We start from the raw sequence: 92,814 nt of genomic DNA on the forward strand, positions 1-92,814 counted from the left end.
CTGTGCCACGACCCATGGCTCAAACTGTTTCTGGATCGCAAAATAGATGTTTGTCGCCGAGAAGAGGTGCCAGAACACGCTTGAGCGAAACCCATCTGCATCAAATATCCATGCTGCTGCAAAGCAGATCATCAGGGCCGGATATAACCGCAAGACTCTTCTGATATAGAAATTGCGTATCACGATGTTGCCAGCGCGCGCCTTGGCGGTCATCAAGACATGCGTGATCAAGAATCCTGATATTACCAGAAACAGCGTTACCCGCACATATTCGGTTATCGGCGCACCGTCCCAGAAATGGACATACAACACCCCGATCATCGCCAAGGTGCGTAGACCATCGAGTTGCGGTCGCCTGGTCAAATGCTCTGCCATATCTCAGTTACCTTCTCGCGCGCCATCCTTCAGCGGGATCACTCGACGTGAGTCAGAAACCAGAGATTCTCAACACTACACATTGACAATGATCAAAAGCTGTTCATTTTTTGACGAACAAGTTGTTCTTTGAGTTGCATAGAAGATGATTACTGAGGCTCATCCCCTGATGGACACATAAAGCTTGGATCTGAGTGACTGTCATCCTGTTTCATTATTGCAGTCATAACCAACGTTTTTTGTTACCAGAATGGTTAGGTTTTCGTGTAATTACTTGCCAATCACGGAAATCTTCGTGCTCCGTTTGGCGAACCGCCGTGGCAGTTCTGTCGATCATCCCCTTGAGCATCAGGCGTTCGGCCACAACATCGCCAAGATCTTGTATAAGAAACCGCCTGACATGTCAGCCTCGGAGCGTTCTGCGCTGAACGCGTTCGTCGAACATGCAAGGGAAGGGGATTTGGTTGGCGGTCACTCTATCGACCGGCAGGCCCGTGACCGGAAAGATTTTCAGGACCGCACCAGCACTTTTGACAAGAAAAGTGCCGCCGTCCCTGCAGGACCGAGGGCCTTGTCTTTGACCCCGGCAAGGCTGACGCCCTGGCAATGTCCCCCTGTAACTCAGCGCCAGTATACACAGCAAGACATCCCAGACGGTCCATGCTTGCTTATGTGGCTGGTGCCAATCCCAATTGTCTGACCGAAGGGGAATACAGGTGGTAAATCGGAGGTGGATATCGCTAACCAATTTCCGCTTAAGAACATGTTTTTAAGGGAAAAAGAATAAATGGCGGAGAGACAGGGATTCGAACCCTGGGTGGGCTTGCACCCACAACGGTTTTCGAGACCGCCCCGTTCGACCGCTCCGGCACCTCTCCGCGCTTTGGGTCAGGGTCAGTGTGCGGGCGTTTATCGACACTGGTCGGGACGCGCAAGGGCCTCTTGCGGGGTGTGGTGGCTTCACCTTCACGGCAAAGGCGCGCAGGGTGGTGGAAATCCGACCTCAAAGGGCACATCTTCCGGGTTCACACCATCCGTCGCCGGAGAGTTCTTCATGACCCGTCCCATGTACCGCAGCTTTGTCCTTGCCTTGGGCGTGCTGGCGGCCAGTGCCATGCTCGCCCCGCTGCCTGCGGTGGCGCAATCGACGAACCCGCCCCAAGAGAGCCGCGCCTTGATCCCCTCAGGCCCGCTGTCCGAGGTCGCCCCTGACATCCATCAGCTGTTTGTCGCCATCGGGCTTTATGAGGTGCTGGGCATCATGTCTGCCGAGGGGCTGGCCGCGGCCCCGGATCTTGAGGCCGAATTCTTTCCGGGCAAGGGCGGCAGCGCATGGATGGCCACAACGGCCAGCATCTATTCCACCGAGCGCATGATCGCCCGGTTCGAAGCGGCGGCGCCCATCGATCGGCTGACGCCGGAATTCCGCGCTACGCTGAGCGCGTTTTTCGACAGCGCGCTTGGCCAACGCGTCGCCCAGGGCGAAATCGCGGCACGGCGTGCCTTTCTGGATCGCGCAATCGAAGAGGCCGCAACCGAGCTGGCCCAACGCCGCGCCGCCGAAGGAGATCCGCGCGTGGCGCAGCTGACGCGGTTCATCGCGGTCAACGATCTGGTCGAACGCAATGTGTCGGGCGCGCTCAATTCCAATTTCGCCTTTTACCGCGCGCTGTCCGATGGCGGCGCCTTTGCCGCGCCCATCCCCGAAGAGATGATGCTGGCCGAAGTCTGGGCGCAAGAACCCGGGATCCGCGCCGAAACCCTTGACTGGCTTTTTGCCTATCAGATGCTGGCCTACGAAGATCTGAGCGACGCCGAGATGGATGCCTATATCGCCTTGTCCGAAAGCCCCGCAGGGCAGGCGGTCAATGCCATATTGTTTTCCGGCTTCGATGGGCTGTTCGAGGCGATCAGCAATGATCTGGGCCGGGCGGCGGCAGGGTTCATCGCGGGCGAAGATACCTGATGCCCCGCGCCCCTTGCGCGCTTGACAGCGAGGGGCGTTTGAGGCAAGTGCAGGCCTTCTTCGACGGCTCGAATACGGGGCGGCGATGGAACATGGTTTGACACACGCCCCCAACAGGGGCGCGCTGTCCGAGGCGGGGACCATCCCCAAGAACATCTGCTGCGGCAGGGGCCACAGGGCGCGGGAAACAAGAAGGAACAGATTGCGATGTTCGCAGTCCTCAAGACGGGCGGCAAGCAGTACAAGGTGCAGGCGGGTGACGTCCTGCGCGTGGAACGGCTGGCGGCAGAGGCGGGTGAGACCGTCCAATTCAACGAGATTCTGATGCTGGGTGGCGAGACCAACAGTGTTGGCAGCCCGATGATCACGGGTGCGGCGGTGCAGGCCACCGTTGTCGACCAGATCAAGGGCGAAAAGCTCATCCATTTCGTCAAGCGCCGCCGCAAGCATTCGTCGCAGCGCACCAAGGGCCACCGCCAGAAACTGACGCTGGTGCGCATCACCGAAATCCTTGCTTCGGGCGCTGAAACCACAGGCGTCAAGGTCGCGATCGGCACGGGGTCGCTGTCTCAGGCAGCCAAGGACGCCATGGCGCCTGCATCCAACAAAGGTGCAGCCCCCAAGGGCGCCGCCGCCGCAAAAGCCGCCGCACCTAAGGCTGCGACAGTCGCCGCCGCTGGCGGTGAGCTGAAAAAGCTGACGGGCGTTGGCCCTGCGCTGGAAAAGAAGCTGATCGAGGGTGGCGTCGTTGACCTTGCCCAGATCGCTGGCTGGAGCGCGGCCGATGTGGCGGCCTTTGACGAAAAGCTGAACCTCAAGGGCCGGATCGAGCGCGATGGCTGGGTCGATCAGGCCAAAGCCCTGATCGCAGGCTAAGGAGACATAAGAAATGGCACATAAAAAAGCTGGTGGTAGTTCCCGCAACGGCCGCGACAGCGCGGGTCGCAGGCTTGGCGTCAAGAAGTTCGGCGGCGAAGCCGTGATCCCGGGCAACATCATTCTGCGCCAGCGCGGGACCAAATGGCATCCCGGCGCGGGCGTGGGCATTGGCAAGGATCACACGATCTTTGCCGTGGTCGAGGGCAGCGTGACATTCGCAAAGGGCCTCAAGGGGCGCACCTTCGTATCGGTGCTGCCACAAGCCGAGGCCGCAGAATAACGCCGCATTCCCAGACGGGGCATCGTTTCGAGGGGCCGGCGGATCTGCCGGCCCCTTTCGTTTTTTGGTGACAATCTTGTGCCAATGCTGCGCGCGCCCCACCTGAAAGGGGCGCGGCGAAGGTCACAGGGTCAGGGAGACGCAGGAATGAAACAGGACATCATCATCCTTCAGCCGGTCATTGAAACCGCCCGGATGATCTTGCGCCCGCTGCGTGCCTCGGATGTGGGGCTGATGACGCTTTATGCGGCCGATCGTCGGGTGGCACAGATGACCACCTCCATTCCCCATCCCTATCCGCCCGGTGCGGCCGAGCAGTTCGTGGCCCGCGCCACACGGCCCGACCGCACGGATTTCACCTGGGCGATGGATGCGTCCGACAGGGGCGGGGCCGAATTGCATGGCATGATCACGCTCAAGCAGATGGACCGGGACCAATCTGAAATCGGCTATTGGGTGGCACCTGCGATGTGGAACAGCGGCCTTGCATCGGATGCGGTCAAGGCGCTCATCGTGGCCAATCCGCTGGCCAACAAGACGATCTTTGCCAGCGTTCTTCAGGACAATCCGGGTTCTGCGCGGGTTTTGACCAATGCGGGCTTCGTCTATCTGGGCGATGCCGAGGCGTTTTGTGTCGCACGCGGCGCCAAGATGGCCACATGGACCTATCTGAAACGGCTGGCATAATCCTGTCGGCCCGGTGTATCGAAGGCCCGGGGGACATCTTGCCCCCGGCACCATCCCGCGCGCGCCCCTCGCTGACGGCGGCGCGGGCCCACAGCGAAAACAGGCCGTAGCATGAAGTTCCTCGATCTTGCCAAGGTATACATCCGATCCGGTTCGGGCGGGGGGGGCTGCGTGTCTTTCCGGCGCGAGAAATTCGTCGAGAACGGCGGCCCCGACGGCGGCGATGGTGGATGTGGCGGCGATGTCTGGGCCGAAGCGGTCGATGGGCTGAACACCTTGATCGATTTTCGCTACCAGCCGCATTTCTTTGCAAAAAGCGGCCAACCCGGCATGGGGCGGCAGCGGTCGGGCAAGGATGGCGACGACATCGTGCTGCGCGTGCCGGCGGGAACCGAGATCCTCGATGAGGATGAGGAAACGGTGATCGCCGATCTGACCGAGTTGGGAAGCCGCGTGCTCTTGGCCAAGGGCGGCAATGGCGGCTGGGGCAATCTGCAGTTCAAGACCTCGACCAATCAGGCGCCGCGCCGCGCCAACCCCGGTCAGGAGGGGGTGGAGCGCACGCTTTGGCTACGCCTCAAGCTGATCGCCGATGTGGGTCTGCTGGGCCTGCCCAATGCAGGCAAATCAACCTTTCTGGCCGCGACATCGAATGCGCGTCCCAAGATCGCCGATTACCCCTTTACCACGCTGCATCCCAATTTGGGGGTGGTGGGCGTGGACAATGTCGAATTCGTGGTGGCCGATATCCCCGGCCTGATCGAAGGCGCACATGAGGGGCGGGGCTTGGGCGATCTGTTCTTGGGCCATGTCGAACGCTGTGCGGTGCTTTTGCATCTGGTCGATGGCACGTCCGATGATGTCGCCACCGATTACGACGTCATCATCGGTGAACTGGAAGCCTATGGCGGGGCGCTTGCCGACAAGCCGCGCATCACGGTTCTCAACAAGATCGACGCGCTGACCGCCGCCGAGATTGCAGAAAAACGCGCGGCATTGGCCGATGCCTCGGGTGGGGCTGTGATGGTGATGTCGGGCGTGGCGCGCACAGGTCTGACCGAAGTGCTGCGCGCCTTGCGCGCACAGATCGATGCCGGCCGCCTGCGCATGCGCATCCACCGCGAGGAGCCACAACCGTGGCGGCCCTGACCGAAACCCACCACGACGCTCCATTGCCCGCCTTGACCCAAGCGCGGCGGCTTGTGGTCAAGATCGGATCGGCGCTGTTGGTCGATCAGGTGACGGGCGCGCTCAGGGCCGATTGGCTGCGGGCTTTGGCCGCCGATGTGGCGATGCTGAAAGCGCGCGGCATGGATGTGATCCTTGTCTCCTCGGGCTCGATTGCCTTGGGGCGCAATGTGCTGGCCTTGGGGCAGGGGGCGTTGTCGCTCGATGAGGCGCAAGCGGCCGCGTCCGTGGGCCAGATCCGGCTTGCCCGCGCCTATGAGGCCGCGTTGGAACCCCATGGCATTGTCGCGGCACAGATCCTGCTCACGCTTGACGACAGCGCCGATCGGCGGCGCTATCTGAACACGCGGGCAACCTTTGCCGCGCTGCTGGCGCGCGGCGCGGTCCCGATCGTGAACGAAAACGACACCATCGCCACCGACGAAATCCGCTATGGCGACAACGACCGGCTGGCGGCCAATGTGGCGGTGATGGCGGGGGCCGACATCTGCGTGCTCCTGTCCGATATCGACGGGCTCTACACCGCCAACCCGCGCGTGGATGCCAGCGCGCGTCACTTGTCCGTGGTCGCGTCCATCACCCCCGATATCGAAGCCATGGCGGGCGATGCGGGCACCGGCCTGTCCAAGGGCGGCATGAAGACCAAGCTGATGGCCGCGCGCACCGCGACGGCGGCGGGCTGTGCCATGGCGATTGCCCAAGGCGCCGGTTTGAACCCCTTGTCGGCCATGACCCAAGGGGCGCGCGTGACATGGTTCACCGCCACGCTCGACCCGCAAACCGCGCGCAAGGCCTGGATTTCGGCGATGAAACCCAAGGGCGCGCTGCGGCTCGATGCGGGGGCTGCGGCGGCCTTGGCGCGCGGCAAATCCTTGCTGCCCGCCGGGGTGGTGGCTGTCATGGGCGATTTTCAACGTGGCGACCCTGTGGCCATGGAAGGGCCCGATGGCGCGCGGCTGGGTCTTGGCCTGAGCCGCTATACCGCCACCGAGGCACGCGCCATCGCCGGGCACCGCTCGGATGAGATCACGGCGATCCTTGGCTATCCGGGGCGCGCGGCGCTTGTCCATCGTGACGATATGGCCGTCTGAGGGGAAAAACATGCACGGGCTGTTTTTCGACGTGGAACCAAAACCGGGGCATATGCCCCATTATTTCACCCATGTGGACCGGCTGAAACCGATCCTTGCCCAACACAAGGGGCTGGTGTTTCTGGACCGCTACCGCCCGCTTGACGATGCGGGCGCGCTCTTGTCGCATCAGCTTTGGGCCGATGAAGAGGCCATCGCCAGTTGGCGCGCCGACAGCACCCATCGCGCCAGCCAATCGGCAGGCCGCAAGATCCATTTCGACGGCTACCGCATCCGCGTGGGGGCCATGGTCGCGCATCTGACCCAGACGGAAAGCACAAACCTCGAGGATCTTCCGGCGGACCGTCTTCTGGTCGTGGCCTATGGCCGGGCTCCGATCCTGTTGGCACATGCGCGCGCCTATGAAAGCGTGAACAATCCCGGCCGCTTCGTGACGCTGGCCCCGCACGGCGACCGGGCCACCGCACAGGTCCTGGCCCGCGATGCGATCGCGCAGGGCGCCGAGGATCTGCGCATCTTTGCCGTCGCGCGCGATTACACCCTGACCGACCGCTCCGAAGCCCCGAACCCGTAGCGCTGCCTTGCCCTTCATCTTTCTACAAATACGCCTATCCTGAGCCCTCCATCCCACGCAAAGGCCCGCTTGATGCACGACCCGATCCAGAGCCAAGCCAGTGATATCCGCGCACTGATGAAGCAGATGGGCGAGCGCGCGCGCGCTGCGGCGTCGGCGCTGGCCATCGCCACGCCCGAGGCAAAGCGCCATGCGCTGGAAACAGCGGCACAGTTGATCGTGGCGCGTGCCGATGCGATCCTTGCCGCCAATGCCCGCGACATGGAATTCGGGCGCGACAAGGGTCTGTCGGCTGCCATGCTGGACAGGCTGGAATTGACGCCCGCGCGGCTGGATGCCATCGCCCAGGGGCTGCGCGCGGTCGGCGCTCAAGATGACCCGGTGGGCAGCGTCATCGCTCAGTGGGATCGGCCCAATGGCTTGCACATCGCGCGTGTGCGCACGCCCTTGGGGGTGATCGGCGTGATTTATGAAAGTCGGCCCAATGTCACGGCCGATGCCGGTGCGCTTTGCCTGAAATCGGGCAATGCGGTGATCTTGCGGGGGGGCTCGGAAAGCCTGCATTCCTCGGGCGTGCTGGTCGATTGCCTGCGCGCGGGCCTGGCTGCCGCGGATCTGCCCGAGGATGCGGTGCAACTCGTGCCGACGCGCGACCGCGCGGCGGTGCGCGAATTGCTCACCATGACCGAATATGTCGATGTAATCGTGCCGCGCGGCGGCAAGGGGCTGGTGGGGCTGGTACAGGCCGAAGCAAGGGTCCCCGTCTTTGCCCATCTCGAAGGCATCTGTCATGTCTATATCGACGCGGCCGCCGATCCCGACAAGGCGCTGCGCGTCACGCTGAACGCCAAGACGCGGCGCACGGGGGTTTGCGGCGCGGCCGAATGCCTTCTTATCCACCGCGATGTGCTGGCGACGATCGGGCGCGATGTGATCGCGGCGCTGGTGGCGGCAGGGGTTGAAGTGCGGGGCGACCAGATGCTGCAAGACCTGCCGGGCGTCGTGCCCGCGACCCAAGCCGATTGGGGCCGCGAATTTCTGGACATGATCATCGCCGCCCGCGTGGTCGATGATATCGATGCCGCCATCGCCCATATCCGGCGTCATGGCTCCAGCCATACCGAAAGCATCCTGACCGAAGATGACAGTGCCGCCGCACAATTCTTTGCCCAACTCGACAGTGCGATCCTGATGCGCAACGCCTCGACCCAGTTTGCCGATGGCGGTGAGTTCGGCATGGGGGCCGAGATCGGCATCGCCACGGGCAAACTGCATGCGCGCGGGCCCGTGGGGGCCGAACAATTGACCACCTTCAAATATCTCGTGACCGGAAACGGCACGATCCGACCCTAGAAAAATCCTTGAAAGGATTTTTCCACGAATTTTCGTACGAAAATTCGAACCCTTGCCCGATGGAGTTGACATGACTGACCGCCGCAACGACCGCCCCCAGACGCTTGTGCGCCGCCATCCGCTGACCGAAGGCGTCAGCCGGGCCGTGGTCACGCCGATCCAGCCCTCTGTGGTCTATGCCTCGCCCTCCATCGACATGCTGCACGCCCAATACGAAGGCCGCGCGCAGGGCTATACCTATGCGCGGGAGGGCCACCCCAATGCGACGCTTCTGGCCCAAAAGATCGACATGCTGGAAGGGGCAACCGGCGGTCTGATCACCGGATCGGGCATGGCGGCCGTCACCGCCGCGATCATGGGGCTGTTGGGGGCAGGGGACCACATCATCGGTGCCGACCAGTTGTATGGGCGTTCGCTGCGTCTGATGCACCAGGACCTTGCGCGCTTTGGCATCGCCACGACCCTGGTCGATGTCGGCAACCCCGAGGCGCTGCGCGCCGCGATCAGGCCCGAGACAAGGATGATCTTGCTCGAGGTGGTATCGAACCCGACCCTGCGGGTGGCTGATATGGACGGCATCATCGCGGTGGCGAAAGAGGCGGGCGTGCGGGTCGCGGTCGACAACACCTTTACCACACCCATGGGCTACCGCCCCTTTGATCACGGGGCCGATATCGTGATCCATTCGGTGACCAAGCTGCTCGCGGGCCATTCGGATGTGACGCTGGGCTATGTCGCCGCGTCCGATCCCGCCGACACCAAAAAGATCTATGATTTCGCGGTGACCACAGGGCTTACGCCCAGCCCCTATGACTGCTGGCTGGCCGAGCGGGGGCTTTATACCTTTCCGCTGCGCTTCGACCGCGCCGAGGCAAACGCCGCGCGTCTGGCCGATTGGTTCGCGACCCAGCCCAAGGTGGCGAAAGTTCTCTATCCCGGACGCACCGATCACCCCGACCATGTACGCGCCAAGGCGCTGTTGGCGGGGCGCTATGGCAACATGCTGAGCATCATGATCGATGGCGATGCGGCCGCGGCCAATCGCATGGTCGAAGCCATGCCCGAGATGGCCTTTGCGCCAACCTTGGGCGATGTGGGCACGACGCTGAGCCATCCGCCATCCTCGTCGCATCGTGGCTTGACGCCCGCGGGGCGGGCCGCGCTGGGGATCACGGACGGGTTTTTCCGCATCTCGGTGGGCATCGAGGATGTTGATCTGCTGATTGCGGATTTTGAAGCAGGCCTGGCCGCCATTTAGGCGGCGCGGCGGCCCGCCTAAAGCGAATGCAGGGGCGATGATCCATCAAGGATGATGACGTCGAAATTGATGCCGGGCGATTGTGCGGCGACTTCGCGGCGAATCAATGTGGGGTTGGGCAAACGGTCAACGAGTGCCAGATACCTGCCGCGGTAGCCGTTTTGCGCCAGGAACCGTGCCAGATCGAGCGCATCAAAGCCGGGCGTCACCAGATTTGACAAGATCAGGACAGGCGCCGCGGGCCCCGTCAGCGCTTCGTCGGGAAGACCATCGAGGGTAACGCTGCGAATCTTGGAACCGGGCTGAAGCACGTTGCGCGGCAGCGCCGCCACCACGGCGGGCGCGATGTCCACGGCCAGCACACGCTTGGTCTGCGCTTCCGTCTCTGACCCGATTTGTTGGGCCTGAGCAAGGGCTTGCCTGTTACGTCCATTCATTGTCGGCACCCTGCTTTTACCTGTGGTCCGGGACGTCTTTTCAGGCCGCGTCGCGCCGCACCATGTCTGTTTATAGCGCAAAAATTTCCTTGGCAAAGATAACTTCTGCAAATGATACGACCACTGCGATCATTGCCAAGGTGCAGGAATTGCGTCACAGGCAACATCACACCCGATACGCACAGGGGGGCTTGGAATGGTTGAAGCAACGCTGAGCGACATCATGGCGGCCGTGCCCGAGCCGATGCTGCATCTGTCGCAGTCAGGGCAGGTGGCACAGGCCAATCACGCCGCGCGCGTGCTTTTGGGCGACTGGATCGAAGGGCGCAGCTATGCGGCCGTTTTGCGCCAACCGGGTCTGCTCAGCGCGATCGAGGCCGCACAAGGCGGTGGCACCGAAACCGAAGCGCGGCTGCATCTGACCGATCAGACGGGCGAATCACAATTCCGCGTCAGGATCTCGCCGGTGGGCGCGCCGAACGCGCGCGGGATACGCGCGCTGCTGCTGCATCTGACCGACATCACCCATCTGCACGAAGCCGAAGAAATGCGCCGGGATTTCGTGGCCAATGTCAGCCATGAATTGCGCACGCCTCTGACGGCCGTGATGGGCTTTATCGAGACGCTGCGCGGCCCTGCGCGCGATGACGCGGCCGCGCGCGAACGGTTTCTGGGCATCATGGAGGCTGAAGCGCGGCGGATGAACCGGCTTGTGTCGGATCTCTTGTCGCTGAGCCGGGTCGAATCGCAAGAACGCCAACGCCCATCGACCGATGTGGATCTCAAGGTGGTGCTGGAAGGGGTGATTGCAGCACTCAGGCCGGCCGCCGAGGATCAGGGGTGTTCGCTGGTCTTGGAGTTTGCGCCACCCGAGCCGGGCCTGGTGCCAGTCATGATCGCATCGGGCTACCGGCTGAAGGGCGACCGGGATCAATTGATGCAGGTGTTTTTGAACCTGTGCGAGAATGCGCTGAAATACGGGGGCACGGGTAAATCCGTGACCGTGCGGCTGGGATGGCAGGCAGGGACAGGCGCGATCAAGGGGCCGGTGCTGGTGACACAGGTGATCGATCAGGGCGAAGGTATCGACCCGCTGCACATCCCGCGGCTGACCGAACGATTCTACCGCGTCGACAATCACCGCAGCCGGGCCATGGGCGGCACCGGGCTGGGGCTGGCCATCGTCAAGCATATCGTGAACCGCCACCGCGGACGGCTGCGGATCGACTCGCAACTGGGGCAGGGCAGCGTTTTTACCGTGGTGCTGCCTGCTGCATGACACCACGATGCCGGGACCCCAGGAAACCGGCACCTGTCGCGCGATCATGTCACAAAACTGTTACGCAGACGTCACAAAAGCATTGCGCAGGCGCTTTAGGCGGTCGTCCAAGAACGCTCATTCGGATGCGTTCGGGATGTGTGACTAAAATCAGGAGATCCCTTCCATGTCGCTCGTTAAACTTTCCGTTTCCGTGCTGGCAGTGACTGCCGTATGCGCAACTGGCGCCTTTGCCCAAAGCCGCGAAAACGTGCAGATCACCGGTTCCTCGACCGTTTTGCCGTATTCGACCATCGTGGCCGAAGCCTTTGGCGAGAATTTCGATTTCCCGACCCCGGTCGTGGAAGGTGGTGGCTCGGGTGCCGGCCGCGCCAAGATGTGCGAAGGCGTGGGCCCCAACACGGTCGATATCGCCAACTCTTCCTCGCGCATCACGCAGCGCGACCTTGACACCTGCGCCTCCAATGGCGTGACCGAGGTCATGGAAGTGCGTTTCGGCTATGATGGGATCGTTTTCGCATCCGATGTGAACGGGCCCGCATTCGAATTCACGCCCGGCGATCTGTATAACGCCGTTGCCGCCAACGTCGCCGTGAACGGCGCGATCCAGCCCAACACCTACAGCCAGTGGGCGGAATTCAACGCAGCCCTTCCCGCCCAGGACATTCTTGTTCTGTCGCCCGGCACCAAGCACGGCACCCGCGAAGTTTACGATGTGCGCGTGATCCAGGCAGGCTGCAAGGAAACCGGTGCTTATGATCTGTTCTTGGCTGTAGCCGAAGGCGCCGATGATCGTGCCAAGCAGAATGCCGCGAATGCAAAATGCGTTGAGCTGCGCACCGATGGCCGCAACATCGACATCGACGGCGACTACACCGAAACGCTGCAGCGTCTGGACAATGACAAGAACGCCATCGGTGTGTTCGGCCTGTCATTCTACCAAAACAACACCGACAAGCTGCGCGTTGCCACGATGAACGGCATCGTTCCCTCGACCGAGTCGATTGCCACTGGCGAATACCCGGTGTCTCGCCCGCTGTTCTTCTACGTGAAGATGGCGCATCTCGACGTGATCCCCGGCCTGCAGGACTATGTTGAGTTCTTCGTGTCCGACGACATGGCAGGCCCGAATGGCCCGCTGGCCCAGTATGGCCTCGTCTCGGACCCGGAACTGGCCGCGACCCAGGACATGGTGCGCAACCGCGTCGCCATGGGCCCGCTGAACTGATCTGACGAAACTGCGGCGCCCCGGGCTTGTCCCGGGGTGCTGTTTTCTTGATAATGCGGGGCGCGCCTGATGACCGTCACATCTCTTGTTTTGCTGCTGCTCGTCCTTGGCGCTGCCGGGTTTTTCCTTGGTCGCGGGCGGGCGCTGGCAAGCGCTCAGGGTGACATGCGGCGCCTGCATTCCTTGCCGAACTACTACGGCTGGCACGGTGCGATCTTGGCGTTCTTGCCTGCGATGCTTGTCTTGACCCTTTGGGTGATCACGCATCCGATCTTGATTGAACGCCAACTGGCAGATTTTTTTCCGGCTGAGCAATTTGAACGAGATGCTGACCGTATCCTTTTGATGGCCGATGTGCGCCGCGTGGCAGAGGGCATCGACAGTGCAGTCGCCGCTGGGGCGCTGAGTGCAGAGGATGCGATCGCGCTGAACACCGATGCCGATAATGTGCGCGCACGTTTGGGCGAGGTTGGCGTGGCCCTTGGCGCCGACGTCACCGCCGAGGTGCTGCAAGCCTCGCAGCGTTACCGCGAATTGGCCAGCACGGGCGGGCTGTTTCGCGCGATCGCCACTATCATCGTCGCCTTGGGCGGGCTGGCTTATGCAATCAAGATCACGGCAGCCGATCTGCGGGCAAGAAACCGTGTAGAATCGGTGGTTCTGGGTGTGTTGATGATGGCGTCGACCATCGCGGTCCTGACCACGATCGGCATCGTGATTTCAATGCTGTCGGAAACGATCCGCTTTTCAACCATGTATCCCTTTGCAGATTTCCTGTTCGGATTGACATGGTCCCCGACATTCCAGGGCGTCAGCCAGCTTGGGTTGTTGCCGCTGTTGTGGGGCACATTCTACATCAGCATCGTTGCGATGCTGGTTGCTGTGCCCACGGGTCTTTTCACTGCGATCTATCTGGCCGAATACGCCAGCCCCCGCGTCCGGTCCGTGGTAAAGCCGCTGATCGAGGTAATCGCGGGCATCCCCACGGTGGTCTTTGGCCTGTTTGCATTGGTGACGGTTGGGCCGTTCTTGCGCGATTACATCGCCGAGCCGAGCGGGCTGGGCACATCGGGGTCGTCGGTAATGACGGCGGGCATTGTGATCGGCATTTTGAACGTACCCTTCATCTCGTCGCTGGCCGACGACATCATGAATGCGGTGCCACAAGCCTTGCGCGATGGCTCTTATGGGTTGGGGGCTACCAAATCGGAAACCATCCGCCAGGTGATCTTGCCTGCCGCCTTGCCGGGCATTGTGGGTGCCATCTTGCTGGCCGCCAGCCGCGCAATCGGTGAGACGATGATCGTGACCATGGGGGCAGGGGCGGCAGCCAAACTGGACCTGAATCCCTTTGAGGCGATGACGACGATCACCGTCAAGATCGTCAGCCAATTGACCGGCGATGGTGAATTCAACTCGCCCGAGACACTGGTGGCCTTCGCGTTGGGGATGACGCTCTTTGTCATAACGCTGGGGTTGAACATCTTTGCGCTTTGGGTCGTGCGCAAATACCGGGAGCAATACGAATGACTGACGCAACATCAGCCAATGTCCCGGCACAACCTGAAACGTCTGCGCCCGCATCCTCGCTGTTGCTGCAGACAGACCGGATGAAGCGCCGCAACGCCGCCGAATCCCGGTTCAAGGCCTATGGTATCGTCGCCATCTGCGTCAGCCTGTCAGTTTTGTTCATCATGCTCTGGACGATCTTTTCCGATGGCGTCTCGGCGTTTCGGCAGGCGACATTTTCCTTTGACGTCACGCTTGATGCCGCGCGGCTGGACCCAAATGGCAACCGCCAGCGCGACGAGATGATGCGCGTGACCACGATCGGCTACACCGGCTTGCTGAATGACAATTTGATTGTCTATCTGAACGCGCGTGCCATCTCGACCGAAGGCGTAACGGAGCGAGAGATCGCGGCCTTCATCTCGCGCGACACGCCCGCGCGGCTTCGTCATATGGTGATCGAAGACCCCTCGCTGCTGGGTCAGACCATCCGGTTCGAGGGCTTTGCCACAGGCCGGATCGATGGCTACCTCAAGGGCCGGGTGACGCGAGACAGCGCAGAGCGCGACACCAATATCTCGGTCGCCCAGCTCGATCTGGCCGATCGCATGGTCGATGACGGGCTCTTGTCGCTCAAGTTCAACTGGGGCTTTCTGACCAATCCCGATGCGTCCGACCAGCGCCCCGAAGCGTCGGGGCTGGGCGTGGCGATGATTGGCTCTGCTTACATGATGCTCTTGGTCGCGATCATGGTGCTGCCGCTTGGCGTTTCTGCCTCCATCTACCTTGAGGAATTCGCGCCCAAGAACCGCTGGACCGATCTGATCGAGGTCAATATCTCGAACCTCGCGGCTGTCCCTTCGATTGTCTATGGCATCTTGGGTCTGGCCATCTTCATCAATTTTGCCCAGTTTCCGCAATCCTCGCCGCTTGTGGGGGCGTTGGTGCTGACGTTGATGACACTGCCCACGATCATCATCGCGACGCGCGCGGCCATTCGCGCCGTGCCGCCCTCGATCCGGGATGCGGCGATGGGGGTTGGTGCCTCCAAGATGCAGGTGGTGTTTCACCATGTGTTGCCCTTGGCCGCGCCGGGTATCTTGACGGGCACCATTCTTGGGCTGGCCTCGGCGCTTGGGGAAACCGCGCCGCTGCTGTTGATCGGCATGGTGGCGTTTGTGGCCAACTACCCCTCGGGTCCGCTGGATGGGGGTGTTCTTGATCCGGCCACCGCACTGCCTGTGCAGGTGTATTCCTGGGCCTCGCGCGCCGATCCTGCGTTTATCGAACGTTCAGCGGGGGCGATCATCGTGCTTTTGGCCTTTTTGCTGATCATGAATATTCTGGCGATTGTGTTGCGTCGTCGCTTTGAGCGGCGGTGGTAAGGGGCAAAAGATGGATGACCAACTAATCGTGGAGAGAGCTGTGAGCGCACAGGACATCAAGATCACCGCCCGTGGCGTGCAGGTGTATTATGGCGACAAACACGCACTCAAGGATGTGAATGTCGATATTCTGACCAACACCGTGACGGCTTTTATCGGGCCATCGGGCTGCGGCAAATCCACATTTCTGCGCTGTCTGAACCGGATGAACGACACCGTGGCCATCGCGCGTGTCGAAGGCGACATCCGCATCGATGGCGAAGACATCTATGACAAGCGCGTCGATCCGGTGCAGCTGCGCGCCAAGGTGGGCATGGTGTTTCAAAAGCCCAATCCCTTTCCGAAATCGATCTACGACAATGTCGCCTATGGACCCAAGATCCATGGTCTGGCGCGCGGCAAGGCGGAACTTGACGAGATCGTCGAGCAAAGCCTGCGCAAGGCCGCGCTGTGGGACGAGGTCAAGGATCGGCTCAAGGAATCGGGAACGGGGCTTTCGGGTGGACAGCAACAGCGGCTGTGCATCGCGCGCGCCATCGCGACCGGCCCCGAAGTGCTCTTGATGGACGAGCCCTGTTCCGCGCTTGACCCGATTGCCACCGCACAGGTCGAGGAATTGATCGATGAATTGCACGAAAAATTCTCGGTCGTGATCGTGACCCATTCCATGCAACAGGCCGCCCGCGTCAGCCAGAAGACGGCCTTTTTTCACCTCGGCAGTCTGGTGGAATACGGCAACACATCGAAGATTTTTACCAACCCCGACGATCCACGCACCGAAAGCTACATCACCGGTCGGATCGGTTGAGGCCATATCGTTTAGGGCAGGGGGGAACCATGCCGAGTTCAGAACACATCGTTACAGGCTTTGATCGCGACCTTGAGGGCATTCAGGCGCAGATCATGCGCATGGGCGGGCTGGTTGAAGAAGCCATCGCCAAGGCCACCGAGGCACTGGAAACGCGCGACGCCGAACTGGCCCGGTCCGTGCGCAGCGCAGACGTGGCCATCGACCGGCTGGAAGAACAGGTCAACAACGAGGCCGCGCGCATCATCGCCCAACGCCAGCCCATCGCATCAGACCTTCGGACGGTTTTGACGGTGTTTCGCGTCTCCACCAATCTGGAGCGGATCGGCGATTATGCCAAGAACATCGCCAAGCGCACCGAAACCATCATTGACCAGCCACCCGTAAACGGCACGGGCGCCTCGCTCAGGCGGATGGCCCGTCAGGTGGAACTGATGCTCAAGGACGCGCTTGATGCCTATATCCAGCGCGACGCAGACCTGGCCGCCGATGTGCGCGCGCGCGACCGCGATGTCGATCAGATGTATTCGGCCCTGTTTCGCGAATACCTGACCTTCATGATGGAGGATCCGCGCAACATCACCACCTGCATGCATCTGCATTTCATGGCCAAGAACATCGAGCGCATGGGTGATCACGTCACATCCATCGCCGAACAGGTGATTTATCTGGTGACGGGCGGTATGCCCGATGATGATCGCCCCAAAAATGACCGAACTGCGCTGGACGCGGGGCAGGGTCGCTGAACATTCAGGGGGGGGTAGGGGCCATGGCTGGCGAACCACTTGTGCTTGTCGTCGAAGATGAACCCGCGCAGCGCGAGGTGTTGGCCTATAACATCCAGGCCGAAGGCTATCAGGTCATCAGCGCCCAAGCCGGGGACGAAGCTTTGGTCTTGGTGCGGGAAACGCCGCCCGATGTGATCGTTCTGGATTGGATGTTGCCAAATGTCTCGGGCATCGAAGTGTGCCGCCAGCTCAAGATGAGCACCGAGACCGCGCGCATTCCGGTCATCATGCTGTCCGCACGCTCGGAAGAGGTGGACAAGATCCGCGGTCTGGAAACCGGCGCGGATGACTACATCACCAAACCCTATTCCGTGGCCGAGCTGTTGGCGCGGCTGCGAACCCAGCTGCGGCGGGTGCGTCCGGCCACGGTTGGGGAACGCTTGGAATATGACGATATCCTCATGGATCTGGCCGAGCATCGTGTCTATCGCCAAGGTGAACGGCTTAACCTTGGGCCGACCGAGTTTCGTCTTTTGACCGCCTTCATGGAACGCCCCGGCCGCGTCTGGAGCCGCGAGCAATTGCTCGACCGCGTTTGGGGCCGTGACATCTATGTCGACAGCCGAACGGTGGATGTGCATGTCGGGCGTCTGCGCAAGGCGCTCAAGGCGGGCGATCATGGCGATCCGATCCGCACGGTCCGCGGGTCAGGCTACGCGCTGGGTTAGGGCCCACGCGTGCTTGTGGGGCGCGCGCCCCATTTGGCATCAGCAAATATCCTGTAATCTATATTATGTTAAATAGTCCGAATAGAAGCTTTGCGTCCCCGCCAGAGATTACATGCACAATCACTCGCAACTATCTGAAATTAAGCCATTTTGCTGCCCATCCTTGCGCGGTGGCACAAGCCCCTTTCGCAGGTGCTGAATTGCTGGCTATAGTCCACGCCAAAGGATGACATCATGCAGTTACTTGTTCTGAACGGCCCCAACCTGAACCTTCTGGGTACGCGCGAGCCCAAGATTTACGGCAGCACCACCTTGGCCCAGATCGAGGCCGATTGCGTGGCGCATGGTCAGACGCTGGGCGTGAGCGTGAGCTGTGCGCAATCCAACCACGAAGGCGCGCTGATCGATCATCTGCACGCGGCGCGTGGCACCATGGCGGGTGTGGTGTTGAACGCCGGCGCTTATACGCACACCTCGGTGGCGCTGCGCGATGCGATCACGGCCAGCGAATTGAGCGTGGTGGAATTGCATCTGTCCAACACCCATGCGCGCGAAAGCTTTCGCCATGTGTCACTGATCGCACCGGTCTGTGTGGGCGTGATCCAAGGGTTTGGCGCGGCGGGCTACCGGTTGGCCTTGTCCGCCCTGCACGGGCATCTCAACAGGCCATAGTGTCAATGAAAAACGGGGCAAGGATCGCCCCTGCCCCGTTTTCTTGGTTCTTCTTCAGGAAAAAGCGGTTTAGCCCTTGGCGACTTTGGCCACTTCTTCGGCAAAGTTTTCTTCTTTTTTCTCAATGCCTTCACCGACTTCCAGGCGCACAAATCCGGTGATCTCGACACCGGCTGCCTTGGCGGCATCGCCCACGGTCAGGTCGGGATTGACCACAAAGGCCTGATTGACCAAGGTGATGTCGGCCAGATATTTCTTCATCCGGCCATCGATCATTTTCTCGATCACGGCGTCGGGCTTGCCCGATTCACGCGCGATGTCGATCTGGATCTGACGTTCCTTGGCAACCATGGCCGGATCAACCGCCGATTCGTTGAGTGCCGCGGGATTGACGGCCGCGACATGCATCGCAACCTGACGGGCAAAGGCATCATCTGTGCCATTGATCGCCACCAGAACGCCGATCTTGCCCATTCCGGGTGCAGCGGCATTGTGGATATAGGACACGACCGTCTCGCCGGTCAGTTTGGCCATACGGCGCAGCGCGAGGTTTTCGCCGATCTTGGCGATGGCGTTGGTGATCACCGTCGCAACCGGGGTGCCGCCAATCTGCGCGTCGTTCAGCGCCGCCAGATCATCGACGGCCAGGGCAGCATCGGCAATGCTTGCGACCATGCCTTGAAACTCGGCATTCTTGCCAACGAAATCGGTCTCGGAATTCACTTCGACCGCGACGCCGACACCACCCGACACGGCGGCGGCCACAAGGCCCTCGGCGGCGGTGCGGCCGGATTTCTTTGCGGCCTTGGCCAGACCCTTGGTGCGCAGCCAATCGACCGCGGCCTCGAAATCACCATTGGTTTCGGTCAATGCCTTTTTGGCATCCATCATGCCTGCGCTGGTCGCTTCGCGCAGTTCTTTCACCATTGCAGCGGTAATCGCCATGAGCGTTCTCCTGAAGTCTTGGGGTGCGCGCAAGGCTTTGCCCTGCGCGCATGTCAATCAGATGACAAATGGTTTCAGTCTTCGACGGCGTCGTCGGCGACCAGATCTTCGACCAGCGTCTCTTCGACGGGCGCATCTTCGAAGGCCCCGATATCGACACCGGCGGTCTTGAGCTGCGCCGACATGCCATCAAGGGCCGCACGGCTGATCAGGTCGCAATAAAGCGTGATGGCGCGGGCTGCGTCGTCATTGCCGGGAATGATGTAATCCACGCCTTCGGGCGGGCAATTGGTGTCGACCACGGCCACGACCGGGATGCCCAGCTTGCGCGCCTCGAGAATGGCGAGGTCTTCCTTGTTCACGTCGATCACAAAGATCAGGTCGGGCAAGCCGCCCATTTCACGGATGCCGCCGAGCGAAGCCTGAAGCTTGGTCTGATCGCGTTCCATGCCCAGACGCTCTTTCTTGGTCAGACCATCCAGACCCTGCGCCGTCATCGCGTCGATTTCCTTGAGGCGGCTGATCGAGTTGGAAACGGTTTTCCAATTGGTCAGCGTGCCGCCAAGCCAGCGATGGTTCATGTAATACTGCGCACAGCGTTCGGCGGCGTCTGCGACGGGCTTTTGTGCCTGACGCTTGGTGCCAACAAACAAGATGCGACCGCCCTTGGCGACGGTGTCGCGCACAACCTTGAGCGCTTGTTCCAAAAGCTCGGCGGTCTGCGTCAGATCAAGGATGTGGATGCCGTTACGCTCACCGTAGATATACGGTGCCATGCGTGGGTTCCAGCGTTGCGTCTGGTGGCCGAAGTGAACGCCAGCTTCAAGCAGCTGACGCACGGAAAAATCGGGAAGCGCCATGTCGTGTTCCTTTCCGGTTTGCGCCTGGGGCGAAGGTTCAGGGTTTCCCCAACCGGTGGACGCAACAGGGATGTCTCCCCCGAAGGCCCGCCTTCGCCTGTGAAGTGAGCGTCGCCTTATGGGGTTTCCTCAGGCTTGGCAAGCCCCGTGTCGGTGGCAAGGCCCTGCCCCGTCCCGTCGCGCACCCGGTCGCAAGCGGCGTGGCGCAGGCACAAGCAGGATGGACGCATGCCGCGGCCAAGGTTACATCGGCATCATGCAGACAAAACCCGATATCTTGTGCATCGGTTCGGTCCTTTGGGACATCATCGGGCGCACCGATCTGGACATGATGCCGGGCAATGACAAGCCGGGGCGCATCCTGCGGCGGCCGGGTGGCGTTGCGCTCAACATCGCCATGATGATCCGGCGCTTTGGCGTTGCGCCCGCGCTTGTGTCGGTGGTGGGCGATGACGCGGCGGGGCGCGAATTGCGGGCCTGTTGTCAGGCGATGGGTCTGCTGTGCGATGCCCTGTTGATCGCGGCCGATCTGCCGACCGATCAATACATGGCAATCGAAGCGCAAGGCGCGCTGGTGGCCGCCCTGGCCGATGCCCATTCGCTCGAGGCCGCAGGCGCGCGCATTCTTGCGCCGCTGGCCGATGGGCGTTTGGGATCAGCGGCCGCGCCCTGGGCGGGTTTGGTGGCGCTGGATGGCAATCTGACCGAGGGGCTATTGGCCGAGATCGCCCAAAGCCCGCTTTTCGTGCTGGCTGACCTCAGGATCGCGCCCGCCTCCCCGGGCAAGGCCCACCGCTTGCGCCCGCTGCTCTGCCACCCCAACGCGACGCTGTATGTCAACCGCGAAGAGGCGGGCATTCTGACCGATACCCGCCCCGCCAATGCCGCCGCCGCGGCGCAGGCCTTGATCGCGGCCGGGGCGCGGCGGGTTCTGGTGACAGCCGGCGCCGAAATGGCGGTGCAAGCAACCGCCGCAGGCCAGATCAGCGCCATTCCCCCGCCGGTCGAGGCGCGGCGCATCACCGGGGCGGGCGATACCTTCATGGCGGCGCATATTGCCGCCGAACGCGCGGGCGCGGCCCCGCAAGTGGCGCTGGAACGCGCTGTGGCGGCCGCCGCGGCCTATGTCTCGGGAGTTGATCCATGACACCATCCTCCTCCCTGCCCCTTGTGATGTCGCCCGAGGTGGCGGCGGCACATGCAGATGGCGCGCCGATTGTGGCCTTGGAATCGACCATCATCACCCATGGGATGCCTTGGCCGCAAAATGTCGAGACCGCCCGCGCGGTCGAGGCGGCGGTGCGCGATGCGGGGGCTGTGCCCGCCACCATCGCGGTCGTCGCCGGCGTGATCCGCATCGGCCTTGAACCCGAGGTATTGGACCGGCTGGCGCAAGCGCGCGATGTCGCGAAACTGAGCCGCGCCGATCTGGCCGTCTGTCTGGCGCGACAGGGCACGGGCGCCACCACGGTTGCGGCCACCATGATCTGTGCTGCGCGGGCAGGCATTGCCGTCTTCGCCACGGGCGGCATCGGCGGCGTGCATCGCGGCGCCGAACTCAGTTTCGACATCTCGGCCGATCTTCAGGAACTGGCGCAAACCCCGGTAACGGTGGTGGCGGCAGGCGCCAAGGCGATCCTCGATCTGCCCAAGACGCTGGAGGTGCTTGAAACCCTGGGCGTGCCGGTGATCGCGGTGGGCCAGTCGCAATTTCCCGCCTTTTGGAGCCGCGACAGCGGGCTGGACGCCCCTTTGCGGATGGATGCCCCCGAAATGATCGCCGCGTCTCACAGCATGCGTGGCGCGCTTGGGCTGCCGGGTGGGCAGCTTGTGGCCAATCCCATCCCCGCCAGTGCCGAGATTTCCGCCGAAGCACTCGCGCCCCTGATCGCACAGGCACAGGCCGAAGCCGAGGCACGCCAGATCACCGGCAAGGCGGTCACACCCTTCTTGCTGCAACGTCTGTTCGAGTTGAGCCATGGCCGCACGCTAGAAGCAAATATCGCGCTGGTTCTGAACAATGCCCGGCTTGGGGCCGCGATTGCACGGGCACTGGCCAAAGGGTGATCACGGCACGCTTGTGCCTTTTGGGGCCGGCGCATACATAGGGCGCGAGATGACGGAACCCTCAATCTGGCTTCGGTGCGGGACGAGACGACGCGCATGAAACTTCCCGAAACACTCCCACCGCCCAAACGGGGCCTTTTCGCCTCGCTCAGGTCCAGCTTTCTGACCGGGCTTATCGTGATTGCGCCCATCGGGATTACCGTCTGGCTGATCTGGTCGCTCATTGGCTGGATCGACAGCTGGGTCTTGCCGCTGATCCCCGACGCCTACAATCCCGCCTATCTGCTGCGCCAACATACCGGCATCGAGATCGATATTCGCGGTATCGGCGTGGCCACATTCCTGATCTTTACCATCGCGGTGGGCTGGATCGCAAAGGGGTTGATCGGGCGTTCGCTGATCCGCTGGGCGGAAAGCGTGGTCTTGTCCATTCCGCTGATCCGCTCGCTCTATTCGGGCCTCAAGCAGATCGTGGAAACGGTGCTGCAACAGGGACAGCAGAATTTCGAGAAAGCCTGTTTGATCGAGCACCCGCGCAAGGGGGTTTGGGCCATCGCCTTTATCTCGACCACCGCCAAGGGCGAGATCGCGCGCCGCCATGGCCCGGAAGAGATGATCTCGGTCTTCATGCCGACGACACCCAATCCGACATCGGGGTTCTTGCTGTTCTTGCCGCGCAAGGATGTGATCGTTCTGGACATGTCGGTCGAGGATGCGGCCAAGCTGATCATTTCGGCGGGTCTGGTCTATCCCAACGGTCAAGATGCCAAGGCCGCCATCGAGGGGCCGGACAAGACAGCCGCCCAATAACGACAAGGTCAGCGCGCGCCGGCGTTCCGTGTTCAGCGTGCAACCGGCGTGGCGCGCGGCTGTCCGGTGGCATTCATCAACACCGCGCCCAACACAAAGACACCACCGATCAGGGTCGCGTGGCTGGCCGTTTCACCCAAGACCAGCCAGACCAGAAGCGGCGCCAACATCACCTCCAGAAGCGATATCAGGGTCAATTCGGCGGCGGGCACCACCCGGCTGCCGATGGTGTAAAGCACCATGCCGCCCGCCAGCGTCACCGCGCCCATGCCCATCGACCACGCCACATCGGCCCATGGCACCAGCAGCGCCGCACCCGTCACCGACGTCATGGCAAAGCCCGCCAGTGCACTGAGCACGCCACCCAACAGCACGATGGGCATGGGATCGGCGAGCGCGCTCTGCCTGAGGATGACGGTAAAGACCGCAAAGCCAACCGCACTGATCAGCGCGGCGATGTTGCCCGGCAATGCCCCACCCGCCAGCCCGCCTTGCACCATGACCACAATGCCGAACATCGCCACGGCGATCGACACCCATGTCCGCCGCCGAACCCGTTCGCCCAAAACGGCCCAAGCCAAAAGCGCCGTCAGGAAAGGGGATGCCGAAAACAGGAACACCGCATTGGCGATGGTGGTCGATTGAAAGGCATAGATCGCCCCACCAAAGGCAAGGATCAGCCCCAGACCGCCGACCACCCCCGCCCCGCCCATCGCCGTGCAGGCGGCAATCACCCGCCCCCGCGCGCGCCACATCACAAAACCCGCAATGACAGGCACCATGCCGACAGACCGCCAGAACAATACCGCCCACGCCTCGGCGCTGTCGATCTGGCGAAAGATCAGCCCATGCAACGACCACAGGCACGTGGCCAGAACCGCCAGCCCCACACCGGTCGCGTAGCGCATGATGGTCCCCCTGAACGTGATCAGCGCGGCCATCTGCACCCGGCCCCAGCATCCAGTCGCGCCCGGAACCGACAGGGCCATGCGCCGTTTTCAGACCATGCGTCGCGGTCGGCCAGGGCGCGCAAAAAGGGCGGCACCCTGCGGCACCGCCCCGGTCAAGTTTGCCTTTGTATCGGGCCCGGTCACATCACCCGGACCCTCAGGCGCCGCTCAGGGCTGGACCCACCAGACATCGGGCTGCCAGCCGATCCAGTCGCCATAGATCGGGATCACATCCGGAAAGCGCAATTCGGCGGAATGGGCGATCCGGCTGACCGGGTTGTGGAAGAACGGCACGACATACCGCTGGGCGGTCAAGACGCGATCCAGCGCGCGCACGGCGGCCACATAATCATCCTGGCTGTCCGACGTCAGCATCCGCCCGATCATGGCCTCGATTGCGGGATGACAGGCCCCCATCAGATTGCGCGACCCTTGCGTGTCGCGCGTGTCGCAGCCCCAATAGCTGTATTGTTCGTTCCCGGGGCTCAGCGACAGGCCATAGCGTTCATAGACCATGTCGAAATCGAAGGCGTCGCGCCGTTCTCGGAACTGGGCGGCATCCACGCGCGTGACATCGACGGCAATGCCCAGACGGGTCAGCGCCTCGGAATAGATGTTGAGGATTGCGTCGTTTTCGGCCGACCCGGTTTGCAGCAAGATCTCAAAGGCAAAGGGCGTGCCCTCGGGCGTGGTCATCACCCCGTTCTGAACGGTGTATCCCGCCGCCTCAAGCGCCGCCAGCGCTGCCGCGATGCCGCCGCGATTGCGCTCGGTCCCGTCCGAGACGGGCATCACATAGCCCTCAAGCGTTCCGGGCAAAAGATCGGCCGCAAAGGGCGCGAGGAATTCTGCCACCCGCCCCTCGGCCGGGCCGGGCTGCATGGAAAGCGGCGAATTGGCAAAATAGGAGGTGATGCGCGGATCAACCCCGCCATTGAGCGTCTGGTTGATGAATTCAGCCGGAAAGGCCTGGATCATCGCTTCGCGCACCTGCCAATCGGCAAAGGCCGCCTGCCGCGTGTTCATCACCAACCCCGTCATCCCCGAGGGGCGTTGATGCGGCACCTCGGCCAGCAACACCTCGCCCGAGCGCACCCGGGGGAAATCGTAATTGGTGGCCCAGGCTTGCGCCGAGGTTTCGCGCATGGTCGACAAGATACCGGCCGTAAAGGCCTCGAACATCGCGGTGCCATCGGCAAAGAATTCCATCCGCACCTCGTCGATCACATTGGTGCCGCGCCGAAACGGCAGATCGCGGCCCCAGTAATCGGGATTGCGGCGCAGACTGACAAAGCGGCCCGCCTCGAATTCATCCACCACATAAGGCGCCGAGGCGATGGGGATCACGTTAAGCCCCGATTGGGTGAAATCCACCCCATCCCATTGCCCCGCCTTGAGGATCGGGCGCAGACCCATGATCATGGCCAATTCGCGGTCGGGCTCGCTGAAGGTGATGCGCACAGTGCGCTCGCCCACCGCCGCAATGCCGGACACGCGGGTCCAGGCATTGAGATAGCGGGGATGACCGATGGTGCCCAAGGTTTCCATGGACCAGATCACATCGTCCACGCTCACCGGGCTGTCGTCCGAAAACCGCGCTTCGGGGCGCAAGGTGAATTCCACCCAAGCATGATCGGGGGCGACCGCGACCGATTCGGCCAAAAGACCATAGAGCGTAAAGGGTTCGTCCCATGACCGGCCCAAGAGCGATTCGTAGGCCAAAAGCCGCAATTGCCACGGCACCGACCCTTCGCGGATATGCGGGTTGAGGCTGTCGAAGCTGCCCGTTTCACCCGTGACGATCCGCCCGCCCGTGGGTGCATCCGGGTTTGCATAGGGCAAATGGGTGAAATCAGGCGGCAGAGCCGGCGCACCATACATTGCGATGCCATGCATCGGTTGCGCCATACCTGCCCCAGACAGCACCACAGACAGGGCCATGGCACCTGCCAGTCGCGCGAAAAACGGTGTCGTCATGCCCGATACATCCCCTCTGTCTCCAAGGCCAATGGGGGCAGGCTATCTTTTCGGGAACGGCAAGGCAACTTTTGGGTTGGACATCAGCCGACCTTTTGCCTATGTCTAACGCACTGCTCGATAGGTTTCTTGCCTGTATGAAACCTGCCTCAATAACTGGACGCCGGCCTTGCGCCGGCGTTTTTTTTGGCGTGGCGCGGGCTTCTTGGCGCTGTTCTGTGGGTCATCCAGCGGTTAGCTTGCAGGCATGACAACAGCTTGACCAAAGGAACCGCGAAATCATGGCCATCACGACCAGCCTGTCGGGCAAGACCGCCATCATCACCGGATCGAATTCGGGCATCGGCTTGGGCGTGGCGCGTGAACTGGCGCGTGCCGGGGCTGATGTGGTCTTGAATTCCTTTTCCGACCGGGCCGAGGATCACGCGCTGGCCGCAGCGCTGGCCGCGGAGTTTCGCGTGCGCGCGCGTTATATCCGTGCCGACATGTCCAACCCCGCCGACTGCCGTGGGCTGATCGCACAGGCCGGTGCCTGTGATATCTTGATCAACAACGCCGGCATCCAGCATGTCGCCCCGATCCCCGTATTCCCGGTCGAGAAATGGGATGCCATCATCGCCATCAATCTGAGTTCCGCCTTTCACACCACCGCTGCCGCCCTGCCGATGATGCGGGCGGCGGGATGGGGCCGGGTGATCAACATCGCTTCGGCCCATGGCCTGACCGCCAGCCCTTTCAAATCCGCCTATGTGGCGGCCAAGCATGGGATCGTGGGCCTGACCAAGGTGACCGCGCTGGAAACCGCCGAGGAACCGATCACCGCCAATGCGATCTGTCCCGGTTATGTGCTGACACCGCTGGTCGAGGCGCAGATCCCCGATCAAATGAAAACCCATGGCATGGACCGCGATACCGTCGTGCGCGAGGTGATGCTGGCGCGCCAGCCCTCGCGCGATTTCGCCACCGTCGAACAGATGGGCGGTACGGCCGTGTTCCTGTGTTCCGATGCCGCAGCCCAGATCACCGGCACCACGATCAGCGTGGATGGCGGCTGGACCGCGCTTTAGGCGCGGATCTCGGGCGGCAGACCGCCGCGCACCTCGGCTTCGGCCATGGCGGCCAAGGTCTTGCGGTCGGGAAAATCGGCGACCCTGAGGGGCGTGTGATAGATCACCTCGACCCCGCCTTGTCGCGGGGCGGCCAGAACCGACAGGATGGCGGGTGCCAATGCCATGTCGCCCCACCAGCCATAAAACACCCCATCCTCCCCCTCGGGCGCGCGATAGACCAGCGTCACGGGCTGGATCCACATCACATCGCGCAAGCGGTCGGACCGAAATGCCTGAAAAAGCGTTGACTTGAAGGGCAAGACCCGCCGCCCGTCGGTCGATGTGCCTTCGGGGAAGAACAACAGCCTGTGGCCCGCGCGCAGCCGGTCCTCGAAAAGCCGCGTCTGGGATGCGGCCTGTCGCGGATCGCGGGCGATGAACACCGTGCCTGTGCCGCGCGCCAGCCAACCGATGCCCGGCCAGCCCGCCACCTCGGATTTGGCCACGAAATAAAGCGGCTTGCCTGCGTTCAGCACAAAGATGTCCAGCCAGCTGACATGATTGGCCACATAGGCCCCGGGCTGTCGCATGGGTCGCCCCCGCATCCACCGCGCCAGCCCCAGCACGCGGCATGACATCACACAAACAAATTGCGTGATCATCGGCGTAACGGGTCGATCAAGGCCAAAGATCAACCGCTCGGGCAGGCGCAAGATCAACAGCAGCGGAAAACACACCACCAACAGCACCAAAAGCGCCCCGCCCCGCCGACCCACGCGCAGCCAATCGGCTGGTCCCAGCACGCGCGGTGCGGGTTCCTCCAGCCCATGCCATGTCTGGCTCATGTCGCACCGCCCCTTTGATAGATGGCGCGCGCCTTGTCGGGGATCCGGGCGACATCCATCACCAGACAGACATCAATGCAGTTGAAGGCGCGGTCGCAATAGGCGCCCTGCCCCACAAATCCCCCCAGCCGCAGATAGGCCTTGATCAGCGCCGGGATCTCGCGGATGGCCGTCGGCCGATCCAGTTCGCTCTGGGCGATCAGATCCATGCGCTGAAATCCCGCGCTGCGCGCCACCGGGCGCAATTCGGGCGGCGCCAGATGCCGGTGATGCAACAGCGACAAGGGCCCCGCCAGCGGCGCGGGATCAAGCCCCTGAAAGCTGGCCACACCAAACATCACCTCGATCCGATGGGCGGCGATGTAGTCGGCCAGCCCCGCCCATAGATGCATCATCGCGGTGCCGCCACGATAGTCACGATGCAGACAGGACCGCCCCAGTTCCAGCAGCCGCCGCCCCGATCTGCGCAGCGGCCCGAGATCATATTCCTGTTCGGAATAGAATTGCCCGGCCGCCGCCGCCCCGGATTGCGTCATCACGCGATAGACACCGACCACCGATTGATCCTCGGGCTTGCGCCGATCAATCAGCAGGAGGTGATCAAAAAACGCGTCAAAGCGATCCACTTCCCGGCGGGCGACATGATCGACCATCGGCCCATCGGCCCCAAGCTCATCGACAAAGACCGCATAGCGCAGGCGCTGCGCCGCGTGCAGATCCTGCGCGCTGGCGGCAAGGCGTAGCTGGAAATGGCTGTCGTCGATCTGCATGTAAGGGCGCGCCCCTGACCCCGGCCTTGGCGCTTTGGCCTTTAGCAGGCCAGAGGGCGCTTGCAAACTGCCGTGGGATTGCGCGCAGGCCTGTGGATGGCGTTAAACTGATCTTAACTGGCGCGACCTAGCCTTTGGCACGTTTTGGACGGTGCGAGGACAATGATGATTCAGACACGGTATTCGATCTGCAGCCGGATATGGCGTGCCTCCAGCACCAGCTTGCCCTGGTTTTCGAAATTCACCGTGATCTTGCCGCCGACATTCGACTGCACCTGTCCCAACCCCCAATCGGGTTGGTCGAGCGCGCGCACGAACATGCCCGGCTCAAGGATCGTGCTCAGATCATCTTGCATGGAAAGGTCACCTTCATGATGGATCAAGCCCCCCAGAGCCAGCGCACGCTTGCCGAATTGATCAGCTCGCGGCTTTGCCATGATCTCGTAAACCCGCTGGGGGCAATCGGCAACGGGGTCGAATTGATCGAGATGACCGGTTCAGCCCGCGGCCCCGAGATGGAATTGATCCGCGACGCGGTGCGCGACGCACAGGCGCGGCTGCGCTTTTTGCGCATCGCATTCGGCGGCGCTGGCGCCAACCAGACCTTGAGCGCGCGCGAAGCCCGGGCCACGGCGCAAGCCCCGTGGCAAAGCGGGCGCCTTCAGGTCAGTTGGACAGCAGGCGGCGATCTGCCCCGCTTGCGGGTCAAATTGGGGTATCTGATGCTGCTTTGCGCGGAATCGGCGCTTCCCATGGGCGGCGAGGTAACCCTGTCGCAAGACGCGGGCGGGCATATCCGTCTGGATGCGCAGGCCCCGCGCGTGGCGGTCGATCCGGCCCTGTGGTCGGTGCTGCATTTCGGCATGAACGCGGCCGGCCGCCCGCTGCGCCCGGCCGAGGTGCAATTTGCCGCCCTTCACGCCACCGCCACGCCGCTTGATCTGACGATCAACTACGTCGCGCGCGCGGATGGGGTGTCGCTGTCAACGAATTGACCGCGCCGCTTGTCCCAACGGGGCTACGCCACCGGATGCAAGCACGGCATGGCGATCAAAGCGCGACCAGGCCCGTGCGAAACCGGCGCATCCGGTCGCGGTAATGGGCGGCCGAGGCCAAAAGCCGTTCCTGAGCCGTGGCATCAAGCGCGCGCACCACCTTGCCGGGCATCCCCATCACCAGACTGCCGTCGGGGATGACCTTGCCTTCGGGGATCAGGGCGCCCGCGCCGATCAGACAGCCCCGGCCGATCATCGCGCCGTTCAGGATCGTGGCACCCATGCCGACCAGCGAACCATCGCCGATGATGCAACCATGCAGCATCGCCTTGTGACCTATGGTGCAATTGACGCCGATGCGGATCGGATAGCCCATGTCGGTGTGAAACACGCAGTTTTCCTGCACGTTCGAGCCCGCGCCCACGCGGATTTCCTCATTGTCGCCGCGCAGACAGGCACCGAACCAAAGGCTTGCGCCCGCCTCCAGCACCACGCGCCCCATCACATGGGCGCCGGGCGCGATCCATGTGTCGGCGTCGATCTCGGGGGCGACCCCGTCCAATGCATAGATCATCCATGACCCTCCTCGAATTCCTGTTGCAGGCGGCGCACATGGTCAGCCAGGCCCGGCTGTTGTTCCCGGCGCAATCGTTCGGCGGTGATGATCGTGGCCAGCCGGGCAAAGGTTTCGTCCACGTCATCATTGACGAGCACGTAATCATACCCGTCCCAATGGCTGATCTCGTCCCAGCTTTTTTGCATGCGCCGGGCGATCACCTCGGGGCCGTCCTGACCCCGCGTAACCAGACGGCGGCGCAATTCGGGGATCGAGGGCGGCAGGATGAAGATGGACAATGTATGGCGCCCCAACGCGGAATTGCGGATCTGCTGGGCACCTTGCCAGTCGATGTCGAACAAGACATCGCTTCCCGCCTCGATCGCCGTGCGCACAGGTGCCATGGGCGAGCCGTAGAAATGGCCAAAAACATGCGCATGTTCCAGCATCGCGCCCTCGGCCACCAACCCCTTGAAATCGGTCTCGGACAGAAAATGGTAATGCACCCCGTCCTGCTCACCGCTGCGCGGGGCGCGCGTGGTGGCCGACACCGAAAAGCGCAAGCTTGGGTCCCATGCCATCAGACGGCGCGCCAATGTCGATTTCCCCGCGCCCGATGGCGAAGACAGAATGATCAACAGACCGCGGCGGGCCACCGGATGGGCGCTATGCATCATCACTCCACGTTCTGAACCTGTTCGCGGGTCTGGTCGATGACCAGTTTCAGGTCAAGCCCGAGCGCCGTCAGCGCGCCGTCTTGCGCCTTGGAACACAAGGTATTGGCCTCGCGATTGAATTCCTGCATCAGGAAATCCAGCTTGCGCCCCACCGCGCCGCCTTGGGCCAAAAGATCGCGCGCGGCCCCCACATGGGCGCGCAGGCGGTCGATTTCTTCTGTCACATCGGTCTTGAGCGCCAAAATCGCCATTTCCTGAAGCAAGCGCGCCTCATCCAGATCGGTCTGATCAAGCAGCGCCGCCAGTGCCGCGCGCATCCGGGCGGCATGCGATGCGCCGCGCGCTTGTGCGGCTTGTGCTGCCGCCTCGGTCAAGGCGGCCAGCTTGTCGATCTGAGCCAAAAGAACAACGCCAACCGCCGCCCCTTCGGCCCGGCGCATCTTGTTGAAGGCGCCAATCAATTCCCCGGCTTCGGCCATAAGCCGGTCGGGATCAGGCAGGCCCGCCGCCCCCTCGCCAGCCTCGGTCGCCCCCTTCAGCGCCAGGATTTCGGCGGCAGTTGGGGGCGCCAAGATGATCCCTTGCGCATCCGCCATCACCTGAAGGCGCGCGATCTGGTCCAGTGCCGCTTGCAACCGCTGCTCATCACCCCCGCCCAGCACGCCGGCACTGCGCGCCAGCTTCAGCGACAGCGTGACCGCGCCGCGCGTCACGGCCTCGGACAAGAGCCGCCGCAAGGGGGCCTCCAGCGCGCCCATCCCCTCGGGCAGGCGCAGCCGCAGATCAAGCCCCCGCGCATTGACCGAGCGAAGGTCCCAATTCCAGCCAAGCCCCTGCCCATCGCCACCGTCCATGGCGGCAAACCCGGTCATCGAGGTGATGGTCCCGCTTGCGTTCTGGTCAACCAAGGCCCGATCCCCCCGCCCCTAGATGGATTGCCCCGCCGGGCTGGATATGCGGCCCCGGTCCAAGGCAAGCATGGCGGCCAAGCCGCAGGAAAAACGGCTTGGCGTCAGGCACCCACACCAAGGCGCGCCGCCTCAGACGGCCGCGCGGAGCGCCTGACGGCTGCTGTGCAATTCCTCGGCCACCAGAAAGGCCAGTTCCAGCGATTGCGAGGCATTGAGCCGCGGATCACAGGCGGTGTGATAGCGCGAGGACAGATCTTCGTCGCTGACCGCGCGGATGCCGCCGGTGCATTCGGTCACATCCCTGCCCGTCATCTCGATATGAACGCCCCCCGGAACCGTGCCTTCGGTGCGGTGGATGGCAAAGAATTCCTGCACCTCGCGCAAGATGGCATCAAAGGGCCGCGTCTTGTATCCGGTCGAGGATTTGATGACATTTCCATGCATCGGATCGCACGACCACAACACATTGGCGCCCTCGGCGCGCACCGTGCGGATGAGACGTGGCAAATGATCGCCCACCTTGCCCGCCCCAAAGCGCGCAATCAGCGTCAGACGGCCCGGTTCATTTTCGGGGTTCAAACGCGCCATCAGCACCTTGAGGTCCTCCTCGGTGGTGCTGGGTCCGCATTTCAGGCCGATGGGGTTTTGCACGCCCCGGCAAAATTCGACATGCGCGCCATCGGGCTGGCGGGTGCGGTCCCCGATCCAGATCATGTGGCCGGACCCTGCCAGCCATTTGCCCGTGGTGCTGTCGACGCGGCAGAGCGCCTCTTCGTATTCGAGCAACAGCGCTTCGTGGCTGGTATAGAAATCAACCGTGCTGAGTTCGTGATTGGTCTCACCGGTCAGGCCCGCGGCGGCCATGAAATCGAGGCTGTCCTGAATCCGGTTGGCCATGTCGCGGTATCTGTCGGCGTCCTCGTGATCGGTGAAGCCAAGCGTCCAGCTGTGCACGCGGTGGATATCGGCAAAGCCCCCCGTCGAAAACGCACGCAACAAGTTGAGCGAGGCCGCGGCCTGAGTATAGGCCTGCAGCATCCGCGACGGGTCGGGGATACGCGCCTGCGGCGTGGGGGCGATATCGTTGATGATGTCGCCCTTGTAGCTGTCCATCTCGATGCCGCCCACAATCTCGGTCGGCGCCGAACGCGGCTTGGCGAACTGGCCCGCGACACGGCCCACCTTGATCACCGGAACCTTGGCGCCATAGGTCAGCACCATCGCCATCTGCAGCATCACCTTGAAGGTGTCGCGGATGTTGTCGGCCGAGAATTCCGCGAAGCTTTCGGCGCAATCGCCCCCCTGCAGCAAGAACGCATCGCCCCGCGCCGCGGCGGCCAGCTGCTTTTTCAGGTGCCGCGCCTCGCCTGCGAAAACCAGCGGCGGGTATTTCGACAACTGCGCTTCGGCCGCACCAAGTGCCACCGGATCGGGATAGCTGGGCATCTGCACGCGCGGCTTTGCGCGCCAGTCGGTTTTCGTCCAGGCCGCTGCGGTCGCTCGGGTCATGGCACTGTGTCTCCAGTCAAGATCTCATGGGCGCTGCTTATAGGCCGGGCAAGCGGGCCTTCCAATGCCTTAAATCACCGCAAGCGGGGATTGCACATGGTCAAAAAAGCTGCTTTCGCTCGCGCCACGCGCGCCATGTTGCTGCCGCGTTGCGACACATCGAGACCCACACATGCCAGACCACGCAGCCACGCGGCAATACGTTTTCATATTGCTCGACCAATTCACCATGCTGTGTTTTTCCAGCGCGGTCGAAGCGCTCAGGATTGCAAACCGCATGTCGGGTCGCCCGCTTTATACCTGGACGCTGGCGGGCGAAGGCGGCGATGTGGCCTGGTGTTCGGCCGGCATCGGCTTCAAGCTAGATGCCGACCTGCCCGAGATCGGGCGCGATGACATCGTGCTGGTGTGCGGCGGCATCGATGTGGCCTCTGCCACCACCAAAAAGGTGATCAGCTGGTTGCGCCGCGAAGCGCGCAAGGGCGCGGTGATCGGCGGGCTTTGCACGGCCGGCTACACGCTGGCCAAGGCGGGGTTGCTCGACGGCAAGCGCGCCACCATCCATTGGGAAAACCAGGACAGCTTCATCGAGGAATTCGACGATGTGACGCTGACGAAATCGGTCTTTGTGATCGATGGCAACCGCATCACCACCGCGGGCGGCACCGCGTCGATCGATCTGATGCTCAAGATCATCGCCGATGATCATGGTGAGGATCTGGCCAATCTGGTGGCCGATCAGTTGATCTATACATCGATCCGCACCGACCAGGACACCCAGCGGCTGTCGATCCCCACCCGCATCGGCGTGCGCCACCCCAAGCTGGGGCAGGTCATCCGCATAATGGAACAAAACATCGAAGAACCGATCAGCCCGGCCACCCTTGCCAAGGATGTGGGCATGTCCACCCGGCAGCTCGAGCGGTTGTTTCGCCGCTATCTCAACCGCAGCCCCAAGCGCTATTACATGGAACTGCGCTTGGGCAAGGCGCGCAACCTGTTGATGCAGACCGACATGAGCGTGATCAATGTGGCGCTCGCCTGCGGTTTCGCCTCACCGTCGCATTTTTCGAAATGCTACCGCGCGCATTATTCGACCACGCCCTATCGCGAGCGCGGCACGCATGGCAACAAGCCGCGCGATTAGCGACCGGCACTCAGACCTCGGCCACCCGCGCCGCGCGACCACCCCGGCGTGTGGGGCGCGGGGCATCGGCAAGCCCTTCGCGCAGCACGCCCAACATCGGGTGATCGGCGGGCTGGCCGGCATGGCGCACAAGCAGGGCCTCGATCGCAGGGCGCGGCGCGCTGGCATCAAGGCTCAGGGCCCAGTCGACAAAGATCGATCGGCATTCCGCCTCGGTGATGCCATCGATGCGAAAGGATTCGCGCATCAACCCCTTGGGGTCCAGCGGATCGGCGGGCGGCTTGGCGGGGCTCATGGTGCCTCCTGACGGGGGATGGGGCCGAAAACGGCGTCGATGGTCCAGGCGGTATAGGCCCGTGTCTGATCCAGTTGCAACGCAAGCGCGTCAGCCGAAGGCGCATCCGCGACACGCACCAGAAAATCCCGCCCCCCCGCGCCAATGGCCGCAGGATCAAGGCCCTCGTCGGTCAAAAGCCGGGATGCGGCCAAGACACGGGCAAACAGCCCATGCGCCGCAATCAGCGCATGGGTCTGGTCGACATCCAGCCACCCCAGCCCCGGCGCATGGGCCAGCTGGTCGGCCGTGGCGCGATCCGCCACACCGGCGGCAAGGGCCACCGCCTGACCCAAAAGCTCGATATCCTGCAAGGCGCCCGGCCCGTCCTTGACCGCCCATGTGCTGCCCGCCCGGCCCGCTGCGGCCAGCCTGCCCCGCATGTCGGCCGCATCCGTCCGCACCTTGGACGCATCCGCCTTGGTGGCGATCACGGCGCGGCGGATCGCTTCGACGCGCGCGCATAGGGCCTCATCCCCCGCCATGGGCCGCGCCCGCGTCAGCGCCATATGTTCCCACGTCCATGCCTCGTCGCGTTGATAGGCCTCGAAGGCGGTGATCGAGGTTGCCACCGGCCCTTGCCGCCCCGAAGGCCGCAAGCGCATGTCGACAGCATAGAGCGTGCCCGCCGCCGTCGGCGCCGACAGCGCGGTGATCAGCGCCTTGGTCGCCTTGGCATACCAGCCACGCGGATCAAGCGGCCGCAATCCAAGGCTCAGCTCGGCATCTGCGGGGTCATAGATCACGATCAGATCCAGATCCGAACCCGCACTCATCCGACCCGACCCAAGGCTGCCCATTCCCAACACCACCCCGCCCAGACCCGGCGCCGAGCCATGGCGGCGGGCAATCTCGGCGCAGACCACCGGCCAGAGTGCGCTGAGCACCGTTTGCGCCAGATCGGTATACTGGCCCATCGCCTCCTCTTCGGTGATCAACCCGCGCAGCTGATGCACGCCGATGCGAAAATGCCATTCCTTCTGCCAGCGCCGCGCCTGATCGAGTTGCTGCTCATAGGACCGGCCCATCAGCGCGCGCGACACGTCTTGCATCAACGCCTCGGCGCTGGGCCAGGCTGCAAAGAACCGCCCATCGAGAACCGCATCGAGCACGCCCGAATGCCGCGACAGATACCGCGACAACCCCGGCGCGGTGGCGCAAATGTCGACGATCAGATCAACCAGAGACGGATTGGCCTCGAACAGCGAAAACAATTGAACGCCAGCGGGCAAGCCCTTGAGGAAGCTGTCGAAATTCAACAAGGCTTCATCGGGGCGGGCAGCCCTTTGAAAGCGGCGCAGCAGATCGGGCTTGAGGCGCTCGAAAATCGCATGCCCACGCTCGGATCGCAGCGCGGGATAATTGGGCCAGCGCGCGACGATCTCGGCCTGTTCGGGGGGGATGTCGATGGCACGCGCAGCGCCACCCCGGCCCGGTTGGAACAGATCGCCACAGATCTCCTCAACCCGGCGCAACCGGCCGGTCAGCGCGGCGCGAAAAGCGGCCGTGTCATCGGTGCCGCAAAGCCGCGCCAGTCGGTCAAACCCGTCGGCGGATTTCGGAAGATCATGGGTCTGGGCATCGTCGATCATTTGCACGCGATGCTCGATTTCACGGTGATGGGCGTAGTGATCGGACAATTCGGCGGCCACGGCGTCTTCGATCCATCCCGCATGCGCCAGTGCAGACAATGCCTCGACCGTGCGCCGCGACCGCAGCGAGGGATCGCGCCCACCGGCCACAAGTTGCCGGGTCTGGGCAAAGAACTCGATCTCGCGGATGCCACCCACGCCCAGTTTCATATTGTGACCCTCAAGTTTAAGGTCACCATGCAGCCCTTTGTGGTCACGTATCTTTTGGCGCATATCAACGGTATCTTGCACCATCGAGAAATCCAGATGCCGCCGCCAGACAAAGGGGCTGAGCGTGTCCAGAAACCGCTCCCCCGCCGCGATATCGCCCGCGGCCGGCCGCGCCTTGATATAGGCCGAGCGTTCCCAACTGCGGCCTTCGGCTTCGTAATAGCGTTCGGCCGCCGTCAGCGAGATGCACACAGGCGTTGCCCCCGCATCGGGCCTGAGCCGCAGATCGGTGCGAAACACATAGCCTTCGGCGGTGGTGTCCGACAAGGTGGCGGCCATGCGGCGGGTCGCGCGGATGAAACCTGCGCGCGCGTCCATCGCACAGGCCGCGTCGAAGCGCTCATCATCAAAAAAACAGATCAGGTCGATGTCGGAGGAATAGTTCAATTCCCCCGCCCCCATCTTGCCCATGGCCAGCACCACCATGCCCGCGCCGGAATCATGGGCGTCTTGCTCGGTCATGCCGGGGATCTTGCCGCGCCGCGCCTCAAGCGCGACATGGGTAACGAGCGATGCCTGCAGACAGGCATCCGCAAAATCCGTCAGGGCGCCCGTGACCTTGTGCAGCGGCCAGACCCCGCCCAGATCGGCCAACGCCACGATCAGCGCCGCGCGCCGCTTGAGCCGCCTCAGGCCGCTGTCCAGATCGGCGGGCGAAAGCGTTGCGGCTTCGTCTATCAGGGCGGCGATGGTGGTTTCGGGGGCGATGTTCAGAGCCTCGGACAGCCACGCCGCCTCGCGCCGGATCAGACCACCAAGAAAGGGCGACGATCCGGCCGTGCCTTCGATCAGCGGCCGAAATTCCGGGGCAACTGCGTGCAACGCGGCCCAGCCTTCGGCGGCACGGTCGCGGTGATGGGGCAGCGGATGACAGGTCAGTCGGGATGCAAAGCTCATGGTCCGAGTTAGGCCCGCGGGCCGCTTGTGGTCAATGTCTTGTGAGCGCGCGCGCGCCCTGCTATCACGGGGCGGGGGCGCGGCACACCGGGGGCCAGAATGTCGAAAAGCGTGAAACGGGTCACCGACGCCTTGCTGGCGGCGGGTGTCGGGGCAGAGGTTGTGGAAATGGCCGAGGGCACACGCACCGCCGAAGACGCCGCATGCGCGGTGGGCTGTGGGGTGGATCAGATCGCCAAATCGATCATCTTTCGCGCCGAGACCAGCAAGCGTGTGGTGTTGTTCATCACCGCGGGCGGCAATCGGGTTGACCCCGCCAAGGCCAGTGCGCTGGCGGGCGAGGTCTTGGGCAAAGCGGATGCCGATCTGATCCGCGCCCAGACGGGCTTTGCCATCGGGGGCGTGGCGCCGCTGGGCCATCCTGGCCCGATCCGGGCATGGTTCGACCCGAGGCTGTTGGATTTCGATCTGGTCTATGCGGCGGCGGGCAGCCCGCGCCATATCTTTGGCATAAGGCCCGACCTGTTGGTGCGCTTGTCAGGGGCCATGCCCGCCGATTTCACCGCTTAATCGGGCGCGATATGGCCAAGCACCGATCGCGCCGCGCGCAGCCACGGCGCCTCGCCACCGCGGCCCAGGCGCCGCATGGCCAGCGCCATGGCGTCAAGCTGATCAAGACGGGCCCGTTCATCATCCATCAGCCGCGACAGCGCCGCGGCAATCGGCGCGGGCCGGCAGTTTTCGCCCAGGAATTCCGGAATGGTGCGGCTGTCGGTCACCAGATTGACCAGTGTAACGGTATCCACCCGCAGCAGCGCCCCGATCAGCTTTCGGCTGAGCCAGCTCATCGTATAGGCGATCACCATCGGCGTATCGGTCGCCGCCAGTTCCAAGCTGACCGTGCCCGAGGCCGCCAGCGCCACATTGGCGGCGCCAAAGGCTGCACGCTTTTGTGCGGCAAATTCCTCGGGCGGGACCCCGCGCGGATCCAGCACCACGGCGCGCCCCGGCCAATCGGCCACGCGGGCCGCGACCTGCGCGGCCACGGCGGGGGCGGCGGGCAAGATGATGCGCGCATCTGGATGGTGTGACATGACCTGATGCAGGGCTGCACCAAAGACGGGCATCAAGCGCTCGATCTCGGCGCGGCGCGATCCGGGCAAAGCCAGGATCAAGGGCCCGCCATCGGGCGCATGGGTGGCGCGAAACGCCGCAACCTCGGCCTCGGTGGCCTGTGGTTCGGTGACGACGGGATGGCCGACGAAATCGCAACTCATGCCTGCCGCTTCCATATAGGGCGGCTCAAACGGCAACAGCGCCAGCACATGATCGATCGATTTCGCCATTTTCAGGGCGCGCCCCGGCCGCCACGCCCAGACGGTGGGCGCGACGTAATGAATGGTGCGCAGACCCGGCGCGCGCGCCTTGACGCGTGCGGCCACGCGCAGGGAAAATTCGGGAATGTCGATGGTGATCAGCGCATCGGGCGCCATTGCCAGCACCGCCTCGGCGGTGTCGGCGACACGGCGCGACAGACGCCGGTAATTGGCAAGGATCTCGGTCAATCCCATGACCGAAAGCTCTTGCATGGGAAACAGGGTGGTCAGGCCTTCGGCCTGCATCATCGGCCCGCCGATACCGTGGAATTCGACGGGGCCAAGGGTCAAGGCCTTGATCCCCGCCATCAGCGCCGCCCCCAGACGGTCGCCCGAAGGCTCACCCGCGACAAGGAACAGGCGCAACGTCATGGCACGGCCCAAAGATTGATGGCATGGGTCCGGCACGCCGCGACCACCGCGACCGGGTCAAGCATCAGCACATGACCCGCCTGAAGCTCGATCCCCGACAGGCCCGCCTTGGCGCAGAGCGCCACGGTATCGGGGCCGATGGCGGGCATGTCGACGCGCAGATCCTGACCGGGCTTGGCACGCTTGACCAGAACGCCCCCCGATCCGGGCGCGCTGTCGGCCACAAAGCGCAAGACCGCATCGGTGCCTTGCAGCGTTTCGATGCCGATGATCTGGCCGCCTGCCGCCACCGCCGCTTGCCCGACATCGAGCGGGCCAAGGGCTGCCAGAACGGCGCGCGCGCGCGCGCTGTCGGCGCCGTCACCGCATTGCCCGGCCAGAACGCCCGCGCGGGCCACCAGATCGGGGCGCAGATCCTGCGCGCCTCGGATGACAAAACCCTGGTCTTCAAAGATCCCCACAACCAGTCGCAGCAACGCATCATCGCCCTGCCCCATGGCATGGGCCAGCCGCGGCAACAGCGCTTGTGTGACCGCATCCACGCCCTCGCGCGCAAAATGCACGCGGCGCATCGCACCAGCAAGGCAAAGCTCCGAGACGCCGCGCGCCTTGAGACCGTGGAACAGCGCGCCCAAATGTTCGAAACGCGCCACAAGATCGGCGCCTTCGGTGCCGCCCTGTGCGCCTTCGAACCGCACGATCAGCGCCGGCCCAGCGGCCGCCAGAAGCCCCGGCAAGGCCCCTGCCCCCGCGATGATTGCCCGGCCGCCCATCTTGTGATCAGCCCGGTGTCAGAAAAGAACGGTCGCTGTCGCCCAGCACGAATTCCACGATATCGCGCACATAGGTCGATTGACCGGCCACATCATCAAGCAAGCGGCGGGCGCGATCCTGAAAGGCGCCTTCGCCTTGGGCCAGCGCCTGAAACGCCGCGCGCAGGGCCATGATATCCTCGCGCGCGACGCCGCGCCGCTTGAGCCCGACAAGGTTCAGCCCGTCCAGCACCCCGCGCGGGCCCTGCACAAGCCCGTAGGGCATCACGTCATTGGTGACCATGGTCACCGCACCGATGATCGCGCCCTTGCCGATGCGCACGAATTGATGCACCCCCGACAGCCCGCCGATGATCACATCGTCGGCAATCATGCAATGCCCCGCCACAGCGGCGTTGTTGGCCATGATCACGCGGTTGCCGACATGGGCATCATGGGCCACATGCGCACCCGCCATGAACAAGCCGTCATCGCCCACCTGCGTCAGCCCGCCGCCGCCTTCGGTGCCGGTGTTCATCGTCACGCCTTCGCGGATGCGGTTGCGCGCACCAACCATCAGGCGGCTTTTTTCGCCCGCATATTTCAGATCCTGTGGCACATCGCCGATATTGGCGAAGGGGAATATCACCGTGCCTTCGCCGATGTCGGTCCAGCCGGTGACGACGGCATGAGATTTCAGCGTCACGCCGGCCGCCAGCGTGACCTCGGGGCCAACCAGTGAAAACGGGCCCACCACACAGCCGGGACCGATCCTGGCGCCGGGTTCCACAACGGCCGAAGGGTGGATCAGGGCGCTTGGATCGATCCCCATCACTTCGCCCCCTTGCTGGCACCAAGGTCCATCATGGCGGTGAATTCCGCCTCGGCGGCCAGTTCACCCTCGACCATGGCCTGGCCCCCGAATTTCCACACCTTGCCGCCCGGCTTGCCGCGCAGCGTCGTCAGATGCATTTCCAGCACATCGCCCGGCACCACCTTGCGGCGGAACTTGCAGCCGTCGATCCCCATGAAATAGACCAGCAGGTTCTTGTCGGCCAGATCGCCCGACACCCCGATCATCACCGCCGCCGTCTGGGCCATCGCTTCGATGATGGTCACACCCGGCATGATCGGTGTGCCCGGGAAATGTCCCTGAAAATGGGGCTCGTTGAAGGTGACATTCTTGATGCCCACAGCCGATTGAAACGGAACAATGCTGCGCACACGGTCCACCAACAGAAAGGGGTAGCGGTGCGGGATGATCCGTTGGATCAGGTCGATGTCGGCTGTTGTGGGCGTATCGGCCGTCATATGTCCTCGGGGCTTGGAAAACAGGCTGTTGCCACTGGTAGCAACTTGGCGCCAGCGCGGCAAGCCGCGCGCTCAGGGCACTGGCTCAAGGCGCGGGGCTTGGGGATGCGGCGTCCAGATCGATCAGGGGCTCTGGCCCGCCTTGGCCAAGGGCTGCATCGATCCGCGCGATCGCTTCATCGGTGATATCGACGTTGTCAGCCGACAAGAGCACCGCCCGGCTGTCCATCAGGACCGCAGCCCCCCGCAGCCGGAGAAGGTCGATCAAGATCGGAAAGGCGGTTTCGAAAAACGCGACCTGTGCGCCTTCGGCCTGTTCCTGAAGCGCACGGGTTTTCGCCTCTTGCGCGGCACGGATGCCTTCGACGCGGGTGTTGAACTCTTGCGCCAGCGGCCGAAACGCCTCGGGGCTCAACTGGCCACGCCGTTCGGTGAGGCGCAATTCCTCCTCGGTCAGTTCCGCTTCGATCCGGCGGTTCTCGGCGGCAAGGGCCGAGCCCGCCACATCGACCTCACGCTGGATGCGCTGACCATAAAGCGACGCCGACAAGAGGCGTTCCTGGTTGAGCAGCAAGATCGGATAGGCAGGCAGTGCCGCCCCGCTTGCAGAGCCATCTGGCGCGGTCACGCCTTGCGCCCAAAGCGGGCCACCCGTCGGCGCCAGCCCCAGTGCCAGCACCAGGGCCAGCATCCGCGCCAGACGATGCAACGCCTGCATCGGGGCGCGCCTCAGAACCGCGTCTCGACGGTCAGGTCGAATTCGCGCGTGCGGTCATAGCTTTCAAAGGTCAAAGGCTGCGAGAAATTGAACCGCAACGGCCCGATCGCTGTATTCCAGAATATCGATACGCCAATGGAAGAACGCAACCGCAAGCTGTCATCGACCGGACCGCCCGCGCCCAGCGTGTTGTCAAGCCCCCAGACCGAGCCAATGTCATAAAACACCCCGCCCGAAATGCCGTATTCATCCGGCAGACCCAGCGGGAACGACGCCTCGAAGCGGGCCACCGAAAACAGGTTGCCCCCAAGCGCGTCCTCATTGGTCGCAGCAGTATCGCGCGGACCAAGGCCAAAGGCATCAAATCCGCGCATCTGGCGGCTGGACAAAAAGAAGCGATCCGACAGGCGGCTGTTGCCGTTGAGCGTTTCGATTGCGCCAGCCTCGAAGCTGGCGCGCAAAGTCACCTCTTCGCGCAGCACCTGACGCTCGGCAATTCCAAGCAACGTCGCGCGCAGGTATTCCGCATCGCCGCCAAGGCCGGCATAATCCAACCCGAACTGAAGCCGCACCCCACGGGTGGGATCAAGCCCGACATTGCGCGTCTCATAGGAATACTGAAGCCCCACATAGGATGCGATGCGATCGCCTTGCTCGGCGACCAGGATGGGCGACGAGCTGGCAACATCAAGGCCCGACACCTCGTTCTGCTCCAGACCATAGGTCACATTCATCCGCGAGAATTCGCCGATGGGAAAGCCAAGCCCCGCCCGCAAGCCCACATCGAGCGTGTCAAAGTTGCGGTTCTGGGTCGAGGTTTCGGTGTAGAACGCGCCCAGATTCAACGCCAGATCGCGCGCCCTGAAGCGCGGTTCGGTAAAGTTGAAATTGAAATCCTGACTGCCATCGGTGGTGTTGAAGGCAAAGCTCAACGCTTGCCCGCGACCCAGGAAATTGGATTCCGAGAAATTCACCGCAAGCCCGGCACCGGTGTCGGTCGAAAAGCTGACAGAAAAGCCAAGCGAGCCGGTCGGCTGTTCTTCCACATCGACATCAACGATGACCTGATCGGCGGCGGTGCCCGGACGTGCCTCGACCGAGGCATCGGCGAAAAAGCCCGTGGCGCGGATACGCTCTGCGGCCTGACGAATGGCGCGCGGATCAAAGGGATCGCCTTCAACGCTGGTAAAGTAGCGGCGGATCACGCTGTCAAGCGTGGTGACATTGCCTTCGATATCGATCCGCTCGACAAAGATACGTTCCCCGCGGCTGATCACAAAAGCCACCGCCAGCGTGCGGTCTTCGTCATTGCGCGTGATGCGCGGTTCAACGCGCACAAAGCGCAGGCCCTGTTGCGTGGCCAACGCTTCCAGACGGCTGATGGTGGCATCGATCAGGCGCGGGCTATAGGTCTGGCCGGGCCGGATGCGCATCGCATCTTGGTATTGCGCGGCATCGACTTCGGCAATTTCCGAGACGGTGGTGATCTCGCCCAGGCTGAAGCTTTGCCCTTCACGGATGTTGAACGTGACGAAATAGGCATCGCGCCCGCGGGCCAATTCCGGGGTCACGCTCAAGACCTCGAAATCCACATAGCCGCGATCTTGATAGAAATCGGCCAGAAGCTGACGGTCAAGCGCGATACGCTCGGCGACAAAGGTGTCGCGGCGGATGATCTGGCGCAGCAGGCCGGCTTGCGTGCTTTCCAGCACCCGGCGCAAGCGGCGGTCGGTAAATTCCCGGTTTCCGACAAAGGAAATGCGCTCGGTTTCCACGACGCGCCCCTCGGCCACTTCAAAGACCAGATCGACACGATTGTCCGGCAAGCGGATGATGGCAGGCGTGACCGTCGCAGACAGCCGACCCGACAGGCGATAGGCCTCGGCGATGGCATTGGCATCTTGTTCGGCAAGGCTGGGCGAATAGGTGCGGCGCGGTGTGGATGCGATGGCGCCAAGCAGCGCCTCATCATCCAGACGTTCATTGCCTTCGACCGAAATGCGGTTGATCGTGGGGAATTCCTGAACCGAGATGACCAGCCGTGTGTCTTGCACCACAATCTCGACCGTTTCAAACAGGCCGCTGTCTTGCAAACGCTGCAGCGCCGCGTTGATCTGTGCGGCCGTCAGTGCCGCGCCGGGCGCAATCTGGGCCACGGTGAGAACCGCAGAATCGGTGATGCGGTCATTGCCGACAACATCGACACCCGTAACATCGACGCTCTGGGCGCTTGCAGGCCATGCTGAAAACACGACGCCCAACAGCAGCGCAAGCGCGAAGAGGTTGGAAACAATCCCGAAACAGGGGGCGGCCTTGGACAGAGCGCCTGACCGAGACAGGCAGAGACCGACATGCCAGTTCATCGTTTCCAACCCCGTTCTTCATGACCCATACCCCTTGCCTAGCGGAGGGTCCCCGGGTTGTCAAAACCATCTCAAGGGCTTGGACGACATCGGGCGGATTTGCCCGGACGGACATGCCCGCGCAGGCGCCAAGCGGTGCAAGATCACCCCTTGGCCGGGCGCGGCGGGGCGGTGCCAGATGGGCCGCACCACCCCAAGACCTGCATGACGAAACCCGGTCGGCTGACCGCGAACAGGCACGGCCAAGCCCCAACTCTCAGGGGCAGAAGATATCGTTGGTCAGCGCAAACAGCATCAACGACAGCAACAGCGTCAGCCCGATGGTCATGAACACCCGCATCGCCTTGTCCGAGGGCGGTTTGCCCGCCACCGCCTCATAGGCATGAAACACCAGATGCCCGCCATCGAGAACCGGGATCGGAAACAGGTTCAACAGCCCCACCGCGGTCGACAGCACCGCGATGAACCAGATGAAATTGTCGATCCCCTGCGACGCGGCCGCACCCGAGGTTTCCGCGATGCCGATGGGACCTTGCAGATTGCATGACGAAATTGCCCCGGTGATCATGTGCCACAAGCCAGACAGCGACGAGCGCACGACAAAAAGCGTTTGCTCGGCACCATGGCCCAAGGCCGCAAAGACCCCCACCCGATCGCGCATCGGATCGAAACTGAACCCGCCCGTGACCCCGATCAGCCAGCGTGTTTCGAACCCGCCATCTTGCAGCGGCAAATCGGTGCGCCGTGGCGTCAGCGTGACCTCGATCTCTTGGCCCGCGCGCCAGATGGTCAGCCTCAGCGGGCGGCCTTCGGCCGTAGCCACCGCATCGCGCAACTGGCGAAAGGCAAAGACCGGCACACCATCGACGGCGCGGATCACATCGCCTTGCTTGAGGCCCGCGGAAAAGGCGGCCGATTGGGGGGCCACCGTCTCGATCAGCGGGATCAGCGGAAACGCCGCCTCGGTCGCGATCACGGCGCCGTCGCGCTCGACCGTGTAGACAACGCTGGGCGCGGGCGGCAGGCTTTCGGCGATGGTAAAGATATCGCCAAACACCTCGACCGGTTGACCATCGAGCGCAAGGATCAGATCGCCCGCCGCAAGCTGCGCCATTTCGGGCGGAAGCGGCGTCAAGGCGCCCACGCGCGGCTCTTCGGCGGGCCGCCCGGTGAAAAGCACGACGGCCGCAAAAATCAGGATCGAAAAGATGAAGTTGAACACCGGCCCGGCCGCCACCGTCGCAGAACGCGCCCAGAGCGGCGCGCCATGCATCGAGCGGCGCCGCTCTGCCATATCGAGCGCATCAATCGCCGCGCCATCCTTGCCGCTGGCCGCATCCGCATCGCCCAGAAACTTCACATAGCCCCCGAAGGGCAAGGCCGCGATCTGCCAGCGCGTGCCGTGCCGGTCGGTGCGGCTGATCAGAACCGGGCCGAAGCCCACGGAAAACACCTCGGCATGGATGCCCGACCAGCGGCCCACGATGTAATGGCCGTATTCATGGATCGCCACGATGATCGACAGCGCCGCGACAAAGGCCGCAAGCGTAAAGGCGATGTTTCCGAACTGGGGAATGAAATCCATGAGGGGGTCAGCTCTCCATCTTTGCGATCTGGGTCCATGCGGTCTTACGTGCCATGTGGTCCGTCATCAGCACCTCCTCAAGGTTTGCCATGGAAGATGTCAGGCAAATCTGCGACGCCATGGCGTCGAGCGTGCGGTCCACGACCGTCGCCATGTCCATGAAGCCGATGCGGCCGGCCACAAAGCCATCCAGCGCGATTTCCTTGGCGGCGTTGAACACGGCCCCTGCCCCGCCGCGGGTTTCCATCACCTCGCGTGCAATCCGCAGCGCGGGGTAGCGGCGCGGATCAGGGGCGCGGAATTCCAGCGTGGCGATCTGTGCCAGATCCAGCCGCGCGACCGGCAGATCGCGCCGTTCCGGCCAATTGAGCGCATAGCCGATGGCATGGCGCATGTCGGGCGCCCCGAGATGGGCCATCAAGGCCCCGTCGTTGAAACCCACCAGCGCATGGATGATGGATTGGGGATGGATCACGGTCTCGATCCGGCTGGGCGGGACACCAAAGAATTCGCGCGTCTCGATCAGCTCCATCCCCTTGTTGAACATGGAGGCGCTGTCGATGGTGATGCGCTGGCCCATCGCCCAGTTGGGATGCGCGCCCGCATCCGCGACCGTGGCCCGCGCCAGCGCCTCGACAGGCCAGTCGCGCAAACCCCCGCCCGAGGCGGTGATGATGATCCGTTCCACCGCGGCAATGTCTTCGCCCGCCAACGCCTGAAACACCGCTGAATGTTCGCTGTCGACGGGCAAGATGGTGGCGCCATGGGCGCGCGCCTCGGCCAGCAAAAGCGGGCCCGCGGTGACAAGGCTTTCCTTGTTGGCCAAGGCCAGCGTGCCACCATGGCGCAGCGCACGAAACCCCGGTGCCAGCCCCGCCGCCCCCACGATGGCCGACATGACCCAGTCGACGGGGCGGTCTGCGGCCTCGATCAGCGCCGCCTCGCCGGCGGCGACCGCAACGCCCGAACCGGACAAGGCCGCGCGCAGATCCTCAAACCGGTCTGCATGCGCGGTCACGGCGATCTCGGCGTTGAGCCTGATGGCATCCTGGGCCAGCCGCGCGATATTGGCGCCGCCCGTCACCGCCACCACCCGATAGCGCGACCGATCGCGTGCAATCAGATCGACGGTGTTCTGCCCGATCGAGCCTGTCGCGCCAAAGATCGAAATGCTGCGCATATGCCCCCCGTTTACAGCGGCGGCGGCGGAAAGCCGGTCAGGCTTTCCACGATCACCAGCAGGAAAGCCGCCCCCAACATCCCGTCAAATCGGTCATAAACACCGCCATGCCCGGGCAACAGGTTGGAGCTGTCTTTCACGCCCACATGCCGCTTGAGGGCGGATTCGGCGATATCGCCCATCTGGCTGGCAAGGCTGATCGCGACCGAAATGGGGATCAATTCCGCGCCCACCCCGGTCTGTGCCATGAAGACCCAACCGATCAGCCCCGCCCCGACCCATCCGGCCAGCGTGCCCGACCATGTCTTTTTGGGGCTGACGCGGGGCCAGAATTTTGGCCCCCCGAACAGGCGCCCGGCGAAATAGCCCAAGATATCGGTCGCGGCCACCACCAGCACCAACCACAGCATCCACATCAGACCGAAGCTGTCGCGGTGCAAGATCAGCCCGAAACCGGCCAGCAAGATGACGGCGATCATCACGACAAACAGCCGCCGGTTGCGCGCCAAAAGCGCCATGGCCACCGTCGGCACCGCCAGCACACAGCCCAGCGCCACGGCCAACGGCGCAAGCTTGGTGGCCAGGATCGCCACTGCCGCCAGCGCGGCCAGCGCCAGCGCGCCCCGACCGCCGCCGCCCAGCATGCGAACCAATTCCCACACCAGCGTCGCAACCAGTACGGCCACAAGCCCCGTGAACCACCATCCGCCCGCCCAGACCGCCGTCAGACCGACCACCGCGATCACGGCCCCGGTGGCCACCCGGACGGCCAGATCGGAAAAGCTGTCGCGCGTCAGGCCCACATCGCCCTCAGACCGTCACCGCGCCAAAGCGGCGCTCGCGCAGGCTGTAACGCGCCAGCACCTCGGCAAAGACCGCCGGCGTGAAATCGGGCCAGAGCGTGTCGATGAACTCATATTCCGCATAGGCCGATTGCCAGAGCAGGAAATTGGAAATCCGCGCCTCGCCGCTGGTGCGGATCACCAGATCGGGATCGGGCAACACATGGGTGTCAAGATAACGTGGAAAGGTCTCATCGCTGATTGTGCGCGGATCAAGCTTGCCCATCGCCACATCATGCGCAAGCCGCCGGGCGGCGCGCGTGACCTCGTCGCGGCCACCGTAATTCAGCGCGATGGTCAGATTGGTGCCGGTGTTGTTGGCCGTCATCAATTCCAGCCCGTCCATCAGATCGACCAGCGCGGGTTCCAGCCGCACCCGATCCCCGATGAAGCGCACGCGGACATTTTCTTCGAACAGGCTTTGGGCTTCGCGCCGGATGTAGCGTTTGAACAGCCGCATCAGACCGGCCACCTCGGTCTGGGTGCGCTTCCAGTTTTCGGTCGAAAAGGCAAATATGGTCAGGTAGCTGACCCCCAAAGCCGGGCAGGCGCGTACGATTTCCTTGACCCGGCGCGCGCCCGCCGCATGCCCAAACAGGCGCGGCCGCCCGCGCAATTGCGCCCACCGTCCATTGCCATCCATGATGATGGCCACATGGCGGGGTTGGGGGGCATCCTTGGTCATCTGGCGGGGTCCTGATAATCGAATGGGCGGTATGAAAAAACAGCACGATGGGCCCAACCGGCCAGGATGTCAGACCTGCATGATCTCACCTTGCTTGGTTTCAAGCGCGGCATCGACCTTGGCGATATGGGCATTGGTCAGCTCTTGAACCTCGTCTTCCCAAAGCTTCACATCATCCTCGGACATGCCTTTGGCCTTGGCTTTCTTGATCTGGTCCATCCCGTCGCGGCGAACATTGCGCACGGCAACACGCGCGCTTTCGGCGTATTGGGCGGCAACCTTGGTCAATTGGGTGCGGCGTTCTTCGTTCAATTCGGGAATGGGCAACATGATGATGGTGCCGTTGAGCTGCGGGTTGATGCCCAGACCGCTGTCCCGGATCGCTTTTTCGACCTTGCTGACCAGTGTCCTGTCCCAGACGTTGATCGTGACCATGCGCGGCTCTGGCACGTTGACGGTGCCCACCTGATTGATCGGCGTCGGCTGACCATAGGCATCGACCATCACCGGCTCGAGCATGCTGGCCGAGGCCCGTCCGGTGCGCAACGATGCGAATTCCGTGCGCAACGCGCCCAAGGCGCCATCCATGCGACGCCCCAAATCGTCAAGGTCGATGTCAAGTTCGTCGTCTGCCATCGGCTATGCCCCTTCTTCGGTCTGTTGGCGCTGTGATAGCCCGGCCCGTGCCCGGTTTCCAGAACCCAGTTGCCTTGTGCGCACAGATCGCGCTGCCCTGCGGTGTTCAGGACACTTTGGTATAGGTGCCGCGCCCTGCCAGAATACCCTTGAGCCCACCCGGTTCATCGAGGCTGAAGACGATGATGGGCAAGCGGTTTTCGCGCGCCAGCGCAATGGCGGATGCATCCATCACCCCCAGATGCTGGGCCAGCACCTCGTCATAGGTGACGGTCTCATAGCGCTTGGCATCGGCGTGCTTCTTGGGGTCCTTGTCATAGACGCCATCGACCTTGGTGCCCTTGAAGATCGCCTGACAATCCATCTCGGAAGCGCGCAGGGTGGCGGCCGTGTCGGTGGTGAAATAGGGATTTCCCGTGCCTGCCGCAAAAATGCACACGCGCTTTTTCTCCAGATGGCGGATGGCGCGGCGGCGAATATAGGGTTCGGCGACCTCGTTCATGGTGATGGCGGAAATCACCCGGGTAAAGACCCCGATCTGTTCAAGCGAGGATTGCATCGCCAGCGCATTCATCACCGTGGCCAGCATGCCCATGTAATCGGCGGTGGTGCGTTCCATCCCCTGCGCGCTGCCGCTCAGGCCGCGAAAGATGTTGCCGCCGCCGATCACCATGCAGATCTCGACGCCCAGATCATGGACCGACTTGATCTCGCGGGCGATGCGTTCGACCGTGGGCGGATGCAGACCATAGCCCTGATCGCCCATCAACGCCTCGCCCGAGATCTTCAACATCACCCGGTCATATCTTGCGTCGACCTGTGGGGATGTGCTGTCGGACATGGCGGAGCTCCTGAGGGGGTGGGTGTGTGACCGCGGCGCATTGCGCGCGCCTCACCATGGTCTAAAATCGGCGCGGGTTCAACGCCCCATCGGCGCAAACCCGCGCGCAGAGGGCATGGGCTGAACAAGGGAAGTGACGTGAACGTCACCGGGCAAAGCATTGATCGACATTAACTCCATACCGGATGATCAACCTGTCTTGATTGCGGGGCCAACCGCCAGCGGCAAGTCGGCGCTGGCGCTGGCCATTGCCACGCAGCGCGGCGGCGCGATCGTGAATGCCGATGCGTTGCAGGTTTATGGCAATTGGCGCGTGCTGACCGCGCGGCCCGATCCACAAGAGCAATCCCGCGCGCCCCACCATCTTTATGGTCACGTCGCCTGGGATGAGCCCTATTCCGTTGGCCATTGGCTGCGCGATGTGACCGCCGTGATGGCGGGCGCGCGGCCGATCATTGTGGGCGGCACGGGCTTGTATTTTCGCGCGCTCACCGAAGGCTTGGCCGAGGTGCCGCCAACACCGCCCGAGATCCGGGCCGAGGCCGACACCTTGGGGCTGGATCGGCTGATTGGCGGGCTGGATCAGCCGACCGCGGCCGGGATCGATCTGAACAACCGCGCCCGGGTCCAGCGCGCATGGGAGGTTTTGCGTGCCACCGGGCGCGGTCTGGCCGATTGGCAGGCCGACACACCCGCCCCCGTGATGGCGTTGCAGCGTTGCGTGGCGCTGCGGCTGGAGGCGCCGGTGGCGTGGCTCGATGCGCGCATCACGGCCCGCTTTGATGCCATGCTTGCGCTGGGCGCGCTGGACGAGGTGCGGCAAAACCTGCCCCGCTGGAACCCCGGCCTGCCGTCGATGCGGGCGATTGGCGCGCCCGAGTTGATGGCCCATCTGCGCGGCGACATGACGCTGCAACAGGCGCGCGACGCGGCAATCATCGCGTCGCGTCAATATGCCAAGCGGCAGCGCACATGGTTTCGGGCGCGCATGCGCGACTGGGTGCCCGTTGCCCCGACCTGAGCCCAAAGCCACCGCAGGCGCGCCTTGATCAGCGGGGGCGCAAGGCTTGCCCGCCGACCGCTTGCAAAAACCCGACATCGGACGCAGCCTTGTGCCATGATCGAGTCGCCCACCACCTATCGCGTCGTGTCGCTGGGCAAGTTGCGCTTGCAAGAAGCCTGGCGTGTGGAACTGCTGCACAGCCAACCGCGCCACAGGCTGTACTGGATCACCCGGGGACAGGGCCGCGTGACCATCCGCGGCATCACACGCGGCTATGGGCCGAACACGGCGATCTTTCTGCCCGCAGGCACGCAAGCCGCGCTGGAATTATCGGCCCAGCTTCAGGGGATGGAGCTGGGCCTGCCCATCGAGCCGGCGCTGGAATTGCCGACCGAACCCTTTCACATCCGCGTCGCAACGCCCGAGGCGCAGACCAGCCTGACGGGGCATCTGGAAAAGACCGAACGCGAGCTTTCCGGTCAGGCACCAGCCATGGCGCGCGCCCTGAAGGGTTACGGGCTTTTGATTTCAACCTGGATCACGCGGGAACTGGACCGCACGGATGGCGCCGTCATCCGCAAGAAAAGCCACAAATTGATCGAACTCTACGCCCAGGCCGTCGAAGCCAAATTCCGAAATGGTCTCAGTGTGGCGGATTTTGCGGCGCAGCTTGGCGTCACCCCCACGCATCTGTCGCGCCTGTGCCGCGAGGCATCGGGCAAACCGGCCCATGCGCTGTTGGTCGAACGCGTGATGCAAGAGGCCTGCCGCCTGTTGCGCGACACCGACATGCCCGCGCGCGAGGTGGCCCAGACCTTGGGCTTTTCTTCGGCCGCCTATTTTACCCGCGCCTTTCACCAGGCGACCGACCTGACGCCCAGCGAATTCCGCACGGCACCAAGGCGACCCTGAACGAGCGGCACAACCGGGCGGCGAACAAGCCAGACCGTTAGTCGCACAAAAAACGAATTTTGGGGGTTGTGGCCAGCGCCCATGTCGCTTTTGATCAGGCGGCAGTCGCAATTACTGTCGGAAGATCAACAACAGACGATTGACGCAACGGGTCAAAATCGGCGCAATGCGCATGATCTGTGATCCGTGGTCCGTCTGGGACGGCCGGGACAGGATCGCAAGAATAAACCGGGCCGCATTGAAAACGGGCCGACCGAAACGACACAGGGAGAAGAGACATGAACGACCATTCCACACGACAGTCCGCGACCCATCCGGTCGCACAGATGTACGCGCAAGAATACAAGGCCGGCCAGCTGAGCCGCCGCGAATTCCTTGTGCGCTCGACCGCGCTGGGCGTATCGGCCGCCGCCGCCTATTCGCTGATCGGGCTCAAGCCCGCCATGGCACAGCGCGCCACGCCCGCGATGGGCGGCAGCCTGCGGATCCAGCAAGAGATCCACGCCCTGAAAGACCCGCGCATCTATGACTGGTCGGAACTGGCCAATGCGACACGCGGTCTTTTGGAATACCTGGTTGAATACAATCGCGACGGTACCTTCTCGGGCCGCCTGCTCGAGAGCTGGGAAGCCAATGCCGACGCGACGCAGTACACGCTGCGCCTGCGGGCGGGCGTGAAGTGGAACAATGGCGATGATTTCACCGCCGCCGATGTCGCCGCCAACATCACCGGCTGGTGTGACACAACGGTCGAAGGCAACTCGATGGCTGCCCGCATGGGCGGGCTTGTGGATACAGCGACAGGACAGGTCCGTGATGGCGGCGTCGTCATCCTCGACGACATGACAGTGCAGATCAACCTGCCCGCGGCCGATATCACCATCGTACCGGGCATCGCGGATTACCCCGCTGCCATTCAGCACCGCGATCTGATCGGCACCAACCCGCTCGATCATGGCGTGGGCACAGGCGCCTACAAGATCACCGACTACCAGGTTGGTATTTCGGCCAAGCTCGAGCGCAACGCCGATCACACCTACTGGGGCGAGGCCTATCTTGACGAAGTGACTTTCGTCGATCTCGGTACCGATCCGGCAGCATGGTTTGCCAGCGCCGAAGCCGGCGAATTCGACGTCACCTATGAAACCGTGGGCGAATTCATCGACCTCTTCTCGGCGGTGGGCTGGGAGCGGTCGAATGTGACCACGGGCGCGACCGTGGCCGTACGCTTCAACCAGCTCAACGCACCCTATGACAATGTCGAGGTGCGCCGCGCAATTCTCGAGGCGGTGGACCTCTCGGTCGTTCTTGAACTGGGCGTGAACGGTCAAGGCACGGTCGGCGAAAACCACCACGTCTGTCCGATCCACCCTGAATACGCCGAACTGCCGGCGATGGCGGTGGACAAGACCGCAGCACAAGCGCGGATCACCGCAGCGGGACATGCCGCAACCGAGATCAAGCTTGTCTCGCTCGATGACGGTCTGACACGCTTCACCTGTGATGCGGTGGCCGCTCAGATGCGCGATGCGGGCATGACCGTCACGCGTGAGGTTCTGCCGGGTTCGACCTTCTGGAACGATTGGCTGAATTACCCCTTCTCGGCGACCGAATGGAACCACCGCGAACTGGGTGTGCAGATCCTCAACCTCGCCTATCGCTCGGGCGTGGCGTGGAACGAAACCGCCTTCTCGAATACGGAATTCGATAGCCTCCTCGATCAGGCAAACGGCATTCAAGACGCCGATGCCCGCCGCGTCGTGATGGCCCGCTTGCAGCAGATCATGCAGGAAGAAGCGGTCTCGATCATTCCGTTCTGGCGTTCGCTCACACGTCACTATCGCGCGGGCGTAGTGAATGCGGATATGCATCCCAAGTTCGAGATCAACATCCACCACATGGGCCTTTCGGCCTGATCCGAACCTAAGGTCTCGGGGCGGCAAATCATGCCGCCCCGATCTTTTTTTGGCACCCAATGCCCTCCACGGACCGTATCCTTGCGTCTGCAGGCTTGCTATCGTTTGCGCGCATGAAAGGCATGGACACAGGCAAGGACCCTCGGAAGCATGGCTTTTTTCATACTTCGCCGCACGGGCGTCATGATCCTTACGGCGCTGTGCCTGACCTTTGTGGTGTTCTTTCTGACCAATCTTGCCCCAAACCTCGAAAAGCTGGCCAAGACGCAAGGCAATGCCCGCATGAGCGACGCGGAAGTCACGTCATGGCTCGACCGCAACGGCTACGGCGGGCCGCTGGTGGTGCGCTACGGCGAATGGCTGGGCGTCGTGCCGGGCTGGGTGCGCTTCGATGAGCCGACCGGCGAATGGCGCGGGCGCTGCATCTTGCGGGGTCAATCCCCCGAGGATGCGGATCGGTTTTGCGGATTGTTGCAAGGCGATCTGGGCTATTCGACCGTCTCGAACGCTGAGGTTGCCGCCATCATCGGCGGGCGGATGGCGCTGACGGGCGTGCTGATGTTCTGGGCTTTTGCCGTCATGGTGCCCACGGCACTGGTGATCGGCATCATGGCCGGCATGCGCGAAGGCTCGCGGATGGACCGGGCGCTTTCGACCTTTTCCATCGGCACAACGGCCACGCCGGAATATGTCTCGGGCGTGGTATTCATCATCTTGCTGGCCTCCTCCCAGACCGGGCTGTCGCCGCTTCTGGTCGACTGGGGCTGGCTGGAGAGCGGCACCTTGTTTCTGGGATCGGCGCGCAGCGCGATGGATGGGGTGACTTTCTGGAATTTCACCCTGCCGGTGATCACCATCGCGTTTTACGGCATCGGCTATATCGCGCGGATGACGCGCGCCTCGATGGCCGAGGTGATGACGGCGCAATACATCCGCACCGCGCGCCTCAAGGGGGTCCGCTTTCGCACCATCGTGCTCAGGCACGCCCTGCGCAATGCGCTGATCGCACCCTTTACGGTGATCATGCTGCAGATCCCCTGGCTCTTGACCGGGGTGGTGATCGTGGAGACCCTGTTCAATTACAACGGCTTTGGCTGGACCCTGGTGCAGGCAGCGTCGAACAATGACATCGAATTGCTGTTGGCCTGTTCGGTCGTGGCGGTGTTCGTGGTTCTGGTGACACAGCTGATTTCCGATATCGGCTATGTGTTCTTGAACCCGCGCATCCGGATTTCCTGAGGAGACGGGGCGGATGGACACCTTGACATGGGCTGGCGGAATTGGCGCTTTTGTGAACCCGGCCTTGAGCTTGGCGGTGCTGGTTTTCGTCCTGGGCTTTGTGGCCAATCTGGCGATGACCATTGCGGGAATGCGACCGGGGCCTTTGGTGGTCAATGCCGACCATAGCCTTAGCCCACAGCGCGGACCGGTCGATTATGCCCTGCTGTCGATGAAATACGCGGTGCTGGTTCTTGCGCTGGGGTGTGCGGCTTATGTCGTGGGCGGGCTGGTTTTGGCCGATCCGCAGCGTTCGGGCATCATCGGTGCCATGTCCGCGCGGCTGATGCCGGTCTGGACGGCCTTGGTGGTGATGTTCGTGCTGTCGATCGCCTTCAAGCGGCGGCTTGGGCTTTACGGCAAGCTGTTTGACAGCCCGGTCGGGATGATCGGTCTTGGGCTTGCGATGTTCTGGGTCTTTGCTGCGGTTTTTGCCGACATCATCGCCCCCCATGGCCCGATCGATGTGATCAGCCAGATGCGCAATGCCAAACCCGGCAGCGCGTTGCCCGCCCCCGGCGATGGGCAATACGCGTGGTATCTGTTGGGCGGCGACAATCTGGGGCGCTGCGTGTTCAGCCGCATGGTCCATGGCGCCTTCGAGGTGCTCAAGATCGCGCCGCTTGCCACGCTTTTCGCCTTCATGGTGGGGATCACACTTGGGCTTCCGGCGGGGTATTATGGCGGCAAGCTCGATACCGGGCTGACCTTTCTGGCCAATCTGGTCCTGGCCTTTCCAGTGATCTTGCTGTTTTACCTGCTGGTCACCCCGGAAATCGTGGCGGCCGGTATCCCGAATTACCTGTCGATGGTCATGTTCTTGTTTCCGATCCTGTTTGTCGCGATCTTGTTCAATGCGCGCTACCGCACCCAGGCCTTGCGGCGCAATCTGATCGTCGGGATCATCATCATTGTGGGCGGCATGGCCTATGTGTCGCTGATCTCGAACGCGTCCGACACGCGCCTGCCACAACTGTTTCGGCTTTGGCCCGAGGCGCTCGACCTGTTCGATGTGCCCGGCAATCTGTTGATCGTCTTTGTCTCGGTGGTTTTCGTCAATGCGCCAACCGTGTTTCGCATCGTTCGGGGTCTCGTGCTGGATATCAAGACGCGCGATTATGTGGCGGCCGCGCAAACGCGCGGTGAAGGGCCGTGGTACATCATGCTGTGGGAAATCTTGCCCAACGCGCGCGGGCCCTTGATCGTCGATTTCTGCCTGCGCATCGGATATACCACCATCCTTCTGGGAACGCTGGGCTTTTTTGGTCTGGGTGTCAGCCCTGAAAGCCCCGATTGGGGATCGACCATCAACGAGGGTCGGCGGCTCTTGACGGTCCATCCGCATCCCGCACTTCCGCCTGCGCTTGCCTTGATGAGCCTTGTGCTTGGTCTGAACCTGCTGGCCGACGGGTTGCGCGAAGAAAGCCTGAAGGACTGATGATGCCGAATTTTCGTACGAAAATTCGCAAAGGCACAAATCTTCGTACGAAGATTTGTGCCTTCCTCGGAAAGGAACGTGATGATGCTTGATGACCCTTTTCAAGGCGCTGGGGTCTTGCCAGATACCCATGATGGTCCGATCCTCGAGATCTCGAACCTGTCGATTTCGTTTTTCACCCGCGCGCGCGAGATCCCGGCAGTGATGGATTTCTCCTGCTCGGTCATGCCCGGTGAAGCGATGGGGCTGGTCGGTGAATCGGGCTGTGGCAAATCCACGGTCGCTTTGGGCGTGATGCAAGATCTGGGCACCAATGGCCGGATCGTTGGCGGCACAATCCGCTACAAGGGCCGTGATCTTGCCAGCCTTGGCGCGGACGAGTTGCGCGCCATCCGTGGCCGCGACATCGCGATGATTTATCAAGAACCCATGGCCTCGTTGAACCCAGCCATGCGGATCGGCCAGCAACTGATCGAAGTGCCGATGATCCACGAAGGCATTTCCCGAACCCAAGCCTGGGCGCGCGCGCGCGAGATGGTGGCGGATGTGCGCCTCCCCGATCCCGAGCGCATCTTGCGCAGCTATCCCCACCAGCTTTCGGGTGGTCAACAGCAGCGCATCGTCATCGCCATGGCCTTGATGTCCAAGCCGTCGCTCTTGATCCTTGATGAGCCCACGACCGCGCTTGATGTGACGGTCGAGGCGGCGGTGGTCGATCTGATCAAGGATCTGGGCCGAAAATACGGCACCTCGATGCTGTTCATCAGCCACAACCTTGGGCTTGTCCTGGAAACCTGTGACAGGATTTGCGTGATGTATTCGGGAGAAGCGGTGGAAACCGGTGCCATCGGCGATGTCTTCAACCACATGCGCCACCCTTACACGCAGGCGCTCTTTCGCTCCATACCCCTGCCCGGTGCCGACAAGTCCGCCCGCCCCCTGCGGGCGATCCCGGGAAATTTTCCCCTGCCCCATGAACGGCCCAAGGGATGCAACTTCGGGCCGCGCTGCGATTACTTTGTGGCCGGTCGCTGTGACATGTCCGATGTGGCAATGGCCAGCATCGCACAGGGCGACCGGCACCAAAGCCGATGCCTGCGGGCCGATGACATCGATTGGGCCGCGCCGATGGTGGCCGGTGCCCAACAGACCGCCCCTGAAAAAGGGGATGTGGTGCTAGAGGTGCGCGATCTGAAGAAATACTACGAGGTCGCGGCCAATGCCTTGTTCGGCGGTGGTGAAACGCGGGTGGTCAAGGCCAATGAAAGCCTGAGCTTTGCGGCGCGCGAAAGCGAGACGCTCGCCATCGTGGGCGAATCAGGTTGCGGCAAATCCACCTTGGCCAAGGTGCTGATGGGGCTGGAAACTGCCACCTCGGGCGAGGTGCTGCTTGATGGGAGCGCCATTCAGGACACCCCGATCGAGGCGCGCGACACCCGCTTGGTGTCATCGATCCAGATGGTGTTCCAGAACCCGTTTGACACGCTGAACCCCTCGATGAGCGTGGGCCGCCAGATCATCCGCGCGCTCGAGGTCTTTGGCATCGGCGCCTCGGATGCCGAGCGGCGCACCCGGATGCTGGATCTGCTTGATCTGGTCAAATTGCCCCGCGCCTTTGCCGAGCGGATGCCGCGGCAATTGTCGGGTGGCCAGAAACAGCGCGTGGGGATCGCGCGGGCCTTCGCGGGTGGCGCGCGGATCGTGGTGGCCGATGAACCGGTGTCGGCGCTTGATGTCAGCGTTCAGGCGGCCGTCACCGATCTGTTGATGGATATCCAGCGCCGTGAAAAGACGACGCTCCTGTTCATCAGCCATGATCTGTCGATCGTGCGCTATCTGAGCGACCGTGTGCTGGTGATGTATCTGGGCCATGTGGTCGAATTGGGCAGCACCGATCAGGTCTTCAGCCCCCCCTACCACCCCTATACCGAGGCGCTGTTGTCGGCTGTTCCCATCGCCGATACCTCGGTTGCAAAACAGCGCATCGTGTTGGAGGGCGATATTCCCTCGGCGATGAACCCGCCGCCGGGGTGCCCGTTCCAGACGCGCTGCCGCTGGAAGGCACAGGTGCCGGGGGGGCTGTGCGAGACCCAAGTGCCGCCGATGCGCCGCTTGGCCGAGGGTCATGACATCAAGTGCCATCTGGCCATGGATGTTTTGGCCAGCATGGATCCTGTCATCACCTTTGCGCCCGGGGCGTGACGCGCTTCACCGCCGCCGCGCGGCCAACAGCCTGCGGCGACTGGGCACCAGCAGGTGATCGGGCAAGGCACGACCCGCATCGCAATGGGCCAGCGTCTTGCACAGACAATCCACCCGCCGCAGCGCAAGCACGATCAACACCGCCCCAAGCACCAGATTGACCACCGCCCCAAAGGGTCCGTGCAGCGCCACGATCATGGCGGCAAAGCCAAGGAGCAAGACAGCCCAGACCTGCGCTTCGGCCCTGAGGGCTGTCGCCATCAGATGGGCCGATGCCTCGGCCACTGACGTGTCGACATCCTGGCCAAACCAGCGCAACCAGAACAAACGGCGCGCCTGCAGGGTGGTGCGATAGGACGGCGGCAATGCGTCACGCCCGAACAGGTCCGATGTGATGTTGTCCTCGATCCAGCACATGCGCAGCATGGCCAGCAACGCAAGGCTGCCCATCAGCCCGAGCGGCAGCCACGCCGCCGCAAGCGCACCCGCCGCCACAAGCGCGGCACCGATCAGAACATGGGCCAGCCGCATCCGAAGATCATCCCTGCCTTGATCCGACCGTTTCAGGATCGGACGCCAAGATCAGCATGGCAAATTGCACCGCCATGGCGGAAAAAATCTCTGGCCGTGCCGTCACGGCGGCAAAACCTTGCCGATGCAAGGATTTCCGCAGCACAGAGGCGGCTCACATATAGTCTTTCCTGAATATATCGGCCGCGCTAGTGTCGCCACACATGCAACAGGAGACCCGCCATGCAGATCACCCGCCGCCGCCTGATGACGACCGCAACCGCGGCCCTCGCCTTTGGCGCCCTGCCCCGTCGCGGCTGGACCGAAACCCGCATCAGCCTTGGGGATATGGAGATCTTGACCCTGTCGGATGGCACGCTCAGCTTGCCTGCCGATCTTATCTTTGGGCCCATGCCCCAAGATGAGCTTGCGCCGATTCTGGCGGGCTTTGGCATCGATCCGGCCGCGCCGCTGGCGCCGCCCTGCAACATCACGCTTTTGCGCATGGGCGATACGCTTGCGCTGTTCGATGCGGGATCAGGCAGCGGGTTTCAGGCCGGTGTCGGTCGCCTGCCCGACGCGCTGGCGGCCGCCGGGATCGACCCCTTGGATGTTACCCATGTGATCTTTACCCACGGCCATCCAGACCATCTGTGGGGCGCGCTCGATGATTTCGACGAGCCAGCCTTTGCCAATGCCACCCATATGATGGGCCAGATCGAATTCGACTACTGGATGGATGGCGCAACGGTGGACAGCATCGGGGCCGACCGCGCAAGCTTTGCCGTGGGCGCCAAGCGGCGGCTCGAGGTGCTGGCGGGTGACATGGTGCTGTTTGGCGATGGTGACGTGGTCTTGCCGGGGATCCGTGCCTTGTCTTCACCCGGTCACACGCCGGGGCATATGTGCTTTGTCTTGGGCGAAGGGCCGGATGCGGTGATGATCCTGGGCGATGCGATTGGAAATGGCCATATCGCCTTTGCCCGGCCCGGATGGATTTCGGGGTCGGATCAGGACCCAAGCCTCGCCGCGCAAACCCGCTTGGCGCTGTTTGACCAGATTGTGGGCCAGAACATGGCTGTGGTTGGATTTCACCTGCCCGAAGGCGGAATAGGCCGGGCAAGGGCCATGGCGGACGGGTTCGAATTTCTGCCGTCTTTGTGACCTGTTGCCCCAAAGCTATCGGTCTAGGGCTCACGGTTTAAAAAGAAAAAGGGGGAGCCAACGGCTCCCCCAAGGTTCGCTGATCAGGCTCTGAATGTCTGCCCGAAGTTTCTGCCTGCGGCCTGATCCGCGTCTGAGGCGAGCGCACCCGCCCCGGATGACAGGCGCCCCTGTGGGGGACGCCCGGTTCTTGTCAGCTGCACCCGCTGGTCCCGCCGCAGGTGTTGCACTTCATGCAGGTGCCGTTGCGCACCAGCGTGTAGTTGCCGCATTCGCCACAAGCCTCGCCCTCGTAGCCCTGCATCTTGGCACGGGTGGAGGCATCCATGCTGACCGTGCCGGTGGCCACCGCCGTGCTGGTGGCGACCGCCGCGATGGTCGTGCCAAAGCGCGTTTCAGCGGGGATCAGGGTTTGCAGCGTGGCGACCGTATCGGCGCCACCTTGGAACACCAGCAATTCCTGAGGCGCGCGCTTGCGCAGATAGCCGGTCGATGCCACCTGTTTGAGCACTTCGATGGGCGTCGAGCCACGGCTTTCGGGCACTTCGCGGATGTTGGACACGCCTTCTTCGGCGCCGCGCCCCACATCGTCAAAGCTGGTGCCTTGCGGCTGGACATGCGCCAGATCGGTGCGGTCCAGATAGCTCACCGCCAGTTCGCGGAAGATGTAATCAAGGATCGAGGTCGCGTTCTTGATCGAATCATTGCCCTGCACCATCCCCGAGGGTTCGAATTTGGTGAAGGTGAAGGCATCGACGAATTCCTCCAGCGGCACGCCGTATTGAAGCCCGACCGATACCGCGATGGCAAAGTTGTTCATCATCGCCCGGAAGCCCGCGCCTTCCTTGTGCATGTCGATGAAGATCTCGCCCAGCGTGCCGTCCTTGTATTCGCCGGTCCGCAGATAGACCTTGTGGCCGCCGACGATCGCCTTTTGCGTATAGCCCTTGCGCCGCTCGGGCAGCTTTTCGCGATGCGCCTTGATGATTTCCTTGATCACGATCTTTTCGACGATCTTTTCGGCCAGCACCTGTGCCTTTTGCATGCTGGTGCCCGATTCCAGCACCTCGGCCGCTTCCTCGTCGTCTTCGACCAAGGCCGAGGCCAGTGGCTGAGACAGCTTGGACCCATCGCGATAGAGCGCGTTGGCCTTTACCCCCAATGACCACGACAGCTCATAGGCTTTCTGGCAATCCTCGATGGTGGCGGAATTGGGCATGTTGATCGTCTTGGAGATCGCCCCCGAGATAAAGGATTGCGCCGCCGCCATCATGTAGATGTGCGCGTTCACGCCCAGATAGCGCTTGCCCTTCTTGCCGCAGGGATTGGCGCAATCGAAGACATGGTAATGCTGGGGTTTGAGAAACGGCGCGCCTTCCAGCGTCATGGTTCCGCAGACATGGTCGTTGGCGGCGTCGACATCGGCTTTGGTAAAGCCCAGGTGACGCAGCATGTCAAAGGTCGGGTCGTTCAGCTTGGCCGCCGGAATGCCCAGCGTCTTGGTGCAGAATTCTTCGCCCAGCGTCCACTGGTTGAACACAAAGCGGATATCAAAGGCCGACGGCAGCGCGGCCTCGATCCGTGCGATCTCGCGCGGGCCGAACCCGTGACCGATCAACGATGTGTGGTTGATGCCGGGCGCCTGGCCCAGCGTGCCGTGACCCACCGCATAGGCGATGATCTCTTCGATCTCGGCCGAGCCATAGCCCAGCGTTTCCAAGGCCCCCGGAACCGACTGGTTGATGATCTTGAAATAGCCGCCACCGGCCAGTTTCTTGAACTTGACCAGCGCGAAATCGGGCTCGATCCCGGTGGTGTCGCAATCCATCACCAGACCGATGGTGCCCGTGGGCGCGATCACCGTGGCTTGCGCATTGCGATAGCCATGCGCCTCGCCCAGACGCAGCGCCTCGTCCCAGGATTGCCGTGCAAGGGCGACCAGACGCTCATCGGGGCAGTTGGCATGATCAAGCGCCACGGGGTTCACATTGACCGTCTCATAGCCATCGATCTGGCCATGGGCGGCCGCGCGATGATTGCGGATGACGCGCAGCATGTGATCGCGGTTGCGCGCGAACCCTGCAAACGGGCCCAGCTCGGCCGCGATTTCCGCCGATGTGGCATAGGCCACGCCGGTCATGATGGCGGTCAGCGCCCCGCACATGGCGCGGCCCTCGTCGCTGTCATAGCCAAGGCCCATGTTCATCAGCAAGCCGCCGATATTGGCATAGCCCAGACCCAGCGTGCGGAAATCATAACTTTGCTGCGCGATTTCCTTGGAGGGGAATTGTGCCATCATCACGCTGATCTCAAGGGTCAGCGTCCACAGGCGGCAGGCATGCATGTAGCCTTCGGCATCGAACGCGCCGTTGCCGTAAAAGGTCAACAGGTTCATCGACGCAAGGTTGCAGGCGGTATCGTCGAGGAACATGTATTCCGAACAGGGGTTCGAGCCACGGATCGCGCCATCGACAGGGCAGGTGTGCCATGCGTTGACCGTGTCGTGAAACTGAATGCCCGGATCGGCACAGGCCCAGGCCGCGTGGCCCACTTTTTCCCAAAGGTCGCGGGCTTTCAGCGTCTTGGACACCTTGCCGCCCACGCGGTTGATCAGCTTCCAGTCATCATCGGTCTCGACCGCCTTGAGAAAGGCGTCGGTCACGCGGATCGAATTGTTGGAATTCTGCCCCGAGACCGAGGCATAGGCCTCACTGTCCCAATCGGTGTCATAGGTCGGGAACTCGATCGAGGTGTAGCCCTGACGCGCGTAATCAAGCACGCGCTTGACATAGGTTTCGGGGATCGAGGCCGATTTGGCCGCGCGGATCGCCTTTTTCAACGCCTCGTTCTTTGCCGGATCAACGGCATCGTCGATGGCGCCATCCCAGCCGGCGATGGCGGTGAAAATGGCGTTGAGCATTTTCTCATGGGTCTTGGAGCCCGCGACAAGGCTTGCCACCTTCTGCTCTTCGATCACCTTCCAGTCGATGAAGGCCTCGATATCGGGGTGGTCGGCATCGACGATGACCATCTTGGCCGCGCGCCGCGTGGTGCCGCCCGACTTGATCGCGCCCGCCGCCCGGTCACCGATCTTGAGAAAGCCCATCAGGCCGCTGGATTTGCCGCCACCCGACAGCTTTTCACCCGCGCCGCGCAGATGGCTGAAATTGGTGCCCGTGCCCGAGCCGTATTTGAACAGCCGCGCCTCGCGCACCCACAGATCCATGATGCCGCCCTCGTTCACGAGGTCGTCGTTCACGCCCTGAATGAAGCAGGCATGCGGCTGCGGATGTTCATAGCTGGAGGTGGATTTCGTCAGCTGGCCCGTCTTGTAATCGACATAGTAATGCCCCTGCGCCGGACCGTCGATGCCATAGGCCCAATGCAGGCCCGTGTTGAACCATTGCGGGCTGTTGGGGGCGGCCATCTGGCGCGCCAGCATCAGCTGCATCTCGTCGAAATAGGCGCGCGCATCGGTTTCAGTGGTGAAATAGCCACCCTTCCATCCCCAATAGGCCCAAGCGCCCGCCAAACGGCGGAATACCTGCTTGGCGGAAGTTTCGCCGACGATCCTTTGATCTTCGGGCAGCGTCGACAGCGCCGCGTCATCGGCCACCTGACGCCACAAGAACTCGGGCACGCCCTTTTCCCTGACGGGCTTGAGCCGTGCGGGCACGCCGGCCTTGCGGAAATATTTCTGCGCAATCACATCCGATGCGACCTGACTCCAGCCAAGGGGCACTTCGACATCATCAAGCTTGAATACGACCGTACCATCGGGATTGCGGATCTCGGATGTCGTCGTGGTGAATTCCAGATCGGCATAGGTATCCGCACCGGCCTTGGTCAATCTGCGTTCGATTTTCATGTCTCTGCCCCTCTCAACATTATGGTCTCATACGCACGCCCGGCCCGCGTCGTTGCGCCCTGACCGGTTTTGAACAGAAAAATACCACGGCATGCGACGGACCCTGAAGGGTCCAACGATGGTTGGCCCTGTCTCGCGGACCTGCTTGCTTGTGCCGGGATTTCTCCCTGTCCCCGCCGGGCTGCACCATATGTAGTGGCGCTTGCACCCAGCCCACACAAACTGACGTAGGGCAGCCGTCTTGGTCAATCGTTTTTTTCTCGGGGTTACGGCAATAATGGGTTGAATTCGGACGCGATGCGCGTGCCGCGAATTGCCCGATGATTCCCCATGGCGGGCCATCCCGGCCACGTCCGAAAAGAACCGCTGAATTCCCCGGGCCTTAGCGCCGTTCATTCATCATCTGGGTGAAAACATGCAGACAGGCCTTGATCGGATCAAGGCAGTCGTTCCTGACCGCGCGAGACGAAAATTTCTGTGGAGAACCCCCAGGGCCAATCGGGTTGCCCCCAGATTTGGACATCCGTGGCAAAACGACGACCATATGTGGTGGCAGGGCGGAAATTGGTCGGGGCGGCGAGATTCGAACTCACGACCTTCTGTACCCAAAACAGACGCGCTACCAGACTGCGCTACGCCCCGACGTGAGCCCCCTTTAAAGCCCGGTGACGGCCTTGGAAAGCCCCTCTGATCAGGGCGCCGAACATGGCCATGCGGCGCGGTCCGGGGCAATGGCGGGATGGCGCAGGACATCGCCCGGCGAAAAGCCGAACTGATCCGACAGACCGCCGTTGATTTCCAGCACGAACTGGATCGCATCGCCGCCCGGGATCGGCGTCCGATCCAGTGGCACGGCGTTGGCATGGATACGTTGTACCGTGCCGGTTTCGTCGGCAAAAATCATGTCAAGCGGGATCAGGGTGTTTTCCATCCAGAAGCGGACAGGTTCGGGGCGGTCATAGACAAACAACATCCCCGTCATGCGCGGCATCTCGGGCACATGCATCAGACCCTGTGACCGCTCAGCGGGGGTATCGGCCACATCGATGCGAAACCGGGCCGTTCCGAAATCGCCCCGGATCTCGATCTGATCGGCGCGACACGCAAAAGCGGGCGTGCCCGCCAGCGATATCACCGTCAGCGCAGTCGCAACACCAAGCAAAGCAAGGCGCATGCGCCCCCCTTTCAGACAAAATCCCAACTGCGCACTTCGGCGGCCATGTTGCCCCGCGGGCCTTCGACGACCTTCATCGCCACGGCTTCACCGGGCAACAGATCGGCCAGACCACAGCTGCGCAGCACCTCGGCATGAACAAATATGTCTTCAGGATGCCCAAAGACATTTGCAAAGCCAAACCCTTTTGCCTTGTCGAACCATTTTACCCGGGCGGGCACAAACGGCACGCCGGGGGCCAGATCCTCGGTGGTGTCGTAATCCTCACCATCAGGACCGCTCGCCGGGCCGATCGACACAACCTCGCTGGCCTGCACGCCACGCGGCGTGACCTGAACCCGCACAGTGATGCGCGCGTCCTCGGCGACCGACCCTTGTCCGAAATTTCTCAGAACATTCGCATGCAGCAAGATGTCGGGCCCAGGTTCGTCCGATACAATGAACCCGAACCCCTTACCCACATCAAACCACTTAACACGGCCCTCAACGGTGAGCGGCTCGTCGTTTATTTCATCCGCCATACTGGCCCGTCCCGTACCATGCCCATCCTGAGCGATGCGTAGATGGTAACGTTTTGGTGACGCGGGCCTCAAGACACAAGGCGAAAAACCGCTCTGCGCAAAAGATTGAAATCGCTATCCTTTGAGCAAAACGCAGGATCCGGATGTTTCAGACACATGTCCCGGTCACGGGTTGAGCCGCTCGACATGCCAGCCCGCATCGGGCACCGCCCGCTGCCAGCGGAAGCGATCATGCAATCGAAAAGCGCCATCGGCCCAAAACTCGATCTCGACGGGCGCAATCCGAAAGCCGCCCCAAAAGGGCGGGCGCGCAGGGTTGGGCCCATGCTGTGCGGTGACGCGCGCGACTTCGGCCACAAGGCTGGCGCGCCCGGCCAGCGGTTGTGACTGACGCGAGGCCCAGGCGCCCAGACGGCTTTTGAGCGAGCGCGAGGCATAATAGGCATCGGCCTGCGGGCCGTCTTCGCGGGTGACCGTTCCGCGCACACGGATCTGACGGCGCAGCGTCTTGGAATGCAGCACAAAGGCCACCTTGCCCGAAGCGGTCAATTCGCGTCCCTTGACGCTGTCGTAATTGGTATAGAACACGAAAGCACCCTGCCCTGCGCCCTGTGCTTCGATCTCTTTCAACAGCACCATCCGCACATTGGGCAATCCGTCTGCATCCACTGTCGCCAGCGCGATGGCGTTGGGATCATTGGGTTCGGTGGCTTCGGCCTCGGCCAGCCAGTTCTGAGCGATCACAAAGGGATCATCGCCTGCGAAAATTCCGCCCCGGTCGCTCATGATGCCGCGCCTCCATGTCCATGGGCATGTCACTCAAGACCCAGCTAGCGCCCGATGCACCCCTGCGCAAGCCCGCCTCTCTTGAAGAGGTGCCAGCGATGGCTTACGAGTGCCGCCAACGGCTTGGGATACTGGGGGCAGGTATGGGTTTGATGACGGGCAAGCGCGGCCTCATCATGGGGCTTGCGAATGACAAATCCATCGCGTGGGGCATCGCCAAGGCGCTGGCCGCCGAAGGCGCAGAGATGGCTTTTTCCTATCAGGGCGATGCGCTGCTCAAGCGGGTGCAGCCCTTGGCAGAAAGCGTCGGGTCACGTCTGATGATCCCTTGCGATGTGTCTGATGAAGCCTCGATCGACGTGCTGTTTGACCGTCTGGGGGCGGAATGGGGCAGCCTTGATTTCGTGGTCCACGCGATCGGCTTTTCCGACAAGAACGAGCTGCGCGGCCGCTATGTGGAAACCAGCGCCGCGAATTTCGCCGTCACCATGAACATCTCGGTCTATTCCTTTACTGCCGTGTGCCAGCGCGCCGAAAAGATGATGCCCAATGGCGGCAGCCTTCTGACGCTGACCTATTATGGTGCCGAAAAGGTTATGCCCCATTACAATGTGATGGGTGTGGCCAAGGCCGCGCTGGAGGCATCGGTGATGTATCTGGCCGAAGATCTGGGCCGCGATGGGATCCGCGTGAACGCAATCTCGGCGGGCACGATCAAGACGCTGGCGGCCAGTGGCATCGGTGATTTCCGCTACATTCTGAAGTGGAATGAATACAATTCGCCCCTGCGCCGCACGGTCACGCAAGACGAGCTCGGGCAGTCGGCCCTCTATCTGTTGTCCGACATGTCAAGCGCGGTGACGGGTGAGATCTTGCATGTCGATGCGGGCTATCATGTGATCGGCATGAAGAACCCCGAAGCGCCTGATATGTCTCTCGAAAAGAAGGAAGGCTAGGCCATGATCACGCCGCTGCCGCATGAAAAGGGCTTTCACGTCTCTTGGGACCAGCTTCACCGTGATGCGCGCGCCCTCGCATGGCGGTTGGACAAGCGCGGCCCGGGGCAAGATGGCGCATGGCGCGCGGTGGTGGCCATCACGCGCGGCGGCATGGCGCCTGCAATGATCGTGGCGCGCGAGCTTGATATCCGTACCGTCGACACGATCAGCGTGAAATCCTACCATGCGGGCGGCGGCAAGGCCGACACCCAGCGCGAGGCCGAAGTCCTGAAAAGCCCCGATGGGGTGGTGATGGGCGATGGCGAGGGTGTGCTGATCATCGACGATCTTGTCGACACTGGCAAAACACTCGAACTCGTGCGTCAGTTGTACCCAAAGGCCCATTTCGCCACGATCTACGCCAAGCCCAAGGGCGAGCCGATGGTCGACACCTTCATCACCGGGGTGAGCCAAGACACATGGATCTTTTTCCCATGGGACATGGCGCTGCAATATGTCGAACCCTATCGCGGCAAGGACTGAGGGTCGGCCCCGAAAATTCGTACGAATTTTCGCATCTGCGACTTTTCGTACGAAAAGTCGCTACCCGCGCCCAAGCGCATCCGCAAGCAACCCGCGCACCGCATCGCCGGGGACATCCGTGGCCACAAACGCCTGACCGATGCCCCGCGCCAGGATAAAGCGCAGCTTGCCATCCACCACCTTCTTGTCTTGGGCCATCAACGCCAACAACTCGGTGATATCTGGCAATTCTCCTGCGATATCAGACAGATCGCGCATCATCTTCATCTGTGTCAGATGGGCGCGCACCCGGCTGGGGTCTTCTTGCGCACACAGACCCAGCCGCGCTGACAGCTCAAACGCCAGCGCACAGCCGATCGCGACGCCTTCACCATGCAGCAGACGATCGGAAAACCCTGTCGCGGCCTCCAGCGCATGGCAAAAGGTATGGCCCAGATTGAGCAATGCGCGATCACCCTGTTCGGTTTCGTCACGCACCACGATATCGGCCTTCATCTGTACCGAGCGGCGCACCGCCTCGGCCCGCGCTGTCTTGTCGCCCTGAGCCAGCGCCGGGCCATGCCGCTCCAGCCAATCGAAAAACTGGGCATCCCCCAACAGCCCGTATTTCACCACCTCGCCATAGCCTGCCAGAAAGTCACGCGGCGGCAAGCTGTCGAGGACATCGATATCGGCCAGAACCAGGCTTGGCTGATGAAAGGCGCCCACAAGGTTCTTGCCCTGCGCGGTGTTGATGCCGGTCTTGCCGCCCACCGAGCTGTCCACTTGCGCCAAAAGCGATGTCGGAAGCTGCACGAAGCGCACGCCTCGCCGCAAGATGGCAGCGGCAAAGCCCACAAGATCGCCGATCACCCCGCCACCAAGCGCCAGCACCACATCGCGGCGTTCGACCTTTTCGGCCAAAAGCCATTCGACGACCTCGATCAGATGCGGCCAGCTTTTGGTGCCCTCACCCGGTGCCAGGATCAGCGCCCGGCTGGTAATGCCCGCGGCCGTCAACCCGGCCTCGAGTGTGGCCAGATGCAGGGCCGCCACCCGCGCTTCGGTCACGATCCAGACCTTGGGGCGGCGCAACAGCCCCGCAATCTCGGCCCCGGACCTTGCCAACAGTCCCGGCGCGATGCGCACATCATAGGCCCGCTCGCCCAAGGCAACATGCACGGTCTGTGTCATGGCTCATATCCTTCTACCGCGCCCGCCCGCGCCAGTTCCGCCAGAACCTGCACCATCGTGGTCTCGATCGTCCAATCCGGGGCGACAGTCACACAATAGGGCGCCAGCGCATAGACCGGCTCGCGTTGAGCATAAAGATCGGCCAGCGTCGCGCGGGGGTTGGCCGTGCGCAACAAGGGACGGGTGGATTTGTGCTTTACCCTGCTCCAGAGCAGATCCAGATCGACCTTGAGCCAAACCACCACCGCGCGCGCGGCCAGAAGGTCGCGATTGGCCGCCGACATCCATGCCCCGCCCCCGGTCGACAAGACGCAAGGCGGCCCCTCGAGCAGCCGCTCGATCACCGCGCTTTCCTTTTCCCGAAAGAAAGGCTCGCCATAGCGTTCGAAGATTTCCGCGATCGTGAGCCGCGCGGAGGCCACGATCTCGGCGTCCGAGTCGCGCATCTCCACGCCCAGGCGTTGCGCCAAGACCTTGCCGACGGCGGTCTTTCCCGCGCCCATCATGCCCACAAGCACAACGCTGCGCACCAGTCGCAGGTCGCGGTCCTCAGGCAAATGTGGCGGTGTTTCGACCATGATTCCGAAAAAAATCTTCTCTGACTGGCGCAATTGTGTCGAGCATGGCTTATAGTCATTTCACAACGGCGGCAAACGCCGATCCACATGCCGATGCCAGATCGGTTGCGGGCCACTAAAAAACGTTGAGGCGCAAGACCATGAGGCGTTTGATCGGCTTTGTCGTTCTGCTTGTCCTGATCGCTCTGGTGGGGCTGATCGGGTATTCCTATTCCGGCTATCTGGTTCCCGAGCAGACCAGCATCACCCTCCCGGTGGATCTCGATGTCGACTAAGCAGGCAGCCCTTGCCGTTCTGGTGACATTGGCGATCATGCCCGGGGGGGTGGCGGCGCAGGCACCCGGCGCCCCATCACCTGCCATGGTCGAAATGCCGGCAGTCGCGGCGCCTGACTGGCTGTCGGACACGGTCACCAGACCCCATGGCAATATCGCAACATCGGCCGTGCCGCCGGTGGTGACAGTAACGCCGCTCGGCGCTGTCACGCTGGAGGCGGTGGGGCTGTTGCCCGCGACGATCACGGGCTTGCCGCGTGGCTTGTGGGGAAGATCGGAGCCCGAAACGCTGGCCCGGCTGCTGTTGGCCCAGCCTGTGCAAGGCTTGCCTGCGATCCAGCGCTTTACCGAAACCATGGCCTTGGCCGAACTGGATCCGCCCACAGCGCTGGCCCCCCGGGAGCCCGTGTTGTTTCTGGCGCGCATCGACATGCTTTTGGCGCGCGGGGCGCTGGATCCGGCGCAGGCGTTGATCGAACGCGCCGGGCCCACCAACCCCGATGTGTTTCGGCGCTGGTTTGATGTGTCGCTTTTGACGGGCCATGCCGACCGTGCCTGTCAAGCGATGGGGGCCAATCCGGACATTGCCCCCACGCTTCCCGCCCGCATCTTGTGCCTTGCGCGGACGGGCGATTGGGGGGCTGCGGCGCTGATGCTGGACACCGGCAGCGCGCTTGGGCGCATCACAGACGCCGAAGCCGATCTGATCGCGCGGTTTCTCGACCCCGAATTGTTCGAAGGCGAGCCGCCCCTGCCCCCTGATCCCGCCCTGACACCTTTGGCTTTTCAAATGCGCGCGGCCATCGGCGAGCGTCCGGCCACCACCGCCTTGCCGCTGGCTTTTGCCCATGCCGATCTGTCGGATCTGGCGGGCTGGCATGCCCAGCTGGACGCGGCCGAGCGTCTGACGCGGTCGGGGGCGATTTCGGCCGGGCAATGGCTGGCGATCTACACCGCCCGCGTGCCGGCGGCATCGGGTGGGGTCTGGGACCGGGTGGGCGCGCTGCAACGGCTTGATGCGGCGATCCTTGCGGGCGATCCGGTTCAGGCGGGTGAGCGTCTTGCCCCCGCCTATGCCGCGATGCAGGAGGCCGGTCTGGAAATCGCCTTTGCCGAGATTTATGCCGAGCGGCTGCTGCGCTTGCCACTGACCGGGGAAACCGGACTTTTGGCGCGGCGCGTGGGATTGTTGTCGCCGCTTTATGAAACCGTGGCACAGGCGGCTGTTGCACAAACACCTGACGAAGCCTTTGCCTTTGCCATCGCGCGCGGCCAGACCGCGCTTCCCCCACCCGGCGCTGATCTGACGCGCAGCGCGGTGGCGGCTGCATTCGCCGACCCGGCACCTGCGCACAGCTATGCCTGGTTTGTCCAAAGCGATCGGATGGGCGAGGCCTTGTTGCGCGCGGCGCTGATCTTGTCGGATCCCGGACATGACCCCGGCGACATCACCGATGCGCTGGCGCTTTTGCGACAGGTGGGGCTTGAGGATCTGGCCCGCCGCACAGCCTTGCAGTTGCTGATCTTGCGGGGGTAGGGCAATGGCTGGATCCGATCCGCGCCGGATTTCCGCCTTTCTTGAGGCGCAGGTCGCCGAACTGGGGGCCGCGCGCAATACGGTGTTGGCCTATGGGCGCGATCTGAGCGACGCCAGCGCAGGGCTTGCACGGCGGGGCTTGTGCCTTGTCACCGCCGAACGGGCGGCGCTTGAGCGCTATCTGGCGGAACTGGACGCTCTGGGCCTGAGCCCGGCCACCCGTGCGCGCCGCCTGTCCGCGCTCAAGCAATTCTACCGCTTTGCCCATGACGAAGGCTGGCGCAGCGACAATCCGGTACTACAGATCAAGGGCCCGACGCGCGCGCGCCCCCTGCCCGGCACCCTGAGCATGGCCGAGGTCGACGCGCTGCTGGCTGCGGCCCAAACCCATGGCAAGACCCCGGCCGAGCAGGCGCGCAACAGCTGTCTGATGCAGATCCTTTATGCCTGTGGCTTGCGGGTGAGCGAACTGGTCGCGCTGCCCGTGGCAGCCGTGCGCGGCAATCCACAGCTTGTGATGGTGCGCGGCAAAGGGTCGAGGGAACGCATGGTGCCGCTATCCCCACCCGCCCGCGCGGCGATCACCACATGGCTTGCCCATCGCGATGCCGCCGAGCAGGCAATGAAAGCAAAACAGGGGGCGAAACCCTCACCTTTTCTGTTCCCCTCACGCGGGCAGGCGGGACATCTGACGCGCATCCGGTTTTTCACCCTGATCAAGGAAATGGCGATCATCGCGGGGCTGGATCCGGACCGCGTTACCCCCCACACGCTGCGCCATGCCTTTGCCACGCATTTGTTGCACAATGGCGCCGACCTGCGCACGATCCAGATGCTGCTGGGCCATGCCGACATCGCCACGACCGAGATCTACACCCATATCCTCGATGATCGGTTGAAACGGCTGGTGCTCGACCACCACCCGCTGGCCAATGGTTAAGGGCAAAGCGGGGCGGCACCGCTTGGGCTTGGGCGTGTCCGTCATGCCCTTGCGCGCTGGGGCAACCGGGTCTTGCGAAAGCCAAAGCCCCACGGATGCGGCCCGCCTTGTCAGCGCCCGCTGTGCAATATCGGCGATCAAGCCGGGCGGACCATCTTGATGCCGCCCCCGCAAGGCTTCATAAGCGCGCCATGGAAACCGCGTCGCTTGCCCAGAATGTGTCCGCACTGGCTGATCCTGCAACATGGATCACAGCCGGGGTGATTGTGCTGCTGCTTTTGTGTTCTGCCTTTTTCTCGGGGTCGGAAACGGCGCTGACGGCGGCCTCGCGCGGCAAGCTGCGCTCGATGGCGGATCGGGATGAAACCGGCGGCGTCGGCGCCGAAAAGGCTCTGTCGCTGAAAGAAGACAGCGAGCGGCTGATTGGCGGCATCCTTTTGGGCAACAATCTGGTCAACATTCTGGCCACATCGCTGGCCACCGCGCTTTTGACCACGCTCTTTGGCGAAGGCGGTGTTGCTCTGGCCACCCTGGCGATGACGGCGCTGGTGTTGATCTTTGCCGAGGTGCTGCCGAAAACCTATGCGATCAACGACCCCGAACGCACGGCTTCACGAATCGCGCGGCCCATCGGGCTGGTCATCGCGGTGATGGCGCCCGTGGTGTCGGTGGTGCGGCTTGTGGTGCGCGGCGTCTTGCGCGTGTTTGGCGTGCGCATCGACGCCAGCGCCAACATGCTGTCGGTCCACGAGGAAATCATGGGGGCCCTGTCGCTGGGCCATTCCGAGGGCCGGGTGGAAAAGGAACAGCGCGACCGGCTTTTGGGCGCGCTTGATCTGCATGAACGCACGGTCGAGGAAATCATGCTTCACCGGTCGGGCATCGAGATGATCAACGCCGAAGCCGATCCCGAAGACATCCTGAGCCAGGCCCTGCAATCGCCCCATACGCGGCTTCCGGTCTATCGCGGCGAACACGAAAACATCATCGGCGTCGTTCATGCCAAGGATCTGTTGCGCGCGGTCAACCGGCTGACGCGCGGCGAGGATGCGCCCGGCATCAAGGGCTTTCGCATCACCGATGTGGCCGTCAAACCCTATTTCATTCCCGAAACCACGACGCTGGATGATCAGCTCAAGCAATTTCTCAAGCGGCATACGCATTTCGCGCTGGTCGTTGATGAATATGGTGCGCTGCGGGGCCTGATCACGCTCGAGGATATCCTTGAGGAAATCGTGGGCGAGATCACCGATGAATTCGACATTCCCGATGCGCCGATGCTGGCGCCGGGGCCGGATGGCAATTTCGTGATCGATGGTGCCATGACGATCCGCGATTTCAACCGCGCAACCGAATTTCAGCTTCCCGACGAAGAAGCCAACACCGTGGCGGGTCTGGTCATCCACGAGGCACAGACCATTCCGGTGGTCGGCCAATGCTTCAGCTTTCACGGCTTTCGCTTCGAAGTGGCCGAGCGCGACCGCAACCGGCTGACGCGGCTCAAGGTGCGCAAGCTCGGCTAAACCGCATGCCCCACCGTCTTGGGTGCGGGCGGGCCAGTTTTTGTCGTTTTCTGACATGCCACACCCCCCCGCCCTGCCTTTGATGCGCCACAGAGCTATCGGAGGAAGCCATGAAAACCACCACTCGTGTCTGCATCATCGGCGGCGGCGTCGTCGGATGTTCGGTCGCCTATCATCTGACCAAGCTGGGCTGGTCCGATGTGATGCTGCTCGAGCGGTCGGAACTGACCTCGGGCTCCACTTGGCATGCGGCGGGCGGGTTTCACACCCTCAACGGCGACACCAACATGGCAGCCCTTCAGGGCTATACCATCCGGCTTTACCGCGAATTGGAACAGCTGACCGGCATGTCATGCGGGCTGCATCATGTGGGCGGCCTGACGCTGGCCGATACGCCCGAACGCTTCGACATGCTCAAGGCCGAACGCGCCAAGCACCGCTACATGGGCAACGAAACCGCGATCATCGGCCCTGACGAGATCCGCAAGATGTCGCCCATCACCAATACCGATGGCATCCTGGGCGCGCTTTACGATCCGCTTGACGGGCACCTTGACCCGTCGGGCACGACACATGCCTATGCGCGTGCCGCCAAGATGGGCGGGGCCGAGATCGTCTTGCACACCAAGGTCATCGAAACCAATCCGCGCCCGGATGGCACATGGGATGTGGTGACCGACAAGGGCACGATCCATGCCGAGCATGTGGTCAATGCCGCGGGCCTCTGGGCGCGCGAGGTGGCGGCGATGGCGGGCTGTTACCTGCCGCTGCACCCGATGGAACATCAGTATATCGTGACCGAGGAGGTGCCCGAGATCATGGCGCTTCTCGATCAGGGCCATGAACACCCCCATGTGATGGATCCCGCCGGCGAAAGCTATCTGCGCCAGGAAGGGCGCGGTCTGTGCATCGGGTTTTACGAACAACCCTGCCGCCCCTGGGCGGTCGATGGCACGCCTTGGACTTTTGGGCATGAATTGCTGCCCGATGATTTCGACAAGATCGAGGAGTCCATCGCATTCGCCTACAAGCGTTTTCCGGTGCTTGAACGCGCCGGCGTGAAATCGGTGATCCACGGCCCCTTCACCTTTGCCCCCGATGGCAACCCGCTGGTGGGCCCGGTGCCGGGCCTGCGCAACTACTGGTCGGCTTGTGGGGTGATGGCAGGCTTTTCGCAGGGCGGCGGCGTGGGGCTGATGCTGGCGCAATGGATGATCGAGGGCGAGGCCGAGCGCGACGTGAGCGCGATGGATGTGGCGCGCTTCGGCCGCTGGATCGGGCCGGGCTACACGCTGCCCAAGGTGATCGAGAATTATCAGACGCGCTTTTCGGTCAGCTACCCCAACGAGGAAAAGCCCGCCGCACGCCCCCATCGCACCACGCCCATGTATGATGTCTTTGACGCCATGGGCGCGGTCTGGGGCCAGCAATACGGGCTGGAGGTGGCGAATTATTTCGCACAAGGATCCGAACCGCGCTACGAGACGCCAAGCTTTCGCCGCTCCAACGCCTGGGCGGCCACCGCCCGCGAGGTGCGCGCCGTGCGCGACGCCGTGGGCATCAACGAGGTGCAGAACTTCGGCAAGTACATGGTGACGGGCCGCGATGCGCGCGCGTGGCTTGACCGGATCATGGCCGGGCGCATTCCAACCCCGGGCCGCCTGTCGCTGACCCCGATGCTGTCGGAAAAGGGCAAGATCATCGGCGATTTCACCGTGTCTTGCCTGTCGGAGACGCAATTCCAGCTGACGGCAAGCTATGGCGCCCAAGACATGCATCTGCGCTGGTTCGAACGCCATCTGGCGGGCGATGTGCGGGTGGAAAACGTCTCGGATCGGCGGACGGGCTTTCAGATCGCGGGCCCGCGCGCGCGCGATTTTTTGGCGTCGGTCACGCGCGCCGATGTCTCGGCCGGGGCGTTCCGCTTCATGGATGTCCGGCGCATGACCGTGGGTCTGGCCGATGCCATCGTGCAGCGCGTCAGCTACACCGGCGATCTGGGCTACGAGATCTTTGTCGATGCCATGGAACAGCGCCAGCTCTGGACCACGCTGTGGACCGCGGGACAGGCCTTTGGCCTCAGGCCGTTTGGCATGCGTGCGATGATGTCGCTCCGGCTGGATCGCTTCTTTGGATCGTGGATGCGGGAGTTTTCGCCCGATTACACCGCCGCCGAAACCGGGCTGGATCGCTTCATCCAGTTCGGCAAGCCGGTCGATTTCATCGGTCGGGCACGGGCCGAGGCCGATCGCGCCACCCCCCCGGCGCGCAGGCTGGCCCAGTTCGTGGTCGATGCGAAAGACGCCGATGTGGTCGCCTATGAACCGATCTGGCTTGACGGTGCGGTGGTGGGCTTTTGCACCTCGGGCGGCTTTGCGCATGGGTCGGGCAAATCGGTCGCCATGGGTTTTCTGCCCCGCGAGCGCATTGCCGAAGGGCTGGCGGTGGAAATCGAGATTCTGGGCGACCGCCGCCCCGCCCATGTGGTGATGGGGCCGCTTTGGGATGATCCGCGCATGCGGGCGTAAGGCGTCATGCGCGATGGCGTGACGGGGACAGGCACGGAGGTATCGGTCGCGCCATGACACAGACCACCATTGTGCTGCTGGCGGCTGGCCGGTCGTCGCGCATGCGCGGGCGCGACAAGCTTCTGGAGGAGATTGATGGCCAGCCGCTGCTGCGGCTGATGGCCAGCCGCGCGGTCAAGGCGGGGGTGCCGGTGCGTGTGGTGCTGGGCCCGGATCAGGTGACCCGGCGCGCGGCGCTGGAGGGTTTGGCGATCGAGATCGTGGAAGCGACCGACAGTGATGGCATGGCGGCCTCGATCAGGGCCGGGGTGGCGGGGCTGGAGGGTCCGGTGCTTTTGGCGCTGGCCGACATGCCCGCAATCACCGCACAGGATTTGTATCTGATGGTCTCGCTTGGCGCTCAGGCCCCGCAGGCCATCCTTCAGGCCGCCACGCGCGATGGCAGGCCCGGTCATCCGGTTCTGTTTCCTGCCGATTGCCTGCCCGATCTGGCCCGGTTGCAGGGCGATGGGGGGGCGAAATCCATCCTGACGGCCGCCGGGGCGCGGCGGCATCTGTTGCCATTGGCCGATGATCGCGCGCTCATCGATCTGGACACGCCCGAGGATTGGGCCGCATGGCGCGCCGCGCGCAAGCGGTGACAGATCGCAGAGCTTTGGCGGATTGCCGCGCGAGCGGCTCGGGGATGGGCCTGCTCGCCCCCGTTGGTGCGCGGTCCATGAAAACAGGTGCAACCGATCTGCACGGGTCGCACCAACAGGCTGTTGATTTCTGGGGTGCTGGTGCCCGAGGTCGGACTCGAACCGACAAGCCTTTCGGCGGCGGATTTTGAGTCCGCTGCGTCTACCAATTCCACCACTCGGGCACGGCGCGTTGCATACGCCGACCGCGCGCCCGCGTCAATCGCCACAAACACGCCGCGCTTGACCCTGCCTGTGCGGAACGGCATGGCGGGCCAAATGCCCTGCCCCGGATTGCCGATGCTGCGCCGCCTTTATGACCGAACCCTGTCACATGCTGCCCATCGCCATGCGCTCTGGGTGCTGGCTGGTGTCAGCTTTCTGGAAAGCTCGGTCTTTCCGATCCCGCCCGATGTGCTGATGATCCCGATGATTCTGGCCGCGCCCCAGCGCGCATTTGTCATCGCATCCGTGTGTTTGCTGGCCTCGGTCGCGGGCGGGGTTGCGGGGTATGGCATCGGGTATTTCGCCTTTGAGGAACTGGGCCGTCCGGTGCTTGCGGGTTTGGGCAAGCTTGAACAGATGGCCGCCTTCAACGCGCGGTTTCATGATGTCGGATCTTGGGCGGTGCTGGTGGCCGGGCTGACGCCCTTTCCCTACAAGGTCATCACCATCATGTCGGGCTGGACCGGATTGCCGTTGGCGAGCTTTGTGATCATCTCGATCATCGCGCGCGGGCTGCGGTTTTTCCTGGTGGCGTGGCTTTTGTGGCGATACGGCGCACCGATTCGTGATCTGATCGAACGACGCTTGGGCTTGATGTTCACCCTTTTCGTGGTGTTGCTGGCCGGCGGGATTTATGGGCTGAGGCTGTTTTGAGATGATGATGCGGATCGACCGTCGCAGCCTGATCGGGGTGGCCGGGCTGGGATCGGCCCTGATGCTGCTGGCGGCTTTCGGGTTTCAGCATCTGGGCGGGCTGGCACCGTGCGAGATGTGTCTGTGGCAACGCTGGCCACATGCAGCGGCGGTGGTTATCGGCGCTGTGGGTCTGGTGCGCCCGCACGGGCTGGTGGCGCTGGCGGGCGCGCTTGGCATGGCGGTGAACGCGGCCATCGCGCTGTTGCACACCGGGGTCGAGCGCGGCTGGTGGGTTCTGAACCTTGCCTGCACCGGAGGGGCCGAGGATCTGGGGGCAATGGATATTACCGCCCTGCTCGACCCGACGCAGGGCGCGCCCATCGTGCTGTGCACCGAGGTGGCTTGGGCGATGTTGGGGCTGTCCATGGCCTCGTGGAACGGGCTGGCCAGTGTGGCACTGGGGGCAATCTGGATTGCGGCGGCAAGGGCTGGATCGGCCACCAGACCCGCCTAGTGATAGGTGAATTCCCCCGTGACATTGCGCCATTCGCCCGGCGCGATCAGCTTGCGATGGACAAAGCGCACCGAATGCAGCGGCCCCTCGATCTGGCCTTGCCAATATTCGATGAATTCGAACAGGCGCGGGTAATCGGGGGCAAGATCGTAATCTTGCCAGACAAAGCTGTTGAGCACATGTCGGTGGTCCGGCATCCGGTAGATCATCTCTGCGGTGGTCAGCCCATATCCCTTCAGCATCAGCTCGACCTCGGATCTTGTCATGCGGCAGCTCCCGTCGTGTTTTGTGTCGCCATCACACAACCATGCCAAAGCCGAATTTAAAATCAATGAAAACAATTTGTTAGCATCGCTCAGCCCCGGCTGCCAAACGACGGGGGCATGTGCCATTGCACCCCATATCCGGCGGGCCTATACTAGGCGACAACAAGATATAGATGCCATCGGCAGAACAGGCGTGTGACGTGAGCGATACCCCCGAAAGCCCTGAAAACGAACAGGAAACCGCGATTATCCGGCATCCCCACGATGGCCCGCAGATCGATATCGCGGCCGAGATGAAAACGTCATTCATCGATTATGCGATGTCGGTGATCATTTCCCGCGCGATCCCCGACCTGCGCGATGGGCTGAAACCGGTGCATCGGCGCATCTTGTTTGCCATGTACGAGACCGGCAACACGCATGAAAAAGCCTATCGCAAATCGGCCCGCCCGGTCGGTGATGTGATGGGCCAATACCACCCCCATGGCGACAGTGCGATCTATGACGCGCTGGTGCGCATGGCCCAGCCCTTTTCCATGTCGCTGCCGCTTTTGGATGGTCAGGGCAATTTCGGCTCCATGGATGGCGACAACCCTGCCGCCATGCGCTACACCGAAGTACGCATGGCGCCCCCCGCCGCCTATCTTCTGGCCGATATCGACAAGGATACCGTCGATTTTCAGGACAATTATGACGGCAAACAGCAAGAGCCGACGGTTTTGCCGGCGCGCTTTCCCAATATGCTGGTCAATGGCGCGGGTGGTATCGCGGTGGGCATGGCGACCAATATCCCGCCCCACAATCTGGGCGAGGTGATCGATGCCTGTCAGGCGCTGATCCGGCAGCCCGATCTGAGTTCGGAGGAACTGATCGAATTCATCCCAGCCCCCGATTTTCCGACGGGTGCGCTGATCTTGGGGCGATCGGGCGCGCGCAAGGCCTATCTGGAGGGGCGCGGTTCGGTCATCATCCGGGCAAAGACCCATATCGAAGAAATCCGCAAGGATCGCTTTGCGATCATCATCGACGAAATTCCCTATCAGGTGAACAAGGCCTCGATGATCGAGCGCATCGCCGATCTGGTGCGCGAGAAAAAGCTCGAAGGCATTTCCGGCGTGGCCGATGAAAGCGACCGCATCGGCGTGCGGGTGGTGATCGAGTTGAAACGCGATGCCACGCCCGAGGTGGTGCTGAACCAGCTGTTCCGCTTTACCCAGATGCAGACCAGCTTTGGCTGCAACATGCTGGCGCTGAATGGCGGCAAGCCCGAACAATTGACGCTGCGCGGTTTTCTGACCGCGTTTCTGGATTTCCGCGAGGAGGTGGTGGCGCGGCGCACCGCCTTTGAGTTGCGCAAGGCGCGCGACCGGGCGCATGTGCTGTGCGGTCTGGCGGTCGCGGTCAGCAATGTCGATGAGGTGGTGCGCACCATCCGCGCCTCAAACGATGCGGCCGAGGCGCGCGAAAAGCTGATGGAACGCCGTTGGCCCGCAGCCGAAATCTTGCCCTTCATCAAGCTGATCGACGACCCGACCCATACCGCAAATGCCGATGGCACCTATAACCTGTCCGAGGTGCAGGCGCGTGCGATCCTCGATTTGCGCCTGCAACGCCTGACGCAACTGGGCGTCAAGGAAGTGACCGACGAGCTGGAAGAGCTGGCGGGCAAGATCAAGGATTATCTGGCCATTCTGGCCAGCCGTGAGCGCATCCTTGCGATCATTTCCGCCGAGCTGGCCGAAGTGCGCGAAAAATTCGCCGTCCCCCGCCGCACCGAGATCACCGACTGGTCCGGCGACATGGAAGACGAAGACCTGATCGAACGCGAGGATATGGTCGTCACCATCACCCAGGGCGGTTACATCAAGCGCACGCCCCTGGTCGAATTCCGTGCCCAGAAACGCGGCGGCAAGGGCCTGTCGGGTGGCGCGCTGAAAGAGGATGACGTCGTCACAGCGCTGTTCGTGGCCAACACCCACACACCGCTGTTGGTCTTTACCACCAGCGGCATGGTCTACAAGCTCAAGACATGGCGTCTTCCGCAAGGGTCGCGCGCCTCGCGCGGCAAGGCCATCGTCAATATCTTGCCGATCGAGCCGGGAACCGGCATCGCCGCCGTCATGCCGGTGGACCGCGACGAGGCGCATTGGGATGAATTGCAGATCGTTTTCGCCACCTCCGAGGGCGAGGTGCGGCGCAACGCGCTGTCGGATTTCACCAATGTCATGCGCAACGGCAAGATCGCCATGAAGCTGCCCGAAGATGGATCGGTCAGCCTTGTGAATGCGCGCATCTGTTCGGAAAGCGATGATGTGATGCTGGTTACGGCCTTGGGCCGCGCGATCCGGTTTCCCACCACCGATGTGCGCGTCTTCAAGGGCCGTGATTCGACCGGCGTACGCGGCATCAGGCTGGCCAGCGGTGACCGCGTTGTGTCGATGGCCATCATCCGCCATTTCGACGCCGAGGCAACAGAACGCGCCGCCTATCTCAAGCAGCGCCGCCTGATGGCGGGCGCCCCCGAGGAAGAGATCGAGGCCGACGAAGATGAAGACGCCGTGGCGGCAGGCCAGCTTTCGCCAGACCGCTACGCCGAACTGTCGGCGGCCGAGGATCTGATCTTGACCATCACCGCCAGCGGGTCGGGCAAGCTGTCGTCCAGCCACGACTACCCGGTGCGCGGGCGCGGCGGCCAAGGTGTGATGGCGATGGACAAGGCGATGCGCGGTGGCGCGCTGGTGGCAAGCTTCCCGGTCGAGATCAGCGATCAGATCATGCTGGCCACATCGACCGGGCAATCGATCCGCGTGCCGGTCGATGGCATCAGCTTCCGCTCGCGCAGCGCCGGCGGCGTCAAGGTCTTGACCACCGCCCGCGGCGAAGAGGTTGTGAGCGTGGCCTGGATTGCCGATCAGGGCGACGACGACACAGACGACATCGCCGCCGATCCCCGCCCCCCCGGCACACAGGGCTGATAGCCCCCTTGGCAACCCACAGCACAGGCCCCGGATCCGCAACATGACCGACAAGACGCTTCACATCATCGGCGGTGGCATGGCCGGATCCGAGGCCGCGTGGCAGGCGGCCGAGGCAGGCGTTGACGTCATCTTGCACGAAATGCGCCCCGCGGTCGGCACCTTTGCCCATCGAACCGGGTCGCTGGCGGAGATGGTGTGTTCCAATTCCTTTCGCTCGGATGACCACGAACAAAACGCCGTGGGGCTTTTGCATTGGGAAATGCGCGCGGCCGGTTCGCTGATCATGGAGATGGCCCATGCGCACCGCCTTCCGGCTGGTGGCGCACTGGCCGTCGACCGCGACCCCTTTGCCGAATCCGTGACCGCCAAGCTGCGCGCCCATCCCAGGATCACCATCATGCCCGGCGAGATTACCGCCCTGCCCGATGGCCCGGCGATCATCGCGACCGGCCCGCTGACCTCGGGCGCATTGGCCCAAGCCATCGCGGCGGAAACCGGACAGGACAGCCTGGCTTTTTTCGACGCCATCGCCCCCATCGTCTATGCCGACACCATCGACATGTCGGTCGCATGGGAACAATCACGCTACGACAAGGGCGAGACGCCTGAAGAACAGCGCGCCTATATCAATTGCCCCATGACGCGCGACGAATATGACGCCTTCATCGATGCGCTTCTGGCCGCCGACAAGACCGAGTTCCACGAAGGCGAAACGGCAGGCTACTTTGACGGCTGCCTGCCCATCGAGGTGATGGCCGAACGCGGGCGCGAAACACTGCGCTTTGGCCCGATGAAGCCCGTGGGCCTGACCAATCCGCATGACCCGACCGTCAAGCCATGGGCGGTGGTGCAGCTCCGCCGCGACAACGCGCTGGGCACGCTCTACAACATCGTGGGCTTTCAGACCAAGATGAAGTATGGTGCGCAAACAACTGTTTTCAAGATGATTCCCGGCCTTCAGGATGCATCCTTTGCGCGTCTTGGCGGAATTCATCGCAACACTTTCATCAATTCCCCCACGCTTCTGGATGGTCAGATGCGCCTGCGGTCGCGCCCGAATATCCGCTTTGCCGGTCAGATCACCGGGGTCGAGGGCTATGTGGAATCGGCGGCCATGGGATTGCTGGCCGGGCGTCTGGCAGCGGCGGAATTGCACGGCGCAACGCTGGCCCCGGTGCCGCAAGACACCGCCGTGGGCGCGCTGGTTCATCACATCACCGGTGGGGCCGAGGCGAAAAGCTTTCAGCCGATGAACGTGAATTTCGGCCTGTTTCCCCCCGTCGAGGGGCTGAAAGCGGGCCGGCGCGGCCGCAAGGACCGCTACAAGGCCTATACCGACCGCGCCAAGGCCGCCTGGTTGACCTGGCTTGGCGCTGTGCGCGCGGATGCGGCGTGATCACAGGCCCGCGGATGGGTTTTCGCACCCGCTTTGCCCCCTCGCCCACCGGACCGCTGCATCTGGGCCATGCCTATTCGGCGATCCTTGCCCATGACAGCGCCCGCGCTGCGGGGGGGGCGTTCTTGCTGCGGATAGACGACATCGACCAAAGCCGCGCCCGCCCCATCTGGGAAAAACAGATCCACGATGATCTGGCATGGCTGGGCCTGACTTGGGACGGCCCGCCACGGCGCCAATCCGATCATCTGGCCGATTATCGCGCGACGCTTGACGGGCTGGCGGCACGCGGGCTGACCTATCCCTGCCGCTGCACCCGGCGCGACATCCGCGAGGCGGCTTCGGCCCCGCAAGAGGGCCCTGCCCCGGTTGGCCCGGATGGCCTGGTCTATCCCGGCACCTGCCGGGCGCGCCCCATGACCGCGGCACAGGGCACCGACGCCATTCGCCTGAACATGCAGGCCGCCCTTGCGGCCCTGCCCGATCTGCCCGCCTTTACCGAAACCGGCCCGGACCATCCCGGCCAGCACCCGATCGATCCGGCCCGAATGACAGACGCCGTGGGCGATGTGGTTCTGGCGCGCCCCGGCATGGGCGCATCCTATCATCTGTCGGTCGTGGTGGATGACGCGGCGCAGGCGATCAGCCATGTGATCCGCGGGGCGGACCTGTTCGAGGCGACGGCGATCCATGTGGTGCTGCAACGGCTTCTGGGGTTGCCCAGCCCGATCTATCACCACCATCGCCTGATCCGCGACGCGGCGGGCACGCGGTTGGCCAAGCGTGACGATGCCCGGGCCATCGCGACCTACCGGGCAGAGGGCGCCACGCCGCAAGATATCCGGCGCATGGTGGGGCTGTGATCGGGTTGATCCCTTGCCCGAAGGCCCAAGCCGCCGTCCTTATTCGGGCGCCATCAACTCCACCTCGACCCCGTCGCGGAGCGCCGTGTAAAAGCAGACCCGCCGATTGGTATGGCACGCAGGCCCCGTCTGATGCACCAGCGCCAACAGACAATCGCGGTCGCAATCAAGGCGCAACTCCACCAATTCCTGCACATGGCCCGAGCTTTCGCCCTTGACCCAGAATGCCTGACGCGAGCGCGACCAATAGGTCACACGGCCGGTTTCCAATGTGCGCACCACCGCGTCACGGCTCATCCAGGCCATCATCAAAACCTCACCCGTGGCCGCATCTTGCGCGATGCAGGGGATGAGGCCGTTGGCATCGTAAACAAGTGTCGCAGGATCGAAGACAGCCATGACCAGGCCCTTTGCAAAGCGGGGGTTCGCCGCTAGCTATACGATCAGGATACGGAAGGCGGAACCCATGTCGGCTGAGAACGACCTGATCAATCTCTATTCGCAGCGCATCCTGGCCCTGGCTGCCGATATAGCGCATCACGGGCGGCTTGATGGCCCTCAGGCAACGGTGCGCAAGCGTGCGCCCTTGTGCGGGTCGATGGTGACGGTGGATCTGGACATGGCGGATGGCCGCGTTGCCCGCTTTGCACAAGACGTAAAGGCCTGTGCGCTGGGTCAGGCAGCGGCAAGCCTGATGGGCGCCGACATCATCGGCCGCACCCGCGCCGAATTGACGCTTGCCCGCGACCAGCTTCGCGCGATGCTGACCCAAGACGGCGACCCACCCGGCGCGCCCTTTCAGGGCTATGAGGTGCTGACGCCCGCGCGCGCCTATCGCAATCGCCACGCTTCGATCCTTTTGTCGCTCGAGGCGACGGTCGAAGCGGCCGAAGCCGCCGAGCGCGCCCAGAGCGCCTGATCCCCACCCCGCGCAGGGCACAAAAAACGCAGCCCCTCGGGCACGAGGGCGGCGTCAGTCAGCGCATCTTGCAGCACACCCACCCCAAAAGGCGCCGGGACCCATGTGGGTACGCCGCATCAGCGAACAGATGCCGCACCATGGGGGCTGCCAGACCGCAGGCAGGGATCGGATATCACAAAAGCCCGGGCAGATAGAGCAACCCATAGGTAAACACCGCCAAAGCCAGCACGGCGACCGCATCCGCCAGGAACGTGTCGCGCGACTGGATAAGAATTTCGGCAATCCGGGTCATCTTCAGGCCTCCCTCTGGAATGAAGTTGCCTTTTTGTTCTCATTTTTCCTTAAGCCTGTAAAGAACTTTTTAAGAACATATGTGAACAAACCCGGTCAGCCGACCGAAATCAGGCGGATCGCCTTTTCCTGTTCCAACAACCACAACAAAACGCGGGCGGATTGCCCCTGTGGTCCGATGAGCCCCGGATCGCGCACCAACAATGTGCGCGCAGCCGATTGCGCCAAGGCCATCAGCGCGGTCTGCCCCTCCAGATTGGCGATGCGAAACTGCGGCAGCCCCGATTGCGCGGTGCCGATCAGATCCCCGGCCCCCCGTATTGCCAGATCCTGTTCGGCGATAAGGAAACCGTCTTCGCTATCGCGCAGCACCATCAGGCGGCGCTTGGCGGTCTCGCCCAAGGGCGGACGATACATCAAAAGACAGGTCGATGCCGCAAGCCCCCGCCCGACCCGGCCGCGCAGCTGGTGCAATTGTGCCAGACCAAAGATCTCGGCCTGTTCGATCACCATGATCGAGGCGTTGGGCACATCCACACCGACCTCGATCACGGTCGTTGCCACCAGAACGCGGGTTTTTCCTGCGGCGAAATCCGCCATCGCTGCGGTTTTCTGATCGGGGGCCAGCTGGCCATGCACCAACCCCACGACACCATCCCCCAAGGCGGCGCGCAGCATCTTGAACCGTTCTTCGGCGGCGGTGGCGTCGAAATTCTCGCTTTCTTCGACCAGCGGACAGACCCAATAGGCCTGTCGCCCCTCGGTCACGGCGCGGCGCAGATGATCAACCACTTCGTCCATGCGCGCGGTTGACACCAGCGCCGTCGCCACGGCGGTGCGGCCGGGCGGTTTTTCATCCAGCACGCTCACATCCATATCGCCATATTGCGCAAGGCTGAGCGTGCGGGGGATAGGTGTGGCGGTCATCACCAGCACATCCGCGCCCCGCCCCTTTTCGCCCAGCAAGATACGCTGGCGCACGCCGAAGCGATGCTGTTCGTCGATGATGGCCAGCCGCAGATCGGCGAATTCGACATCCTCGACAAAGACCGCGTGCGTGCCCACAAGAATCTGGATGTCGCCCCGCTTGAGCGCGGCAAGCTTGGCGCGCCGTTCGGTGCCCTTGTCCTGACCGCTCAGCATCTCGATGACCACGCCCGCCGCTTCGGCCAAGGGCCTGAGATTGGCGTAATGCTGCCCGGCCAGAATCGTGGTGGGGGCCATCATCACGCCCTGCCCGCCCGCCTCGACCGCGACCATGAGCGCCATCAGCGCCACCAGCGTCTTGCCGGCGCCCACATCGCCTTGCAAGAGCCGGTTCATGCGCTCGGGCGCGGCCATGTCGGCGGCGATGGCATCCATCGCGCGCATCTGGGCGCCTGTTGGCCGAAAGGGCAAAGTGTCGAGCACCTTTTGCCGCAATCGCCCATGGCCTTGCGTCACGCGCCCCTTGCCCCGGCGGTTGGAGGCCCGCGCCAAGGCCAGGGTCAGCTGATGGGCAAACAGCTCGTCAAAGGCCAGCCGTTCACGCGCAGGGGCCGCCGCCGACAGATCGCCGGGGGTGCGCGGGCCATGCGCCATGGCGATGGCGTCATGCCACGCAGGCCAGCCTTTCTGATCCAGGAGCGGCAGATCGATCCATTCGCCCAAGATCGGCACCTGCCCCAAGGCCGAGGCAACCGCGCGACGCAGCCCTTTTTGCGTCAGCCCCGCGGCCAGCGGATAGACAGGCTCAAAGGCCGGGATCGACGCCGCGTCGTCGCGGGAAAGGATATGATCGGGATGGGGCATCTGGGCCACCCCATCGAACAGTTCCACCTTGCCCGACACGATCCGGCGCGCCCCGCTGGGCAAAAGCCGCGACAGGTAATCGGATTTGCCGTGAAAAAACACCAGTTGAAAGCTGGTCTTGGCATCCTCCACCTCGATCCGGTAGGGACGTCCGCGGCTGGCGGGCGGGCGGTGGCGGCCGATCAGCACCTCGACCGTGGCCATGCCGGGCAAGGCCACATCGCGGATCGACGCGGTGAGCGTGCGATCCACGCCACCTACCGGCAGGGTCAGGATCAGATCCTTGGGCGTCTCAACCCCCAATCCCTTGTATAGCTTGGCCGTTTTCGGCCCAACCCCCTCGAGCGCATCCAGCCCGGCAAACAGTGGCCACAGGTAATCGGGCCGGCCTTTCTGGATCGGGGTTTCAGCCATCGCCCGGACCATTGGCTGCATCGATACCCTTGATCAGCGTCAGCCAGCCGTCTTCGTCGATGATCCGGATCCCAAGCTCGGCAGCCTTGGCCGCCTTGGATCCGGCGCCGGGGCCCGCGATCAGCAGATCGGTCTTGGCCGATACGCTGCCCGCCACCTTGGCCCCCAAGCTTTCGGCGCGCGCCTTGGCCTCGGCGCGGGTCATCTTTTCCAATGTGCCGGTGAACACCACCGTCAGACCCACGACCGGGCTGCCGCTGCTGGCGCGCGCGGGCGGGGCCTGAACATCAAGATGGGCGATCAACCGGTCGATGGAGGCGCGTTCAGCCACTTGGCTGAGCGTGCTGGTCAGCGCCAGCGCCACCGCTTCGCCGATGCCATCGATACCCGTGATTTCAGCCCAGGCGGGGCTTTGAGGCAACAGGGGCTTGCGCGCGCGGGCATCGGGGGCATGCGCCGCGGGCTCAAGGCTTGCCCGCTCGACACAGTCGATGAACGCGCGCCAGCTTGTGAAATGGCGGGCAAGATCATTGGCCGCCACCTCACCCACATGGCGGATGCCCAGCGCAAAGATCACCCGGCCCAGCCCGATCCGGCGGCGGTCATCGATGGCATCGAACAGATTCTGTGCCGATTTCTCACCCCAGCCTTCACGGTTCCTGAGCTGCTGCAAGCCAGAGCCGAATTTCGCCCTGAGCTCAAAGATATCCGCCGGTTCCTTGATCCAGCCATCGGTATAGAAGGCCTCGACCTGCCTGGCGCCCAGCCCTTCGATGTCGAACGCCGCGCGGCTGACGAAATGCTTGAGCTTTTCGACCGCCTGCGCCGGGCAGATCAGCCCGCCGGTGCAGCGGCGCACCGCGTCGCCCTCTTCGCGCAGCGCCTCCGATCCGCATTCGGGGCAATGGGTGGGAAACACGAAGGGTTGCGCATCTGCCGGGCGTCGGGACAGATCGACATCGGCGATCTTGGGGATCACATCGCCCGCCCGATAGACCTGTACCCAATCGCCCACGCGGATGTCCTTGCCATCGCGGATCGGGCCGCCACGCGCATCGCGGCCGGCGATGTAATCCTCGTTGTGCAAGGTGGCATTCGACACCACCACCCCGCCCACCGTGACAGGGGCCAGTCGCGCAACCGGCGACAGCGCGCCGGTGCGGCCCACCTGAATGTCGATCGCCTCGAGCCGGGTCCAGGCCAGTTGGGCGGGAAACTTATGCGCAATCGCCCAACGCGGCGTGGTCGACCGCAAGCCAAGCCGGGCTTGCAGCGCCAGATCGTCGATCTTGTAGACCACCCCGTCGACATCATAGCCCAGCATGGCGCGCTGGTCTTCGATCAGTGCGTAATGGGCCAGCATCGCCTCAAGCGTGTCGCAACGGCGCATCCACGGGTTGGTGGGAAATCCCATCGCGGCCAGACGCGCGATGGCATCAGACTGTGTGCTGGCCAGCGGCGCAGAGAGTTGACCCCAACCATAGGCAAAGAATTTCAACGGTCGCGCGCGGGTGATCTCGGCATCGAGTTGACGCAGCGATCCGGCGGCGGCGTTGCGCGGATTGGCAAAGATCTTGCCACCGCTGGCCGATTGGCGTGCATTGAGCGCCGCGAAATCCGCATGGCTCATGTAGACCTCACCGCGCACCTCCAGCACGGCGGGGGCGCCCGCGATGCGCTGGGGAATTTGCGCAATGGTGCGGGCATTGGCGGTGACATTCTCGCCCGTTTCGCCATCGCCACGGGTGGCCGCGCTGATCAATCGACCCTCCTCGTAGCGCAGCGACAGCGAAAGCCCATCGATCTTGGGCTCGGCCGTCAGCGACAGCGGCGCATCGGTGGCCAAACCCAGATAGCGCCGGATCGCGGTGACGAAATCGGCCACATCGGCCGCGTCAAAGGCATTGGCCAGCGACAACATGCGCTCGGCATGGGTGATCTTGGAAAAACCTTCGGCCGGTTCGGCGCCGATTTGGGCGGTGGGGCTGTCAGGCTTGACCAGATGGGGAAAGCGGGCCTCGAGCGCCAGCAATTCCCGCTTGAGCGCGTCATAGGCCGCATCCGTGATGTCGGGGGCGTCATCTTGAAAATACGCGCGATTGGCCGCCGCGATGCGCGCGGCAAGATCATCCAGACGTCGGGCCGCGGCGCGCTCATCAAGCCCGGATAGCGCATCGCCCGCCCCTGTGGTCGCATCCCCGGACATTCCCGCCCCCTGCTTTCACGTCTATGACGGTTTAGGGGGTGCGCGGCGCGATTTCCAGACCGCGCGCGCCTTTGGGTCGCGGTGGCGGTCAGCCGTTCATCACCATTGCGACATTGCCACGCCCCGACATGGGATCGCGCAACACATAGCCCCGCCCCCAGACGGTTTCGATGTAATTGGCGCCCCCCGTGGCCACCGACAGTTTCTTGCGCAGCTTGCAGATGAAAACATCGATGATCTTGAGTTCCGGTTCATCCATGCCGCCATAAAGATGATTGAGGAACATTTCCTTGGTCAGGGTCGTGCCCTTGCGCAGGCTGAGCAGCTCCAGCATCTGATATTCCTTGCCGGTCAGATGCACGGTCTGACCATCGGCCTCGACCGTCTTGGCATCAAGGTTGACCGCGATCTTGCCGGTATGGATGACCGACTGGGCGTGGCCCTTGGACCGGCGGATGATGGCGTGGATGCGCGCGACCAGTTCCTCGCGGTGAAAGGGCTTGGTCAGATAATCATCCGCGCCAAAGCCGAACCCCTTGAGCTTGCTGTCGGCATCATCGATGCCCGACAAGATCAAGATCGGCGTATCGACCCGCGCGGTGCGCAATTGGCGCAGCACGTCATGTCCATGGATGTCTGGCAGGTTCAGGTCCAGCAAGATGATGTCGTAGTCATAGAGCTTGGCGAGGTCTATTCCCTCCTCCCCCAGATCCGTCGAATAGACGTTCAGGTTGGCATGTTTCAGCATCATCTCGATGCTGCGCGATGTGGTGGGGTCGTCTTCGACAAGCAAGACACGCATCAGGCCGCTCCAAATCTCTTTGTTGTTCGCCAAGATTCGCGGCTAATGGTTAATTTGTCGTTACTCAAGATGATGATTTACATCTTAAGTGCATTTCCGATAGCGCTGAAGAGTGGTCGCGCGCAATGCGGCAACCCCGTGACGCGCCACCGCGTCGCGCCAGCTGTCCAGCTCCTCTTCGGACAATCCCCATGTTGTCATGGCTTCGGCCGTGGTGATCAGGCCGGCATCGACCGCATGCACCACGGCCGCTTTGCGGCTGGCGACCCAGCGTTGGGTCCCCGCCGCCGGAAGATCGGCGCGCGTCATCGCACGGCCATCGGGCAATCTGATCGATTTTGGTCCAAGAATTCGTCGGATATACATCGGCGGCCACATCCCCTGTCGTCTGTGTTGGATGAGCTTGCGCAGGATTTGCTTAACCAGGCGTAAGCGTCGCGGTTGAGCTTTCGCAGGATTTTCCTATATTGCCGATTACTGCGCGTGCTTCTTGCCCTTGTCACAGGATCGGCCCATGGCGCTTGACCAGCCCGGGATGCTCAACTCGCTTGGCCTGCCCAAGCCGCCTTCAAGAACCCGCGTGGTTGTGGCCATGTCGGGCGGCGTTGATTCTTCGGTCGTGGCCGCGGTTCTGGCGGATGAAGGCTATGAAGTGGTGGGCGTCACGCTGCAGCTTTATGATCATGGCGCGGCGCTGGCGAAAAAGGGCGCCTGTTGTGCCGGGCGCGACATTCATGATGCGCGCCGCGTGGCCGAAACCATGGGGTTTCCGCATTATGTTCTGGATTACGAGAACACATTTCGCGCCGCGGTGATCGACGAGTTTGCCGACAGCTATCTGGCAGGTGCCACCCCCGTTCCCTGCATCCGCTGCAACGAGCGGGTCAAGTTCAAGGATCTTCTGGAGACCGCGCGCGATCTGGATGCCGATTGCATGGCGACGGGCCATTACATCCAGCGCAAGATGGGCCCTCAGGGCGCCGAGCTGCATTGCGCGGCGGATGCCGCCCGCGATCAATCCTATTTTCTGTTCTCGACCACGCAGGCACAGCTTGATTTCTTGCGCTTTCCCCTGGGGCATCTGACATCCAAGGCACAGACCCGCGCGCTTGCCGCCAAATACGGCCTCAGCGTGGCCGACAAGCCCGACAGCCAAGATATCTGCTTTGTGCCAAACGGCGATTATGCCGCCGTCATCGAGAAACTGCGCCCCGGCGCGGCGGATCCGGGGGCCATCGTGGACATGAGCGGCACGGTGCTGGGCGAACATCGCGGGGTGATCCACTACACGATCGGCCAGCGGCGGGGCTTGGGCATCGGCGGGCTGGCCGATCCGCTCTATGTGGTCAAACTTGACCCCGTGTCGCGGCAGGTGATCGTCGGTCCGAAAGACATGTTGTCAACCCGCACGGTGCCGCTGCGAGAGATCAACTGGCTGGGCGACATGCCTCTGACATCGCGCGCCGAATGGGAGGTGGAGGTCAAGATCCGATCCACCCGCCCGCCGCGCCCGGCCACGATCACGCCCTTGTCCGACACCGAAGCGCTGGTCACGCTGGTCACCGCCGAAGACGGCGTAAGCCCCGGCCAAGCCTGTGTTTTCTACGCGCCCGACGGAAGCCGGGTCTTGGGCGGCGGCTGGATCCACAAGGGTTGAACGCCCAAGCCATCCGAAAACGCCGCCCCCTTGGGTGCAGCCATCCAGACATTCATAGGGAAGGAAGTGGCGCGGTTGACGGGGCTCGAACCCGCGACCCCCGGCGTGACAGGCCGGTA

General features: G+C 63.1%; 86 protein-coding genes and 3 tRNA genes. 46 read left to right on the forward strand and 43 right to left on the reverse strand.

Features of this window, described 5'->3' with window-relative positions; translation table 11 throughout:
• Positions 1 to 375: acyltransferase family protein (locus tag Q0094_RS12390; RefSeq protein ID WP_297619997.1), on the reverse strand; the 375-nt coding region annotated here is incomplete at its 3' end.
• A 788-nt stretch (positions 376 to 1,163) separates the two neighbouring features.
• Positions 1,164 to 1,253: transfer RNA gene (locus Q0094_RS12395), tRNA-Ser, on the reverse strand.
• 176 nt (positions 1,254 to 1,429) lie between these two features.
• On the opposite strand from Q0094_RS12395, the gene Q0094_RS12400 reads away from it, so the two are divergent.
• The 9 genes from Q0094_RS12400 (at position 1,430) to Q0094_RS12440 (ending at position 9,651) form a co-directional block, all read left to right on the forward strand.
• Complete coding sequence (locus tag Q0094_RS12400; protein WP_297620000.1) at positions 1,430 to 2,341, forward strand: DUF2059 domain-containing protein; 912 nt, start codon at positions 1,430 to 1,432, stop codon at positions 2,339 to 2,341.
• A gap of 207 nt (positions 2,342 to 2,548) precedes the next feature.
• Positions 2,549 to 3,217: a 50S ribosomal protein L21 gene (locus tag Q0094_RS12405; protein ID WP_297620004.1), complete on the forward strand. Its 669-nt coding sequence runs from the start codon at positions 2,549 to 2,551 to the stop codon at positions 3,215 to 3,217.
• Positions 3,218 to 3,230: 13 nt separating this feature from the next.
• A complete protein-coding gene (gene rpmA / locus Q0094_RS12410) occupies positions 3,231 to 3,500 on the forward strand; it encodes a 50S ribosomal protein L27 (protein WP_297620007.1) in 270 nt (89 codons plus the stop codon).
• Positions 3,501 to 3,647: 147 nt separating this feature from the next.
• The gene (locus Q0094_RS12415) at positions 3,648 to 4,187 is read left to right on the forward strand and encodes a GNAT family N-acetyltransferase (RefSeq protein ID WP_297620010.1); all 540 of its coding nucleotides are present in this window, start codon (positions 3,648 to 3,650) and stop codon (positions 4,185 to 4,187) included.
• A gap of 111 nt (positions 4,188 to 4,298) precedes the next feature.
• The gene (gene obgE / locus Q0094_RS12420; RefSeq protein WP_297620013.1) at positions 4,299 to 5,336 is read left to right on the forward strand and encodes a GTPase ObgE; all 1,038 of its coding nucleotides are present in this window, start codon (positions 4,299 to 4,301) and stop codon (positions 5,334 to 5,336) included.
• A gap of 23 nt (positions 5,337 to 5,359) precedes the next feature.
• The gene (proB, locus tag Q0094_RS12425) at positions 5,360 to 6,466 is read left to right on the forward strand and encodes a glutamate 5-kinase (RefSeq protein ID WP_297620226.1); all 1,107 of its coding nucleotides are present in this window, start codon (positions 5,360 to 5,362) and stop codon (positions 6,464 to 6,466) included.
• Between the two features lie 10 nt (positions 6,467 to 6,476).
• Positions 6,477 to 7,040, forward strand: a complete 564-nt coding sequence (locus Q0094_RS12430) for an antibiotic biosynthesis monooxygenase (RefSeq protein WP_297620016.1) — start codon at positions 6,477 to 6,479, stop codon at positions 7,038 to 7,040.
• 72 nt (positions 7,041 to 7,112) lie between these two features.
• A complete protein-coding gene (locus Q0094_RS12435; RefSeq protein WP_297620018.1) occupies positions 7,113 to 8,393 on the forward strand; it encodes a glutamate-5-semialdehyde dehydrogenase in 1,281 nt (426 codons plus the stop codon).
• Between the two features lie 70 nt (positions 8,394 to 8,463).
• Positions 8,464 to 9,651, forward strand: coding sequence for an aminotransferase class I/II-fold pyridoxal phosphate-dependent enzyme (locus tag Q0094_RS12440; protein WP_297620021.1), 1,188 nt, complete (start codon positions 8,464 to 8,466; stop codon positions 9,649 to 9,651).
• 17 nt (positions 9,652 to 9,668) lie between these two features.
• Here Q0094_RS12440 and Q0094_RS12445 read toward each other — a convergent pair whose 3' ends face one another.
• On the reverse strand, positions 9,669 to 10,088 hold the full coding sequence (locus Q0094_RS12445) for a hypothetical protein (RefSeq protein ID WP_297620023.1): 420 nt from the start codon (positions 10,086 to 10,088) through the stop codon (positions 9,669 to 9,671).
• Between the two features lie 196 nt (positions 10,089 to 10,284).
• Between Q0094_RS12445 and Q0094_RS12450 the strand changes: the two genes are divergently transcribed.
• The 8 genes from Q0094_RS12450 (at position 10,285) to aroQ (ending at position 18,425) form a co-directional block, all read left to right on the forward strand.
• Positions 10,285 to 11,367 (forward strand): ATP-binding protein, encoded by a 1,083-nt coding sequence (locus tag Q0094_RS12450; RefSeq protein WP_297620026.1) that lies wholly within the window; start codon positions 10,285 to 10,287, stop codon positions 11,365 to 11,367.
• 166 nt (positions 11,368 to 11,533) lie between these two features.
• The gene (locus Q0094_RS12455) at positions 11,534 to 12,595 is read left to right on the forward strand and encodes a substrate-binding domain-containing protein (protein ID WP_297620029.1); all 1,062 of its coding nucleotides are present in this window, start codon (positions 11,534 to 11,536) and stop codon (positions 12,593 to 12,595) included.
• A gap of 69 nt (positions 12,596 to 12,664) precedes the next feature.
• A complete protein-coding gene (gene pstC / locus Q0094_RS12460; RefSeq protein WP_297620032.1) occupies positions 12,665 to 14,125 on the forward strand; it encodes a phosphate ABC transporter permease subunit PstC in 1,461 nt (486 codons plus the stop codon).
• Complete coding sequence (pstA, locus tag Q0094_RS12465; protein WP_297620035.1) at positions 14,122 to 15,489, forward strand: phosphate ABC transporter permease PstA; 1,368 nt, start codon at positions 14,122 to 14,124, stop codon at positions 15,487 to 15,489. Before pstC ends, pstA begins: the two co-directional genes overlap by 4 nt.
• A gap of 10 nt (positions 15,490 to 15,499) precedes the next feature.
• Positions 15,500 to 16,297 (forward strand): phosphate ABC transporter ATP-binding protein PstB, encoded by a 798-nt coding sequence (gene pstB, locus Q0094_RS12470; protein ID WP_297620037.1) that lies wholly within the window; start codon positions 15,500 to 15,502, stop codon positions 16,295 to 16,297.
• Positions 16,298 to 16,326: 29 nt separating this feature from the next.
• The gene (gene phoU / locus Q0094_RS12475; protein WP_297620040.1) at positions 16,327 to 17,043 is read left to right on the forward strand and encodes a phosphate signaling complex protein PhoU; all 717 of its coding nucleotides are present in this window, start codon (positions 16,327 to 16,329) and stop codon (positions 17,041 to 17,043) included.
• Between the two features lie 23 nt (positions 17,044 to 17,066).
• The gene (gene phoB, locus Q0094_RS12480) at positions 17,067 to 17,753 is read left to right on the forward strand and encodes a phosphate regulon transcriptional regulator PhoB (protein WP_297620043.1); all 687 of its coding nucleotides are present in this window, start codon (positions 17,067 to 17,069) and stop codon (positions 17,751 to 17,753) included.
• A gap of 231 nt (positions 17,754 to 17,984) precedes the next feature.
• Entirely contained in the window at positions 17,985 to 18,425 is a 441-nt protein-coding gene (gene aroQ / locus Q0094_RS12485) for a type II 3-dehydroquinate dehydratase (protein WP_297620229.1), read from the forward strand.
• A gap of 69 nt (positions 18,426 to 18,494) precedes the next feature.
• Here aroQ and tsf read toward each other — a convergent pair whose 3' ends face one another.
• Both tsf and rpsB read right to left on the reverse strand, forming a co-directional pair.
• The gene (gene tsf / locus Q0094_RS12490; RefSeq protein ID WP_297620046.1) at positions 18,495 to 19,370 is read right to left on the reverse strand and encodes a translation elongation factor Ts; all 876 of its coding nucleotides are present in this window, start codon (positions 19,368 to 19,370) and stop codon (positions 18,495 to 18,497) included.
• Positions 19,371 to 19,444: 74 nt separating this feature from the next.
• The gene (gene rpsB, locus Q0094_RS12495) at positions 19,445 to 20,230 is read right to left on the reverse strand and encodes a 30S ribosomal protein S2 (protein WP_297620049.1); all 786 of its coding nucleotides are present in this window, start codon (positions 20,228 to 20,230) and stop codon (positions 19,445 to 19,447) included.
• A 256-nt stretch (positions 20,231 to 20,486) separates the two neighbouring features.
• Here rpsB and Q0094_RS12500 point away from each other — a divergent pair, with 256 nt between their 5' ends.
• The 3 genes from Q0094_RS12500 to Q0094_RS12510 all read left to right on the forward strand — a co-directional run bounded on the left by Q0094_RS12500 (position 20,487) and on the right by Q0094_RS12510 (position 23,107).
• Positions 20,487 to 21,377 (forward strand): PfkB family carbohydrate kinase, encoded by an 891-nt coding sequence (locus tag Q0094_RS12500; RefSeq protein ID WP_297620052.1) that lies wholly within the window; start codon positions 20,487 to 20,489, stop codon positions 21,375 to 21,377.
• On the forward strand, positions 21,374 to 22,297 hold the full coding sequence (locus tag Q0094_RS12505; protein WP_297620055.1) for a pseudouridine-5'-phosphate glycosidase: 924 nt from the start codon (positions 21,374 to 21,376) through the stop codon (positions 22,295 to 22,297). The genes Q0094_RS12500 and Q0094_RS12505 overlap by 4 nt, the downstream gene beginning before the upstream one ends.
• Before the next feature lie 96 nt (positions 22,298 to 22,393).
• The gene (locus Q0094_RS12510) at positions 22,394 to 23,107 is read left to right on the forward strand and encodes a DUF502 domain-containing protein (protein ID WP_297620058.1); all 714 of its coding nucleotides are present in this window, start codon (positions 22,394 to 22,396) and stop codon (positions 23,105 to 23,107) included.
• A gap of 32 nt (positions 23,108 to 23,139) precedes the next feature.
• On the opposite strand, the gene Q0094_RS12515 is transcribed toward Q0094_RS12510, so the two are convergent.
• Both Q0094_RS12515 and Q0094_RS12520 read right to left on the reverse strand, forming a co-directional pair.
• A complete protein-coding gene (locus tag Q0094_RS12515) occupies positions 23,140 to 24,015 on the reverse strand; it encodes a DMT family transporter (protein ID WP_297620061.1) in 876 nt (291 codons plus the stop codon).
• 210 nt (positions 24,016 to 24,225) lie between these two features.
• Positions 24,226 to 26,034, reverse strand: coding sequence for an extracellular solute-binding protein (locus tag Q0094_RS12520; RefSeq protein ID WP_297620064.1), 1,809 nt, complete (start codon positions 26,032 to 26,034; stop codon positions 24,226 to 24,228).
• Positions 26,035 to 26,315: 281 nt separating this feature from the next.
• Here Q0094_RS12520 and Q0094_RS12525 point away from each other — a divergent pair, with 281 nt between their 5' ends.
• Positions 26,316 to 27,101 carry a 3-hydroxybutyrate dehydrogenase gene (locus tag Q0094_RS12525; RefSeq protein ID WP_297620067.1) on the forward strand — a complete coding sequence of 262 codons (786 nt, stop codon included), beginning with the start codon at positions 26,316 to 26,318 and terminating at the stop codon, positions 27,099 to 27,101.
• Here Q0094_RS12525 and Q0094_RS12530 read toward each other — a convergent pair.
• The 3 genes from Q0094_RS12530 to Q0094_RS12540 all read right to left on the reverse strand — a co-directional run bounded on the left by Q0094_RS12530 (position 27,098) and on the right by Q0094_RS12540 (position 29,054).
• Positions 27,098 to 27,928, reverse strand: a complete 831-nt coding sequence (locus Q0094_RS12530; RefSeq protein WP_297620070.1) for a 1-acyl-sn-glycerol-3-phosphate acyltransferase — start codon at positions 27,926 to 27,928, stop codon at positions 27,098 to 27,100. The genes Q0094_RS12525 and Q0094_RS12530 overlap by 4 nt on opposite strands.
• Positions 27,925 to 28,698, reverse strand: a complete 774-nt coding sequence (locus Q0094_RS12535) for a GNAT family N-acyltransferase (RefSeq protein ID WP_297620073.1) — start codon at positions 28,696 to 28,698, stop codon at positions 27,925 to 27,927. Before Q0094_RS12535 ends, Q0094_RS12530 begins: the two co-directional genes overlap by 4 nt.
• A 170-nt stretch (positions 28,699 to 28,868) precedes the next feature.
• Entirely contained in the window at positions 28,869 to 29,054 is a 186-nt protein-coding gene (locus Q0094_RS12540) for a DUF3553 domain-containing protein (protein ID WP_297620076.1), read from the reverse strand.
• 15 nt (positions 29,055 to 29,069) lie between these two features.
• Between Q0094_RS12540 and Q0094_RS12545 the strand changes: the two genes are divergently transcribed.
• Complete coding sequence (locus tag Q0094_RS12545) at positions 29,070 to 29,693, forward strand: histidine phosphotransferase family protein (RefSeq protein WP_297620079.1); 624 nt, start codon at positions 29,070 to 29,072, stop codon at positions 29,691 to 29,693.
• A 55-nt stretch (positions 29,694 to 29,748) separates the two neighbouring features.
• Here the strand turns inward: Q0094_RS12545 and Q0094_RS12550 are convergent, their stop codons facing one another.
• From Q0094_RS12550 to Q0094_RS12565, 4 genes are all read right to left on the reverse strand, one after another.
• The gene (locus Q0094_RS12550) at positions 29,749 to 30,267 is read right to left on the reverse strand and encodes a gamma carbonic anhydrase family protein (RefSeq protein WP_297620082.1); all 519 of its coding nucleotides are present in this window, start codon (positions 30,265 to 30,267) and stop codon (positions 29,749 to 29,751) included.
• Positions 30,264 to 30,926 (reverse strand): guanylate kinase, encoded by a 663-nt coding sequence (gene gmk, locus Q0094_RS12555; RefSeq protein WP_297620085.1) that lies wholly within the window; start codon positions 30,924 to 30,926, stop codon positions 30,264 to 30,266. The genes Q0094_RS12550 and gmk overlap by 4 nt, the downstream gene beginning before the upstream one ends.
• Entirely contained in the window at positions 30,926 to 31,798 is an 873-nt protein-coding gene (locus Q0094_RS12560; protein ID WP_297620088.1) for a YicC/YloC family endoribonuclease, read from the reverse strand. Before Q0094_RS12560 ends, gmk begins: the two co-directional genes overlap by 1 nt.
• A gap of 168 nt (positions 31,799 to 31,966) precedes the next feature.
• On the reverse strand, positions 31,967 to 33,346 hold the full coding sequence (locus Q0094_RS12565) for a class II 3-deoxy-7-phosphoheptulonate synthase (protein WP_297620091.1): 1,380 nt from the start codon (positions 33,344 to 33,346) through the stop codon (positions 31,967 to 31,969).
• A 172-nt stretch (positions 33,347 to 33,518) separates the two neighbouring features.
• Here Q0094_RS12565 and Q0094_RS12570 point away from each other — a divergent pair, with 172 nt between their 5' ends.
• Positions 33,519 to 34,493 (forward strand): GlxA family transcriptional regulator, encoded by a 975-nt coding sequence (locus tag Q0094_RS12570; RefSeq protein WP_297620094.1) that lies wholly within the window; start codon positions 33,519 to 33,521, stop codon positions 34,491 to 34,493.
• 10 nt (positions 34,494 to 34,503) lie between these two features.
• Here Q0094_RS12570 and Q0094_RS12575 read toward each other — a convergent pair whose 3' ends face one another.
• Both Q0094_RS12575 and Q0094_RS12580 read right to left on the reverse strand, forming a co-directional pair.
• Entirely contained in the window at positions 34,504 to 34,788 is a 285-nt protein-coding gene (locus tag Q0094_RS12575) for a hypothetical protein (protein WP_297620097.1), read from the reverse strand.
• The gene (locus tag Q0094_RS12580; RefSeq protein WP_297620100.1) at positions 34,785 to 37,586 is read right to left on the reverse strand and encodes a glutamine-synthetase adenylyltransferase; all 2,802 of its coding nucleotides are present in this window, start codon (positions 37,584 to 37,586) and stop codon (positions 34,785 to 34,787) included. The genes Q0094_RS12575 and Q0094_RS12580 overlap by 4 nt, the downstream gene beginning before the upstream one ends.
• A gap of 99 nt (positions 37,587 to 37,685) precedes the next feature.
• Between Q0094_RS12580 and Q0094_RS12585 the strand changes: the two genes are divergently transcribed.
• Positions 37,686 to 38,156 (forward strand): YbaK/EbsC family protein, encoded by a 471-nt coding sequence (locus Q0094_RS12585; RefSeq protein WP_297620103.1) that lies wholly within the window; start codon positions 37,686 to 37,688, stop codon positions 38,154 to 38,156.
• Here the strand turns inward: Q0094_RS12585 and lpxB are convergent.
• From lpxB to pyrH, 12 genes are all read right to left on the reverse strand, one after another.
• Positions 38,153 to 39,328 (reverse strand): lipid-A-disaccharide synthase, encoded by a 1,176-nt coding sequence (gene lpxB / locus Q0094_RS12590; RefSeq protein ID WP_297620232.1) that lies wholly within the window; start codon positions 39,326 to 39,328, stop codon positions 38,153 to 38,155. The genes Q0094_RS12585 and lpxB overlap by 4 nt on opposite strands.
• Before the next feature lie 2 nt (positions 39,329 to 39,330).
• Complete coding sequence (gene lpxI / locus Q0094_RS12595; protein WP_297620106.1) at positions 39,331 to 40,107, reverse strand: UDP-2,3-diacylglucosamine diphosphatase LpxI; 777 nt, start codon at positions 40,105 to 40,107, stop codon at positions 39,331 to 39,333.
• A 7-nt stretch (positions 40,108 to 40,114) separates the two neighbouring features.
• Entirely contained in the window at positions 40,115 to 40,918 is an 804-nt protein-coding gene (lpxA, locus tag Q0094_RS12600; protein ID WP_297620109.1) for an acyl-ACP--UDP-N-acetylglucosamine O-acyltransferase, read from the reverse strand.
• Positions 40,918 to 41,397: a 3-hydroxyacyl-ACP dehydratase FabZ gene (fabZ, locus tag Q0094_RS12605; protein ID WP_297620111.1), complete on the reverse strand. Its 480-nt coding sequence runs from the start codon at positions 41,395 to 41,397 to the stop codon at positions 40,918 to 40,920. The genes lpxA and fabZ overlap by 1 nt, the downstream gene beginning before the upstream one ends.
• Positions 41,398 to 41,482: 85 nt before the next feature.
• The gene (locus tag Q0094_RS12610; protein ID WP_297620114.1) at positions 41,483 to 42,115 is read right to left on the reverse strand and encodes an OmpH family outer membrane protein; all 633 of its coding nucleotides are present in this window, start codon (positions 42,113 to 42,115) and stop codon (positions 41,483 to 41,485) included.
• An 11-nt stretch (positions 42,116 to 42,126) separates the two neighbouring features.
• Complete coding sequence (gene bamA / locus Q0094_RS12615) at positions 42,127 to 44,478, reverse strand: outer membrane protein assembly factor BamA (RefSeq protein WP_297620116.1); 2,352 nt, start codon at positions 44,476 to 44,478, stop codon at positions 42,127 to 42,129.
• 256 nt (positions 44,479 to 44,734) lie between these two features.
• Positions 44,735 to 46,063, reverse strand: a complete 1,329-nt coding sequence (gene rseP / locus Q0094_RS12620) for an RIP metalloprotease RseP (RefSeq protein ID WP_297620118.1) — start codon at positions 46,061 to 46,063, stop codon at positions 44,735 to 44,737.
• Between the two features lie 7 nt (positions 46,064 to 46,070).
• A complete protein-coding gene (gene dxr, locus Q0094_RS12625) occupies positions 46,071 to 47,243 on the reverse strand; it encodes a 1-deoxy-D-xylulose-5-phosphate reductoisomerase (RefSeq protein ID WP_297620120.1) in 1,173 nt (390 codons plus the stop codon).
• 11 nt (positions 47,244 to 47,254) lie between these two features.
• Positions 47,255 to 48,046 carry a phosphatidate cytidylyltransferase gene (locus Q0094_RS12630; protein ID WP_297620122.1) on the reverse strand — a complete coding sequence of 264 codons (792 nt, stop codon included), beginning with the start codon at positions 48,044 to 48,046 and terminating at the stop codon, positions 47,255 to 47,257.
• Positions 48,047 to 48,053: 7 nt separating this feature from the next.
• On the reverse strand, positions 48,054 to 48,770 hold the full coding sequence (uppS, locus tag Q0094_RS12635) for a polyprenyl diphosphate synthase (RefSeq protein ID WP_297620125.1): 717 nt from the start codon (positions 48,768 to 48,770) through the stop codon (positions 48,054 to 48,056).
• Between the two features lie 69 nt (positions 48,771 to 48,839).
• Positions 48,840 to 49,406 carry a ribosome recycling factor gene (gene frr, locus Q0094_RS12640; protein ID WP_297620128.1) on the reverse strand — a complete coding sequence of 189 codons (567 nt, stop codon included), beginning with the start codon at positions 49,404 to 49,406 and terminating at the stop codon, positions 48,840 to 48,842.
• Between the two features lie 106 nt (positions 49,407 to 49,512).
• Positions 49,513 to 50,247, reverse strand: coding sequence for a UMP kinase (gene pyrH, locus Q0094_RS12645; RefSeq protein ID WP_297620131.1), 735 nt, complete (start codon positions 50,245 to 50,247; stop codon positions 49,513 to 49,515).
• Between the two features lie 199 nt (positions 50,248 to 50,446).
• Between pyrH and miaA the strand changes: the two genes are divergently transcribed.
• From miaA to Q0094_RS12675, 6 genes are all read left to right on the forward strand, one after another.
• Positions 50,447 to 51,268, forward strand: coding sequence for a tRNA (adenosine(37)-N6)-dimethylallyltransferase MiaA (miaA, locus tag Q0094_RS12650; RefSeq protein ID WP_297620133.1), 822 nt, complete (start codon positions 50,447 to 50,449; stop codon positions 51,266 to 51,268).
• A 96-nt stretch (positions 51,269 to 51,364) separates the two neighbouring features.
• The gene (locus Q0094_RS12655) at positions 51,365 to 52,162 is read left to right on the forward strand and encodes an AraC family transcriptional regulator (protein WP_297620136.1); all 798 of its coding nucleotides are present in this window, start codon (positions 51,365 to 51,367) and stop codon (positions 52,160 to 52,162) included.
• A 278-nt stretch (positions 52,163 to 52,440) separates the two neighbouring features.
• The gene (locus tag Q0094_RS12660; RefSeq protein ID WP_297620138.1) at positions 52,441 to 54,078 is read left to right on the forward strand and encodes an ABC transporter substrate-binding protein; all 1,638 of its coding nucleotides are present in this window, start codon (positions 52,441 to 52,443) and stop codon (positions 54,076 to 54,078) included.
• A gap of 150 nt (positions 54,079 to 54,228) precedes the next feature.
• Positions 54,229 to 55,317 (forward strand): ABC transporter permease, encoded by a 1,089-nt coding sequence (locus Q0094_RS12665; protein ID WP_297620141.1) that lies wholly within the window; start codon positions 54,229 to 54,231, stop codon positions 55,315 to 55,317.
• Positions 55,318 to 55,330: 13 nt separating this feature from the next.
• Positions 55,331 to 56,794 carry an ABC transporter permease gene (locus tag Q0094_RS12670; protein ID WP_297620144.1) on the forward strand — a complete coding sequence of 488 codons (1,464 nt, stop codon included), beginning with the start codon at positions 55,331 to 55,333 and terminating at the stop codon, positions 56,792 to 56,794.
• An 84-nt stretch (positions 56,795 to 56,878) separates the two neighbouring features.
• On the forward strand, positions 56,879 to 58,996 hold the full coding sequence (locus Q0094_RS12675) for an ABC transporter ATP-binding protein (protein ID WP_297620147.1): 2,118 nt from the start codon (positions 56,879 to 56,881) through the stop codon (positions 58,994 to 58,996).
• A gap of 6 nt (positions 58,997 to 59,002) precedes the next feature.
• Here the strand turns inward: Q0094_RS12675 and Q0094_RS12680 are convergent, their stop codons facing one another.
• Positions 59,003 to 59,527: a hypothetical protein gene (locus tag Q0094_RS12680; RefSeq protein WP_297620150.1), complete on the reverse strand. Its 525-nt coding sequence runs from the start codon at positions 59,525 to 59,527 to the stop codon at positions 59,003 to 59,005.
• Positions 59,528 to 59,749: 222 nt separating this feature from the next.
• On the opposite strand from Q0094_RS12680, the gene Q0094_RS12685 reads away from it, so the two are divergent.
• On the forward strand, positions 59,750 to 60,670 hold the full coding sequence (locus Q0094_RS12685) for an MBL fold metallo-hydrolase (protein ID WP_297620153.1): 921 nt from the start codon (positions 59,750 to 59,752) through the stop codon (positions 60,668 to 60,670).
• A gap of 193 nt (positions 60,671 to 60,863) precedes the next feature.
• Here Q0094_RS12685 and Q0094_RS12690 read toward each other — a convergent pair whose 3' ends face one another.
• From Q0094_RS12690 to pdxH, 5 genes are all read right to left on the reverse strand, one after another.
• Positions 60,864 to 64,538 (reverse strand): vitamin B12-dependent ribonucleotide reductase, encoded by a 3,675-nt coding sequence (locus tag Q0094_RS12690; protein WP_297620155.1) that lies wholly within the window; start codon positions 64,536 to 64,538, stop codon positions 60,864 to 60,866.
• Between the two features lie 565 nt (positions 64,539 to 65,103).
• Positions 65,104 to 65,180, reverse strand: a tRNA-Pro gene (locus Q0094_RS12695).
• A 49-nt stretch (positions 65,181 to 65,229) separates the two neighbouring features.
• Positions 65,230 to 65,712: a DUF192 domain-containing protein gene (locus Q0094_RS12700; protein ID WP_297620158.1), complete on the reverse strand. Its 483-nt coding sequence runs from the start codon at positions 65,710 to 65,712 to the stop codon at positions 65,230 to 65,232.
• 11 nt (positions 65,713 to 65,723) lie between these two features.
• On the reverse strand, positions 65,724 to 66,233 hold the full coding sequence (locus Q0094_RS12705) for a cold-shock protein (RefSeq protein ID WP_297620161.1): 510 nt from the start codon (positions 66,231 to 66,233) through the stop codon (positions 65,724 to 65,726).
• A gap of 165 nt (positions 66,234 to 66,398) precedes the next feature.
• Positions 66,399 to 67,019, reverse strand: a complete 621-nt coding sequence (gene pdxH / locus Q0094_RS12710) for a pyridoxamine 5'-phosphate oxidase (protein WP_297620164.1) — start codon at positions 67,017 to 67,019, stop codon at positions 66,399 to 66,401.
• Positions 67,020 to 67,162: 143 nt separating this feature from the next.
• Between pdxH and fabI the strand changes: the two genes are divergently transcribed.
• Both fabI and gpt read left to right on the forward strand, forming a co-directional pair.
• Positions 67,163 to 67,975, forward strand: a complete 813-nt coding sequence (fabI, locus tag Q0094_RS12715) for an enoyl-ACP reductase FabI (protein ID WP_297620235.1) — start codon at positions 67,163 to 67,165, stop codon at positions 67,973 to 67,975.
• A 3-nt stretch (positions 67,976 to 67,978) separates the two neighbouring features.
• Entirely contained in the window at positions 67,979 to 68,500 is a 522-nt protein-coding gene (gpt, locus tag Q0094_RS12720) for a xanthine phosphoribosyltransferase (RefSeq protein ID WP_297620167.1), read from the forward strand.
• Positions 68,501 to 68,560: 60 nt separating this feature from the next.
• On the opposite strand, the gene aroB is transcribed toward gpt, so the two are convergent.
• Positions 68,561 to 69,673 (reverse strand): 3-dehydroquinate synthase, encoded by a 1,113-nt coding sequence (gene aroB / locus Q0094_RS12725; protein WP_297620170.1) that lies wholly within the window; start codon positions 69,671 to 69,673, stop codon positions 68,561 to 68,563.
• Positions 69,670 to 70,251, reverse strand: coding sequence for a shikimate kinase (locus Q0094_RS12730; protein ID WP_297620172.1), 582 nt, complete (start codon positions 70,249 to 70,251; stop codon positions 69,670 to 69,672). Before Q0094_RS12730 ends, aroB begins: the two co-directional genes overlap by 4 nt.
• Before the next feature lie 140 nt (positions 70,252 to 70,391).
• Between Q0094_RS12730 and Q0094_RS12735 the strand changes: the two genes are divergently transcribed.
• The 6 genes from Q0094_RS12735 to Q0094_RS12760 all read left to right on the forward strand — a co-directional run bounded on the left by Q0094_RS12735 (position 70,392) and on the right by Q0094_RS12760 (position 77,695).
• Complete coding sequence (locus Q0094_RS12735; RefSeq protein WP_297620174.1) at positions 70,392 to 70,526, forward strand: hypothetical protein; 135 nt, start codon at positions 70,392 to 70,394, stop codon at positions 70,524 to 70,526.
• The gene (locus Q0094_RS12740; protein WP_297620177.1) at positions 70,516 to 72,063 is read left to right on the forward strand and encodes a hypothetical protein; all 1,548 of its coding nucleotides are present in this window, start codon (positions 70,516 to 70,518) and stop codon (positions 72,061 to 72,063) included. The genes Q0094_RS12735 and Q0094_RS12740 overlap by 11 nt, the downstream gene beginning before the upstream one ends.
• A gap of 4 nt (positions 72,064 to 72,067) precedes the next feature.
• Positions 72,068 to 73,003, forward strand: coding sequence for a site-specific tyrosine recombinase XerD (locus Q0094_RS12745; RefSeq protein WP_297620180.1), 936 nt, complete (start codon positions 72,068 to 72,070; stop codon positions 73,001 to 73,003).
• 191 nt (positions 73,004 to 73,194) lie between these two features.
• Positions 73,195 to 74,526, forward strand: coding sequence for an HlyC/CorC family transporter (locus Q0094_RS12750; protein WP_297620183.1), 1,332 nt, complete (start codon positions 73,195 to 73,197; stop codon positions 74,524 to 74,526).
• 110 nt (positions 74,527 to 74,636) lie between these two features.
• Entirely contained in the window at positions 74,637 to 77,054 is a 2,418-nt protein-coding gene (locus Q0094_RS12755) for an FAD-dependent oxidoreductase (protein ID WP_297620186.1), read from the forward strand.
• Between the two features lie 53 nt (positions 77,055 to 77,107).
• On the forward strand, positions 77,108 to 77,695 hold the full coding sequence (locus Q0094_RS12760; RefSeq protein ID WP_297620189.1) for a nucleotidyltransferase family protein: 588 nt from the start codon (positions 77,108 to 77,110) through the stop codon (positions 77,693 to 77,695).
• Between the two features lie 139 nt (positions 77,696 to 77,834).
• Here the strand turns inward: Q0094_RS12760 and Q0094_RS12765 are convergent.
• A tRNA-Leu gene (locus Q0094_RS12765) sits at positions 77,835 to 77,919 on the reverse strand.
• Positions 77,920 to 78,034: 115 nt separating this feature from the next.
• Here Q0094_RS12765 and Q0094_RS12770 point away from each other — a divergent pair.
• Both Q0094_RS12770 and Q0094_RS12775 read left to right on the forward strand, forming a co-directional pair.
• The gene (locus Q0094_RS12770) at positions 78,035 to 78,613 is read left to right on the forward strand and encodes a YqaA family protein (RefSeq protein WP_297620191.1); all 579 of its coding nucleotides are present in this window, start codon (positions 78,035 to 78,037) and stop codon (positions 78,611 to 78,613) included.
• A gap of 7 nt (positions 78,614 to 78,620) precedes the next feature.
• Positions 78,621 to 79,109 (forward strand): disulfide bond formation protein B, encoded by a 489-nt coding sequence (locus tag Q0094_RS12775; RefSeq protein ID WP_366940290.1) that lies wholly within the window; start codon positions 78,621 to 78,623, stop codon positions 79,107 to 79,109.
• On the opposite strand, the gene Q0094_RS12780 is transcribed toward Q0094_RS12775, so the two are convergent.
• A complete protein-coding gene (locus Q0094_RS12780) occupies positions 79,106 to 79,375 on the reverse strand; it encodes an usg protein (protein ID WP_297620194.1) in 270 nt (89 codons plus the stop codon). The genes Q0094_RS12775 and Q0094_RS12780 overlap by 4 nt on opposite strands.
• A 200-nt stretch (positions 79,376 to 79,575) precedes the next feature.
• On the opposite strand from Q0094_RS12780, the gene gyrA reads away from it, so the two are divergent.
• From gyrA to gluQRS, 3 genes are read left to right on the forward strand one after another with little or no spacing between them, the layout of a single operon-like run.
• A complete protein-coding gene (gyrA, locus tag Q0094_RS12785) occupies positions 79,576 to 82,350 on the forward strand; it encodes a DNA gyrase subunit A (protein ID WP_297620197.1) in 2,775 nt (924 codons plus the stop codon).
• 43 nt (positions 82,351 to 82,393) lie between these two features.
• Entirely contained in the window at positions 82,394 to 83,749 is a 1,356-nt protein-coding gene (gene trmFO, locus Q0094_RS12790) for a methylenetetrahydrofolate--tRNA-(uracil(54)-C(5))-methyltransferase (FADH(2)-oxidizing) TrmFO (RefSeq protein WP_297620200.1), read from the forward strand.
• A gap of 14 nt (positions 83,750 to 83,763) precedes the next feature.
• Positions 83,764 to 84,612, forward strand: coding sequence for a tRNA glutamyl-Q(34) synthetase GluQRS (gene gluQRS / locus Q0094_RS12795; RefSeq protein ID WP_297620203.1), 849 nt, complete (start codon positions 83,764 to 83,766; stop codon positions 84,610 to 84,612).
• A gap of 39 nt (positions 84,613 to 84,651) precedes the next feature.
• On the opposite strand, the gene hisI is transcribed toward gluQRS, so the two are convergent.
• Positions 84,652 to 85,011, reverse strand: a complete 360-nt coding sequence (gene hisI / locus Q0094_RS12800; RefSeq protein WP_297620206.1) for a phosphoribosyl-AMP cyclohydrolase — start codon at positions 85,009 to 85,011, stop codon at positions 84,652 to 84,654.
• Positions 85,012 to 85,078: 67 nt separating this feature from the next.
• On the opposite strand from hisI, the gene Q0094_RS12805 reads away from it, so the two are divergent.
• A complete protein-coding gene (locus Q0094_RS12805; protein WP_297620209.1) occupies positions 85,079 to 85,531 on the forward strand; it encodes an iron-sulfur cluster assembly scaffold protein in 453 nt (150 codons plus the stop codon).
• Positions 85,532 to 85,921: 390 nt separating this feature from the next.
• Here Q0094_RS12805 and recG read toward each other — a convergent pair whose 3' ends face one another.
• The 4 genes from recG to Q0094_RS12825 form a co-directional block, all read right to left on the reverse strand.
• On the reverse strand, positions 85,922 to 88,030 hold the full coding sequence (gene recG, locus Q0094_RS12810) for an ATP-dependent DNA helicase RecG (protein WP_297620212.1): 2,109 nt from the start codon (positions 88,028 to 88,030) through the stop codon (positions 85,922 to 85,924).
• Complete coding sequence (gene ligA / locus Q0094_RS12815) at positions 88,023 to 90,236, reverse strand: NAD-dependent DNA ligase LigA (RefSeq protein ID WP_297620215.1); 2,214 nt, start codon at positions 90,234 to 90,236, stop codon at positions 88,023 to 88,025. The genes recG and ligA overlap by 8 nt, the downstream gene beginning before the upstream one ends.
• Before the next feature lie 88 nt (positions 90,237 to 90,324).
• A complete protein-coding gene (gene ctrA, locus Q0094_RS12820; RefSeq protein WP_297620218.1) occupies positions 90,325 to 91,038 on the reverse strand; it encodes a response regulator transcription factor CtrA in 714 nt (237 codons plus the stop codon).
• 84 nt (positions 91,039 to 91,122) lie between these two features.
• A complete protein-coding gene (locus Q0094_RS12825; protein ID WP_366940292.1) occupies positions 91,123 to 91,416 on the reverse strand; it encodes a DUF1153 domain-containing protein in 294 nt (97 codons plus the stop codon).
• Positions 91,417 to 91,552: 136 nt separating this feature from the next.
• Between Q0094_RS12825 and mnmA the strand changes: the two genes are divergently transcribed.
• Positions 91,553 to 92,695 carry a tRNA 2-thiouridine(34) synthase MnmA gene (gene mnmA / locus Q0094_RS12830; RefSeq protein WP_297620223.1) on the forward strand — a complete coding sequence of 381 codons (1,143 nt, stop codon included), beginning with the start codon at positions 91,553 to 91,555 and terminating at the stop codon, positions 92,693 to 92,695.
• The last annotated feature ends 119 nt before the right edge of the window (positions 92,696 to 92,814 follow it).

This window comes from uncultured Roseicyclus sp. (genome assembly GCF_937892565.1).
Lineage (GTDB): Bacteria > Pseudomonadota > Alphaproteobacteria > Rhodobacterales > Rhodobacteraceae > Roseicyclus.

Excerpts from the sequence above, each read along its gene's own strand:
- Q0094_RS12400 (WP_297620000.1), top strand. The coding sequence starts at position 1,430 with ATGACCCGTCCCATGTACCGCAGCTTTGTCCTTGCCTTGGGCGTGCTG.
- Q0094_RS12405 (WP_297620004.1), top strand. The coding sequence starts at position 2,549 with ATGTTCGCAGTCCTCAAGACGGGCGGCAAGCAGTACAAGGTGCAGGCG.
- rpmA (WP_297620007.1), top strand. The coding sequence starts at position 3,231 with ATGGCACATAAAAAAGCTGGTGGTAGTTCCCGCAACGGCCGCGACAGC.
- Q0094_RS12415 (WP_297620010.1), top strand. The coding sequence starts at position 3,648 with ATGAAACAGGACATCATCATCCTTCAGCCGGTCATTGAAACCGCCCGG.
- obgE (WP_297620013.1), top strand. The coding sequence starts at position 4,299 with ATGAAGTTCCTCGATCTTGCCAAGGTATACATCCGATCCGGTTCGGGC.
- Q0094_RS12430 (WP_297620016.1), top strand. The coding sequence starts at position 6,477 with ATGCACGGGCTGTTTTTCGACGTGGAACCAAAACCGGGGCATATGCCC.
- Q0094_RS12435 (WP_297620018.1), top strand. The coding sequence starts at position 7,113 with ATGCACGACCCGATCCAGAGCCAAGCCAGTGATATCCGCGCACTGATG.
- Q0094_RS12440 (WP_297620021.1), top strand. The coding sequence starts at position 8,464 with ATGACTGACCGCCGCAACGACCGCCCCCAGACGCTTGTGCGCCGCCAT.
- Q0094_RS12445 (WP_297620023.1), bottom strand. The coding sequence starts at position 10,088 with ATGAATGGACGTAACAGGCAAGCCCTTGCTCAGGCCCAACAAATCGGG.
- Q0094_RS12450 (WP_297620026.1), top strand. The coding sequence starts at position 10,285 with ATGGTTGAAGCAACGCTGAGCGACATCATGGCGGCCGTGCCCGAGCCG.
- Q0094_RS12455 (WP_297620029.1), top strand. The coding sequence starts at position 11,534 with ATGTCGCTCGTTAAACTTTCCGTTTCCGTGCTGGCAGTGACTGCCGTA.
- pstC (WP_297620032.1), top strand. The coding sequence starts at position 12,665 with ATGACCGTCACATCTCTTGTTTTGCTGCTGCTCGTCCTTGGCGCTGCC.
- pstA (WP_297620035.1), top strand. The coding sequence starts at position 14,122 with ATGACTGACGCAACATCAGCCAATGTCCCGGCACAACCTGAAACGTCT.
- pstB (WP_297620037.1), top strand. The coding sequence starts at position 15,500 with ATGGATGACCAACTAATCGTGGAGAGAGCTGTGAGCGCACAGGACATC.
- phoU (WP_297620040.1), top strand. The coding sequence starts at position 16,327 with ATGCCGAGTTCAGAACACATCGTTACAGGCTTTGATCGCGACCTTGAG.
- phoB (WP_297620043.1), top strand. The coding sequence starts at position 17,067 with ATGGCTGGCGAACCACTTGTGCTTGTCGTCGAAGATGAACCCGCGCAG.
- tsf (WP_297620046.1), bottom strand. The coding sequence starts at position 19,370 with ATGGCGATTACCGCTGCAATGGTGAAAGAACTGCGCGAAGCGACCAGC.
- rpsB (WP_297620049.1), bottom strand. The coding sequence starts at position 20,230 with ATGGCGCTTCCCGATTTTTCCGTGCGTCAGCTGCTTGAAGCTGGCGTT.
- Q0094_RS12500 (WP_297620052.1), top strand. The coding sequence starts at position 20,487 with ATGCAGACAAAACCCGATATCTTGTGCATCGGTTCGGTCCTTTGGGAC.
- Q0094_RS12505 (WP_297620055.1), top strand. The coding sequence starts at position 21,374 with ATGACACCATCCTCCTCCCTGCCCCTTGTGATGTCGCCCGAGGTGGCG.
- Q0094_RS12510 (WP_297620058.1), top strand. The coding sequence starts at position 22,394 with ATGAAACTTCCCGAAACACTCCCACCGCCCAAACGGGGCCTTTTCGCC.
- Q0094_RS12515 (WP_297620061.1), bottom strand. The coding sequence starts at position 24,015 with ATGCGCTACGCGACCGGTGTGGGGCTGGCGGTTCTGGCCACGTGCCTG.
- Q0094_RS12520 (WP_297620064.1), bottom strand. The coding sequence starts at position 26,034 with ATGACGACACCGTTTTTCGCGCGACTGGCAGGTGCCATGGCCCTGTCT.
- Q0094_RS12525 (WP_297620067.1), top strand. The coding sequence starts at position 26,316 with ATGGCCATCACGACCAGCCTGTCGGGCAAGACCGCCATCATCACCGGA.
- Q0094_RS12530 (WP_297620070.1), bottom strand. The coding sequence starts at position 27,928 with ATGAGCCAGACATGGCATGGGCTGGAGGAACCCGCACCGCGCGTGCTG.
- Q0094_RS12535 (WP_297620073.1), bottom strand. The coding sequence starts at position 28,698 with ATGCAGATCGACGACAGCCATTTCCAGCTACGCCTTGCCGCCAGCGCG.
- Q0094_RS12540 (WP_297620076.1), bottom strand. The coding sequence starts at position 29,054 with ATGCAAGATGATCTGAGCACGATCCTTGAGCCGGGCATGTTCGTGCGC.
- Q0094_RS12545 (WP_297620079.1), top strand. The coding sequence starts at position 29,070 with ATGATGGATCAAGCCCCCCAGAGCCAGCGCACGCTTGCCGAATTGATC.
- Q0094_RS12550 (WP_297620082.1), bottom strand. The coding sequence starts at position 30,267 with ATGATCTATGCATTGGACGGGGTCGCCCCCGAGATCGACGCCGACACA.
- gmk (WP_297620085.1), bottom strand. The coding sequence starts at position 30,926 with ATGATGCATAGCGCCCATCCGGTGGCCCGCCGCGGTCTGTTGATCATT.
- Q0094_RS12560 (WP_297620088.1), bottom strand. The coding sequence starts at position 31,798 with ATGACCGGGTTTGCCGCCATGGACGGTGGCGATGGGCAGGGGCTTGGC.
- Q0094_RS12565 (WP_297620091.1), bottom strand. The coding sequence starts at position 33,346 with ATGACCCGAGCGACCGCAGCGGCCTGGACGAAAACCGACTGGCGCGCA.
- Q0094_RS12570 (WP_297620094.1), top strand. The coding sequence starts at position 33,519 with ATGCCAGACCACGCAGCCACGCGGCAATACGTTTTCATATTGCTCGAC.
- Q0094_RS12575 (WP_297620097.1), bottom strand. The coding sequence starts at position 34,788 with ATGAGCCCCGCCAAGCCGCCCGCCGATCCGCTGGACCCCAAGGGGTTG.
- Q0094_RS12580 (WP_297620100.1), bottom strand. The coding sequence starts at position 37,586 with ATGAGCTTTGCATCCCGACTGACCTGTCATCCGCTGCCCCATCACCGC.
- Q0094_RS12585 (WP_297620103.1), top strand. The coding sequence starts at position 37,686 with ATGTCGAAAAGCGTGAAACGGGTCACCGACGCCTTGCTGGCGGCGGGT.
- lpxI (WP_297620106.1), bottom strand. The coding sequence starts at position 40,107 with ATGGGCGGCCGGGCAATCATCGCGGGGGCAGGGGCCTTGCCGGGGCTT.
- lpxA (WP_297620109.1), bottom strand. The coding sequence starts at position 40,918 with ATGGGGATCGATCCAAGCGCCCTGATCCACCCTTCGGCCGTTGTGGAA.
- fabZ (WP_297620111.1), bottom strand. The coding sequence starts at position 41,397 with ATGACGGCCGATACGCCCACAACAGCCGACATCGACCTGATCCAACGG.
- Q0094_RS12610 (WP_297620114.1), bottom strand. The coding sequence starts at position 42,115 with ATGCAGGCGTTGCATCGTCTGGCGCGGATGCTGGCCCTGGTGCTGGCA.
- bamA (WP_297620116.1), bottom strand. The coding sequence starts at position 44,478 with ATGAACTGGCATGTCGGTCTCTGCCTGTCTCGGTCAGGCGCTCTGTCC.
- rseP (WP_297620118.1), bottom strand. The coding sequence starts at position 46,063 with ATGGATTTCATTCCCCAGTTCGGAAACATCGCCTTTACGCTTGCGGCC.
- dxr (WP_297620120.1), bottom strand. The coding sequence starts at position 47,243 with ATGCGCAGCATTTCGATCTTTGGCGCGACAGGCTCGATCGGGCAGAAC.
- uppS (WP_297620125.1), bottom strand. The coding sequence starts at position 48,770 with ATGACCAAGGATGCCCCCCAACCCCGCCATGTGGCCATCATCATGGAT.
- frr (WP_297620128.1), bottom strand. The coding sequence starts at position 49,406 with ATGGCAGACGACGAACTTGACATCGACCTTGACGATTTGGGGCGTCGC.
- pyrH (WP_297620131.1), bottom strand. The coding sequence starts at position 50,247 with ATGTCCGACAGCACATCCCCACAGGTCGACGCAAGATATGACCGGGTG.
- Q0094_RS12655 (WP_297620136.1), top strand. The coding sequence starts at position 51,365 with ATGATCGAGTCGCCCACCACCTATCGCGTCGTGTCGCTGGGCAAGTTG.
- Q0094_RS12660 (WP_297620138.1), top strand. The coding sequence starts at position 52,441 with ATGAACGACCATTCCACACGACAGTCCGCGACCCATCCGGTCGCACAG.
- Q0094_RS12665 (WP_297620141.1), top strand. The coding sequence starts at position 54,229 with ATGGCTTTTTTCATACTTCGCCGCACGGGCGTCATGATCCTTACGGCG.
- Q0094_RS12670 (WP_297620144.1), top strand. The coding sequence starts at position 55,331 with ATGGACACCTTGACATGGGCTGGCGGAATTGGCGCTTTTGTGAACCCG.
- Q0094_RS12675 (WP_297620147.1), top strand. The coding sequence starts at position 56,879 with ATGCTTGATGACCCTTTTCAAGGCGCTGGGGTCTTGCCAGATACCCAT.
- Q0094_RS12680 (WP_297620150.1), bottom strand. The coding sequence starts at position 59,527 with ATGCGGCTGGCCCATGTTCTGATCGGTGCCGCGCTTGTGGCGGCGGGT.
- Q0094_RS12685 (WP_297620153.1), top strand. The coding sequence starts at position 59,750 with ATGCAGATCACCCGCCGCCGCCTGATGACGACCGCAACCGCGGCCCTC.
- Q0094_RS12690 (WP_297620155.1), bottom strand. The coding sequence starts at position 64,538 with ATGAAAATCGAACGCAGATTGACCAAGGCCGGTGCGGATACCTATGCC.
- Q0094_RS12700 (WP_297620158.1), bottom strand. The coding sequence starts at position 65,712 with ATGCGCCTTGCTTTGCTTGGTGTTGCGACTGCGCTGACGGTGATATCG.
- Q0094_RS12705 (WP_297620161.1), bottom strand. The coding sequence starts at position 66,233 with ATGGCGGATGAAATAAACGACGAGCCGCTCACCGTTGAGGGCCGTGTT.
- pdxH (WP_297620164.1), bottom strand. The coding sequence starts at position 67,019 with ATGAGCGACCGGGGCGGAATTTTCGCAGGCGATGATCCCTTTGTGATC.
- fabI (WP_297620235.1), top strand. The coding sequence starts at position 67,163 with ATGGGTTTGATGACGGGCAAGCGCGGCCTCATCATGGGGCTTGCGAAT.
- gpt (WP_297620167.1), top strand. The coding sequence starts at position 67,979 with ATGATCACGCCGCTGCCGCATGAAAAGGGCTTTCACGTCTCTTGGGAC.
- aroB (WP_297620170.1), bottom strand. The coding sequence starts at position 69,673 with ATGACACAGACCGTGCATGTTGCCTTGGGCGAGCGGGCCTATGATGTG.
- Q0094_RS12730 (WP_297620172.1), bottom strand. The coding sequence starts at position 70,251 with ATGGTCGAAACACCGCCACATTTGCCTGAGGACCGCGACCTGCGACTG.
- Q0094_RS12735 (WP_297620174.1), top strand. The coding sequence starts at position 70,392 with ATGAGGCGTTTGATCGGCTTTGTCGTTCTGCTTGTCCTGATCGCTCTG.
- Q0094_RS12740 (WP_297620177.1), top strand. The coding sequence starts at position 70,516 with ATGTCGACTAAGCAGGCAGCCCTTGCCGTTCTGGTGACATTGGCGATC.
- Q0094_RS12745 (WP_297620180.1), top strand. The coding sequence starts at position 72,068 with ATGGCTGGATCCGATCCGCGCCGGATTTCCGCCTTTCTTGAGGCGCAG.
- Q0094_RS12750 (WP_297620183.1), top strand. The coding sequence starts at position 73,195 with ATGGAAACCGCGTCGCTTGCCCAGAATGTGTCCGCACTGGCTGATCCT.
- Q0094_RS12755 (WP_297620186.1), top strand. The coding sequence starts at position 74,637 with ATGAAAACCACCACTCGTGTCTGCATCATCGGCGGCGGCGTCGTCGGA.
- Q0094_RS12760 (WP_297620189.1), top strand. The coding sequence starts at position 77,108 with ATGACACAGACCACCATTGTGCTGCTGGCGGCTGGCCGGTCGTCGCGC.
- Q0094_RS12770 (WP_297620191.1), top strand. The coding sequence starts at position 78,035 with ATGCTGCGCCGCCTTTATGACCGAACCCTGTCACATGCTGCCCATCGC.
- Q0094_RS12775 (WP_366940290.1), top strand. The coding sequence starts at position 78,621 with ATGCGGATCGACCGTCGCAGCCTGATCGGGGTGGCCGGGCTGGGATCG.
- Q0094_RS12780 (WP_297620194.1), bottom strand. The coding sequence starts at position 79,375 with ATGACAAGATCCGAGGTCGAGCTGATGCTGAAGGGATATGGGCTGACC.
- trmFO (WP_297620200.1), top strand. The coding sequence starts at position 82,394 with ATGACCGACAAGACGCTTCACATCATCGGCGGTGGCATGGCCGGATCC.
- gluQRS (WP_297620203.1), top strand. The coding sequence starts at position 83,764 with ATGGGTTTTCGCACCCGCTTTGCCCCCTCGCCCACCGGACCGCTGCAT.
- hisI (WP_297620206.1), bottom strand. The coding sequence starts at position 85,011 with ATGGCTGTCTTCGATCCTGCGACACTTGTTTACGATGCCAACGGCCTC.
- Q0094_RS12805 (WP_297620209.1), top strand. The coding sequence starts at position 85,079 with ATGTCGGCTGAGAACGACCTGATCAATCTCTATTCGCAGCGCATCCTG.
- recG (WP_297620212.1), bottom strand. The coding sequence starts at position 88,030 with ATGGCTGAAACCCCGATCCAGAAAGGCCGGCCCGATTACCTGTGGCCA.
- ligA (WP_297620215.1), bottom strand. The coding sequence starts at position 90,236 with ATGTCCGGGGATGCGACCACAGGGGCGGGCGATGCGCTATCCGGGCTT.
- ctrA (WP_297620218.1), bottom strand. The coding sequence starts at position 91,038 with ATGCGTGTCTTGCTTGTCGAAGACGACCCCACCACATCGCGCAGCATC.
- Q0094_RS12825 (WP_366940292.1), bottom strand. The coding sequence starts at position 91,416 with ATGTGGCCGCCGATGTATATCCGACGAATTCTTGGACCAAAATCGATC.
- mnmA (WP_297620223.1), top strand. The coding sequence starts at position 91,553 with ATGGCGCTTGACCAGCCCGGGATGCTCAACTCGCTTGGCCTGCCCAAG.